The organism is Methylobacterium nodulans ORS 2060 (assembly GCF_000022085.1).
GTDB classification, from domain to species: domain Bacteria; phylum Pseudomonadota; class Alphaproteobacteria; order Rhizobiales; family Beijerinckiaceae; genus Methylobacterium; species Methylobacterium nodulans.
In genome coordinates this window covers 6,288,060-6,399,036 of record NC_011894.1, presented here as the reverse complement: position 1 = coordinate 6,399,036, position 110,977 = coordinate 6,288,060, and the positions used below count along the sequence as shown (strand labels likewise).

General features: G+C 67.6%; 116 protein-coding genes, 3 tRNA genes and 12 pseudogenes (2 of these 131 only partly in view). 83 read left to right on the top strand and 48 right to left on the bottom strand.

The window, feature by feature from the left end:
• The 4 pseudogenes from MNOD_RS44240 to MNOD_RS47250 all read left to right on the top strand — a co-directional run.
• Positions 1-116, top strand: a pseudogene (locus MNOD_RS44240) (IS630 family transposase) (its annotated part extends 374 nt beyond the left edge of the window); the annotation flags it as partial.
• A 71-nt stretch (positions 117-187) separates the two neighbouring features.
• A pseudogene (locus MNOD_RS44235) lies at positions 188-816 on the top strand (transposase); the annotation flags it as partial.
• Positions 817-854: 38 nt separating this feature from the next.
• Positions 855-1,233 (top strand): annotated as a pseudogene (locus tag MNOD_RS50745) (transposase); the annotation flags it as partial.
• 141 nt (positions 1,234-1,374) lie between these two features.
• Positions 1,375-1,571: pseudogene (locus tag MNOD_RS47250) on the top strand (IS66 family transposase); the annotation flags it as partial.
• Positions 1,572-2,596: 1,025 nt separating this feature from the next.
• Here MNOD_RS47250 and MNOD_RS29775 read toward each other — a convergent pair.
• On the bottom strand, positions 2,597-4,012 hold the full coding sequence (locus tag MNOD_RS29775; protein ID WP_015932685.1) for a glycosyl hydrolase family 28-related protein: 1,416 nt from the start codon (positions 4,010-4,012) through the stop codon (positions 2,597-2,599).
• Between the two features lie 74 nt (positions 4,013-4,086).
• The gene (locus MNOD_RS50120) at positions 4,087-4,215 is read right to left on the bottom strand and encodes a hypothetical protein (protein WP_280113433.1); all 129 of its coding nucleotides are present in this window, start codon (positions 4,213-4,215) and stop codon (positions 4,087-4,089) included.
• A gap of 1,246 nt (positions 4,216-5,461) precedes the next feature.
• On the opposite strand from MNOD_RS50120, the gene MNOD_RS47245 reads away from it, so the two are divergent.
• Entirely contained in the window at positions 5,462-6,451 is a 990-nt protein-coding gene (locus tag MNOD_RS47245) for an O-fucosyltransferase family protein (protein WP_015932683.1), read from the top strand.
• Between the two features lie 304 nt (positions 6,452-6,755).
• Positions 6,756-9,290 carry a glycosyltransferase gene (locus MNOD_RS44230; protein ID WP_157091592.1) on the top strand — a complete coding sequence of 845 codons (2,535 nt, stop codon included), beginning with the start codon at positions 6,756-6,758 and terminating at the stop codon, positions 9,288-9,290.
• 436 nt (positions 9,291-9,726) lie between these two features.
• Here the strand turns inward: MNOD_RS44230 and lipB are convergent, their stop codons facing one another.
• On the bottom strand, positions 9,727-10,437 hold the full coding sequence (lipB, locus tag MNOD_RS29765; protein WP_015932681.1) for a lipoyl(octanoyl) transferase LipB: 711 nt from the start codon (positions 10,435-10,437) through the stop codon (positions 9,727-9,729).
• Between the two features lie 68 nt (positions 10,438-10,505).
• Between lipB and MNOD_RS29760 the strand changes: the two genes are divergently transcribed.
• On the top strand, positions 10,506-10,811 hold the full coding sequence (locus MNOD_RS29760) for a FliM/FliN family flagellar motor switch protein (RefSeq protein ID WP_015932680.1): 306 nt from the start codon (positions 10,506-10,508) through the stop codon (positions 10,809-10,811).
• 125 nt (positions 10,812-10,936) lie between these two features.
• A tRNA-Leu gene (locus tag MNOD_RS29755) sits at positions 10,937-11,021 on the top strand.
• Between the two features lie 104 nt (positions 11,022-11,125).
• On the opposite strand, the gene MNOD_RS29750 is transcribed toward MNOD_RS29755, so the two are convergent.
• The 14 genes from MNOD_RS29750 to MNOD_RS29695 form a co-directional block, all read right to left on the bottom strand.
• Positions 11,126-12,160 carry a tyrosine-type recombinase/integrase gene (locus MNOD_RS29750; RefSeq protein WP_015932679.1) on the bottom strand — a complete coding sequence of 345 codons (1,035 nt, stop codon included), beginning with the start codon at positions 12,158-12,160 and terminating at the stop codon, positions 11,126-11,128.
• On the bottom strand, positions 12,150-12,395 hold the full coding sequence (locus tag MNOD_RS44225) for a hypothetical protein (RefSeq protein WP_015932678.1): 246 nt from the start codon (positions 12,393-12,395) through the stop codon (positions 12,150-12,152). The genes MNOD_RS29750 and MNOD_RS44225 overlap by 11 nt, the downstream gene beginning before the upstream one ends.
• Positions 12,392-12,553 carry a hypothetical protein gene (locus MNOD_RS48360; protein WP_015932677.1) on the bottom strand — a complete coding sequence of 54 codons (162 nt, stop codon included), beginning with the start codon at positions 12,551-12,553 and terminating at the stop codon, positions 12,392-12,394. The genes MNOD_RS44225 and MNOD_RS48360 overlap by 4 nt, the downstream gene beginning before the upstream one ends.
• Positions 12,554-12,625: 72 nt before the next feature.
• Complete coding sequence (locus tag MNOD_RS29745) at positions 12,626-12,991, bottom strand: helix-turn-helix domain-containing protein (RefSeq protein WP_015932676.1); 366 nt, start codon at positions 12,989-12,991, stop codon at positions 12,626-12,628.
• Between the two features lie 189 nt (positions 12,992-13,180).
• A complete protein-coding gene (locus MNOD_RS29740) occupies positions 13,181-13,387 on the bottom strand; it encodes a hypothetical protein (protein ID WP_015932675.1) in 207 nt (68 codons plus the stop codon).
• A 540-nt stretch (positions 13,388-13,927) separates the two neighbouring features.
• Positions 13,928-14,599, bottom strand: coding sequence for a hypothetical protein (locus MNOD_RS41850; protein WP_050783427.1), 672 nt, complete (start codon positions 14,597-14,599; stop codon positions 13,928-13,930).
• A 223-nt stretch (positions 14,600-14,822) separates the two neighbouring features.
• Complete coding sequence (locus MNOD_RS41845; protein WP_015932673.1) at positions 14,823-15,410, bottom strand: winged helix-turn-helix domain-containing protein; 588 nt, start codon at positions 15,408-15,410, stop codon at positions 14,823-14,825.
• Positions 15,407-15,919: a zinc-finger-containing protein gene (locus MNOD_RS29725; RefSeq protein ID WP_015932672.1), complete on the bottom strand. Its 513-nt coding sequence runs from the start codon at positions 15,917-15,919 to the stop codon at positions 15,407-15,409. The genes MNOD_RS41845 and MNOD_RS29725 overlap by 4 nt, the downstream gene beginning before the upstream one ends.
• The gene (locus MNOD_RS29720; protein WP_015932671.1) at positions 15,919-16,401 is read right to left on the bottom strand and encodes a hypothetical protein; all 483 of its coding nucleotides are present in this window, start codon (positions 16,399-16,401) and stop codon (positions 15,919-15,921) included. The genes MNOD_RS29725 and MNOD_RS29720 overlap by 1 nt, the downstream gene beginning before the upstream one ends.
• A 3-nt stretch (positions 16,402-16,404) precedes the next feature.
• Positions 16,405-17,442 (bottom strand): recombinase RecT, encoded by a 1,038-nt coding sequence (locus MNOD_RS41840; protein ID WP_015932670.1) that lies wholly within the window; start codon positions 17,440-17,442, stop codon positions 16,405-16,407.
• Entirely contained in the window at positions 17,439-18,389 is a 951-nt protein-coding gene (locus MNOD_RS29710; protein ID WP_015932669.1) for a YqaJ viral recombinase family nuclease, read from the bottom strand. The genes MNOD_RS41840 and MNOD_RS29710 overlap by 4 nt, the downstream gene beginning before the upstream one ends.
• Positions 18,386-18,634, bottom strand: coding sequence for a hypothetical protein (locus MNOD_RS29705; protein WP_015932668.1), 249 nt, complete (start codon positions 18,632-18,634; stop codon positions 18,386-18,388). Before MNOD_RS29705 ends, MNOD_RS29710 begins: the two co-directional genes overlap by 4 nt.
• Positions 18,628-18,969: a hypothetical protein gene (locus MNOD_RS29700; protein WP_015932667.1), complete on the bottom strand. Its 342-nt coding sequence runs from the start codon at positions 18,967-18,969 to the stop codon at positions 18,628-18,630. The genes MNOD_RS29705 and MNOD_RS29700 overlap by 7 nt, the downstream gene beginning before the upstream one ends.
• Positions 18,970-18,982: 13 nt before the next feature.
• Positions 18,983-19,381, bottom strand: a complete 399-nt coding sequence (locus MNOD_RS29695) for a hypothetical protein (protein ID WP_015932666.1) — start codon at positions 19,379-19,381, stop codon at positions 18,983-18,985.
• A gap of 325 nt (positions 19,382-19,706) precedes the next feature.
• On the opposite strand from MNOD_RS29695, the gene MNOD_RS29690 reads away from it, so the two are divergent.
• Positions 19,707-20,123 carry a hypothetical protein gene (locus MNOD_RS29690; protein ID WP_157091591.1) on the top strand — a complete coding sequence of 139 codons (417 nt, stop codon included), beginning with the start codon at positions 19,707-19,709 and terminating at the stop codon, positions 20,121-20,123.
• A 95-nt stretch (positions 20,124-20,218) separates the two neighbouring features.
• Here the strand turns inward: MNOD_RS29690 and MNOD_RS48355 are convergent, their stop codons facing one another.
• Positions 20,219-20,548: a helix-turn-helix domain-containing protein gene (locus MNOD_RS48355; RefSeq protein ID WP_015932664.1), complete on the bottom strand. Its 330-nt coding sequence runs from the start codon at positions 20,546-20,548 to the stop codon at positions 20,219-20,221.
• 72 nt (positions 20,549-20,620) lie between these two features.
• Between MNOD_RS48355 and MNOD_RS48350 the strand changes: the two genes are divergently transcribed.
• The 17 genes from MNOD_RS48350 (at position 20,621) to MNOD_RS29600 (ending at position 31,222) form a co-directional block, all read left to right on the top strand.
• Positions 20,621-20,920 (top strand): hypothetical protein, encoded by a 300-nt coding sequence (locus MNOD_RS48350; protein WP_015932663.1) that lies wholly within the window; start codon positions 20,621-20,623, stop codon positions 20,918-20,920.
• A 273-nt stretch (positions 20,921-21,193) separates the two neighbouring features.
• The gene (locus MNOD_RS29675; RefSeq protein ID WP_015932662.1) at positions 21,194-21,610 is read left to right on the top strand and encodes a hypothetical protein; all 417 of its coding nucleotides are present in this window, start codon (positions 21,194-21,196) and stop codon (positions 21,608-21,610) included.
• A 19-nt stretch (positions 21,611-21,629) separates the two neighbouring features.
• Positions 21,630-22,157, top strand: coding sequence for a hypothetical protein (locus MNOD_RS29670; RefSeq protein WP_015932661.1), 528 nt, complete (start codon positions 21,630-21,632; stop codon positions 22,155-22,157).
• On the top strand, positions 22,154-22,834 hold the full coding sequence (locus MNOD_RS29665; protein WP_015932660.1) for a type I restriction-modification system subunit M: 681 nt from the start codon (positions 22,154-22,156) through the stop codon (positions 22,832-22,834). Before MNOD_RS29670 ends, MNOD_RS29665 begins: the two co-directional genes overlap by 4 nt.
• Position 22,835: 1 nt before the next feature.
• The gene (locus tag MNOD_RS29660) at positions 22,836-23,075 is read left to right on the top strand and encodes a hypothetical protein (protein ID WP_015932659.1); all 240 of its coding nucleotides are present in this window, start codon (positions 22,836-22,838) and stop codon (positions 23,073-23,075) included.
• Entirely contained in the window at positions 23,072-23,416 is a 345-nt protein-coding gene (locus MNOD_RS29655) for a hypothetical protein (protein ID WP_015932658.1), read from the top strand. Before MNOD_RS29660 ends, MNOD_RS29655 begins: the two co-directional genes overlap by 4 nt.
• Positions 23,413-24,873, top strand: coding sequence for a replicative DNA helicase (locus tag MNOD_RS29650; protein ID WP_015932657.1), 1,461 nt, complete (start codon positions 23,413-23,415; stop codon positions 24,871-24,873). The genes MNOD_RS29655 and MNOD_RS29650 overlap by 4 nt, the downstream gene beginning before the upstream one ends.
• A gap of 2 nt (positions 24,874-24,875) precedes the next feature.
• On the top strand, positions 24,876-25,973 hold the full coding sequence (locus MNOD_RS29645) for a hypothetical protein (RefSeq protein WP_015932656.1): 1,098 nt from the start codon (positions 24,876-24,878) through the stop codon (positions 25,971-25,973).
• Positions 25,974-26,006: 33 nt separating this feature from the next.
• Positions 26,007-26,774 (top strand): transcription termination/antitermination protein NusG, encoded by a 768-nt coding sequence (gene nusG, locus MNOD_RS41835; protein ID WP_015932655.1) that lies wholly within the window; start codon positions 26,007-26,009, stop codon positions 26,772-26,774.
• A 291-nt stretch (positions 26,775-27,065) separates the two neighbouring features.
• Positions 27,066-27,162: transfer RNA gene (locus tag MNOD_RS29635), tRNA-OTHER, on the top strand.
• A gap of 200 nt (positions 27,163-27,362) precedes the next feature.
• A tRNA-Met gene (locus tag MNOD_RS29630) sits at positions 27,363-27,439 on the top strand.
• A 117-nt stretch (positions 27,440-27,556) separates the two neighbouring features.
• Positions 27,557-27,835, top strand: a complete 279-nt coding sequence (locus MNOD_RS29625) for a hypothetical protein (RefSeq protein WP_015932654.1) — start codon at positions 27,557-27,559, stop codon at positions 27,833-27,835.
• A 12-nt stretch (positions 27,836-27,847) separates the two neighbouring features.
• Entirely contained in the window at positions 27,848-28,486 is a 639-nt protein-coding gene (locus MNOD_RS29620) for a ParB/Srx family N-terminal domain-containing protein (RefSeq protein ID WP_015932653.1), read from the top strand.
• Complete coding sequence (locus MNOD_RS29615) at positions 28,483-29,340, top strand: hypothetical protein (RefSeq protein WP_015932652.1); 858 nt, start codon at positions 28,483-28,485, stop codon at positions 29,338-29,340. Before MNOD_RS29620 ends, MNOD_RS29615 begins: the two co-directional genes overlap by 4 nt.
• A 12-nt stretch (positions 29,341-29,352) precedes the next feature.
• Complete coding sequence (gene queC / locus MNOD_RS29610; RefSeq protein WP_015932651.1) at positions 29,353-30,108, top strand: 7-cyano-7-deazaguanine synthase QueC; 756 nt, start codon at positions 29,353-29,355, stop codon at positions 30,106-30,108.
• On the top strand, positions 30,108-30,779 hold the full coding sequence (gene folE / locus MNOD_RS29605) for a GTP cyclohydrolase I (RefSeq protein WP_015932650.1): 672 nt from the start codon (positions 30,108-30,110) through the stop codon (positions 30,777-30,779). Before queC ends, folE begins: the two co-directional genes overlap by 1 nt.
• On the top strand, positions 30,776-31,222 hold the full coding sequence (locus tag MNOD_RS29600) for a 6-pyruvoyl trahydropterin synthase family protein (RefSeq protein WP_015932649.1): 447 nt from the start codon (positions 30,776-30,778) through the stop codon (positions 31,220-31,222). The genes folE and MNOD_RS29600 overlap by 4 nt, the downstream gene beginning before the upstream one ends.
• On the opposite strand, the gene MNOD_RS29595 is transcribed toward MNOD_RS29600, so the two are convergent.
• A complete protein-coding gene (locus MNOD_RS29595; protein WP_015932648.1) occupies positions 31,219-31,689 on the bottom strand; it encodes a hypothetical protein in 471 nt (156 codons plus the stop codon). The two genes, MNOD_RS29600 and MNOD_RS29595, sit on opposite strands and share 4 nt — an antisense overlap.
• Complete coding sequence (locus tag MNOD_RS29590) at positions 31,689-32,051, bottom strand: hypothetical protein (protein WP_157091590.1); 363 nt, start codon at positions 32,049-32,051, stop codon at positions 31,689-31,691. Before MNOD_RS29590 ends, MNOD_RS29595 begins: the two co-directional genes overlap by 1 nt.
• Before the next feature lie 44 nt (positions 32,052-32,095).
• On the opposite strand from MNOD_RS29590, the gene queE reads away from it, so the two are divergent.
• Complete coding sequence (queE, locus tag MNOD_RS29585; protein ID WP_015932646.1) at positions 32,096-32,788, top strand: 7-carboxy-7-deazaguanine synthase QueE; 693 nt, start codon at positions 32,096-32,098, stop codon at positions 32,786-32,788.
• Between the two features lie 26 nt (positions 32,789-32,814).
• Here queE and MNOD_RS41830 read toward each other — a convergent pair whose 3' ends face one another.
• On the bottom strand, positions 32,815-33,708 hold the full coding sequence (locus tag MNOD_RS41830; protein WP_015932645.1) for a hypothetical protein: 894 nt from the start codon (positions 33,706-33,708) through the stop codon (positions 32,815-32,817).
• 136 nt (positions 33,709-33,844) lie between these two features.
• Here MNOD_RS41830 and MNOD_RS42435 point away from each other — a divergent pair, with 136 nt between their 5' ends.
• The 24 genes from MNOD_RS42435 to MNOD_RS41825 all read left to right on the top strand — a co-directional run bounded on the left by MNOD_RS42435 (position 33,845) and on the right by MNOD_RS41825 (position 48,555).
• A complete protein-coding gene (locus MNOD_RS42435) occupies positions 33,845-34,348 on the top strand; it encodes a hypothetical protein (protein ID WP_244424588.1) in 504 nt (167 codons plus the stop codon).
• A 1,051-nt stretch (positions 34,349-35,399) separates the two neighbouring features.
• Positions 35,400-36,361, top strand: a protein-coding gene (locus MNOD_RS44210; protein WP_076611772.1) for an IS630-like element ISMno11 family transposase whose coding sequence is annotated in 2 segments (ribosomal slippage) — positions 35,400-35,739 and positions 35,739-36,361 — 963 coding nt in all. Because the reading frame shifts where the segments join, the coding sequence is not laid out codon by codon here.
• Between the two features lie 47 nt (positions 36,362-36,408).
• A complete protein-coding gene (terL, locus tag MNOD_RS29560) occupies positions 36,409-36,840 on the top strand; it encodes a phage terminase large subunit (RefSeq protein ID WP_050783425.1) in 432 nt (143 codons plus the stop codon).
• Positions 36,840-38,702 carry a phage portal protein gene (locus MNOD_RS29555; RefSeq protein ID WP_015932642.1) on the top strand — a complete coding sequence of 621 codons (1,863 nt, stop codon included), beginning with the start codon at positions 36,840-36,842 and terminating at the stop codon, positions 38,700-38,702. The genes terL and MNOD_RS29555 overlap by 1 nt, the downstream gene beginning before the upstream one ends.
• Positions 38,699-38,938: a hypothetical protein gene (locus tag MNOD_RS29550; protein WP_015932641.1), complete on the top strand. Its 240-nt coding sequence runs from the start codon at positions 38,699-38,701 to the stop codon at positions 38,936-38,938. Before MNOD_RS29555 ends, MNOD_RS29550 begins: the two co-directional genes overlap by 4 nt.
• Positions 38,939-39,042: 104 nt before the next feature.
• The gene (locus tag MNOD_RS29545; protein WP_015932640.1) at positions 39,043-39,402 is read left to right on the top strand and encodes an Acb2/Tad1 domain-containing protein; all 360 of its coding nucleotides are present in this window, start codon (positions 39,043-39,045) and stop codon (positions 39,400-39,402) included.
• A 13-nt stretch (positions 39,403-39,415) separates the two neighbouring features.
• Positions 39,416-39,574 (top strand): DUF3309 family protein, encoded by a 159-nt coding sequence (locus MNOD_RS44205; protein ID WP_015932639.1) that lies wholly within the window; start codon positions 39,416-39,418, stop codon positions 39,572-39,574.
• Between the two features lie 298 nt (positions 39,575-39,872).
• Positions 39,873-40,001, top strand: coding sequence for a hypothetical protein (locus MNOD_RS50115; RefSeq protein ID WP_015932636.1), 129 nt, complete (start codon positions 39,873-39,875; stop codon positions 39,999-40,001).
• 75 nt (positions 40,002-40,076) lie between these two features.
• Positions 40,077-40,268, top strand: a complete 192-nt coding sequence (locus MNOD_RS29540; protein ID WP_015932635.1) for a hypothetical protein — start codon at positions 40,077-40,079, stop codon at positions 40,266-40,268.
• A 53-nt stretch (positions 40,269-40,321) separates the two neighbouring features.
• Positions 40,322-41,554 (top strand): DUF2213 domain-containing protein, encoded by a 1,233-nt coding sequence (locus MNOD_RS29535; RefSeq protein ID WP_015932634.1) that lies wholly within the window; start codon positions 40,322-40,324, stop codon positions 41,552-41,554.
• Between the two features lie 42 nt (positions 41,555-41,596).
• Positions 41,597-42,040, top strand: coding sequence for a structural cement protein Gp24 (locus MNOD_RS29530; protein ID WP_015932633.1), 444 nt, complete (start codon positions 41,597-41,599; stop codon positions 42,038-42,040).
• A 56-nt stretch (positions 42,041-42,096) separates the two neighbouring features.
• A complete protein-coding gene (locus tag MNOD_RS29525; RefSeq protein ID WP_015932632.1) occupies positions 42,097-43,044 on the top strand; it encodes a DUF2184 domain-containing protein in 948 nt (315 codons plus the stop codon).
• Positions 43,045-43,108: 64 nt separating this feature from the next.
• Positions 43,109-43,456, top strand: a complete 348-nt coding sequence (locus MNOD_RS29520) for a hypothetical protein (RefSeq protein ID WP_015932631.1) — start codon at positions 43,109-43,111, stop codon at positions 43,454-43,456.
• A 3-nt stretch (positions 43,457-43,459) separates the two neighbouring features.
• The gene (locus MNOD_RS29515; protein WP_015932630.1) at positions 43,460-43,840 is read left to right on the top strand and encodes a DUF4054 domain-containing protein; all 381 of its coding nucleotides are present in this window, start codon (positions 43,460-43,462) and stop codon (positions 43,838-43,840) included.
• The gene (locus tag MNOD_RS29510) at positions 43,840-44,214 is read left to right on the top strand and encodes a hypothetical protein (RefSeq protein ID WP_015932629.1); all 375 of its coding nucleotides are present in this window, start codon (positions 43,840-43,842) and stop codon (positions 44,212-44,214) included. Before MNOD_RS29515 ends, MNOD_RS29510 begins: the two co-directional genes overlap by 1 nt.
• The gene (locus MNOD_RS29505; protein ID WP_015932628.1) at positions 44,214-44,444 is read left to right on the top strand and encodes a hypothetical protein; all 231 of its coding nucleotides are present in this window, start codon (positions 44,214-44,216) and stop codon (positions 44,442-44,444) included. Before MNOD_RS29510 ends, MNOD_RS29505 begins: the two co-directional genes overlap by 1 nt.
• A gap of 64 nt (positions 44,445-44,508) precedes the next feature.
• On the top strand, positions 44,509-44,706 hold the full coding sequence (locus tag MNOD_RS29500) for a hypothetical protein (RefSeq protein WP_015932627.1): 198 nt from the start codon (positions 44,509-44,511) through the stop codon (positions 44,704-44,706).
• Between the two features lie 7 nt (positions 44,707-44,713).
• Entirely contained in the window at positions 44,714-45,721 is a 1,008-nt protein-coding gene (locus MNOD_RS29495; RefSeq protein WP_015932626.1) for a phage minor head protein, read from the top strand.
• Positions 45,722-45,751: 30 nt separating this feature from the next.
• Entirely contained in the window at positions 45,752-46,270 is a 519-nt protein-coding gene (locus MNOD_RS29490; RefSeq protein WP_015932625.1) for an LAGLIDADG family homing endonuclease, read from the top strand.
• Positions 46,270-46,725 carry an HK97 gp10 family phage protein gene (locus tag MNOD_RS29485; protein WP_015932624.1) on the top strand — a complete coding sequence of 152 codons (456 nt, stop codon included), beginning with the start codon at positions 46,270-46,272 and terminating at the stop codon, positions 46,723-46,725. The genes MNOD_RS29490 and MNOD_RS29485 overlap by 1 nt, the downstream gene beginning before the upstream one ends.
• A gap of 2 nt (positions 46,726-46,727) precedes the next feature.
• Positions 46,728-47,162 carry a DUF4128 domain-containing protein gene (locus MNOD_RS29480; RefSeq protein WP_015932623.1) on the top strand — a complete coding sequence of 145 codons (435 nt, stop codon included), beginning with the start codon at positions 46,728-46,730 and terminating at the stop codon, positions 47,160-47,162.
• Positions 47,163-47,230: 68 nt separating this feature from the next.
• Positions 47,231-47,713: a hypothetical protein gene (locus MNOD_RS29475; RefSeq protein ID WP_015932622.1), complete on the top strand. Its 483-nt coding sequence runs from the start codon at positions 47,231-47,233 to the stop codon at positions 47,711-47,713.
• Positions 47,714-47,728: 15 nt separating this feature from the next.
• Complete coding sequence (locus tag MNOD_RS29470) at positions 47,729-48,151, top strand: hypothetical protein (RefSeq protein ID WP_015932621.1); 423 nt, start codon at positions 47,729-47,731, stop codon at positions 48,149-48,151.
• Complete coding sequence (locus MNOD_RS41825; RefSeq protein WP_050783424.1) at positions 48,076-48,555, top strand: phage tail assembly chaperone; 480 nt, start codon at positions 48,076-48,078, stop codon at positions 48,553-48,555. Before MNOD_RS29470 ends, MNOD_RS41825 begins: the two co-directional genes overlap by 76 nt.
• Here the strand turns inward: MNOD_RS41825 and MNOD_RS47240 are convergent.
• On the bottom strand, positions 48,552-48,773 hold the full coding sequence (locus tag MNOD_RS47240; RefSeq protein ID WP_043749626.1) for a hypothetical protein: 222 nt from the start codon (positions 48,771-48,773) through the stop codon (positions 48,552-48,554). The genes MNOD_RS41825 and MNOD_RS47240 overlap by 4 nt on opposite strands.
• Between MNOD_RS47240 and MNOD_RS29455 the strand changes: the two genes are divergently transcribed.
• From MNOD_RS29455 to MNOD_RS29375, 16 genes and pseudogenes are all read left to right on the top strand, one after another.
• The gene (locus MNOD_RS29455; RefSeq protein ID WP_050783423.1) at positions 48,772-52,389 is read left to right on the top strand and encodes a phage tail length tape measure family protein; all 3,618 of its coding nucleotides are present in this window, start codon (positions 48,772-48,774) and stop codon (positions 52,387-52,389) included. The genes MNOD_RS47240 and MNOD_RS29455 overlap by 2 nt on opposite strands.
• A 20-nt stretch (positions 52,390-52,409) precedes the next feature.
• On the top strand, positions 52,410-52,787 hold the full coding sequence (locus MNOD_RS29450; protein ID WP_015932619.1) for a hypothetical protein: 378 nt from the start codon (positions 52,410-52,412) through the stop codon (positions 52,785-52,787).
• A 50-nt stretch (positions 52,788-52,837) separates the two neighbouring features.
• The gene (locus MNOD_RS29445; protein ID WP_015932618.1) at positions 52,838-53,188 is read left to right on the top strand and encodes a hypothetical protein; all 351 of its coding nucleotides are present in this window, start codon (positions 52,838-52,840) and stop codon (positions 53,186-53,188) included.
• A gap of 13 nt (positions 53,189-53,201) precedes the next feature.
• A complete protein-coding gene (locus MNOD_RS29440; protein ID WP_015932617.1) occupies positions 53,202-53,594 on the top strand; it encodes a hypothetical protein in 393 nt (130 codons plus the stop codon).
• Between the two features lie 10 nt (positions 53,595-53,604).
• A complete protein-coding gene (locus MNOD_RS29435) occupies positions 53,605-53,970 on the top strand; it encodes a phage tail protein (protein WP_015932616.1) in 366 nt (121 codons plus the stop codon).
• A complete protein-coding gene (locus tag MNOD_RS29430; protein ID WP_015932615.1) occupies positions 53,967-54,698 on the top strand; it encodes a phage minor tail protein L in 732 nt (243 codons plus the stop codon). The genes MNOD_RS29435 and MNOD_RS29430 overlap by 4 nt, the downstream gene beginning before the upstream one ends.
• Positions 54,676-55,503, top strand: coding sequence for a C40 family peptidase (locus tag MNOD_RS29425; protein WP_015932614.1), 828 nt, complete (start codon positions 54,676-54,678; stop codon positions 55,501-55,503). Before MNOD_RS29430 ends, MNOD_RS29425 begins: the two co-directional genes overlap by 23 nt.
• Complete coding sequence (locus tag MNOD_RS29420; RefSeq protein ID WP_015932613.1) at positions 55,500-56,087, top strand: tail assembly protein; 588 nt, start codon at positions 55,500-55,502, stop codon at positions 56,085-56,087. The genes MNOD_RS29425 and MNOD_RS29420 overlap by 4 nt, the downstream gene beginning before the upstream one ends.
• Before the next feature lie 7 nt (positions 56,088-56,094).
• Positions 56,095-64,779 (top strand): annotated as a pseudogene (gene gpJ / locus MNOD_RS41820) (TipJ family phage tail tip protein).
• Positions 64,776-65,234 (top strand): hypothetical protein, encoded by a 459-nt coding sequence (locus MNOD_RS29405; RefSeq protein WP_015932610.1) that lies wholly within the window; start codon positions 64,776-64,778, stop codon positions 65,232-65,234. The pseudogene gpJ and the gene MNOD_RS29405 overlap by 4 nt, the downstream one beginning before the upstream one ends.
• Positions 65,231-65,608, top strand: a complete 378-nt coding sequence (locus MNOD_RS29400) for a hypothetical protein (protein WP_015932609.1) — start codon at positions 65,231-65,233, stop codon at positions 65,606-65,608. Before MNOD_RS29405 ends, MNOD_RS29400 begins: the two co-directional genes overlap by 4 nt.
• Positions 65,609-65,651: 43 nt before the next feature.
• Positions 65,652-66,446: a glycoside hydrolase family 19 protein gene (locus MNOD_RS29395; RefSeq protein ID WP_015932608.1), complete on the top strand. Its 795-nt coding sequence runs from the start codon at positions 65,652-65,654 to the stop codon at positions 66,444-66,446.
• A gap of 101 nt (positions 66,447-66,547) precedes the next feature.
• Positions 66,548-67,114 carry a hypothetical protein gene (locus tag MNOD_RS29390; RefSeq protein WP_015932607.1) on the top strand — a complete coding sequence of 189 codons (567 nt, stop codon included), beginning with the start codon at positions 66,548-66,550 and terminating at the stop codon, positions 67,112-67,114.
• Between the two features lie 15 nt (positions 67,115-67,129).
• Positions 67,130-67,546: a hypothetical protein gene (locus MNOD_RS29385; RefSeq protein WP_015932606.1), complete on the top strand. Its 417-nt coding sequence runs from the start codon at positions 67,130-67,132 to the stop codon at positions 67,544-67,546.
• 2 nt (positions 67,547-67,548) lie between these two features.
• The gene (locus MNOD_RS29380) at positions 67,549-67,779 is read left to right on the top strand and encodes a hypothetical protein (protein ID WP_015932605.1); all 231 of its coding nucleotides are present in this window, start codon (positions 67,549-67,551) and stop codon (positions 67,777-67,779) included.
• A gap of 1 nt (position 67,780) precedes the next feature.
• Complete coding sequence (locus tag MNOD_RS29375; RefSeq protein ID WP_015932604.1) at positions 67,781-68,326, top strand: hypothetical protein; 546 nt, start codon at positions 67,781-67,783, stop codon at positions 68,324-68,326.
• Positions 68,327-68,737: 411 nt separating this feature from the next.
• On the opposite strand, the gene MNOD_RS29370 is transcribed toward MNOD_RS29375, so the two are convergent.
• From MNOD_RS29370 to MNOD_RS29335, 10 genes and pseudogenes are all read right to left on the bottom strand, one after another.
• Entirely contained in the window at positions 68,738-70,285 is a 1,548-nt protein-coding gene (locus tag MNOD_RS29370) for a PAS domain-containing protein (RefSeq protein WP_198157554.1), read from the bottom strand.
• 451 nt (positions 70,286-70,736) lie between these two features.
• Complete coding sequence (locus MNOD_RS29365) at positions 70,737-73,694, bottom strand: PAS domain-containing hybrid sensor histidine kinase/response regulator (protein WP_244424587.1); 2,958 nt, start codon at positions 73,692-73,694, stop codon at positions 70,737-70,739.
• 34 nt (positions 73,695-73,728) lie between these two features.
• Entirely contained in the window at positions 73,729-73,923 is a 195-nt protein-coding gene (locus tag MNOD_RS29360) for a type II toxin-antitoxin system ParD family antitoxin (protein ID WP_015932601.1), read from the bottom strand.
• A 64-nt stretch (positions 73,924-73,987) separates the two neighbouring features.
• Positions 73,988-74,125, bottom strand: a complete 138-nt coding sequence (locus tag MNOD_RS47235; protein WP_015932600.1) for a hypothetical protein — start codon at positions 74,123-74,125, stop codon at positions 73,988-73,990.
• A 179-nt stretch (positions 74,126-74,304) separates the two neighbouring features.
• On the bottom strand, positions 74,305-74,634 hold the full coding sequence (locus tag MNOD_RS29355) for a CsbD family protein (protein WP_015932599.1): 330 nt from the start codon (positions 74,632-74,634) through the stop codon (positions 74,305-74,307).
• Positions 74,635-75,212: 578 nt separating this feature from the next.
• Positions 75,213-75,836, bottom strand: a pseudogene (locus MNOD_RS49440) (efflux RND transporter permease subunit); the annotation flags it as partial.
• Between the two features lie 104 nt (positions 75,837-75,940).
• A pseudogene (locus MNOD_RS49435) lies at positions 75,941-76,432 on the bottom strand (efflux RND transporter periplasmic adaptor subunit); the annotation flags it as partial.
• A 736-nt stretch (positions 76,433-77,168) separates the two neighbouring features.
• Complete coding sequence (locus MNOD_RS29345; RefSeq protein WP_015932597.1) at positions 77,169-78,683, bottom strand: chloride channel protein; 1,515 nt, start codon at positions 78,681-78,683, stop codon at positions 77,169-77,171.
• A 531-nt stretch (positions 78,684-79,214) separates the two neighbouring features.
• Positions 79,215-79,445: a helix-turn-helix domain-containing protein gene (locus MNOD_RS29340; protein WP_015932595.1), complete on the bottom strand. Its 231-nt coding sequence runs from the start codon at positions 79,443-79,445 to the stop codon at positions 79,215-79,217.
• On the bottom strand, positions 79,442-79,678 hold the full coding sequence (locus MNOD_RS29335) for a hypothetical protein (protein ID WP_015932594.1): 237 nt from the start codon (positions 79,676-79,678) through the stop codon (positions 79,442-79,444). Before MNOD_RS29335 ends, MNOD_RS29340 begins: the two co-directional genes overlap by 4 nt.
• Positions 79,679-80,035: 357 nt before the next feature.
• Here MNOD_RS29335 and MNOD_RS29330 point away from each other — a divergent pair, with 357 nt between their 5' ends.
• The 5 genes and pseudogenes from MNOD_RS29330 to MNOD_RS49430 all read left to right on the top strand — a co-directional run.
• Positions 80,036-80,224, top strand: coding sequence for a hypothetical protein (locus tag MNOD_RS29330; RefSeq protein ID WP_015932593.1), 189 nt, complete (start codon positions 80,036-80,038; stop codon positions 80,222-80,224).
• A 93-nt stretch (positions 80,225-80,317) separates the two neighbouring features.
• Positions 80,318-81,205, top strand: a complete 888-nt coding sequence (locus MNOD_RS29325) for a DUF932 domain-containing protein (RefSeq protein WP_015932592.1) — start codon at positions 80,318-80,320, stop codon at positions 81,203-81,205.
• A gap of 89 nt (positions 81,206-81,294) precedes the next feature.
• Entirely contained in the window at positions 81,295-81,504 is a 210-nt protein-coding gene (locus MNOD_RS29320; RefSeq protein WP_015932591.1) for a hypothetical protein, read from the top strand.
• 328 nt (positions 81,505-81,832) lie between these two features.
• The gene (locus MNOD_RS29315; protein ID WP_015932590.1) at positions 81,833-82,141 is read left to right on the top strand and encodes a helix-turn-helix domain-containing protein; all 309 of its coding nucleotides are present in this window, start codon (positions 81,833-81,835) and stop codon (positions 82,139-82,141) included.
• 99 nt (positions 82,142-82,240) lie between these two features.
• Positions 82,241-82,502 (top strand): annotated as a pseudogene (locus MNOD_RS49430) (PAS domain-containing sensor histidine kinase); the annotation flags it as partial.
• A gap of 66 nt (positions 82,503-82,568) precedes the next feature.
• Here MNOD_RS49430 and MNOD_RS29305 read toward each other — a convergent pair.
• Entirely contained in the window at positions 82,569-83,600 is a 1,032-nt protein-coding gene (locus MNOD_RS29305; RefSeq protein ID WP_015932589.1) for a medium chain dehydrogenase/reductase family protein, read from the bottom strand.
• A gap of 385 nt (positions 83,601-83,985) precedes the next feature.
• Positions 83,986-84,264, bottom strand: coding sequence for a PepSY domain-containing protein (locus tag MNOD_RS29300; protein WP_015932588.1), 279 nt, complete (start codon positions 84,262-84,264; stop codon positions 83,986-83,988).
• A 131-nt stretch (positions 84,265-84,395) separates the two neighbouring features.
• Between MNOD_RS29300 and MNOD_RS29295 the strand changes: the two genes are divergently transcribed.
• The 3 genes from MNOD_RS29295 to MNOD_RS29285 are packed head-to-tail and all read left to right on the top strand — an operon-like array spanning position 84,396 to position 86,730.
• Positions 84,396-84,707, top strand: a complete 312-nt coding sequence (locus tag MNOD_RS29295; protein ID WP_015932587.1) for a PepSY domain-containing protein — start codon at positions 84,396-84,398, stop codon at positions 84,705-84,707.
• Entirely contained in the window at positions 84,707-85,375 is a 669-nt protein-coding gene (locus MNOD_RS29290; RefSeq protein ID WP_015932586.1) for a response regulator transcription factor, read from the top strand. The genes MNOD_RS29295 and MNOD_RS29290 overlap by 1 nt, the downstream gene beginning before the upstream one ends.
• A complete protein-coding gene (locus MNOD_RS29285) occupies positions 85,372-86,730 on the top strand; it encodes a sensor histidine kinase (RefSeq protein WP_015932585.1) in 1,359 nt (452 codons plus the stop codon). The genes MNOD_RS29290 and MNOD_RS29285 overlap by 4 nt, the downstream gene beginning before the upstream one ends.
• An 11-nt stretch (positions 86,731-86,741) precedes the next feature.
• On the opposite strand, the gene MNOD_RS29280 is transcribed toward MNOD_RS29285, so the two are convergent.
• The 3 genes from MNOD_RS29280 to MNOD_RS47230 form a co-directional block, all read right to left on the bottom strand.
• A complete protein-coding gene (locus MNOD_RS29280; RefSeq protein ID WP_015932584.1) occupies positions 86,742-87,329 on the bottom strand; it encodes a cytochrome b/b6 domain-containing protein in 588 nt (195 codons plus the stop codon).
• Positions 87,330-87,333: 4 nt separating this feature from the next.
• Positions 87,334-87,609 carry a PepSY domain-containing protein gene (locus tag MNOD_RS29275; protein ID WP_015932583.1) on the bottom strand — a complete coding sequence of 92 codons (276 nt, stop codon included), beginning with the start codon at positions 87,607-87,609 and terminating at the stop codon, positions 87,334-87,336.
• 640 nt (positions 87,610-88,249) lie between these two features.
• Positions 88,250-88,441 carry a hypothetical protein gene (locus MNOD_RS47230; RefSeq protein ID WP_157091588.1) on the bottom strand — a complete coding sequence of 64 codons (192 nt, stop codon included), beginning with the start codon at positions 88,439-88,441 and terminating at the stop codon, positions 88,250-88,252.
• 108 nt (positions 88,442-88,549) lie between these two features.
• On the opposite strand from MNOD_RS47230, the gene MNOD_RS29270 reads away from it, so the two are divergent.
• The gene (locus MNOD_RS29270) at positions 88,550-90,238 is read left to right on the top strand and encodes an ISL3-like element ISMno30 family transposase (protein ID WP_015932582.1); all 1,689 of its coding nucleotides are present in this window, start codon (positions 88,550-88,552) and stop codon (positions 90,236-90,238) included.
• A 43-nt stretch (positions 90,239-90,281) separates the two neighbouring features.
• Here the strand turns inward: MNOD_RS29270 and MNOD_RS29265 are convergent.
• A pseudogene (locus tag MNOD_RS29265) lies at positions 90,282-91,040 on the bottom strand (IS1380 family transposase); the annotation flags it as partial.
• A gap of 910 nt (positions 91,041-91,950) precedes the next feature.
• Complete coding sequence (locus MNOD_RS29260) at positions 91,951-92,115, bottom strand: DUF4113 domain-containing protein (protein WP_482805316.1); 165 nt, start codon at positions 92,113-92,115, stop codon at positions 91,951-91,953.
• A 343-nt stretch (positions 92,116-92,458) separates the two neighbouring features.
• On the opposite strand from MNOD_RS29260, the gene MNOD_RS48345 reads away from it, so the two are divergent.
• Positions 92,459-92,908, top strand: coding sequence for a hypothetical protein (locus MNOD_RS48345; protein ID WP_198157552.1), 450 nt, complete (start codon positions 92,459-92,461; stop codon positions 92,906-92,908).
• A gap of 231 nt (positions 92,909-93,139) precedes the next feature.
• Here the strand turns inward: MNOD_RS48345 and MNOD_RS29255 are convergent, their stop codons facing one another.
• Positions 93,140-94,090, bottom strand: coding sequence for an SEL1-like repeat protein (locus tag MNOD_RS29255; RefSeq protein ID WP_015932580.1), 951 nt, complete (start codon positions 94,088-94,090; stop codon positions 93,140-93,142).
• Positions 94,091-94,425: 335 nt separating this feature from the next.
• Between MNOD_RS29255 and MNOD_RS45820 the strand changes: the two are divergent.
• Together MNOD_RS45820 and MNOD_RS29245 are read left to right on the top strand one after the other, a co-directional pair.
• Positions 94,426-95,685, top strand: a pseudogene (locus tag MNOD_RS45820) (IS5 family transposase); the annotation flags it as partial.
• A gap of 107 nt (positions 95,686-95,792) precedes the next feature.
• Positions 95,793-96,195 (top strand): annotated as a pseudogene (locus tag MNOD_RS29245) (DDE-type integrase/transposase/recombinase); the annotation flags it as partial.
• 185 nt (positions 96,196-96,380) lie between these two features.
• Here the strand turns inward: MNOD_RS29245 and MNOD_RS29240 are convergent.
• Entirely contained in the window at positions 96,381-99,551 is a 3,171-nt protein-coding gene (locus MNOD_RS29240; RefSeq protein WP_015932578.1) for a tetratricopeptide repeat protein, read from the bottom strand.
• Between the two features lie 572 nt (positions 99,552-100,123).
• Between MNOD_RS29240 and MNOD_RS29235 the strand changes: the two genes are divergently transcribed.
• Positions 100,124-101,530 (top strand): IS66 family transposase, encoded by a 1,407-nt coding sequence (locus tag MNOD_RS29235; RefSeq protein WP_015932577.1) that lies wholly within the window; start codon positions 100,124-100,126, stop codon positions 101,528-101,530.
• A gap of 265 nt (positions 101,531-101,795) precedes the next feature.
• Here the strand turns inward: MNOD_RS29235 and MNOD_RS47225 are convergent, their stop codons facing one another.
• The 4 genes from MNOD_RS47225 to MNOD_RS29220 all read right to left on the bottom strand — a co-directional run bounded on the left by MNOD_RS47225 (position 101,796) and on the right by MNOD_RS29220 (position 103,825).
• The gene (locus MNOD_RS47225) at positions 101,796-102,332 is read right to left on the bottom strand and encodes a hypothetical protein (protein WP_157091587.1); all 537 of its coding nucleotides are present in this window, start codon (positions 102,330-102,332) and stop codon (positions 101,796-101,798) included.
• A 37-nt stretch (positions 102,333-102,369) separates the two neighbouring features.
• A complete protein-coding gene (locus MNOD_RS29230) occupies positions 102,370-102,582 on the bottom strand; it encodes a hypothetical protein (protein WP_157091586.1) in 213 nt (70 codons plus the stop codon).
• A 120-nt stretch (positions 102,583-102,702) separates the two neighbouring features.
• The gene (locus MNOD_RS47220; RefSeq protein ID WP_157091585.1) at positions 102,703-102,924 is read right to left on the bottom strand and encodes a hypothetical protein; all 222 of its coding nucleotides are present in this window, start codon (positions 102,922-102,924) and stop codon (positions 102,703-102,705) included.
• Positions 102,925-103,237: 313 nt separating this feature from the next.
• Positions 103,238-103,825, bottom strand: coding sequence for a hypothetical protein (locus MNOD_RS29220; protein ID WP_015932574.1), 588 nt, complete (start codon positions 103,823-103,825; stop codon positions 103,238-103,240).
• Between the two features lie 170 nt (positions 103,826-103,995).
• Between MNOD_RS29220 and MNOD_RS29215 the strand changes: the two genes are divergently transcribed.
• Entirely contained in the window at positions 103,996-104,592 is a 597-nt protein-coding gene (locus MNOD_RS29215) for a BON domain-containing protein (protein ID WP_015932573.1), read from the top strand.
• Between the two features lie 123 nt (positions 104,593-104,715).
• On the opposite strand, the gene MNOD_RS29210 is transcribed toward MNOD_RS29215, so the two are convergent.
• Positions 104,716-107,214 carry a phosphoketolase family protein gene (locus tag MNOD_RS29210; protein ID WP_015932572.1) on the bottom strand — a complete coding sequence of 833 codons (2,499 nt, stop codon included), beginning with the start codon at positions 107,212-107,214 and terminating at the stop codon, positions 104,716-104,718.
• Between the two features lie 112 nt (positions 107,215-107,326).
• Positions 107,327-108,169 carry a universal stress protein gene (locus tag MNOD_RS29205; protein WP_015932571.1) on the bottom strand — a complete coding sequence of 281 codons (843 nt, stop codon included), beginning with the start codon at positions 108,167-108,169 and terminating at the stop codon, positions 107,327-107,329.
• A 305-nt stretch (positions 108,170-108,474) separates the two neighbouring features.
• Here MNOD_RS29205 and MNOD_RS29200 point away from each other — a divergent pair, with 305 nt between their 5' ends.
• Complete coding sequence (locus tag MNOD_RS29200) at positions 108,475-109,215, top strand: CBS domain-containing protein (RefSeq protein ID WP_015932570.1); 741 nt, start codon at positions 108,475-108,477, stop codon at positions 109,213-109,215.
• Positions 109,216-109,825: 610 nt separating this feature from the next.
• Positions 109,826-110,536 (top strand): annotated as a pseudogene (locus MNOD_RS29190) (acetate/propionate family kinase); the annotation flags it as partial.
• A 27-nt stretch (positions 110,537-110,563) separates the two neighbouring features.
• Here MNOD_RS29190 and MNOD_RS29185 read toward each other — a convergent pair.
• Positions 110,564-110,977, bottom strand: partial view of an IS66-like element ISMno2 family transposase gene (locus MNOD_RS29185; protein ID WP_012631399.1) — the 3' portion only. The gene runs 867 nt beyond the window's last position; only the last 414 of its 1,281 coding nucleotides appear in the window; its start codon lies off the right edge, out of view; its stop codon occupies positions 110,564-110,566.

Sequence of the window (110,977 nt, the reverse complement as noted above, 5' to 3'; positions counted from 1 at the left end):
CGGTCAACGACCTGCGGGAGGCCATCCGCCAAGCCTTCACGCACTTCTCACCCGAGGAGTGTCGCAACTCCTTCGCGGCCGCCGGATACGAGGACGATGCTTACGCTTCAACCTGATCGGGCACCGCTCTAGTGCTCTGACGCATACAGAGGATTCACAGGCGGCCTGAATCGTGTGAGTCTGAGGCATGGCTCAGACTGTCTGTGTGATCCTCAGCGACGCCGATCGGATGCGCCTCACCGCGATCGTGAGCGACAGCGCCCGCCCTCTCTAGTGCACTGACGCCTTCGAAAGGTACAAGGAGCGGCGCGAATTGCCTTGCAACCGCAATTGCTTAGCGAGCCGCCGTCTGGAGCTTTCGTCCGCGTCTGTGCACTAGCGTGTCCGCATCATCCTGCTCTCCGCCGAGTGCCGCTCCATGCTGGACGGGGCCCAGCAAGCCGGCGTCAGCCGACCCGCTGTCTGACGCTAGCAGCAGCGCTACGCTGAGGACGGAGTGGACGGTCTGTTGCGGGACAAGACCCGCCTGTCCGGCAAGCCGCCGCATTCCTCTGACACGGTGGCCGAGGTTCTGGCTCTCACCTGCTCTGAGCCGCCTGGCGAGGTCACCCACTGGACCGGCCGCGCCGTGGCTGGGCGGCGCACCGCCTGCAGCCGCACCGGGTGCGGACCTTCAAGCGCTCACACGACTCGGCCTTCGCCGCGAAGGTCGAGGACGTCGTGGGCCTGTCCGTGGACCCGCCCCGCCATGCGGTGGTGCTCTCCGTTGATGAGAAGAGCCAAATCCAGGGCTCGAGCGCACCTGAACCGCCCCGGGTCTCCTGGAGGCTCCTGACCTTGCGAAGATGGGAGCCATAACAAAGCATGCCCCACCCTTCTCCCCTTGCGGTCCGCGAACGTGCCGTGCGGATGGTGCCGGACCATCAGGGCGAGCACGATTCCAGTCTGCGGCGATCTGCTCGATTGCGCAGAAGATCGGCTGCTCGGGCGAGACGCTGCGCACTTGGGTTCGGCAAGCGGAGCGCGACCAGGGCCGAGCCGGCCCAACCACGGACTGGCGCGAGCGCAGCTAGACACTGGAGCACGAGGCTCGCGAGATGTCTGAGCCAACAAGATCCTCTGGAAGGACAGCATGTATTTTGCCCAGGTGGAGTTCGCACTCCAGTCGCGGATACAATCGCCTTCATCAATGACCGCCGGGAGGTCTATGGGGCCGAGCCGATCACCCGGTTGACCGATCACAATTATCCAGGGGGTGGCGCATGGCTTCGGGGCGGAGGAGGCGGTGCGCCGGATGCGCTTGCCGAGAGGCCGGCAAGCTGATTCCCTGCCGGTCTGGGTCGATCCGAGCTTGAGCGCCTGAGCTAGGACGAACTGATCGAGCTGGTGCTGAAGCTGCAGCGGCCCGAGAAGACCTCGCGCACTTCGTCCACGCCGCCCTCGCGTGATCGCAAGGAGCGGCGGGAGCAGGCCAAGCCGGCGGGAAGCCGGGCCATGAGGGCCACCACCGCGCCCTGTCCGAAGACCCCGATCAGGTCATCGAGCACCGGCCCGCGATCTGCCCCGCCTGCGTGCGCACGGTGGTCGCTACCGCCGCCCTCCAGTCCAGGGCGAGCCGCTTCGCCACCCTGCTCAGCACGATCACCGCCTGACAGCCGCACACCTCAAACCAGAGAGGTGGATCGCGCGTCATCGCACGCGATCACACAGCGTAGGTAATAGCGACCGATCACGCCCATGCGGCGCGGCGTGCCGATTCTCGGCATATGTGGGTTGACGGCCGCGGCGCAGGTCTGCACCAATTCGGCTGATCGAGAGGAAGGCATTTGCCTATGTACACAACCACTTGTGGTTCATACATCAGTTCCGATGGGCGAGAAATCTGGGTCGTTTTTGGAGGAAGACGCCACCACGTCGTGAGTGAGGATGTATATAATGCTCTCTTCGAGCCATATGCCCAGCACAAACATATAGACGATCTTATGCTTATCCCTCGTGGATTTGATTTTGGACACGGAACCTGCCTTATAAAGTGTGATAATACCGAAATCATTTATATTTTGGCAAGGGGCTCAGATTCTCAGGTTCGTAAACATAGGATATGCGATTTTGAAACGTTCAAAAAACTTTCTCTAAATCTGGAGTTGTGCAGAGTTGTTCCTGGTTTGGTGATCGATGCCATCGTAAGCGGAGAGGACATTTACTGCGGCACGAGCGGCATTGAAAATTCTTCAAAGAGTGCATAGCGTAAGGCGCGAACTCTATCAGGTGCTTATGGAAGCACCTGATAAAGGGGGCGAGCGAGGTGAGCTGATGCGGGTAGCCGGTATGTAGGCCTCGTCACAATCACAGCTATTGCTAACCGGCTTAAACAGTTAAATTGCTCCAACGTCCTGATTCATCCCTGGTTCATCTTGACAGGGCAGCGGCATCTGCTTCCAGACCCAGCCCTTCTGCAGCCAAAGGGGCCCACTTCAGTCCCGTCACTCTGCACCCTTCGCCGCAAGTTCGCATTGTCACAAAGTGCGTTTAGCGCTTCCGAGAGAATTTGGTTCAGAATCTTGTCGTCCACTAACAAAAACAAGCCTAACTATTTTTAGTGAGCAGACCAAGAGACCCCGTCACAGAACACGGGCGTGCGAACCGCCCCACCTCCGGTGAGAGCGCCCCGATAGGTAGGGGAAGTCGCGTCCGAGACCACGGCCAGCATGTCCCGGGTGGTCGCGTTGCAGGCCGGCAAACCCGATACTGTGTAGGCCGCGGCCTTGAACAGCCCGGTCAGCGTCAGCGAGCCCGCCACGCTCATGCCGCCCTTGTCCGGTACGTTGAAGATCTCCGCACCGTTATAATAGTAGCGCAGGGCGTTCGACGCATGCTTCAGCTGCGACTTGGCGTCCGCTGTAAACCCGATCGACATGGTATCAGCCATGAGGAAAGCCGGCGCGCCATCGATCGCATAGCCCTCGCTCGCGTTGAAGGCGGCCGTGTCCCAGCCGATCTGCGTATTGTAGGCGACGCCGACATGGGAGCGGTCCGCGACCGGGTAGCCGTACTGGACATCGCCCCAATCGATTGTGACGGCTCGCCCGAAGCGCGCCTTGGCGCCCCTGCCGTTCGCGCGCCCCAGCACGTAATGATGCACGACGCGCCAACTGTCTGGGTCACCGCCGTTGGCGAACATGTCGTGCTCGTAGCCGATCAAAGGCCCGGAGAGATTGGAGGGCTGCCCCGTCTCGTCGCGCGCCTCCGTGTAGAGCGACCAGATCGGTGCCCGTGGGCCACGGCTGTCGGAAAGCGCCGTCGAGGGGCGTTTGGCGAAAGAGGCAATGGCGACGTGCTGACCCGAGCCCCAGGCCGAAGACGTCAGCGTAGTGCTATTGGCCCAGCCGAAATTCGACAGATCTGCCGAGTTGGCCGGGATCGTCATGTTCGTTTGAAGCGCATTCGAGGTGCTCCCAAGCGCTCCGCCCGCGTGGTTGAGCGTCGCATCGACGCGCAGGACTGGCGCCGGATTCGGGTAGGAGGTTGAGCGCCCGAAGTATTTCGCACCCTGAACGAAGCTCTCCACGACATCGGTGCCGAGACCGATGATCGGCGCGCCGGTCGCGGTGGCGGCACCGTGCAGTTGCCACAGCCGTGGCCCGGATGAGGCAATCAGATTGCCCGCGCCGTCGAACTGCGGCGCGGGCGGCGTGTAGGTAGCGTTATAAGTGCCGTTCGGGACAATGATGGTGCGCTGAGCGGGCGTGTCGGCGCGGGCCGCCCGGAGCGCACCGGTATCGTCCGTTGCACCGTCGAGCTTGGCGCCGTAATCAGCCGCGTTCGTCACGTCCGCGGCACGGATGCCGAACAGCCGGCAGGCCGAGCTGCCCGTCCTCGTTTTGCAGATGGTGACGTGCCCCATCTTGATGTTCTGCGAGCTGTCGACCTTGGCGGTGCCGAGGAGTTCGTCCGCTGCTCCGAAGGCCGGGACAATCAGCAATGCGGCTGTGACCAGGGTCGGTTTGAGCATTCTGGCCTCCTCTCAATGCGCGGTCCACGTGCGTCCATCACGATGGTCGAGCGGTCGTACCGTCCCACTGGCGGTCACAGCGCCGCGAGATGCCCGGAACCTGGGCGCGCCGCGTGCGGTGGCCTGCCGTAGGGCGGCAGCGTATCCGCCTCTCCGCGCGCGACGCCGAGCACGGCCGCGGCGACGATCAGAGCGTGCCTCACCTGCCGTTTCCAACCGAGTGACGCTGATCGTCGCCCTCGACACGCAACAGGCGCGTGGTCGCGGACCGCGCGGGGAGCTGGACGAATGCCAGCAGCCATTCGCCAGGATCAGATCCGCCGAGGCCGTGACGCTCGCGCCCAAGATGCAAGAGGTGCGCAGGTAAGCGTCGCTGGCGACTCCGTTGTCGGCGTAGACCGCGGGCGGCGCTGATGATCGGTTGAGACGCAGAGCGGGCCGATCGCGTCAGCATGGACGTTCTGCCCGGCGCGAATAATCTCGGATGATGCATGATAGCGTCTGCACGGTAAGGAGAAACGCAGTCGCTTCGTTCCCGTAGCCGGCTTCACGGCGATACTCCTCCCTCACGGCAATGCAGTGCCGCCGCGCGGGCTGCGTCCTCACGCCGGCGCACCTCATCCCGAGCCGCGCCCTCCTGCCCGACGGCCGCAACGAACCACATCTCGACCTGAACGCGGAGACGCATTAGCGCTTCGCCCGCCACAGCCGGCGCGAGACTCGCCGGAGAGCGTCAGCATAAAGACTGCCTGCCTCCCGATCCAGTGTAAGTGGTGTTCGCTCGCCTACAGTTGGCGCATGCTATGACCCGCACGGCCGAATGGCCCGCACCAGCGGCTTGCACCGGGGTGATCCATGCCGAAGCGTGCGGCGGAGTCAGCACGGGGCGTGCCTCCACGGCTCTGATGATGCTGGCACGCCTGTCGACGGAGGAGGCTGAGCGCAGGGGGCGACGCTTGCGCCACCAAATCGCACCCCAGTTGGCAAGCCCTTCGAGCAGCCTCGTTCGCCGAGAAGAGTACAACCACATCGGCTGGTGCGACGCCGATGCGGTAGCCCGCGCGTCAGGCGACGATAAGCACCGCGACGGGATTCCACCCCACCACGTTCCATGTTAGATGCGGCCACCAATATTGAACCGTGATGCTGCCAAGGCCGGCTGAGGTGAAAAGATGCGCGCTGAAAGTTTGAACAAAATTTCTCGGATAATCAACGCGAAGCGCTATTTTGGAAATAAGGATGCTTAAAAGGCATACATTTTTGAATGTCGATGTCGGATTCAAACTCGCTGCGGATCCAAATTTTCAGTCCAACGTGGCTGAGTAGGAAAGCGAAAGCGTACAACTGGATCCGTTAGCGAGTAAGGCCACCTTAACTCGATAAACGAAGGGTCCTTAGCCGAACTGCGCAACGCTTCGGGTGCTCGTGTACTGACTGTGAGGGACGCTGATGAGCAATAAGGTACTCGGGTATGACTACAACGACGGCGGAATCAGCAACCAGAAACTTGCGCTACTGGGCCTTGTCTCTACGGCTGTCGGGCAGAACTCCGACGACGAACGCACAATATATCTTCCGAATATTAACAGTTACGATCAGCATAAGAAGACCACATTCCAGGAGCCGTTCACAAGCGTGTTTTGGGAAGATCAGTTTTGCTCCTTTGTGGAGCGCTGGAAGCTCAAGATAGCAGCTCGCCCAAATGTTGAGCACGAGAACTATCATGATCGGCATGACCGGTGTGGCTGGAATTATTTTGGTTGCGGGTGCATACATAAAGGCAATTTGCTGGCGCGACCGTTAGAAGCATACAATGATGTTGCATCCGATCTATTTCGATCCCTGATACCTCGCGTAACTTCGAGCTTTGTATTTTACAGTTTATGCAATGAGATTTTTGTAAAAAGAGGAATTCGCACAGTTGCACAGCTGCGCATTGAGGAGGACTGGTTTCACTACTGTAATGCCAATCTAAGGCCCAGTCTCGGAGATACAGAGGATTATTACATTACAGCGGATAAAATTATCAGCAAAATCAAGAAATCTGGTCTTACGCAAGGTGAAGACGTGTTTGTGGTTTGCGACGAAAAATATATTTTTGCCCCAAAGAGTGTAATCAAAGAGGAGATAATTGCTCAGACTGGTATTAATACTATTTGGAAATCGGACATTATACCACACTCTGTGTTCGAGAAGCTGCCTGCTCTCACAACATCTCTGATTGACTTCGAGCTGGCGGTAAGAGCGCAAAATTTCGTTGGATTGAGCAGATCAACTTTCTCGAACCAAGTGAGCTTCGAGCGATTTGCCAGGATGACATGTTGTGGAGGAGGAGATTATGTTTACGACAAACCTGGTGAGTTGCTCGGGAAAAGGACCGACTTCGGAACTCAGATAACGCCTGACGACGCCTGCAAGCCAAGGGACAGTGTGCCTTAGGGCGTGTCTGCACACTCGGACTGGATAAAGGAAACATGGAGCTTTCTCCCGTGTGGCGCACAACACACCCTGCCGAAGAGCCGCCGATTGCGTCCCGAAGTCGGCGAGAAGCTGGCTCCTGACGACAGATCGGCAGTTTGCAGATACGCCCTAGGCAGATAACCGCGCTACGCGACTGTCATATATGGGATTGCCCCTACGGGTAGCTCCCGCGCGACGAAACCGCTTGGACAGCACTTGGAGGCTGAGGGGCAGCGCAAGTCCTGCGTTATCATAGCAGTCTATACAGCCGAAGCAGCCGAAGTTGCTGACAGAACATAATATCTCCGAAATTGCGCCTGAAATTGACCCCATATTGGATGTATCCAGAAGCCAGACCGGAGCAGCGAACATTATGTCGTACGATATGGCAGCAACATCACTAGCTGATCAGGCTGCAGCTATTGCGGAGAGCGGTCTCTTCGACGCGCAATATTACCTGTCGCAAGTTGATATTGATCTGCGCGACGAGAAAGATCTAATCGCGCATTATATTCAGTATGGCTGGGAGGCGAATCTCAATCCGAGCAGACGCTTCAGCACGGCGGCCTATCTAGAAGCACATGAAGACGTGCGCGACGCGCGTGTGAACCCACTGGTTCACTATGTCACTTTCGGCAGCTCAGAAGGCCGAAAGATTGCCCCACCTCACAATCGAGAAGTAAGCAAGATATATGTGCCATTACCGCGGGCACCGAGCGACGCAGAGTGGGCTGATCTTGAGTATGGATTTGCAGAAAAGGTTTCAAATTATCTATCGAGTGACATTACGGATGTAATTATCCCGATTTACAAAGGGGTAGAGGAAACGCTTCGCTGCCTCTACAGCGTTTTATCAGCCAAATCAGAATCGCCTTTCTGTGTTGTCGCGGTGGATGATCATACGCCAGAGCCTGCCATTCGTGAACGGCTCCAATGGCTCGCAAGCCGCAACATGATCCATCTCAAGCGCACAGTTCGTAATTGCGGCTTTGTCCAAGCCTGCAATTTGGGAATTTTGGAGCACCCGGATCGGGACGTCGTTCTATTGAACTCAGATACCGAGGTGTATGATTACTGGTTAGATAGGATGCGAAGGGCTGCCTATCGGCATCCAATGACCGCGACGGTCACCCCCTTCTCGAATAACGCCGAGATCTGCAGCTACCCGCATTTCATTAGAAATAACTGGAGAGGCCTTGAAGTTTCCGATGCGGAACTCGACTCTCTGATGGCGGTCGTGAACGCAAATGGTGAGGTGGAAATCCCAACCGGTGTCGGTTTTTGTATGTACATTCGGCGGGATTGTCTTGATGTGGTGGGTTTGCTTGATTACGTGAATTTTGGTGCCGGCTATGGGGAGGAAAACGATCTGTGCCGGCGCGCCATTGCTGTCGGCATGCGGAATGTGTTGGCTGCCGACGTGTTTGTTCGGCATTACGGTGGCACTTCGTTCGGAGCCAGTAAACGCAGTCGCGTTGAGCATGCAATTGCAACCGTTGAGCGGCTGCATCCGGGCTACCTTGCGGAAGTGTTTCGATTCATAGCTGCTGATCCGGCGTATCAGTGGCGCCGCAATGTGGATCTTGCGCGCTTCAGACGTCGGTTTGCCCGTAATTCCCGCGGCACCGTAATGTTCGTGCTGCACAATCGGGGAGGAGGAACTGAACGCCACGTGCAGGATATGACCTGCCAGTTACATGAGTCGGGCGTTTCGGTGATCTTTGCGCAGCCGAGCCCCAGCAACGATTGGAAGATCCAGCTGAGCATACCACCATTGAGCGAGGTTCCAAATCTCGGTACTTTTGATCTTGCGAACCATCCGTCCGAGTTCGCGGACGCGCTTGCTCTCTTGGATGTGGGCCTCATTCATGTTCACCATCTTGCCGGATTTAAGGAGAAATTTACTGACTACTTGAGATTGGCAGCGGATTTAGCCGGAGTTCAGTACGATGTCACGTTGCATGACTATATGGCGTACTGCCCTCGCATTACTCTGGTGGATGAAAACGGTTTTTACTGTGGCGAACCGGATCCGACCTCCTGTCAGGCGTGCATTTCGAGCCGTGGGTCAGATTTCGGGATGCCGGTTGTTTGGGAGTGGCGTGATCGCTTCGAACGCTTTCTCGCGAGCGCTCGGAAAATCTATGTCCCTTCTGGTGACGCAGCCAGCCGCATAGTACGTCACTTCCCGAAAATATCAGTTGCGGTCCGTCCACATACGGTTCCTGCTAACTTTTCACAATTCCTGCCGGAGCTTAATCGGGTCGAAACCAAAGTGGGTGGGTCATCAACCTGCCACATTGCGTTGCTTGGGGCCTTAGGCCCGCACAAGGGTTCTAGTTTGCTGCTCGAATGCGCCTTAAGGGCGCGGGAGTTGGGGCTACCTATCCGATTCAGTGTAGTTGGATATACTGATAGGGACGAGGAACTGCTTTCTTATGAAAATGTTAGCATACTTGGTCGGTATAACGACAATGACCTTTTGTCTATCATTGCTGATTTGAGAGCTGATGCAATTTGGTTCCCTGCCACTTGGCCCGAGACGTTTTCCTACACCCTGACCGCAGCTCTCTCGTCCGGTGTTATACCAGTTGCATTTGACTTCGGCGCAATCGGTGAGCGGCTCCGCAGAGCGGAGTGTGGATGGTTGATTCCAGTCGAGTATATGCGTGATGTAGATAAGATTCTGCAGGAGCTCGTGTCTGCGTGCATGAGTGATCATCCTCGCACTCAGGTTGTCGAACATGTTTCGTATCCGGATATAATCTCAGATTACTATGAATTGGCGTCGCTTGAGCCGAAACCGAATCGGAGCTAAAGGCGTAAAGAAGCTCGCTCCAACCTTAACTGCGGGGTGTTCCGCTTAAGGCCGGTAACACCCCTACGGCCTGTCGTCACTTCGCCAGCGGACATCAATCGGTCTTAAAACCTGTACGGTTGCCTATACTCGGAGCCGGTTTTGAGAATTGGCGCGGGTGGCAATCGCCTGGGCACCGGATGAGTCTTGCACGTCGGCGGGCGTCAGCTGCACCATCTCCGGTGAAGCACCATGACGCATCGGCAGGCCGGCGGGCTCCGGCCTCGCGCATTCGAGGGCAACCCCAAGCGTCGCTCGGCCGGACATTTTGGCGGAACAAAGCCAAATTCGCTCGGAACTGGCTGAGCCCCCGCGGCGTGCCATCGGGCGCAAGGCATGGCGCTCGGCGGAGCCGGATCTCCGGCGTGGCAGTCCGGACACAGTGCCGCAAAGCGGGCTACGAACCCAGCACCGTCTCCCCGAACACGTCCTCGAAGCGGGCGCGCAGCACCGCGTCGACCTCTGCCATGCTCACCGGCCGGCCGAGATCGACGAGGCTCGTCACCCCGTGCCCGCGCACGCCGCAGGGCACGATGCCGTCGAAATGCGTCAGGTCCGGCTCGACGTTCAGGCTGATGCCGTGGAAGGTCACCCAGCGCCGCACCCGGATGCCGATCGCCGCGATCTTGTCCTCGACCCCCTCCCCTTTCTCGGGCCGGCGCACCCAGACCCCGACCCGGTCCTCCCGCCGCTCCCCCCGGACCGTGAAGGCGTCGAGGGTGGCGATCAGCCAGGTTTCGAGGGCGGCCACATAGCGCCGCAGGTCGGGCCGGCGCCGGTTGAGGTCCAGCATCACATAGGCCACGCGCTGGCCGGGGCCGTGATAGGTGAACTGCCCGCCCCGCCCCGTGCGATGGACGGGGAAGCGCTCCGGCGCCACCAGATCCGCCTCCCGCGCCGAGGTGCCGGCCGTGTAGAGCGGCGGGTGCTCCACGAGCCAGACCCGCTCGCGCGCCTCGCCCCGGGCGATGGCGGCGACCTGCGCCTCCATGGCGGCCTCGGCCGTGCGGTAGTCGGTCGGGCCCTCCGTCACGACCCACTCGACAGGAGGCGCGCCGGGGCGCGGCAGCAGGGTGTTCGGGGCGACGGCGAGGCGGTCGTTTACCAAGGCTTCACCATGGTGGCGAAAAGCTCGGCGAAGGGCCGGGCGAGGCGGCGTGGGGAGAGGCGGGGCACGTGGCGGTTCTCGAAGACCTCAAGGTGGATCTCACGGTCGTCCTCGGCCGGACCCGGATGCCGATCCACATGCTGCTGCGCATGGGCCGCGGCGCCGTGATCGAACTCGATGCGACCGACACAGATATGGTCGAAATTCTGGCCAACGACCACCCGATCGCCCGCGGGCAGATCGTGGTGACGGGCAACCGCATCTCCGTGGAGGTGACCGAACTGATCCGGAAGGCCGAGGTGGTGCGCGAGCCGGGCGTGCGCGTGGGCGACGGGGCGGCCGCTTCCTTGAGCGCCGCGCCCGACCTGCCCTGAGACGGCGCCCGCGAGATTTTCCGCGCTTGGCGCTTGTGACCCCGGAATCGATCTGCTATTGGCTGCGCCGCGCTTCGACGGGTTTCACCCCCGCTCCGCCGGCTCCGCCGACGAGGAAGCACTCCGCGGCCGTGGCGGAATTGGTAGACGCGCTAGCTTGAGGTGCTAGTTGGGCAACCAGTGGAGGTTCGAGTCCTCTCGGCCGCACCATCCTGATCCCATTGAGGATTTTCGGATGAGGGCACAGGTGAAGGCGAACACGCCAACCGCCAGTTTGCAGCCTGGTTTGCAAATTCTGATCACCCTCGGTTCTCTCAGCACGCATTCCGGCGGTGCTGATCGAGCTTGATGATCGCGCTCTCAGCGAGCGTTCTGGTCCTCGCCAGATAGGTCTCAAGGATGCGATTCACGGAGGCCACCGTGTGGCCCGTGATGGTCGCGATCTCCTGCGGCGTCGATCCCACCTCGGACAGCATGGTCACCGCCGTTCCGCGCAGATCGTGGAAGTGCAGGTCGTCCTTGATCTCCGACGCCTCGAACGCACGCCCCCACGCCCACGTGAAGGCGTCCTTCGTCCAACTCTCCCCGTCCGGCTTCGTCAGGATCGTCACGGCGCGACGAGGTGCGGCGTCGAGCTCGGCACGCAAGGCCCGCGTTGCCGGAATCCAGACCTTGCGACCGGACTTCCCCTGCCGAAGGCTCACGGCGGTGCCGTCGTAGCCGGACCACGGCAACTGCAAGAGGTCGCCCTGGCGCTGGCCGGTGTGGAGCGCCAATAGGAGCGCGAGGCGCAATTCGGGTGACGCGGCCTTGTTGAAGGCGGCCACGTGCTCGGGCAGCCAAATTTTCTCGGCACGGTCGGCCTTATAGGCGCGCTCGAAAGTGGCGACCGGGTTGTTCGTGATGAGGCCGCGATCCACACCCCAGGACAGCACGCGAGCCAGTGCCGACAGCTTGGCATCCGCTGCACGTGGGTGCGTGGCAGCCATCTTATCATGCCAGCGCAGATAGAGAGGCCGGGTGCGCTGGCTCTGCGCGTGTTCCAGAGGCGTCGCACCCCATTTGTCTTCAACTGCCTTTAGGTTCAGGCGGCCGATCTCCTGCGTCGATGCTGCAAGCTTCTTCCACTGTGGGGAGTCGCAGTATTGGCGAATTAGCCAAGCAACCGTGCCCGCTCCATGCGTTTGCGTCATCGACTTGGCGGCTGCCTGGAACGAAGCAAGGAATTCGGGCGTCCCCGGCTCTCCGACAAGGCGGATGCCTGTGGGGCGATGGTAATAATAGGTCGCGATCTCACCAGTCGCGAGTTTCTTGCGGACCTCGTTGATACCCTTGAGCTTAATCCGCATGCTGCGCCGCCCATTCTTCCCAAGATAACGACGTAACTTCAGTGAGTCCCGAATGCCGATCAAGCGCACGATCGATTGCCTTGCGATCCCACCTCTTGGTGCCGGGAATTGGACCGGGGACGATCCTCTTTCGCACCCAATCATCGAAAGCCTGAAGCGATTCGCACCCGCAGTATTCCGCGGCCTGCTCGCGGGTGAGGCCGCGCGGGACGAGGCCGAGCGGAAGCGTGGTCATCGCCCCTCCCCTCTGTCACGCCTGAGGTTCGCCAGCGCGAGCCCGATCAGGCCGAGGCCGCAGCCCAGCCCGTGCACGGCCCGCCAGCCGTAGCGCGTGAAGGCGAACAGGACGGCGAGCGCGATCAGGCCGAGCAGGATGGCGTCGAAGGTGCTCACGACCGGCCCTCCCCCCTTTGCGCCACACGGCGAGCGGCACATCGTCGCTGACCCGTGCGTGCCCGCGGTCCATCAGTGCGACCCTTCCACGGCGGTGAGCAGGGTGAGGAGGGCGCGGCGCCGCTCAGGCGACATGGCCTCGTAGGCGCGCAGCAGATCCACGGCGCCGGCCATCGTCAGCAGGCCGAAGATCTCGCCATCGCCCGCCTGACTCTCCTCGGTTCCGAACAGGGCGGCGACCGGTACGTCGAGCACGCGCGCCGACTCGCGCAGCCGGCTCGCGCCGACGCGGTTCACGCCCTTCTCGTACTTCTGGACCTGCTGGAAGGTGACGCCGATCGCGGCGCCGAGGGCGGTCTGGCTCAGGCCCTTGGCCTTGCGCAGGGTGGTAATCCGGGCGCCCACGGCGCGATCGACGTCGGTCGTGATCTTCGGCATCGGCGGGGTCCTTGGTCGGGGTGCAGCGGGCGCAGCGGGGCTGGGGAAGGTCGGCGGCGCAGGCGGCGCGGGCGCGCACCTCGACGAGGTCGTTGCCTTTGAGGCTGGTGGAGCTGCCGTTCGGGACCCGAGCGGGGAAGCGCTCGTCGGGCGGGCAGTCCGCGTCGATGCGGACGGAGAGGCGCGGCGTCACAGCGCGGCTCCGAGGATCCAGCGCGTGGACCCCGCCGCGCCCAGCGCGAGCGCGAGGAACATCCCGCAGGCCAGGAGCGCGTGGAACGCCTCCTGGCTGGTGGGGGCGTACCGGGCCGTGGTGCGAAAGCAGCGGAGCCCGATCAGGGTGAACAGGATGGCGGCGCCGTAGCCGATCGCGCCGACGAGGACGGTCCCGATCATCGCCGCAACCAGCCCTCGTTCCGGCCGGTCCAGGCGGCCAGCTCGACCTTCGCGTGGCCGGCGATCCGGGCAGTGGGGTCCGCAACGTAGCCGGGCACGTACTCGCCGATGCTCTCGGGGGCGAGGATCGCCAGCTGGGTCCGATACCGTGGACCTGCCGGACCATCAGGCGGCCCTCGCGGATGTCCCGCTTGAGCGACGGGCAGTGCTCGACGGAGGCCAGTGCGCATTCCCGATGCAGCAGCGGTTCGACCTGCATCACGCAGGGGCCATCCGCACCCACCCGGGCCTGGGCGTGCGACAGGGACACCTTGGTCCGGTTGCGCAGCGGCCGGGCGCAGAGGTCGCACAGGTCGCGGGCGATCGCCTCGCGCTGGCGCTGGCTGTGCGGCGTACCGAAGCGCGGCTTGCCCCGCCCGGGGGCGACCTCCTGACAGATCGCCAAGCCCCCGGCCTGGGGGCAGTGATCGACGCGGAACACCTCCTCGGCGCTCCACGACGCGGTGGAGGGGACCGGCACCCCGCCGGAGTGGAGGGGCATCAGGCGGCTCCCGCCAGTTCGGTCTGGATGCGGTGGGCCGTGCCCTCGATCGCCGCGAGCCGCTGTTCGAGCGCCTCGACCTTGCCGGCCATCGCCTCGGCGGCGGGCCGCAGCTGATCGAGCTCCGCGCGCAGCGCCTTGGCCTCGCCGAGGAACTGCGTCATCTCGGCGGACACACCGGGCCCGAACATCTCCGCGCGGATCGCGGTGACCCAGGCGCACGGCACCCCGAGGTCCGTGGCGACCCGGCCGTCCGTCCAGCCCATCGCGTAGCCGGCGACCTCGTCCACGTAGACGTCGTTCAATTTCGCAAAGATCAGGCGGCGATCGTCGCGGCCCATCTCCCGGGGCGGCTCACCGCGTGCTGCCGGCTGGGCCGGCAGGGTCTCCTCCGTCTTGGGATCGACCACCCGCAGCTGCGGCTTGCCGGCCGGCTCGGCCTTGCCGCGGCACGTCGGGCAGCGGTCGCTGTGGCCATCGTGGGCCCGGCCCACACGCCAGCCCAGCTGCTCGAATTTCCGCGGGACGAGATCGGAGGCCCGCTCAGGCCCGAAGTTCTGACGGCTCAGCGAGCCAACATGGCCGCATTCGCCGCAGGTCAGCTGATAGCGAAAGACAGTCTTCCCGTCCTCACGGACCGGACTCTCCTTGAACGATCTCCGATTAGACATCGTATCCCCCAGATTAGTACAGTCCGCCCGCGTCGCGGATTTGCGCGCGTTTGCAGTCGCGGGACCGCACGAGGACGGCGGTGATGCGCGGGGTGCGGGCGTCCTCGACCGTGGCGAGCGTGATGCCCACGGCCTCGCCAGGGCCTCCAGCACGTCGTCCGGCATGGCTGGCGGGGCCTCGGCGAGGACGGCGAGCAGGCGACAGGTCAGGCAGTGGCAGGGCTCATCCATGGCGGCCCTCCCCCAGCAGACCGAGGCGGTGGAGCTTGGCGATCACCGCGCAGCGCGAGACCCGGCACAGGCCCTCCTGGGCCAGGATCTTCGTGATCTGCGGGGAGGTCCGGCCCCCCTTCCACAGTTCGACCAGCCGGGTGACCGCGGGCTCCGGCCAGAAGAACCGCCGGGCCCTCGGCTTGCGGTAGTCGGGGAGGCTCGGATCGAGGATCCGGGCGAGCCTCCGCGCGCTCTCGGGAGCCAGCTGCCACCCCCGCCCCCAGGCGGTCTCGATGTGGATGCCGGCCGCGCGCCGGGCGAGCTTCCGCCGCAGCTTGCTGATCATCACGTCGAGGACGCCTTCGGACGGCTCGTCCTCGGCCAGCTGGTAGACGGCGGTCATCAGCGCGTCGCGGCTCATCAGGGTGCCGCGCCGCAGGGCGAGCAGCAGGCGCTCCTCGGTGGCGGTGAGCCCCCACGCGCGGGGCGTGGTCAGGGAGCCGGTCAGGGCCCGCCGCAGCTCGGCGAGCTCGGCCTCCTTCTCGGCCAGGGCGCGGCGCAGCGCGCGCAGCTCGGTGGCGTGCTCGGCCTGCATCATGCCGCGGCCCTCCCGCGCTCGCGGAGCGGCCTGGGCTTCCCGGCCGCGCGGGCCGCGGCCTCGATCGGCTGCGCCCAGGCGCGGACGGCGCCGGAGGTGAGGCCGTCCAGCACTGCGAGGGCGTCGGGGCAGCGCGCGAGGTCGAACAGGCCGACGTGGCACTCCTCGCGCGGGAGGCCGAGGTGGTGCGCGAGGTAGGCGTAGAGCCGCTGCCGGGCCAGGACTTGGATCCGGCGGCGGGCGCGCCTCGGGCACCCGACGTAGGCGCGGATGCACCAGGCATCCATCCAGAGCGGGTCGAGCACCTGATGCACCGCCTTGCGGGCGGCGCGCACCTCGGCGGTGGCGGGGGTGCCGAGGTGCTGGTGGGTGCCCCCGTGGCAGCCGACGTGCCCCTGGCAGGTGTCGCACCGCCAGAACGGGGTGCGGGTGAGATTGACGCGGTGGGGGTAGATTTCCGCCCCGGTCGTGAGGCGCGCGGGCGCCCCGCAGCAGAGAGGCGCGCGCATCAGAACGGAAGCTCCTCGGGCTCGGCGCCGTTGGCCTTGGCGATCGCGTCCATGAGGTAGCGGCGGGTCTCGCGCGTCTGCTCGATGCCCATGGGCAAGCGATCGAGGTCATCACCCAGCGCGGCCCGGAAGCCGGCCGCCCAGCACAGCAGGTCGGCCATGCCGGACGACAGCCCCTCGGCCTGATCGAGCGGGATGCGGATCGTTGCCATCGGCTCTGGTGCTGGCGGTGCCGCCGGCTCCTCGCGCCGCGGGACGCAGGGCTGGGCGGTGTTCGGCTCCGGGTCCGGCGGGGCCACCGCGCGGACCTTGCTGATCCCGTACGGGACGGACCGGACCTCGGGGTGGGTCAGCGCGCCGACCAAACCGATCAGCTCATCCCAGCAGAGGCCATGGGCGCGCTGGACGCTCTCGCCGCTGCCGACGGCGAGGTAGAAGTGCCTGTCGCTATCGGCGGTGATGGTGATGGGAAGGGCCCGCATCGCTCAGCCCTCCCCGTCGGTCGCCGGGGCGCTGTCGTAGCCCGCGTACCAGCGGGACAGGCGCTCGGGATCGCCCGCGATCGACTGGTTCAGGCAGCGCCGGCGGTGGCCGCGCCGCTTGGCCAGCGCCCCCGCCTGGAAGTCGGGGTGCTCGGGGTCGCCCAGGAACTTCTCCTCACCATCCTCCTCGTCGGTCTCTTCGTCCGCGCCGGGCTCCCGCTCGGCCACAGGGGTGACAGGCGTGTCACCCGGGAAGTCGTCATCATCCGAGCCGGGATCGGCGTCCGCGTCGTGGCGCTCGACGGGCGGCGGATCGAAGGCCTCCACGACCTCGGCCGCGGGGCGCGGTGGGGACGCCTTCGGGCCGGCCGCCAGCGCGTCGAGCTTCGCCCCCAGCCCGCGGGGCGTCACGTCCCGCGCCATCTCCGGGCCGCGGGCCGGGATCGCCTCGATCTCGTCCTCGGCGTAGACGCCGAGCAGCACGTCGGGGAAATGGCGCCGGCAGAGCGCCCGGCCGCAGTAGTAGGACAGCTGCTGGTCGGGGTCGGTCTTCCAGAGGGGGCTATTCTTCGGGGTGATCTTCGCCAGCGACGGCGAGACGTACTCCACGATCTCGTCCGGCTCGTCCGCGAGCCGCGCCCAGGCGCGGCAGACGCGGCTATCGCCCTCGCCCGTGTACTCGAACCGGATGCGGCCCTTGATTGGCGCGCGCTTCAGGATCACCGCCTGGACCAGCTGGGACTCGTAGGCGATCTGGTCGTTCACGAAGTACGACTTGTTCGCCACCGCGTAGGGGCTCAGCCCCCACTCGACCGCCTGCGTGACGATCGCGAGGCATGCGCCGGGATTCCCGCGCAGGTGCTTGCGGACGCCCGCGTTGCTGACGGCCATCAGCTTGGCGAAATTCATCAGCTGCTCGGCATTCGCGAAGGCGATGCCGCCGCGCTCCGCGGAGACGGCGAGCGCGGTGGTGCCCGCTAGATCGATACGCTCGGCGACCTTGCGCTCGGCGTCGGACAGGGTGAGGGCTCCAGCGGTCATGCGGCTGCCTTTCGCGGAGTGCGGATGGTGATCTGCGGGAAGGAGGTCGCCGCGACGCTGTAGGCGGCGCGGGCTATCGTCTTGCGAACGACCGTCCGACCGTCGCCGAGGGTCGCCTGGGTGTGGCCGGCAAGCTTCTCGACCAGCTCGGCATCGAGGGCCTTCTTCAGCTTCTCGGCCTCGCGGATCGCGGCGGCCGCCGCGGCACGCTCATCGACCAGGGCGGGGGCTCGGTTATCGGCGCTGAGATCGAGCACCGGCAGGCCATCATCCGGCGGGTAGAGGGCGGCCAGCGCATTGCCGTCGCGGCTGTAGTCGGCCGGCGGCGGCACACCGTCCGCGATGCCCTGCCAGAAGGCGCGCACCTCCTCGACAAGGCGGTCCCAGATCCCGGCGTGCAGCGGGATCTCGACCACGTGCAGATCGAGGCCGTGCCCGACCACCAGGAGCGCCACCGCCGCCCAGGCGGCTTTGGTCAGCTTCGCCTCTACGATCGCCTGGACGGCGATCCAGAGTGGCAGCTCGATCTCACCGCCCTCGGTCCGCCACTTGTGCCGGAAGACGACATCGCTCGTTGTCTTCACCTGAATCACGCCCCGCCCCGGCCGCTCGGGATCGACCGCGTAGGCGTCCGGCGTGCAGCCGATCCGCAGCTCGGGGGCGCGCAGGTAGACGTTGTTGGCCGGGGTGACGCGCCAGTGCGGCCGATCCTCCGCGAGGATCTGCAGCGCGTCATCCTCGAGGAGCCGGCCCCGGCGCATAGCCGGGGTCTCGGTCGGATCCTCGGACAGGTGCCCGGCCTTGAGCGCATGGAGCTCGAAGCGGGTCGTGTACTCGTGGACGCCGAGGATGGCGCCCGCGACCGAGGCGGTGATGTCCTGGGCCCGCAGGGCGAGCCAGCCGGTCCGATTCTTGGCCGGGTTGATCCGGTGGCGCTCGATCTTCACCGGCCGCCCCCGCAGCGCTGGCCCGCGGCGCGCTTGCCCCGCGCGTCGCCGAGCGGGGACAGCTCTACGAATCCCCCCGCGCCCGACCGCAGGAACGCGCTGAGGACCCGGCGGACGGGGGTCCGCCGCGGGCGGGAGGCCGCGCGGGGCCGCTCCTGGGCCCAGAGGCGGAGGCTGTCCGAGACCGCCATCACGGCGGCCAGGATCAGGACGGGGGCCGCGGCGAGCTGGTCCGCGGTCAGCATCCCTGCGCCTCCGGAGCAAGGCCCTGGGCGGCGGCGGCCGCGAAGGCGCGCAGGCTGGCGATCCGCTCCAGCGCCGGGGCGATCTCGCCCCCGCGCAGCAGATCGGCGATCTCATCGAGATCGAGCGCCGTCGCGTCATGGCGCGAGTGGGAGCGGATGAGGGCGAGGCGCAGGGCGTGCGCCTCGCCCTTGACCTCGGGCCGGGGCAGCCCGAGCAGCGGGATGATCCCGGCATCGATGCCGGGATCCGTGACGGAGCCCAGGGCGGAACCCATGGCGGAATGGATGACGGGATCCGCGCCGGGACCAGCCACGACGCAAGCAACGGTCAGCATCGGAAAAAGTCCTTCAGCGGGAGACGGAAGTCAGGCCCAGGCACGTCGCGGTCAGGCGCGGCGGCGCAGAGGCCGTGAGCTCGGCCAAGAGCGCGCGCAGGCGGGCCGTGTGGGCGCGCTCGACGTCGTCCTCGTCATTGGGGACGAGGCGGTGATCGTCCGGGGCGACCAGCTCGAAGCGGATCTCGTCGATCCGCCGCCGCGCCACGAAGACGGCCGCGATCAGCTCCAGGATCACGCGCTCGGGGCTTTTGCCCGTCGCCGAAAGATCAGGCGAGCCGGCCAGCAGGCTTAAAGTGGCGTCGTTGAGGCGCTGTTCGGCCGCGGCGGCCGCTTCGACAGCCTCTCTCAAGCGAGAGGCCGCGGTCCGCGCCTGCGTATTCTGGGGAATGAGGGGGGTGGGGGCGGGCATCAATGGAAGCCCGGGTCGATTATAGTGACTAAAAAGAGTGGCGCCCCGTCCGGGCGCGCCCTATGACATGGCGGGCCGGCAACCAGACAGCGAGTTGGAGGCGCCGGGATCGGGACTAGAAGCTGCATGGGCCGCTCCAGCGGGAACGCCTCAAGCTACCCACAAAATATGGTATTGGCAAGCCATACGCCCATATTTTTTGGGACTAACGCCGCCGAACCGACCGTGAGCGGTCTTGTCGTTCAAGATACGTTCCGCCAGTCTGACCGGCCTTGAGAGCCGGCAGGGCGGGAGAGGAGGGGAAATGCCAAACGGGTGGACGGAGATGATTGGACTCGGGGAGCGCACGTGGCCGCGGACGTTCGGGATCCCGGCCAAGCGCCTGGCCCTGCAGGTCGCGCAACAGCTGCCGCTCGACCGCAGCGAGGCGTTGCAGGTGCTCTGTGTGGTGCGTCAGTTGGTCTATGAGCGGGACTACGCGCGATGTCCGCACCACCGGCCGGGGCGCGCCCTGCCGCCGCAGGCGGTGGTCACCGTCGAATATAAGCCGGACCCGGATCTCGCCGAGCTGGCCCAGCAGATCATGCCCCAGATGCCCGACGAGCTGGACGAGTCATTGGAAGTGCTGCGGCACGCCCGCGTCATCGTCAACTATCTGACGCGGGATGATATGAAGGCGATCATCCCGCCGTTCGAGACGGGACTGCGCGGGCCGGCGGTGTTGGGACTGGCCGGCGCTTAGGACTCATCCCGCCCGCGGTGGCGCTGACCCGGTCTGACGGTCCACTGCCTCTCCTCACGCGAAGGTGTGAAGCCAGGGGCTACCGCGCGCCGGTCTCACTTGCCGGCGGCGGCCTCAGGTTCGGCTGCCGCGCGGATCTGCTCCAGCAGCTCGGCCGGCATCCGGTAGGGGTGTCCGAGGTAGATCCAGTCGAGCGTGACGCCGAATTCCTTGACCAGCGCAATCGCCGCGTCGATGCCGATGCGGCCTTCCTCTGCTTCAAAATTGCCCCATTGCTTGTAGCCGAGCCCGCACCGGGCGGCGAATTTCTCCTGGCTTAATCCGGTCGTCTTGCGGAGGGCACGAAGGCGGGCCGAAATGGCGCGCACGTCTTCGGGGCGGACGTGCGATTTTCGTCCGGGGCGAGTCTTTTTGGGCGTCTCCATGCCGGGAGTAGTATTCTCTTGGGTGCCGGTTGCGCTACCCAGGGGATTGCTGGCTTGCCCATAGCATAATTTATGGGTATCCTGGCCGGCATGGCCCATTTCACCACCCATCGCGACGTGATCGACGCCCTCGGCGGCGCGGCCCGCGTGGCTGCCCGCTACGGGGGGCAGCCGAACAGCGTCTACGCCTGGCTCGCCCAGGCGGCGTTTCCGGCCAAGACCTACCTGACGATGATCAGGCGACTGCAGCGCGCCGGTCATACCGCACCCCCGGAGCTCTGGAGCTTCGCCGAGGAGATCGGCGGCGCGATCAGCGACCTCGATGCGGCCGCGCCGGTCGCGTCCCGCGCCCCGGCGGAGTGGGTCGCGTGATCGGCCCGGCCATCAGCGCCGATCGGCTGCCGGGCGGCTCGGCCCCGGGTCTTCCTGGTGTGGTCGGTGCGCTCATACCGCACGTCGGCCCCCCTTCTCTGGTCTTTCGTAGTTCTCAGTACCTTCCACCGGCCGCCGTGAAAGTTGGGTTGCAGAGACAACCACAAGTCCCGGTCGGCAATCCCCGATTTAGCTCTCGGCCACGTCGCCCGTCAACTGTGCGACTTGGCCTCGTCCGGCGGCCTTGGCCGCACATGAACATGGAGTTTCACCATGGCAACTCGTATGCGCGAGGATTCTGCCGGAACAATCACCTCGAAAGAGGTCCTTCAGACCCTGTTCTCGCGCGCGGATAGCCATAAAGCGGAGATGGATAACGCGCGCGGCGACTTCGGGGCCTTCATCAAGGACGCTGAGGCAACGCACGGCATCCATCGCAAAGCGTTCAAGCTGGCGCTGTCCTGCCGCCGGATGGAGGCGGAGCAGTTGACGGCGTTCCTGCGCGCCTTCGACCTCTACCGGGATGTTCTCAACTTCGACGCGCAACTGGACATGTTCGCGACGAAGCCCGCCGAGCTGCCGGATCAGCCGGCCGAGGATGCTGGCGCTGCCCAGGCCGCCGCCAACGCCGAGGCGATCCAGAGCGGCATCAAGCGGACCACCCGGAAGTCCGAGAAGACCTTGAACTGAGAGCGAGGCGCGCCCGCCGATGCGCAAGATCCTCGCCCTGGACCTCTCGGTCGCCTCCACCGGCTGGGCTCTCGGATCGCCGGATGGCGATCCGGCCTTCGGCCACTACGCCCTCCCCTCCACGGGCAACGACATCGGAAAATTGCTCGCGGCGTTTCAGGACTGGTTGAGCCTAAAGATCGCGGGCGAGGACATCGCGCTTTGCGTCTTCGAGGCCCCGATCCTGAGCCGGGGTAAGACCCACGTCCTCACCGCCCGCAAGCTGATGGGCCTCGCGGGGGTGACGGAGCTGATCTGCCACCGCGCCGCAATCCGCTGCGTCGAGGAGCACCTGCAGACCAACAAGAAGCGGTTCGCGGGCCATGGCCACGCGGACAAGCACACCATGATGCACGTCGCCCGCCGCTACGGCTGGGACGTGACCCGCGATGACGAGGCGGACGCCCTCGCCCTGTGGGTCGGGGGCGTCTGCACTTACGCCAAGGCCCACGCCGGCCGGTACCTCTCCGGTCCGCTCGGCGCCCGCCCCTTCGCGGGGGTCGCATGAAGACCCGCGACGCCCGCGCCGTGATGGCGAGCCGGCGCGAGCCGCCGACCGCCCTCGACTTTTTCCCGACCCCGCCTTGGGCGACCCGCGCGCTCTGCGAGCTGCTGCGCGAGCGCGGCGTGCCGATCGGCGGCCAGCAGGTCTGGGACCCCGCCTGCGGCGAGGGGCACATGGCCGGGCCGCTCGCCGACTATTTCCGCCACGTCGAGGCCTCCGACGTGTTCGACTACGGCCGCGGGTACCGGGTGACGGACTTCCTTGACCCGGCCGGGCACGCCGACCGCCCGGACTGGATCATCACCAATCCGCCCTTCTCGACCTCGCTCGAGTTCGCCCTGATCGCGCTGCCGCTCGCCCGCGTCGGCGTGGCGCTGCTGGTGCGGACCTCCTGGCTGGAGGGGGGCGAGCGCTACGCGAAGCTGTTCGGGCCGACCCCGCCCTCGCTCGTCGCGCAGTTCTGCGAGCGGGTGCCGATGACGCGCGGCCGCTGGGATCCAGCCGCCACCACCGCGACCAGCTACACCTGGGTGGTGTGGCGGACGATGGCGAACCGCCGCCCCAAGACCGAGTTCACCCACCTGCCCCCCGGCACCCGGGCCCGCTGCGCGCGGCCCGATGACGCCCTTCGCTACGGGGTCCAGGCGGACGCCCCCCTGCTCACGCTGGCGGGGGCCTGAGATGAGTTTCCGGTCCCTGCCCGTGTTTCAGGCCGGCAGCGTCGGGATTTTTTCTCGCGGGGCCGATGCCGTGCGCCTGACCAGCGCGATCGCGGCGGTGCCGGAAGCCCGCCCGGCCGCGGTGGCGCTGGGCGACCCCCTCAACCCGGAGCGGCGCGCCCGCGCCCTGCGCAGCCTGGAGGCCCTGCCGGTCCGCCAGCGGGAGCGCATCCTGGCGGCCTACGACCGGGGGGCCGCATGAGCGCCGCCCGCCGCTTCGGCGCCGCCGCCGCGGCGATCGCCTGGCGCTCGGACGGCGCGAGCCGCGCGGCCGCGGAGGCCGCTGCGGACCTGCTGACCGGCATGGCCGCCGGCCGCGCCTGGGCGCGCTGGCAGAGATCGCCTTCGGACTTCCCGCCCGCCCGCGGCTGGACGATGCGTCCGCGCTGGCGCGGGCCTGGGACGGGGTTCTGGCCACCCGGGCTTGCGGCCCGTGGGTCGAGCCAGATCGCCGACGCCAGCGCGGCCGGGGCCGCCTGGGCGCGATGGCTGGCGCAGGTCGCCAGCCCTGCCTTCACCACCACCACGAGGAGAGCCCAATGAGGCGCAATGGCAATGTCATTCCGTTCCAGGGGGTCGGCGGCCACGACACCCCGGCGCCCCCGCACAGCCTCGAGGTCGAGCAGGCGCTGCTCGGCGCAGTGCTGATCCACAATGACGTGATGGCGGAGGTCACCCCCCTCGTCGCTCCGGATCACTTCTACGAGGCGCTGCACGGCCAGATCTGGCGCGAGATGGCCGCCATGATCGCCCAGGGCCTCGCCTGCACGCCGATCAGCGCCAAGGCGTTCATCGGGGACCGGGACATCGGCGAGGGTATGCGCCTGGGCGATTACCTGCGCCAGCTCGCGGTCACCGCCACCACCACCGTCAACGCCAAGAGCTACGCGACGATCATCCGCGACCTTCACGCCCGGCGGCTGATCATTGAGGCGGCCGAGCAGGCGGCCGATCGCGCTCGCAACGAGGGCGTAGAGACCTCGGCCGATGCAATCGTGGATGGCGTCGAGGCGGCGATGCTCGACTGCCGCGCGGCGGACGGGGTGAGCCATCTGGCTGGCATGTACGGGGTCGATGCCGCGGACTGGCTGATCGAGCGGATCGAGGCCAAGCGCAACGGCACGCTGGCAAACGAGACCATCCCGACCGGGTTCACGCACATCGATGCGCTGACCAAGGGCGGCTACCGGCGCGGCGAGCTGTGGCTGATCGCCGGCCGCCCGGGCATGGGCAAGACGGTGGCGCTGACCTCGTTCAGCCGGCGGGCGGCCCAGAGCGCCGGAACCCTCGTCTATCAGCTGGAGGTGCCGCGCGATCAGCAGGTGGCCCGCTACCTCGCGGACGTCGCGTGGCAGAACCAGGGCGCGCTGGCCTTCGGCGATATCATGGAGGGCACCCGCCTCACCGACGAGGACATGTGGCGGCTGCGCTGGGCCCGCGACCAGCTCCATGGGCTGCCGCTGCGCCTGGAGTGCGAGCCCGGCATCACGCTCGCCAAGATCGTCCACGGCATCCGCGCCGAGAAGCGCCGGCTCGCCCGCAAGGGGATCAGCCTCGGCGTCGTGTTCATCGACTACCTGAAGTACATCAAGGTCCCGGACCGCTACAAGGGCAATCGGAACCTTGAGATCGGCGAGATCTCGGGCGGGCTGAAGACCGCGGCCAAGCAGGAGGACGTCTGCATCGTTCTCCTGACCCAGCTAAACCGGCAGGTCGAGAGCCAAGGGCGCGAGGATCGCCGGCCGTCCCTGGGCGACCTGCGCGACTCCGGCGAGCTGGAGCAGGACGCCGACCGCGTGCTGTTCCTCTACCGGGACGCCTACTACCTCGAAGAGAAGGTCAAGCGCACCGGCGACCCGGATCTGGCCGAGCGGCTCGCACGCCGCCGGAACGTGCTGGAGGTGATCTTCGGCAAGAACCGCGCCGGCCCCCTCACCTCCGCGGAGCTGTTCTGCGACGTGGCGTCGTCACGGCTCGACACCCTGGCCCCGGGAGCCTGACGATGGCCCGCATCCGCACCATTAAGCCGGAATTTTGGAGCAGCGCGCAGGTCATGGATCTGAGCGTCCCGGCGCGCCTCCTCTTTATCGGAATTTGGAATTTTTGCGACGATCACGGCCGCGCGGTTTTTTCGGCGCGCCGATTAAAGGCGCAAATTTTCCCGTCCGACGATTTTACGGCGGCCGACGTTCACGGAATGCTCACTGAATTAATGTCCAGCGGGCTGATAAAAATCTATGTCATTGAGGATAGAGAGTTTTTCGAGGTCACGGGCTGGCATCACCAGCACGTAAATCGGCGCGGAAATCCGATTTTTCCGCTGCCTCCCTGGGCCCTCGAAAAATCCCACTCACTGAATGAAAAGCGAAAGGAAAAGGAAAAGGAAAAGGAGATATTAATAGGCGGCGGCATCGCACCCCCCAAGCGCCCGCGCGGGCGCCCGCGCAAGCACCCGCGCGTGGAGCCCGCCGCCGCGGCCCCGGCCGCCCAGCCTCTGAACGGCGCCCACCACCCCGCGGCGAGCGCGGGACGGGACGAGGAGGCCGTCGCGGCTACCGCGGCCGACCGCCAGCCCGGCCCGACCGTGCCGAGCCATGCCGAGGGGAAGGATTCCGGGCAGGCTCCCGAGCAGCCGGCGCGCCTCGCCATCGAGCACACCCAGGCGTTCTACGACCGGGTGCTGGCCCGGTTGCACGAGGCCATCCCGGGCGCCCCGGTCGATCCGGCGGTCGGCCCAATGGTCCGCCTGCTGGCGCAGGGCATGGACCTCGAAACGGACCTGATCCCCGCCTGCCTCGACGCGCTGGCCGGGAAAAAAATCTACACCTGGGAGATCCTCGCCCAGCGCATCCTCGAGCGCCGCGAGCGCGCCGCCGCGCTGCGGGAGCGCCAGGGCTTGCCCGCCCAGCCCCGGGCGAACCAGGGCCCGAAGCACGAGATCCCGGGCGCCGGCGAGTACAGCGCGGCGTTCCTGCAGGACTGCGTCAAGCGCTGGCGCCAGGATCCGAGCAGCTGGTTCCCGTTCCTCGGCCCCAAGCCCGACGAGCCCGGCTGCCACATCCCCCGCCACCTGATCGAGACCGCCCGCAAGGCCGCCTGACCCGATCCCCGTCACACCAGCCGAGGTGCGCCGATGACCCCCGAACAACGCCGCCGCCGCCGCCGCCGCGAGAAAGCCCGCCGGGAGCGGGCCCGGATCACCGCGGAGGCCGCCCGCCGCAGCCTCCACGCCCAGGGCGAGCAGCGGCGCGAGGCGCTGGCGGCGCTGGCCGCGGATGCGAGATCGCCGGAATCGCCCCGGGAGGGGCGAACGCCGGAGGCGCGGGCGCCGGGGGCAGCCGAAGCCCGGTCCCCCGCTCAGGGCCCGGGAATTCGCCCGGAATCGCCCATCGAGCGGGGGCGGCGCTGGCACGTGATGGTCGCCAAGCCCCGCTTCGCCCGCCGGGCGGCCAAGGATCTCACCAAGGCCGGCATCCCGGCCGTGCTCACCGACGAGCGCGTCGAGCTGGTCGAGGAGAGCGGCCGGCGCCGCATCGTCAAGCGCCCGCTGCTGCGCCGCGTCCTGTTCGTCGGCCTGCCCCGGTGCGCCGCGCCCGAGGTGGTGCACCGCGAGACCTACTTCGTCCGCGACGCGGTGCGCGACGGCTGCGGGCGCGCCATCCAAGTCCCGGCCGACCAGCTGCGCCGGTTCGTCCGCGCCCTGGCCGACACCCTCACCGAGCGCGATCCGAACGCGTTCGAGCCCGGCGACGAGATCCGCATCAAGTCGGGCCCGTTCGCCTCCTTCCACGGCATCATCGAGGACGCAGACTATGCAACGAGGCGACTCAAGGTAGCGGTCGAGATATTCGGGCGCCCATCACCGGTTGGACTCGACTTTTCAGAGGTCGAGCGTGCTTGACTCTCCGGCAATCTGCCCTTTATCCAGACGCCAGGAGCAACCTGCGTGCATAGGCGCTGACGGCTTTAAGCCCGATGCTTGCCCCCCAGGTCCCGGCCCACGTCGCCCCCGCGCGGGGAAAGACGAGGCAAAGGGCGGCTTGTGCCCAAAATCGGCGGACCGATGGACGGCGCTGCCGCCCCCCATTCCGAGACGCAGACCTGATGCGGCGGACTTCGGCGGCCGCAGTGTCAGGTCAGCGGGCGCCGCGTGAGCCGAGTCGGGTCGGCACCGCGGCGCCAACCGATTGTGGGGTGGGTAGCTCAGCTGGATAGAGCGCTGCCCCCGGGCTTGGTCGCCATGCCGGCCCGGTGAGGCAGAGGCGCAGGTTCGAGTCCTGCCCCCTCCTGCCAGTTCGACGCGGTGACACGGTGAAAGGGCCCCGGCCCTGAGATCTGCAGGCCGGAGGACGTGCTCACGCACGGATCGCTTTGCGGGGTTCCGTGCAGGCCCTGCCCGCGTCGAAGACGGTCGGGGTTTTGCGACTCTCCCGCAAAACCCCGACCTGACGAAACCTTCCCGAGCTTGCCGGCCAGCGCCGGCTCCCCCTGCGGCGTAGGGCAGAGGTCAGCCCGCCAGGCTCATACCCTGTGAGGTCAGAGGTTCGAATCCTCTCGCCGCAACCACACCGGCAGCAGTGACCCCGCATGACGATTGGCCTCCTTGCCGTTGCAGTCGTCCTTTTCGTGGCGTCTCTCCCCCTGCTGCCGGTGTGGCCCGATTCCCGTGATGCGGAGCCACCGATGTTCGATCGCCTGCGCGGCGCCTGGAACGTCTTTCGCGGCTGGCGCCAGCTCGGCTCGGGCTATCGCCACAGCCTCAAGGCGGCGATCGGCTTCTACCGGGCGCAGAGGCGCCGCGATCGCCGGCTGCGCCGGACGGTCTACGGCGACCGGGACCCCAGCCCGCGCGACCGCCGCGCGCCGCTCTACGGCGGCCATGCGCTGCCCGACACCACGCTGGCCGCCGCGCATGGCCACGGCCCGGACGCCGGCTGCGATGGCGGGCCGGGCGGCAACTAACCGAGAGTCACGATGGCCCGCCGAGCATTTCTTTCGCCTATCAAAGAGGTCGCGCCGCCCGACGTGGAATTGCGCGATCTCGATGGTCTGGTCCCCTACGAGCGCAACGCCCGCACGCACTCGCGCGCCCAGATCGACAAGCTGAAGACCAGCATCCTGACCTTCGGCTGGACCAACCCGATCCTGGCCGACCGCGATGGCATCGTGGCCGGGCACGCCCGCCAGACCGCCGCCCGCGAGCTGTACGACGAGGGGCACGCGCTCCGATTCCCGAACGGGGCCGCGATCCCGGCCGGGCAGGTGCCGGTGATCGACTGCACCGGCTGGTCCGAGGAGAAGCGCCGGGCCTACATCCTGGCCGACAACCGGCTGGCGCTCGACGCCGACTGGGATCCGGAGCTGCTGAAGGTCGAGTTCGGCGAGCTCTCCGCGGCCGAGTTCGATCCGGCGCTGACCGGCTTCAGCCCCGACGAGATCCACATGCATCTCACCGGCTGGTCGAGCGACCTCGATCTGAGCGCCCGCGACGGCGCGCACACCGACGGCATCCTCGCCAAGATCGTCGTCAAGGTCGATCGCGGCGCCGCGGACCGGGCGACGGCGGCGATCGAGGCCGCGCTGAAGGAAGCCGGCATCGAGTTCGCGCTGTGATCGCGGAGGACGAGTGCCGGCTCAACCTGCTGGTCGCCTACCCCTATCTGTCCGCCCCCGCGATCAAGGTGCTGGAGGAGCGGGCGGCCGATCTCCGGTGGGTGCTCGATAGCGGGGCGTTCACGGCCTGGAAGGCGGGCAAGCCGATCGCGCTGGACGACTACTGCCGGTTTCTGGAGAACCTGCCGGTCCAGCCCTGGCGCTACTTCACCCTCGACGTGATCGGCGACCCGCACGCCTCGCTGAAGAACTACGAGACCATGCTGGCCCGCGGCTTCACCCCGGTGCCGATCTTCACCCGAGGCGAAAGCCTCGACATGCTCGATGAGTACTACAAGACCAGCGATCTGGTCGGCGTCGGCGGGCTGGTCGGCACCACCGGCAACAAGGGCTTCGTCAATGGCGTGATGAAGCGCATCGCCGGGCGAAAAGTTCATCTGCTCGGATTTACGAACCTCGAATACATCTCGGTCTACCGCCCGTACATGTGCGACAGCTCATCCTGGGCGTCGGCCATGCAGTACGCCTCGATCAAGCTCTACGCGCATGGGAAGGTGATCGCGGTGTCCAAGAAGGACTTCGTGAAGCCGCCCTCGCCCAAGATCTTGGCGCTGTTCAACGAGATGGGACTGGAGGCGCGGGCGCTGGCCCGGGCGGACCAGTGGGTCAATACCGGGCGCGGCGAGAACGCGATCGAGCGGGTCGCCTTCCGCTCCTTCACGCGCCACCAGCTGGAGGTCCGCAAGAACCTCGGCACGCACCTGTTCATGGCCGTCGCGAGCGACTGGCAGGCCAAGTGCGCACACGACGCCTTCTGCTTCTGGCGGGGTCAGCGCCCCGCTCTGTGCGCTTGAAGGAGCAAGCCCATGTCTCGTGCCCTCGTGGTCCTCTCCGGCGGTCAGGACAGCACCACCTGCCTGTTCTGGGCGAAGCAGCAGTTCGATGAGGTCCACGCGCTGACCTTCGACTACGGCCAGCGCCACGCCCGCGAGCTGGAGGCGGCCGTCACCGTCGCGAAGATGGCCGGCGTCGCCTCGCACGAGGTCCTGAAGCTCCCCGACCTCCTGCGCTCGACCTCGCCCCTGGTCGATCCGGGCGCCGCGCTGGAGCAGTACGCCTCCTACGAGCAGATGGAGGAGACCATCGGCGACCGGGTCGAACTGACCTTCGTCCCGATGCGCAATGCGCTGTTCCTGACGATCGCCGCGAACCGCGCGGTCGCCCTCGACTGCTTCAATCTCGTGACCGGCGTCTGCCAGCAGGACAACGCCAATTACCCGGACTGCCGCCTCGACTTCGTGCTGGCCCAGCAGGGCACCATCAACCAGGCGCTCGGCGTCGGCCGGTTCCGGATCCACACCCCGCTGATGCACCTGACCAAGGCCGAGACCGTGAAACTGGCGGGGAGCCTGCCGGGCTGCTGGGAGGCGCTGGCCTACAGCCATACCGCCTATGACGGGGCGTACCCGCCCACCGGCCGCGATCACGCCACCCTGCTGCGCGCCGAGGGCTTCCGGCAGGCCGGGCTGCCCGATCCCCTGGTGGTGCGCGCCTACCGCGAGGGCCTGATGCCTCTCCCTGAGACCGACAACTACGACGGCGTGCGGGCCTCGGCGGCGTGATGATCAGCGAGCGGATCCGGGCGCGGCTGCGCGCCGAGGGCGTCCCCTTCGGCGCCAACGACACCATCTGGCCCCACCTCACCGAACTGGAGCGCCAGCTGCTGGAAGACGAGGTTGCCGATCGGGCGGCCGCCCTGCTCGATGCGCTGATCATCGACCGGGAGAACGACCACAACACCGCCGACACACCGCGCCGCCTCGCCAAGATGTTCATGCGCGAGGTCTTCCGTGGGCGGTATGTCGAGGCGCCCTGCGTCACCGATTTCCCGAACGTGCGGAAGGTCGATCAGGTCTACGTCGTCGGGCCGGTCTCGGTCCGCTCGACCTGCTCGCACCACTTCGCGCCGATCCTCGGCAGCGCCTGGGTCGGCGTCATCCCGGGCGAGCGGGTGATCGGCCTCTCGAAGTTCAACCGGCTGGCCGACTGGATTTTTTCGCGCCCGCAGATCCAGGAGGAAGCCGTCGTGCAGCTCGCCGACGCGATGGAGGAGGCGATGCAGCCCCGCGGTCTCGGCGTCATCGTCCGGGCCCGGCACCTGTGCTGCGCGTGGCGCGGCGTGCGCGACCAGACCGAGATGGTGTCGAGCGAGATGCGCGGCCTGTTCCGGACCGAGGCCGCCGCCCGCGGCGAGCTGCTCGCCCTCGTCGGCCAGGGAGTGACCTGCCGGTGACCTACCGCTCGACCAAGACCTACGGCCACGACATCGGCCTGTCCGCCTGCTTCCGGCAGTGGCGGGCCGAGAGCCACTGCGCCCAGCTGCACGGCTACGCCCTGGCGGTCCATCTGGAGTTCGAGGCGGACGAGCTCGACGCGCATGGGTGGGTGATCGACTTCGGCGCCCTCAAGCCGCTCAGGGCGCGGCTGGAGGCGACGTTCGATCACGCCCTGCTGGTGGCCTACGACGACCCGGAACTGCCTCTCCTGCGCGCCTTAAGCGAGCGGGGCGTGGCCCGGGTCGTGGTGGTGCCCCGGACCGGCTGCGAGGCGTTCGCCGAGCAGGTCGCCGACATGGCGACCCATTGGCTGCGCGAGAACGGGCACGGGCCCCGCGTCCGCCTCGCCGAGGTCCACGTCCGCGAGCACGGCGCGAACAGCGCAAAGGTGATCCTCTAGGCCATCGGGTCGGCCAGGAGCACTTCGGCGTCCGAGAACGAGAACCCGGTCGGTCCGCGGTACCGCAGGCCGGCATGGTCCTGAAGCAGCTGGCGCTCGGCATCGCGGGCGAGCGCCCCGGTGTCGAACAGCCGGGACCAGCAGAGCGCCATCCGCTGGCGCTCCGGCAGCTCGTAGCGCTTGAGCGGGTCGCGGTTCGTGACCCCGACCTTGAACAGGGGAATCCCGTCCGGGCTGGCGAACCGGAAGCAGTAGAGCCACGCCGGCAGCAGCGGGCTGTAGCCCTTCCGGTTGCAGTGCCCGCAGCCGTGGCCCTGAAGGAGCCGGGTAGCGGTCGGTCGCCAGACGCCGCCACAGCCTTCGCAGCGGGCCTCGATCCGATCCATCGAGGTTGTGAACCGGCCAAGCAGGGTGATCGTACCCTCGTGGATCTCACGCACCCTGGCCTCGACCTCCTCGTGGGTCATCAGCTTGCCGGCGCAACGCGGGCAGCCGTGGCCGGACCGGAGTACCGCGCCACCGGGGCCCAGCGGTGGTCGCAGACTCGGCAGCGAACGGGCAGGCGGTGCTTGGCGCCGCGGTACTCGCCGACGACCTCGACGGCCCCGCTCAGCGCGGCCTCGATCTCGGCCACGACCTCGGCCGCGGGCAGGCGCCGGGATCGATCGAAACAGGGTTTGCAGTTGGCCCGGCCGTTCAGGAGGTTGCCCGCGTAGGGGCGCCATCGGTGGCCGCAGTCGCGGCACGATACGTCGATGAGGCTATGCAGGCCGCTGTACTGGCCGACCACTTCCACGCGCGGCCCCAGAGCAGACGAGACCCGATCCAAGAACTGCTCGTGTGTTAGAGCGGCCGGCATATGGTGTTCCCGAGATGACCGTATTCGCTGTAAATGAAATATTCGAGACATTCCAGGGGGAAGCGGCGTTTACTGGGACGCCTTCGGTTTTCGTTAGACTACAGGGTTGTCCTGTCGGGTGCGCTTTTTGCGATACGAAGATGACCTGGCACGTCCGGCCCGAGCACGAGATCGAGGTCGGGGCGATGATCGCCAAGACCGAGGACGCCCCCACCTGGGCCCGCCTGCACGACGAGGATCTGGCGATGCTCGTCGGGGAGTTCCGGGCCCGGCACGTCGTCTTCACGGGCGGCGAGCCGGCGCTCTACGACCTGACCGAGGTCTCGCGCCGGCTGATCGACCAGGGCCGCACCGTCCAGCTGGAGACCAGCGGCACGGCGCTGATCCGCATCGACCCGCACGCCTGGGTGACGGTCTCCCCGAAGATCGACATGCCGGGCGGGCTCAAGGTGCTGCCGGCCGCGGTGGCGCGGGCGAACGAGATCAAGATGCCGATCGGCAAGCCCGCCGACATCGAGAAGCTGCAGGCGTTCCTGGCCGAGCACCCGGCGGTCGGCGTCGCCTACACCGGGTCGGGCCCGGCGCTGCTGATCTGGCTCCAGCCGCTCTCTCAAAGCGAAAAGGCGACCGCCCTCTGCATGGAGGCGGCCGCCGCGAATGGATGGCGCCTGAGTCTCCAGACGCACAAGTTCGTGGGGGTGCGGTAGGGGCGCCCGGAGGCGCCCCCGCGGGCTCAGCCCTGGGCCGGGGTCCCGAAGTAGCGGGTCTCGGCGCCCTGCTTCTCCTTGCGCAGCGTGATCCCGGCCTTCTGGCAGGCCTTCATCAGCATCGGCAGGCAGTGCCCCCAGCCGACGTGCGCGCACGCCTCCTTGTGGGTGGCGCCCTCCGGCCGGCACACGAAATCGGCCAGCATCGCCAGCTTCGAGCCGGGCTTCAGCCCGTCCGTGCGGGCCGCGGCGGCCGGCTTGCCCTTGGCCTTCTTGGCCTTGTCGTTGGCGGCCTTCGCGCGGGCGTGGCGGGTCTCGGCCAGCGCGCGGGCCTTGGCCCCCATGCCGGGCTCGTTCTCGATCGCCTCGGCGGCCGGGGCGCGGGTCTTGCGGAGCAGCTCGGCGGCCAGCTCGCTGATTGAGGTCTCGCGGGCCTGATCGGCCTCGGCCGCGGCGACCGCGGCGTCATGCGCGTCCTCGGCGTCGCGCTCGGCGGCCAGCTCGTCCTCGCGATCGGCCTCGGCTGCCTCCTCCTCCGCCAGGACGAAGGCGGCCACGTGGGCGTCGAACTGCGCGGTGCCCTCGATCGCCACCGGGGTGACGAGCGTCTCGACCGCGAAGGCCCGGACGTGGTCGTCGCGCCGCTGGAAGCCCTCGACCGCGGCGGCCTTCGGGAGGTCGGCGCCGGGCGCGAGGTAGCCGACGATATCGAAGGCCGGGGCCTCCTCGGCCTGGAGCTTCACGAGGACCGGGGCGCCGTCCTCGATCTCGACCGTCAGGCCCTTCTCCTCCAGGGCCGCCTGGACCCGCTTCACGCCCGCGGACACCGAGGCGAACCGCTTGGCCGGCTCTCCGGTGATCTCGGCGAACAGGCCCTGAAGTGCAGCGTTGGTCAGGGTCGAGAGGATCTGGGTGTTCATCTGAATTCCTCGTGTCTATCCCGGCTGGGTCCGGAGTAGAGAGCGTCGCCCCGCGGGGCCTGTTCTTTATCGAGACTTTCGTAGTCCGAGGCACCGTCGAAAGACGCCGGGACGTCTACTTTTTTTGGGTGCGGGCGTGAGCAAGCGAACCAAGCCAGATCCGCCGGCCGATCCGGCGGCCGCGGCGCGCAGGCTGGGGCGGCGGCCCTACGAGCCCACGGCGGAAAACCGCAAGATGGTCCAGGCGATGGTGAGCTACGGCATCCGCCAGGAGGAGATCGCCACCGCCCTCGGGATCAGCACCGTCACCCTGCGCAAGCACTTCCGGCGGGAGCTCGACGTCGGCGAGACCCTGGCCAACGCCGCGGTGGCGAACGCGCTGTTCAAGGCGGCCACGGGCGGCGGGCCGCAGAAGGTCACCGCCCAAATCTTCTGGTTGAAGACCCGCGCCAAGTGGAAGGAACCGCCGCGCGAGGTCAGCGGCCCGAACGGGGCCCCGATCACCACCGCCACCATCGACCTGAAGCGACTATCGGATGAGCAGCTTAAGGCCCTCGAAGCTATCTTCGGCGACCTTGCCGGTGGATCCGGCGGCCATGATGGCGGCGCTCCGGGCGGAGAGGGCGAGGCGGGCGCGTGAGGCCGAGGCCGCGCGGATCGCCCACGACGCCGAGCGGATCCGGGCCCGCTGCACCACCTTGCAGGGCTTCGTGCGCGAGGCATGGCATGTGCTGGAGCCCCGCACCTCCTACGTGCACGGCTGGCATATCGACGCGATCTGCGATCACCTCACGGCGGTCACCAGGGGCGATATCAACCGGCTGCTGATCAACGTGCCGCCGGGCTCGTCCAAGAGCCTCCTGGCCTCGGTGCTCTGGCAGGCCTGGGAGTGGGGGCCGGCGGCGCTGCCCTCGCTGCGCTACCTCGCCACCGCGTTCAACGACATCCCGGTGAAGCGGGACACGCGCAAGGTCCGCGACCTGATCCTCTCGGACTGGTATCGGGCGCTCTGGCCCGAGGTGCAGCTGACCCGCGCCGGCGAGACCAGCTTCGCGAACACCCGGACCGGCTCGCGCGAGGGGGTGCCCTTCGGCTCCCTCACCTCGCAGCGCGGCGACCGGCTGATCATTGACGATCCGCACTCGACCAAGACGGCCGAGAGCCCCGCGGAGCGGTCCGCCACCACCCGCCTGTTCCGCGAGGGCGCGGTCAACCGCCTGAACGATCAGGAGCAGAGCGCCATCGTCGTGATCATGCAGCGCCTGCACGAGGACGACATCAGCGGCACCATCCTCAAGCAGAACATGGGCTACGTGCACCTCTGCCTGCCGATGGAATTCGAGGCCGAGCGGCGCTGCGTCACCGCGATCGGGTTCAGGGATCCGCGCCAGCGCGATGGCGAGCTGCTCGATCCGAAACGCTTCCCGCGGACCACCGTCGAGCAGCTGCAGAACGATATGGGCTCCTACGCCTATGCCGGTCAGTACCAGCAGCGCCCGGCCCCGCGCGAGGGCGGCCTGTTCAAGCGGCACTGGTTCGGCCTGGTCAAAGCGCCCCCCGCGGGCTGCGACTGGGTGCGGGGCTGGGACTTGGCCGCCTCCGAGGCTAGAGCGGGGTCCGAGCGGGTTGAAACCGTGGTGATGGCAACGCGTTGGCCGGTCCCCGGGGGGGCGGCTCAACGGAGGTGGCCCATGCCCTCAGCTTTGTCTGTCGACCTGCGCCAGCGCGTCGTCTCGGCCGTTGCAGAAGGCGCCTCCTGCCATCAGGCCGCCGCGCGCTTCGGGGTCAGCGTGGCCAGCGTCAGCCGCTGGTCCAGGCAGCAGGAGGGCCAGGGAGATGTCACGCCCAAGCCCATGGGCGGCGACCAGCGCTCGCAGCGCATCGAGGCTCATGCCGAGCTCATCCTGCAGACCTACCAAGCCCACCCGCAGAGCTTCCTGCATGAGCTCTGCGAGACGCTCCAGGAGCAAGGCGTTCCGGTCAGCCGCAGTAGCCTGTCGCGCTTCTTCGCCCGGCACCGCATCACGCGGAAAAAAGGGCGACGTACGCAGCTGAGCAGGAGCGGGAGGATGTAAAGGCGGCTCGTGAGGCGTGGTTTGCCGGCCAGCTTGAGCTGGATCCGGAGCGACTGGTGTTCCTGGATGAGACCGCCGCCACCACCAGCATGGTCCGCCGCTACGGCTGGGCCCCGCGCGGCGAGCGTTGCCGCCTCGCGGCACCCGCAGGGCACTGGAAAACCACCACTGTGATTGCCGGGCTGCGCACGAGCGGGCCTGACGCGATCGCTCTGCTGGACGGCCCTGTGACGGGCGAACGCTTCCGCGCCTACGTGACCGACACCCTGGTCCCCACCCTGAGACCCGGCGACACCGTGATCCTGGACAATCTGGGCGCTCACAAGGTGGCCGGCGTGCGCGAGGCGATCGCGGCAACCGGGGCCCGGCTGCTTTATCTTCCTCCGTACTCACCTGAGTTCAACCCGATTGAGCAGGCCTTCGCCAAGCTGAAAGCGCTGTTGCGCAGGGCGGCGGCCCGCAGTGTCAGTGAACTCTGGGCGGCGATCCACCAAGCCTTCAAATGCTTCTCGCCGGCTGAGTGCCGCAACTACTTCACAGCTGCTGGATACGAGGATGATGCTTACGCTTCAACCTGATCGGGAGCGGCTCTAAGGGCAGCAGCCAGCCCGCCTACACCGCCGGGGTGAAGCTTGGGCGCGGCCGGGACGGCACGTTCTACATCGCCGACGTGCGCCGCGATCGGGTCTCGGCCGGCAAGCTGGAACGGATGATCGTCAACACCGCCCAGGAGGACGGCGAGGACGTCCGGATCTCGCTGCCCCAGGATCCGGGCGGCGCCGGCAAGTTCCAGGCCCGCTACCTCGTCGGCCAGTTGGCCGGGTTCATCGTCCGAGCGACGCCCGAGACCGGTGACAAGGAAACCCGCGCCCTGCCCGTCTCGGCCCAGGCCGAGGCCGGCAACATCGTGCTCGTCGAGGGGCCCTGGAACGACGCCTTTCTGGACGAGGTGTCGTCCTTCCCCGGTGGCAGCTTCAAGGATCAGGTCGATGCCCTCTCGCGGGCATTCGAGGAGATCACGAAGTCGAGTTACGGGATGATGTCGGTGATCGACTGATGTGGCTAATCGATAGCATCGCCAACTTCATCTCCGGGCTGGGTACGGCCAAGGACAAGACGCTGGGCAATCGCCACGTCTTCGTGCCCCGCTCCCCCGCGGAGATCCAGGCGGCGTATCGGGGCAACTGGATCGCCCGCAAGGTCGTGGACATCGTGCCGTTCGACATGCTGCGCGAGTGGCGCAGCTGGCAGGCGGATCCCAAGCAGGTCGAGGCGATCGAGGCGGCCGAGAAGGCGCTGAGCGTCCAGACCAAGCTGCTCGACGCGCTGCGCCGGGCCCGGCGCGACGGGGGCGCCGCGCTGCTGATCGGGGACGGGGCGGCCGATCCGAGCCAGCCGCTAATGCCCGAGCGCCTACGCCGGGGCGGCATCCGCTGGATCCATGTCCTCGGCCGCTGCGAGATCACCGCCGGCCGGATCGATATGAACCCCGAGTCGCCCTGGTTCGGGGAGCCGGTCGAGTGGACGTTGAGCGGCACCACGGGCGGCGTGCAGCGGATCCACCCCTCGCGGGTCGTCCGGCTGGTCGGGGCGCCGCTGCTGGAGGCGAACGCGCAGGCCTCCGAGCAGGGCTGGGGCGATAGCGTGCTCCAGGCGGTATTCGATGCGCTCGATCAGGCCACCTCTTCGGCCGCCTACGTCAACGCCCTGCTGCCCGAGGCCAAGCAGGACATCATCAGCGTGCCCGGCCTCTCCCGCCAGCTCGCCACGAGCGCGGGGACCACGGCGCTCACCAAGCGGTTCGAGTACGCCGCCCAGATGAAGTCGATGTTCGGGCTGCTGCTGCTGGAGGGCGACGGCAAGAGCCCGGACGGCGAGGTCTTCGAGCAGAAGCAGATCAACTTCGCCGGCCTGCCCGACGTGGTCCGCCTGTTCCTGATGGTCGCCTCGGCGGCCGCCGACATCCCGGCGACCCGGCTGCTCGGCCAGTCACCGCAGGGCATGAACGCCACCGGTGACAGCGACACCCGCAACTACTACGACCGCTGCGCCGCGGAGCAGAAGGTCGTCCTGACCCCGGCGATCGCCCGCCTCGACGAGCTGCTGATCCGGCACGCCCTCGGCGATCGCCCGGCCGAGGTCTGGTACGAGTGGCGCCCGCTCTACCAGCCGACCCAGAAGGAGAAGGCCGACGCCTTCAAGGCGGTGGCGGACGCGGTCAATGTGCTGGCGAACGCCGCCGTCATCCCCGACGAGATCCTGGCCAAGGGCGTCAAGGGCTTCGTGACCGACAGCGGCCTGCTGCCGGGCATCGACGCGGCCTATGACGAGCACGGCGATGCGCCGCTGACCGAGGATGATCCGCAGGCCGATCAGTTCGGGCCGGACGGCCAGCCGGCCGAGGGCTTCACCGGCACCGGCACTGTGGTGCCCTTCCCGGCCCGCCAGATCGCGGACGCCACCCCGCGCACCCTCTACGTCAGCCGCAAGCTCATGAACGGCGACGACCTGCTGGCCTGGGCGCGCAGCCAGGGGTTTTCGGACCTGATGCCGGCGCGCGAGCTGCACGTCACCCTCGCCTACAGCCGTCAGCCCCTCGACTGGATGAAGGTCGGCCAGACCTGGCAGGGCGAGCAGCTGAAGATCGACGCTGGCGGCCCGCGGATGGTCGAGCGCTTCGGCGAGGCGGTGGTCCTGCTGTTCGCCTCCTCCGACCTCCGGTGGCGCTGGCAGGAGATCATCGACGCGGGTGCCTCGTGGGATCATCCGGAATACCAGCCCCACGTCACCTTCTCGTGGAATGCCGGCGATATCGACCTATCCAAGGTCCAGCCCTACAACGGCCCGCTCGTCTTCGGCCCCGAGATCTTCGAGCCGGTCGATGAGAACTGGCGGGCCAAGCTGCAGGCCGCCGAGTGAGCGACTGGATCTGGCTCGGCGTCTCCCTGGTCTGGCTCGGCACCCTGATCTGGTCCGGCCAGATGCGCTACCGACACGGCATCTGGGATGACGCCTTCAACCAGTCCCTGCCCCACGTCCAGCGCGCGATGCTCGCGTACGACGACGAGCGCGCGATGCAGATCCTCGAAGATAACGGGATCCCGCTCGCCATCGGCGATGCCGATCCGCTGCGCCGCGATCACGATCGGAGGTGAGCGGTGATCTGGCTCGGCATCGTCTGGCTCGCCTGCCTCGCATGGCTGCTCCACGAGGCCGAGCGCGCCCCGGAACTGCCCTGGCACGACTGACGGAGGGCCTTGTGACCCAGCCCGCTTGCAGCCGCCGGAGCGCCCTCGTCGGCCTCCCCGCCCCGCGCCACTGCACGATCTGCGGGCTCGGCCCGTGCCGCTATCCGGAGACCCCCATGGCCACCGTCGAGAGCACGTCGGACGAGCGCACCGCGAACAATGGCGTGCGCCACCAGTCCCGGCTCCTGACCGAGGACGAGAAGGCCCTCGTGACCCGGATCAAGGACGCCGGCGCGACCTTCATCCAGCTGATCCACGAGATCGCCGAAGTGCCGCCGAGCGTCGAGAAGCTCGATGACCGCGACCTTGAGCTGGCCCGGACCCACGTCGAGGACGCGGTGATGCGGGCGGTTCGCGCCGTGACGGCCTGATGAGGAGGCGCACATGCTCGGCACCATCCTGATCGTCATCCTGATCCTGGCGCTGCTCGGCGCCCTGCCGCTCGGCCTGCCCTATAATGCGAATTGGGGCTTCGTGCCGGGCGGACTGATCGGCCTGCTGCTCGTCGTCGTCATCATCCTGGTTCTGCTGGGTCACATCTGATGCCGTGGCGCAATGGCTCCGGCCCCGAGGCCGCGACGGTGCTCGGCGCCGTCGCGCTGGCGGTCTTGGCTCTCAGCGCCGCTGCGATCGTCGGCGCTGTCTGGCCCTCCTGATCCCATGCCGGACAATCGCGAGATCACCCCCTCGGACCGGCTGACCTTCTACGCCGGTGCGGTCCTATTCCTGGGCGTTCTGGTGCTGTTCTGGCGATGATCGGCACTGATCCGCTGTTCTGGCTGGCCATCGCCGCGCTCGTGGCCGCCAGCTTCGTGATGCTTCTCACCGGATGGGATTGCTGATGTCCGGCTTCGTCGGCGGTACCGGCTACGGCCGGGCCCTGCGTGACATCCTGATCGGGCTCGCGGCAGCCGGCTGCCTCGTCGGGTTCGGCTGGCTCGTCGGCCTGCTTGCCAGGGGGCAGGGCTGATGCGGGTCTCGTCGGACGAGCGCGATCCCGGCTTCCGCGCCTTCCGAGGCGCGCGACCGCGGGATCACCTTCATCGTGACGCTCGACGGCGAGCGGCTCGACCGCGTGATCACGGCCGACGACCTCGCCGACGAGGTGGTGATCCCGGCCGAGGACGCGGACGGCTATTTGCGGCCCGATCCGCGGCGCCCCGGCCACTTCCTGGACGAGACCCGGCGCGGCCGCGTCCGGATCACCCGCAAGCACCCCCACTGGCGCGGGGCATAGCGCCTCGTCGGCTTCAATCGGGCCGCCGCGGGCGGCCGGCAGCAGAGGTTTCCATGCAGTTCTTCGATCAGCTGTCGCTCGGCGAGGCCGCCGAGATCGCGAACGCACGCGAGATGCGCAACGGCGCGCTCGTCCTCCAGGCCAAGGCTGCCCGGGGCGGCAACGTGCAGGACTACCTCGGCGCCGAGGTGGGCAAGCCTGAGATGCCGGTCGTCCGGGTCTACCGCGACGCCGACGAGGTGTTCCGGGCCGATAGCCTGCGCACCTTCGGCCACAAGCCCGTCACCCTCGATCACCCGCCCTCCCCCGTCACCCCGACCACCTGGCGCGATGTGGCGCGCGGGCACGTGGGCGAGGAGGTGCTGCGCGACGGCGAATTCGTGCGCATCCCCATGCTGCTGGCTGATCAGACCGCGATCGAGGCGGTCAAGGACGGCAAGCGTGAGCTGTCGGTCGGGTACCAGTGCGACCTCGACTGGACCCCCGGCACTACCCCGGATGGGCGCGCTTACGACGCCCGCCAGACCAACATCGTGGTCGATCACGTCGCGATCGTGGATCGCGGGCGAGCCGGCCCCGAGTGCCGCATCGGCGACCAGCACCCCGCCGAGGCGAAGACCATGCGGGTGCTCTCCGACCAGCAACAGCAGAGGGAAGCGATCCCCATGCCCCCCATCCTGAAGACGATGACCATCGACGGCCACACCGTCGAGATGAGCGATGCTGCGGTGGTCGCGGTGTCCGGCCTGCAGAAGCAGATCGGCACGCTCACCGCCGACAACCTGCAGCTCACTGCCGAGGCCAAGGCCGCGGCCGAGGCCCACGCGGCGGCGATCAAGGCCAAGGACGCGGAGCTTGCGGACGCGCGCAAGGCAATCGACACCAAGGACGGCGAGATCGCGGTCCTCAAGAAGCAAGTCGAGGACTCGGCCCTCACCCCGGACAAGCTGGCGGCCGCCGTGGCCGCCCGCGCGGCGGTGATCGATGTCGCCAAGACCGTCATCGGCGCGACCTTCACCGACGCCGGCAAGACCGACGCCCAGATCCGCCGCGAGGTGGTGACCGCCCGTCTGGGCGACAGCGCCAAGGATCTCACGGACGGCGTGGTTGAGGGTGCCTTCCTGGCGATCGCCAAGGACCAGAAGCCGGCTGATCCCCTCGCCCGCACCATCGCGGACGGCGTGACGCCGACCAGCGGCCGGACCGCCATCGCGGACGCCTATGCGGCGAACGTCGACTATCTCACCAGTGCCTGGAAGTCGCCGACCGCCCGCGCGGTGCAATGACCCAAGCATGACTCGGCAGAACTAGAATAGGAGCATAGTCACATGCCTCCGGTTCAGACCACGTATGCGGGCGGGATGGCCCCGGCCTTCGAGGGCCAGATCGCCGCCATGGAGCCGGGCGGGATCCTCTCCCGGGTCATCGCGTCGGACGACGGGATCGGCTTCGGCCGCCCGGCCTTCCAGGGTGGCTCGGACCACGCCATCGCGGCCACCGGCACGGTGTTCCGCGGCGTCACGGTGGTCGACCACTTCCCCACGGTGAACGCGGCGGGCGACCTGCACCCAAAGGGCGACACGGTGTCGGTCATGCAGCGCGGCACGGTCTGGGTGCGGGCCACCGGCGCCATCACGGCGGGCGCGGCCGCCTTCCTGACCGGCGCGGGCAGGTTCACCGCCACTGCGGCGGACGGCACCGCGATCCCGGCCGTGTTCGACAGCAGCGCCGCGGACGGCCAGCTCGTCAAGCTGACGCTCAATCTTCCCTGATCCGGCTTCAGCTGGATCTCCCCATAATCGAAGTGAATCGAAAGGAGAAACTGACCATGCGAGGCCAGTTCCTGATCGATGCGCCGCGTGCTCTGGCCTTCCTGGTCAGCCAGCAGTCGTTCATCGAGCCCACGGTCTACCGGACGCAGTACCCCGAGATCCGTTACCCGCGGCTCGTCCCGGTGGACACCAACGTCCCCGACTGGACCCCGTCCGTGACCTACTTCTCGATGGATCAGGTCGGGGCGGCCAAGTGGATCACCGGCCAAGCCAACGACGTGCCGCGGGCCGATGTGCTCCGCAGCCAGTTCGAGACCTCGGTCTCGATGGCCGGCATCGGCTACGGCTACGACCTCGAGGAGCTCGGCAAGGCCCAGCTGATGAACCTGAACCTCTCGGCGGACAAGGCCGACGCGGCCCGCCGCGCCTCCGAGGAGTTCATCGATCAGGTCGCCCTGTTTGGCGACCCGGCGAAGGGCTACGCTGGCCTCGTCAACAGCCCGGTCGTCACCCAGGGCTCGGCTGCCGCCAGGGGCGAGGGCGGCAGCACGCGCTGGGTCGACAAGACCGCGGAGAACGTGCTGGCGGACGTCAACGGGCAGCTGACCGGCATCTTCACAGGCTCGGCCACCGTCGAACTCGCGGACACGGTGCTGCTGCCTTACGAGCAGATGGTCGCGCTCAGCCTCCGGCGCGTCGATCCGACCAGCCCGATGACGCTGCTGGACTGGGTCCAGCAGAAGAACGTCTACACCATCGAGACCCAGCGCCCGCTCAACGTGTTCGGCGTGCGCGACCTGGAGACCGCCGGCGCCGGCGGGACCGCCCGCATGGTCGCCTACCGGCGCGACCCGGCGGTGGTGAAGCTGTGGATGCCCATGCCCTTCCGGTTCTTCCCGGCGTGGCAGACCGGGCCCTTCCGCTTTGACGTGCCCGGCGCGTTCCGCCTCGGCGGCGTCGATATCCGGCGGCCTGCCGCCTTCCGCTACCTCGACGGGATCTGAGGCGCCGTCAGGCGCCCCGGCCACCCGTGAGCGCGATCCGAGGATGATCCGAGGAGGAACCGCAATGGTGGAGATCACGAACCGGGCCCTGGGCCCGCGCACCCTCTGGGTGAAGAGCGAGCGGGGCCAACCCGTTCAGCGTACGCTCCGGAGAGGCGAGACCGCCGCCATCGAGCTGCACAGCCCCGAGGACCCGGTCCTGAAGGCGTGGCGCGACGCTGGCGAGATCGTCTTCGGCGAGGCGGCCGAGGGCGAGGATGGCGAGACCGCCACCTCGCAGGACGCGGAACTCGACAAGCTCTCCGACGACGAGCTGCGCGCCTACCTCACCGACCGCGGCGTGCAGGTCGGCAACTGGGGCCGGCGGCGGCTCCTGGCCGAGGCCGAGCGCGCCAAGGCGACCCAGGGCTGAGCCATGGCCTACGCGCCCCCGACCCCCGCGGACCTCAAGGCCCGCTTCCCGGCCTTCGGCACCGTGCCGGACGAGACGATCAGCGTGGCCCTGGAGGATGCGGCGTCGGTGGCCGACAATGGGTGGCCTGACGCGGACCGGCGCAAGGCCGTGATGCTCCAGGCCGCCCACGACATGACCCTGCGCGGAATCGGGACGGGCGCCGAGGCGGAGCTGGCCAAGGCCGGCGCCCTCGGCTTCACCTCGTTCCGCTCCGGGCAGTTGCAGCTGGATCGCGCAGAGGACTCCGCCCAGGCGTCCGGCGATCCCCTGGCGCAGACCACCTACGGGCGCCAGCTGCTCGACCTGTTTCGCCAGCGCTCCCCCGGCATTCTGGTGATCTGATGGGCCTGCTCGATCAGGGCTTCGCCGGCATCTTCGGGGCCGGCTTCGGCTGGATCTACGCCGAGGCGGTCTACACGGTGGACCTGCCCGGCGAGGGCGGCACGCCGTGGGATCCGGCCCCGCCCACGCCCACCGCCTATCCCTGCAAGGCGATGCGGGACGAGTGGACCGCCTACGAGCGCCAGGGCGGCCTCATCGCCGCCCAGGACTGGAAGGTGCTGGTCCTGACCGAGTCGCTGCCCGTCACCCCGGTGGAGGGCGGCCGCATCACCCTGAACGGGCAGACCCTCACCATCGCCTCGGCCGGCGGCGGCGCCCCCGCCATCACCACCGACCCGGGCCGCGGGGCCTGGGTGCTGCGCTGCCGGCTCTGATGCGGATCCTGATCGTCCCCGACCCCGGCCGGACCGGGCATGCCGCGGCCGAGCGCGCCGCGCAAAAGATCCGCGCCGTGGTGCCCTGCGAGGTGTCGCTCATCACCTCGTCGCCGTCGGCGATCAACGCCGGCCCGGCGGTCTGCCGCGAAGTCCTGCTGGCCCACGGCCGCGACGCGCCGAAGCGCTGCGGGCTGTGCGGCCTCGGTCCCTGTCGCGAGCGCGTCTGACGCGCCGTGAACCTCACGGCATCCCTGCCGTGATCCGTCCCGTCACTCTCAAGGGAGATTTGTCATGGCCGATAGCTCTGAGTCCGGCTCGTCCAAGACGGCGAAGGCCGCGGCCCCGAAGCCCGACGTGGTGGCCGAGCCGAGCGTGCGGCTCCAGCGCCCGGTCGAGGGCTCGGACCAGCCGGTCGTCATCATCGTGCCCGAGGATCAGGTGGACGCCTACCTGAAGGACGGCTGGAAGCGCGAGAGCAGCAAGTCCTGATCCCGGCATGGCCGCCTCGATCGCCGACCTGATCGACGCCTGGGCGCCCCGCCTCCAGCGGGCGTTCCTGGCGGCGATCGCCGACATTCAGGACAAGGCCCAGATCGGGGTGATCGCCGCCCTCCTGGAGCGCGGCGACATCAACGGCGCCGTCGAGGCGGTCGGGCTCGATCCGGTCGCCTTCCGCGCCCTCGACGCCACCACTGCGCAGGCGTTCGAGGATGGCGGCACCTTCACGGTGGCGCGCTTCCCGGCCCTGCGCCAGCCGAACGGGCACCGGCTGACGATCCGGTTCGACGTGCGCAACCCCTCGGCCGAGGACTGGCTGCAGGATCATTCCTCGCGAAAAGTGACCGAGATCGTGGACGACCAGCGGGTGATGATCCGCGCCGCGCTCACCGCCGGCATGGTGGCGGGCCGCAACCCGCGGGACGTGGCGCTCGATCTGGTCGGGCGGATCAACCCCGCCACGGGGAAGCGCGAGGGCGGCACCATCGGGCTCACCGCCCACCAGGAGGAGTGGGCGCGCCGCTACGCCGACCAGCTCGCCCGCCTCGATCCGGCCGCCCTCACCCGCCAGCTGCGCGATAAGCGCTACGACGGCACGGTCCGCAAGGCGATCGAGCAGGGCAAGCCGCTCAAGGCCGACCAGATCGCCAAGATGGTCCTGGCCTACCGCAACCGGGCGCTGCGCTACCGGGCCGAGACCATCGGCCGGACCGAGGCGATGGCGGCCCTGCACCAGAGCCAGCACGAGGCGACCCAGCAGGCGATCAACGCCGGCCAGATCAACCCGACCCACGTCGAGGAGATCTGGCGCACGACGATCGACGGGCGCGAGCGCGACACCCACCGCGAGATGAACGGCCAGCGGGTGCGGCGCGGCCAGCCCTTCGTCAGCCCGAGCGGCGCCCGCCTGCGCTACCCGGGCGATCCGCAGGCCCCGGCCGCCGAGACGGTCAACTGCAGATGTTACGTTGAAGTCAAAGTAGATTACCTGGCTGGGGTTCGTTAGGATCTGATCATCCATCATTGGATGATCGATATGACTAGACGAAGCGGCGAGACCTACGATCAGATCGCCGGGTTAGATATTGCGACGACAGCTTACCTTGCGGGTCTCATCGACGCGGACGGGACGATTTCAGTCTCCCCCGGTAAGACGGGCAAGGACGGCCAGCCGCACCTGCCCACCCCGATTGTGTTGATCGTAAATGGGGATCTGGAGCTTATCCGGTGGCTTAAGGAGGTCATCGGGTATGGATGCTCCTACGAAACGAAGACACGACCGAAGCGGCCAGATCAAAGCGATAGCAACTGGAATAAGGTTCACCGGTACCAACTTGGAGGCCGCGCGGCGATTGCCTTCCTGGCGAAGTGCAGGCCGTACCTCCGGGAGAAGCGCCGGCAGGCTGACCTTGTTCTATCGATGCCAAGCAAGGGTAAAGCCTTCGCCGTGGTGGCGACGGTCGAGCAGCGCGCCCGGGCGTTTGAGGCCATGGAGAAGATCCGGGCGCTCAATCGGCGGGGTCTGAAGCCCGATCCCATTCCGGAGGCAGCGTGATGGCCGTCCAGACCCTCAACTTCGCCGCGGCTGTCTCCGACTGGGTGCGCCAGACCGAGGCGCGCCTGACCGCGGTGTTTCGCGAGTCCGCCCAGCGCGTGATCAGCGACATGCAGAGCCGCGTCCCGGTCGATACCGGCTTCCTCAAGTCGTCGCTCCAGGTCTCGACCGACGCCCCGGTCCCGGCCGACCGCTCGCCACCGGCCGGCGCGGCCCCCGCCTACAACCCGACCGCCGCGACCCTGGCGATCGCCGGGGCCGAGATCGGCGACACCCTCTACGCCAGCTACTCGGCGGTCTATGCGCCCCGCGTCAACTACGGCTTCGTCGGCACCGACAGCCTCGGGCGCACCTACAATCAGGCGGGCCGGCACTTCGTCGGGCTCGCCGCGCAGCGCTGGCCGCAGATCGTGGCCGAGGTCTGCGCCGAGCTGCAAGCCAGCGCGAGGCCCTGACGATGGCGGCGACCGGCACCGAGGCCCAAGTCCTCGACGCGCTGCTCGGCTACCTCGCCGGGCTGACCTTCGACCCGGCCCTGCCCGTGGCGCAGCCGGGCGTCGCCTTCGCGCCCCAGACCGGCAAGCCGTACCTCGCCGCGTCCTTCCACCCGAACACCGCCGGCCTCGACGGGCTGCCCTTCGACAGCGACCGGACCCACGTCGGCCTGTTCGTGCTCACGGTGGTCTGGCCGACCGGCCAGGGCCTCCTCAAGCCGCTCGATGTCGCCGCCCAGGTCCGCCGGGCTTTTCCCGCCGGGACGCGCCTGTGGCGAAACAATCTCGTCGTCTGCGTCGATGAGGTGCCCCAGGTGGACGCGCCGATCGATGAGGCGCCCTGGGTGCGGATCGCCGTGACGATCCGCTGGCGCGTCGGCGTCCCGGCCGGCGCCTGATCCGAGTTCGGGCGCTCGCCCGTCCCCTGCCGCCTGCGGGCGGCCTCACCCCTGTCTAGGAGGGCATTATGGCCGGGTTCACTCCCAGCAATGGCTCGAAGCTGTTCATCGGGCCGGCAATCGACATCGACACCATCGACGACACCGGGGCGGCGCTGACCGCGCTCACCGGCTGGGTCGAGGTCAAGGCCGTCAAGGATCTCGGCGCGTTCGGCGACGAGTCCTCCGCGATCACCTCGAACCAGCTCGGCAACAACCGCACCCTGAAGATGAAGGGCACCCGCGACGGCGGTTCGCCCTCGATCGTCGTGGATCGCAAGGAAGGCGATCCCGGCCAGGAGGCGTGCATCGCGGCCGAGAAGACCAACTTCGACTACGGTTTTTACGTCGAGATCCCGAACAAGAAGACCGACGCCGGCACCAACGGCAAGCGCTACTTCGCCGGGCAGGTGATGTCGTGCCGCGAGACGGTCGGGGCCGCCAACAACCCGATCACCATGGCGATCAACATCGGGGTCAACACCGCGACCTTCAAAGTCGCCGCGACCTAACGGAGACCATGACGCATGACTGAGACGCCCGACGAGACCGCACCGGTCCTGCTCGACCTCGAAACCATCGATCTGGAGGGGGACGCGGAGCGCGGCGCCACGATGCCGGTCGTCAATCCCCGCACCGGCGCCCGGACCGGCGCCACGGTCACTCTGTTGGGCCAGGAGGCCGCGACCTACCGCGGCAACCTCCGCAAGCTCCGCGACGCCGCGGCGGCCTATCCGGAGCGCGAGCCGACGGACGAGGACACCCGGATGCTCCTCGCCCGCGCCCGGCAGGCCGGCGCCGCCATCACCGGCTGGACCGGGATCGGCTTTGGCGGGCGGGCGGTGGAGTTCTCGCGCGAGGCCGCGGTGGAGCTGTGCTTCAAGCGGCCCTGGCTGGCGGACCAGATCCTCGCCTTCATCACCGCGCCGGGAAACTTCGCGCGCGGCTGAGCGGGCGGCTCTGCGTCGAGGTCCGGCGCGTCACGCTCGAACAGGCCGCGGGCACCACCCCTGATCCGTGCCTTGAGCGGGTCCCCCCGGAAGGCGCCTACCTGTGGGACGCCTTCTGGCAGCTCGAACGCACGCGCCAGAGCCAGGGCGGCTTCGGCCCGGCGACGTTCACGTACCAAGAGATCGAGGCGGCCAGCCGCCTCCTCGACCTCGCCTTGCGGCCCTGGGAGGTCCGCATCCTCGTCGCCATGGATGCCGCCCGGCGCGCGGTCTACCCGGGCAGCCAGGCGGACGACGCGGACGGGCACCAGCTCACCCGGCGGGTTAGCGCGACCGACGCCGAGGGCGTGGAGCGCCTGTTCGACAGCTTCGGGCCGGTGATCGAGATCCCGCCACCGGCCTAACCCTTGCGGCCGGTCTTGCGGTCGAGGCAGCGCGTCTCCCTCAGCCCCAGGGCGGCGGCAGCGGGTTGACCCGTGTTGGCCGCCCGCATGGCGATCTGCGCCCGCGCGCCGTCCACCTCGCCCGCGGCGGCCCGGCACGCCTCAAAGGACTCGAATTCCGCCGAGCCGCTCGTCACCGCGCCGTTCTGCGCGACCATGATCCAGAAGAGCACCCACATGCCTGACGTCGCAGCCCTCGGCCTTGGGATCGACTCGCGCCCCGCGCGCGAGGCCGTCACCGCGCTCGGCGAGCTGACCGCCGCGGCCGGCGGGGCCGAGGCGTCGGTCGGCAAGCTGCTCGCGTCGGCGGACCGGGTCAACGCCGCGCTGGGCACCAGCGCCTCGGGCGCCCGAACGGCGGCCACCGCCCAGCGCGAGCTGTCGACCGCGGTCCAGACCACGGGCGTCAACCTCGACCAGTTCATCGGCAAGGCCGGCGGGGCGGCGCGGGCGGCCAACGACACCACCGCGGCGCTCGCCCGGCAGGCGGCCGGCTGGCGGGCCCTGTCCGAGGCGGGCCGGGACGCCGTCCAGCAGTACGAGCGCAACGCCCAGGCGATGGCGCGGATGGGCAGCCTGTCGAGCACCGGGGCGGTCCCGCAGCGGCCCGCGGCGCCCGCGCCGGGCCCAGAAGGGCCGCGCGAGCTGTCGCCCGAGTACCGCCGGCAGCTGATGATGAACCTCGCCTTCCAGGGCAAGGACTTCTTCGAGCAGGTGTTGGCCGGCAGCTCACCGGTCCGCGCCGGCCTGATGCAGGGGCCGCAGGCCCTCTCCATCATGCAGATGGGCGGGTTTGGCATCCGCGACGTGCTCAGCGCGGCGACCGAGAAGGTGACGGGGTTCGTCTCGCGCATCGGTCTGGCGGGCGGCGTGATCGGCGGCTTCACGCTGGCGATCACCGCGGCGGCCGCGGCGGCGTGGTCCTACCGCGCCTCCCAGGACGCGCTGCGGCTCCAACTCTCCGGTGCCGGCCGGGCCTCGGGCGCGACCCTGCAAGGCATCAACGACCTCGCCGCGGCGAACGCGGGCGCCGCCGGGTTCTCCCAGAGCGAATACCGGGAGATGGCCGGCACCTTCGCGGCCACCGGCCGGATCGGGCAGGCGATGTACGCCGACCTGATCAAGAGCGCGAAGGACTACGCCTACACCACCTCCCAGGACGTCCCCGACGCGATCAAGGATCTGGCGCAAGCCTTCGCCGACCCGGCCAAGGGCGCCGAGGCGCTTCAGGAAAAACTCGGGGGCCTCAACGATCGCACCCTGGAGTCGGTGCGACGGTTGCAGGAGCAGGGCGACCGCCTGGGCGCGCAGCGCGAGCTGTTCAACGCCTACGCGATGCAGCTCGAAAAGGTCTCGGAGCGGACCTCGCTCTGGGCGCAGGCGACGACCTGGGCGGGCAACCTGATCTCGGACGTGTGGGATAAGGTCGGCGGTGCGATCAACAAGGCCGTCACCGGCGGCACCCTGGAGCAGCAGCTGGCGACCGCCAAGGAGCTGCTGGCCACCGCCGAGGCCAGCCGGGGTGGGATCGTGGCCGGGCTGATCGGCGGCTCGGACGAGACGATCGACAAGCTCACGAAGCTGGTCCAGGCGATCCAGCAGCAGATCAAGACCCGGGACGACCGCAACGCCCAGGCCACCGCCGCGGCCAACAGCCGGCAGGTGATGGGGATCGTGCGCGGTCTCGATCCGGAGGCCGCCCAGTTCGACAGCCTGAAGAGCAAGGTCGAGCTGCTGCGCAAGGCGATCGCCGACCCGGTGCAGTTCGGCCTGGATCGCAACCAGCTGGCCGAGGTGGCGAGCGCCTTCGACCGGATCGCGGCCTCGGTCCGCGCCACCACCTACGACATCCAGCGGTTCGGCTCCGAGGCCGGCGCCGCGGCCTACCGGGCGTCGGAGCACGCCAACAAGACGGTCGGTCTCGACTCGGTGACCAAGCAGATCGCCGACCGCCAATTCCAGCGCGACGAGGAGCTGAAGCCCTACGCAGATCTCCCGACCCGCGCCGAGCTGATGAAGGAGTTCGAGTCGCGGCTGAACGATCCGAACCTCGACGCGCGCGACCGCCAGTTGATCCAAGACGAGATCGACAAGCGGATGAAGCGCATCACCGAGCGCGAGACCATCGTCGCCCGCGCCGACCTCGATATCGAGCGGATCCAGAAGACGGCCGAGGAGGCGGCCAAGCGCTCGACCAGCGCGACCACCGACCTGTTCATCAAGGCGATGATCGGCGCCGAGAGCGGCGGGGATCGGTTCGCCAAGAACCAGAATTCCTCGGCCTCCGGCATCGGCCAGTTCATCAAGGGCACCTGGGTCCCGCTGTTCCGGCAGACCTTCCCCGACCGGGCGGCGAACATGAGCGACGCGGCGGTCTGGGAGCGGCGCTGGGACCGCGACGACCAGATGGCGCTGATCAAGGTCTACGCCGAGCAGAACCGCCGGAAGCTGGAGAACGCCCAGCTCGATACGAGCCTGCGCAACCAGTACCTGATGTGGTTCGCCGGCCCGAAGGGCGGCCTCGATCTGCTGCGCGCGGACCCGAACACGCCCGTGAGCGAGATCCTGAGCCCGGACGCGATTGCCAGCAACCGCAAGATCCTCGCCGGCAAGACCGCCGGGCAGGTCCTCAACTGGGCCGACGCCACCATCAACCGGAAGCTGCCCGACGCCCAGGCGGCCGAGCGCCAGATCGCCGTCGACAAGTCGCGGATCACCACCACCGAGCAGACGAGCGAAGCGCTCGCCCGGCAGGACAAGATCCAGGAGCTGCTGAATTCCCGCCGCGAGGCCGGGACGGCGATCGGCCTCAAGTTCAAGACCGCCCAGGAGCTGCTGACCGCCAACGAGAAGGACCTGACCGACGCCGAGCGGGCGGAGCGCGACACGATCCTGAGCCTCGCCGACGCGCACGCCAAGAACGTCGCGGCCATGCAGCAGTCGAAGATCATGCAGGACGCCCTGTTCGAGCGCTCCCAGCTCGGACGCACCGACAGCGAGCAGCGGATCGCGTCGCGGCTGCGCGGGACCGGGCTCGACATGGACAGCCCGGAGGCCGAGGTGATGCGGGTCACCGACGCCCTGGGCGAGGCCAAGGCGATGGCCAAGGACGCCTTCAGCGGGCTGGCGAGCGACCTGCGCCGCGGCGTCTCCGCGGCCGAGGCGCTTAAGAACGTGATGGACCGCATCGTCGACAAGCTGATGAACAAGGCCATCGACAAGCTGGTCAGCGGCTTGTTCGACGGCATTAAGGTCGACGGCAGCGGCGGCATCAGCTTTGGCGGCTTCGGCGGCGGCGGCGGGATCTTCAGCAGCCTATTCGGCGGCGGTGGCGGCAGCGCGGCCAGCTCGGTCATCACCGCGGCGGACGGCACGCTCTGGTTCGCCGAGGGCGGCTACACCGGGGCGGGCGGCAAGTACGACCCGGCCGGCATCGTCCACCGCGGCGAGTACGTGTTCGACGCCGCCACCGTCGCGAAGGTCGGGGTGGGGACGCTCGACGCGCTGCGGGGCCGCCTGCGCGGCTATGCGGACGGCGGCTATGTCAGCCCGGCCGACTACCCGGTCCCGGCCGCGCCCTCGCCCGCGAACAGCAACCAGCCGGCCAACGGACCGACCTTCATCGCCCAGATCACCTCGCAGGCGACCGGCGATCCCCAGGCCGACCAGCGCGCGGCCGAGGCCAACGCCAAGGCGATGCGGGCGGAATACGAGAAGATGTGGATGGCGATGGCCCAGCGCGAAATGCGGCCGGGCGGAACCCTGCACGCCGCCGGGGCGCGCCGCGCTTCCTGATCCTGGCACGAGGAATCCCCATGAACCGCCGCTCGCTGCTGGCGATGCTCGGGCTCGCGCCCGTGGCCGCCCCCGTCGCCCTGGCCGCCGCCAAGCAGGCGGTCCACGAGACCACGCTGATCAGCTCCGCGGCCCACATCGAGAACCTGATGGTCGGCGGGTACGCCGGCGGCCTCTCGGATGTCGTCATCGACGGCACCCGGATCAGCTGCGACTCGATCCGAGCCGACCGGATCACCTGCGGCTCGCTCCCTGACGAAGACTTCATCGCCGGAGCGGTCCGCGCCGGCCGGATCCCCTGCGGCTCGATCACCCCCGGCCGCCTCTTCGAGACCCGCATTGATCCCTTCTGCACCGATCAGGACCGCCTGATCGGCGCGCTCAGCTTCGGCGCCTGACGCTGCCCCGCGCGGTCCGGGGATCCCGACCGCTCACACGAGGAGCCAGCATGGCCAGAACCCCTCAGAAGCCGCCGATCGACCGCACCGCCCCGGACGCCCAGGTCACCCCGCCCCCGTCTCCGCTGCCGCCGCAGGCCGCCCCGCAGGGCGCTCCGCAGGCCTCCGGCGACGTGCCGATGCCGACGGTCGAGAACAACCCGCCCTGCGTCTTCAAGCCGGGGTCGGGGATCGGCACGGCCGACGTCCTTGAGATCACGCTGATGTACCTGCTCCAGCTCACCGGCAGCCCGGTGCAGGTCGAGCGGGGCGCCCTGCGCGCCATCGCACTGGCGCCGGAGCGCGTCGAGCAGCTGAGCGACAGCGCCCGCCGCTTCATGTCCCCGCTGGGGCAGCACTGAGAGGAGCCGATCGATGGCAACCCAGACCTTGACGCTCGACCTCAACGCGAACGCGATCGCCCGCGGTACGCCCGTGGCGATCTTTCAGCGCGGCTTCGACGCCTTCTCGATGCGCGGCCCGGTCACAATCCAGGGCAAGGACGGCACCTCCGCGCAGGGCGTGATCGTCTCCTCCGAGGTCGGGCGCCTCTACAACCTCTGCACCCGGTTCATCGGACAGAACGTGTTCGCCGCCCCCGCGGCCGCCGCGATGCCGGGCTACTACGCCCCGGAGGCCGCGCTGTTCGACGGGCTGGAGGCGGCCTACGGCCGGGAGGCGCTCTACCCGCTGGAGCCCTACACGGTGCTCCTGGTGAGCGTGCCGCCGCAGACGCTGACGGCGCCGGTCGTGCCGCTGACGGCGTAAGGAGCCGCCGGTGGCCTACCCGACGTTCCCGACCCTCGGGATCACGCCTTACGGGCCGGTCACCATCGGCTCGTCCAAGGAGGCGAAGGCGGCGGTGCTCACCGCCACCTTCGGCGACCGCTACAGCCAGCGCACGGGCGACGGCATCAACCCGCTCACCCGCGACTTCAGCTACCGCTCGATCCCGCTCGCCGCGGACCAGATCCGGCAGCTCGAAGATTTTCTGGTCAGCCGCAAGGGCTACCTGCCGTTCCTGTTCCAAGTCCCCTTCGAGCCGGCGCCCCGCCAGTTCATCTGCGACAGCTGGACCACCGACTACGGCGACCCGCTGCGCAGCACGCTGATGGCGATGTTCAAGGAGAACTTCGACCCATGACCGCGCCGAACACGGCCCTCATCCGCGCGGGCCAGAGCCTCACGCCGGGCGATCTGGTCGCGCTGTTCATCATCGACCTGTCGCCGATCCGGGTGAACCAGCAGTTCGCCTTCACCTCCCAGGCGGACAAGGCGCGCGGCCCGCTGAAATTCCGCGGCATCACCTACACCCCGCTCGACGTGAAGGCCGAGGGCTTCGAGCTGACCGGCCAGGGCACTATGCCCCAGCCCAAGATCAGCGTCTCGAACGCGACCCGGCTGATGTCGAGCGCGACGCTGCTCTACCAGGATCTCATCGGCGCCAAGCTGATCCGCACGCGCACCTACGCGCAGTTTCTGGACGATGGCGCGACGCCCGATCCCGAGGCGGCCTACACCCAGGACATCTACCGCTTCGAGCAGAAGGTTGAGCACTCGAAGCACCAGATCGTCTGGAATCTCGCGGCCGACATGGATCAGGAGGGCCGCGAGCTGCCCGCCCGGCTGGTCATCCGCGACATCTGCCTGTGGCGGTACCGGCGCTGGGACGAGGACGCCCAGGCGTTCGTCTATGATGGCGTGCAGTGCCTCTACAACGGGGACCAGAGCTACGACCGCTTCGGCAATCCGACCACGCCCGACCAGGACGAGCCCAGCCGGCACGTCACCACCTGCTGCAAGGTCCGCTTCGGCGCCGACGCGCAGCTCCCCTTCGGAGGATTCCCGGGTGTCGCCAGGGTACGGGTCTAAGCTCGCGTTCGCCTTCGATGACGGGCTCTCGACGCGCTGGGCCGCCGCGGTCGAGGCGCACAAGCGCCACGCCGCCGCGCACTGGCCCGCGGAGGCCGGCGGCCTGATCCTTGAGGACGGCCGCTACCGGCCGCTCGCCAACGCCGCCGCCGACCCGCTGACCGAATTCGAGCCCGACCCGGGCGAGGTGGACCAGACCGCCTACGTGGCGGTGCTGCACTCGCACTGCTCGATCGAGGATCCCGAGTCCGGCAAGATCACCCCGCCGCCCGACTGCCCGAGCGGCGCCGACATGGAAAGCCAGATGGCGACCGCGGTGCCGTGGGGCATCACGCTGGCCGCCTCCACGGGCGTCACGGACCCGTTCTGGTTTGGTGATCAGGTGCCCCGCGCCCCGCTGCTGGGCCGCCCGTTCCGGCATGGCGTCTGGGACTGCTACAGCCTGGGGCGCGACTGGCACCGCGAGGTCGCCGGCATCGAGATCCCCGACTTTGCCCGCGACCCGGACTGGTGGCTGCCGCGGGAAGGGCAGCCCCAACTCGACCTCTACCGCGACGGCTTCGAGCGGGCGGGCTTCCGGCGCGTCGTGCGCGGCCCCGAAGGCCCGCTGCCCGGCGACTGCTTCCTCTGCCGCGTCCGCTCGCCCGTCTTCAACCACGGCGGGATCTACCTCGGCGGCGGCCTGATCCTGCACCACCTGGCGCACCAGCTCTCCGGCCGCGACCCCGCTTCGGTCTGGCGGACCAAGCTCGATTTCCTGGTGCGCCACACCGCCCTGCCCGACGACTGGAGGCCCCCGGCATGATGCGGACCGTCCGCCTCTACGGCGCCCTGGCGGCAAAATTCGGCGCCTGCTTCCGCCTCGACGTGCGCAGCCTCGCCGAGGCGTGCCGCGCGCTCGGCGCCCAGCTGCCGGGCTTCCGGCAGGCGATCGAGGAGGGCCGCTTCCGGGTCGTGTGCGGCAAAAGCCTGCGCGCGAAGGCGGCGCTGCACCTCGACAAGGATCTGATCACCTTCGGCCTGCCGGCCGGCGACCTGCACATCGTCCCGGTGATCCGGGCGCGCAAGAGCGGCATGTCGATCGGCAAGATCATCGTCGGCACCCTGATCGCGGTGGCGACGTGGTGGATGGGCGGCCCGGCGTGGCTGATCGGCATGGGCGCCATGCTCGCCCTTCAGGGCGTCTCCTCGCTGCTCAGCCCGAAAAAGAAGAAGGAGAAGGAGAAGAAGTCGTACATGTTCCAGGGCGCCGACAACGTCTCGGAACAGGGGATTCCCGTGCCGCTCATCTACGGGCGCTGCATGGCCAACCCGATCACGATTTCCGCGGGCGTGACGACGGCCAACACCAACGGCCTGCCGACCGCCTCCGCGACCCCGACCGTGTAAGGACATCATGGATCGCATCGACGGTTTCGATCCCGCGGCGCGGGACAAGGACGCGCGCCCGGACGCGGCGCCGATCCGCGGGCGCAAGTCGTCCAGCGGCGGCGGCAAGACCGGCGGCTCGGGCTCGAACGCGCCCGATACCCTGTTCTCGAACGCCACGGTCCGCCTCGTGGACCTGATCGGCGAGGGCGAGATCAAGGGCGTCGTCGGCGGCCTCAAGGGCGTCTACTTCAACGACGTGCCGGTCCAGAACGAGGATGGCAGCTTCAACTACAAGGGCCTCTCGGCCGACTTCCGCACCGGCACGCCCGACCAGTCCTACATGCCCGGCTATCCCGACGTGGAGACGCCGCAGGACGTCGGGGTCACGGTCAAGCAGGCGGTCCCGCACACCGCCTCGATCAGCGACGGCGAGGCCGACCGCGCCCGCGTCATCATCGAGCTGCCGGCGCTCTTTCTGGCGAAAAACGACGGTTCGGTCCGCCAGAACAACGTCAGCTTCCGGATCGAGGCGCGCTATTCGGGCGGGCCGTGGGTGAACCAGCTCGGTGACATCACCATCACCGGCAAGAACACCTCGCCCTACTTCGTGTCCTACGAGATCGACCTGCCGCGCAATCCGGCCGGCTCCTCGCCGCCCTGGCAGGTGCGGGTGACGCGCCTCACCCCGGACACCGACGACTTCAACAACAGCCAGGACAAGTGGACCAGCCAGAGCGACCTGATCTTCTACACGCTGACCGCGATCCAGGACGCGAAGTTCAGCTACCCGCACTCGGCGCTCTGCGGCCTGACCGCGGATGCGAGCCAGTTCGGCGCGTCCGTGCCGGCCCGGACCTATCTGGTCGACGGCCTGCTGGTGAAGGTGCCGTCGAACTACGACCCGGTGGCGCGCACCTACACGGGCATCTGGGACGGCACCTTCAAGGAGGACTGGACCGACAACCCGGCCTGGGTCTTCCACGATCTGCTCTGGAACGACCGCTACGGGTTGGGCGAATTTATCGACATCGCCGCGATCGATAAGTGGACGCTGTACCAGATCGGCGCCTACTGCGACGTGCTGGTCTCGGACGGCAAGGGCGGCCAGGAGCCGCGCTTCCGGTTCAATGCCCAGATCACCCAGCTCGCGGAGGCGTTCGACCTGCTGCAGCAGATCAGCGCGATCTGGCGCGGCATGGCCTTCTGGTCCTCGGGCTCCGTCACGGCCACCCAGGACCGGCCGGACGACGTGCGCGCGCTGGTCACCCCGGCCAACGTGATCGACGGGCTGATCACCTACTCGTCCTCGGCGCGCAAGGCCCGGCACACCGTCGCGCTCGTCACCTGGAACGATCCCGACGACCTCTACAAGCCGCAGATCGAGGTGGTCGAGCACAACGAGGGCGTCGCCCGCTACGGCTACAACCCGACCAAGATCGACCTCCTCGGCTGCACCAGCCGGGGCCAAGCCCACCGCGAGGGCCTGTGGCGCCTGCTGGTCGAGCAGTACGCGACCCAGACGGTGACCTACCGGGCGGGCCTCGATCATGCCGTGCGGCGCCCCGGCGACATCATCGCCATCACCGACCCGCAGATCTCCAACATCGACGTCGGCGGGCGCGTGCTGGCCGGGGCGAACTGGACCGATATCCCCCTTGACCGGGCCGTGGAGATCAAGGCCGGCGTCTCCTACACGCTGTCCATGCAGCTGCCGGACGGCAGCGTGGAGGAGCGCGCCCTTTACAGCGTCTCGACGGACGCGGCCGGGCGCACCATCGCGCACACCGAGCCCTTCACCCAGGACGCCCAGCCGGGCGCGGTCTGGCAGATCACGGGCGAGATCGTCCCGCAGCTCTTTCGCATCGTCGGGATCAAGGAGGTCGAGCCGCACATCTACGAGGTGCAGGCGCTCCAGCACGAGCCCTCGATCTATGCGGCGGTGGACGACGGCGCGGCCTTCGAGCCGCTCCGCATCTCCGAATTCCCCGACATCGTCCTGCCGCCGGACAACCTGACGGTCCGCGAGTCGACCTACTTCGAGAACGGGCTGCCGCGGCAGGCGCTGCTGCTGTCGTGGACCGCCGGCCAGCCGTTCAATTCGATCGCGTATTACGTCACCGCGGTGAAGCCGAATGGCTCCCTGGTGACGCTGCCCAAGACGAGCTCCACCTCGGTGGAATTCCTCGACGCGGCGACCGGCGAGTGGACCTTCGTCGTCCAGGCCGAGGGCCTGAACGGGCGCCTCTCGGACGCCGCTCAGATCACCTACACGGTCCAGGGCTGGGAGGCGCAGTCCGGGCCCACCGTCACCGGCCTGCAGGTCAAGGGCGGCGGCAGCGTCTTCACGGGGCGGAGCTGCACCCTGGAGTGGGGCGTGACGTGGCCGGCGGATGTGACGCCCTACAAGGTCGAGTTCGCCTTCCGGGTCTTCGACGCGGACACCGATGCCTTCCTGCATCAGGAGATCATCAACGCCGCCCAGGCGACCTACGACTACGACGAGAACGTCAACGAGGGCGGCCCGCGCCGCCGGTTCAAGGTCTCGGTGGCGGCGCGCGACGCGATCGGCCGCGAGAGCCAGCCGGCGGTGCTGGTCGTGTCCAATCCGGCGCCCGCCATGGTCGTCCCGACCCTCACCTGGACGACGGAGTCGATCGGCGTCTGGATGACCCCGCCGGCCGACCCCGATCTGGCGGGCGTGCTGGTCTGGCTCAGCAAGACCAACGGCTTCAACCCGCTGACCACGGCCCCGACGGCCGATCTGCCCCCCACGGGCTTTACGCTGCTGCCGGCCGAGGCGGAGACGACCTATTACGTCCGGGTCGCCTTCTACGACAGCTTCGGCAAGAACCCGGCCGAGCTGAACCTCTCGCCGCAGGTCGAGATCCGCACCACCAACCTGCTGTTCGACACCCAGGCGCCCGACATTCCGACCGGGCTCGCCCTCTCGACCGCTCTGGAGGTCTCGGCCACGGGCGTCGCCACCGCGCGCATCGACGCCACCTGGAACGCGGTCACGAGCGATAATCTCGGGATCTACGAATTCGAGCTAACCGAGGGCGACGGGATCACCAACCCGTCGTGGACCCGCGACCGCTCCGACAAGGGCCAGCCGCGCTTCACCTGGCGCAACCTCAAGCCGGGCCAGCTCTACACGGCCCGCGTCCGCTCCGTGAATGCCCAGGGCATCGCGCCCTCGGGCTGGTCGGCCCTGGTATCGATCACCGCGGCCAAGAACCTGAACAAGCCCGGCGCGATCACCAATTTTTCCGTCACGGCGGCCTTCGAGACGGCGAACCTGCGCTGGACCAACCCGGCCGACCCCGATCTCGCCTACGTGGAGGTGTGGATCGGGGCCCTCGATGACGGCTCGGACCGGGTGCTCGGCACCAAGGTGCCGGCGCCCCTGAGCTTCTTCACCGACACCACGCTGCTGACCGTCCAGACCCGCAAGTATTGGGTCCGGCCGGTCAACAGCTCGGGCACGCCCGGCGACTTCGTCGGGCCGGGCACCGCCACCACGGCGGCCCTCCAGGCGGCGCAGCTGCAGCAGGGCATCATCGACGCGACCAAGTTCGCGAACGGCATCGAGCCGGTCGGCATCGTCTCGACGCTGCCCGCGGTCGCCGGCTACACCGGCCCGAAGACCGTCCTCTTGACCACGGATGGCAAGCTCTATCGGCTGGTCAACGGCGCCTGGACGGCGGCGGTCGCGGCGACCGACATCGCCGGCACCCTCACCTCCGAGCAGATCCAGTCCCTCGCCGCAACGAAGATCGCCGGCACCCTCTCCGACAGCCAGCTCGCCGGGATCTCGGCCGGCAAGCTGATCGGGCAGGTCGTGGCCTCGCAGATCGCGAACCTCGACGCCACGCAGATCACCGGGCAGGTCTCGGACGCCCAGATCGCGGCCCTGTCGGCCGCCAAGGTCGCCGGGACGCTGTCAGACGCCCAGCTCGCCGGCATCAGCGCCGGCAAGCTGATCGGACAGGTGGTCGACAGCCAGCTCGCCGGCCTCTCGGCGACGAAGATCACGGGCACCATCTCGGACACCCAGATCGCCGGCCTCTCGGCCGCGAAGGTGACCGGGCAGATCGGCCGGACCCAGATTGCGGACAACGCGATCGACACGCCCCAGCTCAATGCGGGCGCGGTCTCGACGGCCAAACTCGCTGCGTGGGCGGTCACGGCCTCGAAGCTCGCCGTGGCGAGCCTGAACCTCGCGAGCAACGGCGGCCTCCAGCAGGGCACCTCCGGCTGGCTGGGCTCGGCTGGCGGCACGGGCATCACCCCGATCGTGGAGGGCGTCCGCACCGACTATGCCCCGGCCGGGATGCGGGTGTTTTCCGTCCACTACGACGACAGCAACAAGCCGACCAGCGGCGTCTCCGAGATCGTCTACCGCAACCCGGATGCGGCCGGGATCGGGCAGCTCATCCGGATCACGGGCGGCGCGCCCTACGAATTCTCGGCCTACGTCTCGGCGCACCGCTGCACCGCCTACGTGTCGATCATCTGGTGGGACGCCAACGGCGCCTACCTCTCGGAAGTCGCCGGCAGCCTTGTCACGGTCAACCTCGGCACCGGCAGCCCGCTGACGGATTGGGACCGGGTCGGCCGGTCCTGGGTGATCGCCACCGCGCCGGCCAACGCCGCCTTCGCGGACATCCGGGTCCGCTGGTACAACTTCGGCTCCCAGCCCTACTGCATGGCCGGCGGGCTAATGTTCGCCCAGGCCATTGCCGGGCAGACCGAGCCGAGCCCGTATTCCGACGCGGGCGTCACCATGATCGAGGGCGGCAACGTCCGCACCAATTCGCTCGCCGCGGACCGGATCGTCTCGAAGTCAATCACCGCCGCTCAGATCCTGGGTGGAAGCATCACCGCCACCGAGCTGGACGTGGCCAGCGTGCGCGCGGGGATCATCGCGGCCCAAAAAATCACCGGGTCGGAGATCGACGCGCTCACGATCACCGCCGCCAACCTCGCCGCGGGCGCGGTCACCACCTCGAAGCTCGCGGTCGCCAGCCTGAACCTCGCCATCAACGGCGACATGGGCAACCTGAACGTCGCCGGCAATCCGGCGGGCTGGAGCATCGACAGCTCCCAGATTACCGGCGCCGTCCTGCTCCAGAACGGCGTCGACTACACCTATTGCCTGGCCGGCATGCGGGCCATGAAGATCTACGGCACTGGGGTCCCAACCAACCAGGGCTCGTTCGGGCAGGTCTGGTTGAACCGGGTCGAGACGGACGGCACCCTCTATCCGTTCTCGTGCCGTGCCGGCACGACCTACGAGGTCTCGGCCTACCTCTCGACGCATCGCTGCACGGGCTATGTCGGGCTGGTCTGGTACGACGCCAACCAAGCCTACATCGGCGAGACCTGGGGCAGCCAGATCGTCAACTGGGGCGGCAGCATCTACAGCCCGATGTCGGACTGGGAGCAGTTCGGCCGCTCGAAGCTGATCGTCGTCGCCCCGGCCGGCGCGGTCTACTGCCGGCCCTACGTCCGCTACGGCATCACATGGTATCCCGGTCAGGCCGAGCCCTACTGCTTCATCAGCGGCGTGATGCTGGCAGTTGCGGTGGCGGGGCAGACCGAGGTCTCGCCCTTCTCGCCGGCCGGGCTCACCACCATCAACGGCGCCTCGATCCGCACCGGCTCGGTTGCCGCCGACAAGATCATCGCGAAGTCGATCACGGCGGGTCAGATCGCCACCGGCACCATCACGGTTAACGAGCTGAACGTCGATAGCGTCCGGGCCGGGCTGATCGCGGCGAAGAAGATCACCGGCTCCGAGATCGATGCCCTCACCATCACGACGGGCAACCTCGCGGCTGGCTCGATCACCGGCTACAAGCTCGCCATCTCGACCGGCAACTTCGCCTACAACTCGGAGGGCAACCAGAGCACGCGCGGCTGGGCGTCCAGCGGCACGTCCTGGGGCGCGGGCGTCTCCATCTTCGTGGACAATGCCTGGATGCCCTCGGGCATGACCGGCATCGGCGCGCATCCGTCCGATGGCGGCGGTCCGGCGGGCCAATGGTTCGATCTCGTCCACCAGACGGTGGACCCGGCGACCGGCGCCGTGAAGAACTATCCGGTCCAGGGCGGCGCTTGGTACGAGTTCAGCGCCTACGCGAACGCCCACCGCTGCGACGTCCAGTGCTACATCGGCTGGTGCGACAGCGCCGGCACCGTCCTCGCCTACACCAGTGGGCAGGTGATCCCACAGGGGGCTCACACGGGCGGGACGATCCGCGACTTTCCGCGCTTCACCTGGATCGGACAGGCGCCGGGCAACGCGGTCTCCTGCTTCGTCCTCTACCGGGCCATCAACTTCGTTTTGCCCGACCCTTTCATCTTCGTGACCGGCACCATGTATGCCGGCGCGAACCAGAACCAGACGGAGTGCTCGCCCTACGTCCCGCCTGCGGTCACCTAGATCGACGGCGGCTCGATCGTCACGAACTCGATCAACGCCAACCGGATCACCGCGGGCACGCTCACGGCCGCCATGATCACGGCGGATTGGCTCACGGCTGGACAGATCTCGACCGGGGCGATCAAGGCGGATCAGATCGCGGGCGGCGCCATCTCGGCCGACAAGATCGGGGTCGGTCTCAACTCGACCAACCTTCTGTACAACACCGACTTCAAGGCGGGCGTGGTCGGCGACAACTTCATCGCCGGCAAGACCGTCCCTGGCATCCACAGCAACTTCAGCAACATCGGGGATCTCAACAACCACGCGCCCTACATCGGCCTCAACCAGTCGGGCGGCACGTGGCAGCCGATCGGCATGCAGTCGCTCCAGGTGAGCTGCGTCGGCAGCCCGCCGGCCGGCTACCTCTGGGACGTCGCCGTGAGCATCCCCACGCAGGTCGGCACCTGGGACAGCCGGATGCCGGTCGTGGGCGGCAAGCGCTACGAGCTGACCGGCTACGTGAGCGCCCACCGCTCGAAGGCGTATATGTATGTGACGTGGTTCGACGGCGCCGGGACGGTGATCGCGACCTCCCTGACGAGCGCCAATGACCGCGTGATGTCGTCGGGCGGCTTGAAGGACTGGACCCGCGTCGGTTGCTTCGCGACCGCACCGGCCGCCGCCTGTCTCGCCTCCGTCACCCTGCGCATGGAGTTCACGGGCGAGGACGGCCCGTACAACTTCTGGAGCGGCCTCTACTTCGGGCAGGCCAAGCCCAATCAGGCCGAATATTCGGACTGGGCGCCCGGCTCCTCGACCGTGATCTGGGGCGACACCATCGCCACCGGCACCATGAATGCCAACAAGATCACGGCCGGCACCATCACGGCGGACCGCATCGCGGGCGGCACCATCACCGGCGACAAGATCGCCGGCTCGACCATCACGGGCTCCAACATCCAGGGCAACAGCATCTACGCCGACAAGATCCAGGTCGGCGGCGGGCAGTCGCTCACGAGCTGGATGGGCTCAGACACCACCAAGATCAACGGCGGCGCCATCGAGGCCAACTCGATCTCGGTCAACAGCCTGAAGGTCGGGCTGCGCGGGGTCCGCACGGTCGGGCTGGACTTCTCGGTCGACAAGAACACCCGGACGATCTCGTGGACAGCGGGCTTCATCCTGTGGATCGATGACGCCGGAAACAACGTGGCGAGCCAAGTCCCGGCGGGTACTGCCAACGGTGGCGCTACCTTCGTCTACGTCTGGTGGAACAAGTTCGCCCCCAACCAGCTCAACGCCGCGGCCAACAACTGGGCCGACATCTTCGCCGACAAGAACACGGTGCTGCTGGCGTCCTATGACGGCTACGCCGGGCTGAACGTGCTCCTGGGCGGCACGATCATCGACGGCACCCGGATCAACACCGGCACCATCACGGCCAACCAGATCGCGGCCAACGCGATCCAGTCCAACCACATCGCGGCGAACCAGATCACGGCCACCCACATCGGCGTCGGAGCGCTGACCGCCGACCGGATCGGCACCGGCATGATGTCGTCCGCGGACATCCGGGTGGGCTCCGACTTCTTCGTGCTCCAGGCCCGTCCGGAGGGCGGCTGGGGGCGCCTGTTCTCGCGCGACAACAACGGCACGCTGCGCGTGGCGGTGGGCTACATCGGCGACCTGATCGGCAACAGTGGCGGCTGGGGCCTCGCGATGTGGGATGCCGCCGGCAACGCCCTCCTCAACGGGACCGGGATCAACGGCGGCGGCATCTGGGCCCGCTCGATCCAGGCCGGCTCGATTGCCGCCAACACCATCACCGCCAACGAGCTGTCGACCGGGCAGCTCATCTCGCAGTCGGCCCAGATCGGCAACTTGGTTGTCGACAATCTCCAGGTCAACAACAACGCGATCACGCAGACGGTGTGGGGGCAGAGCGCGGGCGACGACATCTACTGCTGGATCAACATCCGGCAGCCCAACACCCGGGTCGAGATCGGCATATATTTTTCCGGCACGGGCGGGAACGGCTATGCTCTCGGGACCGCTATTGGTGCGCTCGACGTCTACCGGAGCGACGGGCCTCATATCCTGGCGGGCAACTGCGCCTACCACATAAACAGTACAAATAACTTGGTCTACATGGGACCGACCTGCTACGTGACGGTCGCTACCGTCGCAAATCCTGGCGTCTACTGGTATCGTCTGGTCAACTCCAATGCAGCCAGGGCCAGCGGCACCACGTTCATGAAGGTCACGGAGCTGTCGCGATGAGCGCCGATCCCGTTCCGGCCGGCGTGGAGGACGCCGCCAACCCGCTCCTCGTGGAGCAGGTCTCCTACGTGGCCTACGACGACACCGGACGGATTACCGTCCATGGTCGCATGGCCGGCGGCGTGCTCCAGATCGCCCGGCTTGAGGGGCACCGGATGCTGCCTGGAGAGGGCCAGCAGGCGACGCATTACGTTGACCTGTCCGGCGACGCGCCCGAGCTGCGCGAGCGCCCGGCGCTGGATCTGCCGGCGAGTCTCACGGCCACCGCGGGCGAGGAGGTCACGATCGCCGCGGTGCCGGCCGGCCCGGTCCGCTACGCGGGGCCCTACAACGGCAGCCTCTCACACCCGGGCGGGGATCTGGCGATCGGCTTCACGATCCCGGGCCGCTACACGCTGACCATCGAGCCGTTCCCCGCCCGGCGCGCGGAGATCACGCTGGAGGTGACGGCATGATCCTCGGCCCCGACCTCACCGTCCTCAAGGAAGCGGCCAAGCGGAAGGTGGCTGACTTCTTCGTGCAGCAGGTCCAGCAGGCCGACCCGGTCGATCCGCAGCTGCGCGCGATGTACGTGCTGAAGTACCAGGAGGCCAGGGGCGTCCTGAACGGCATCCCCTCTGCGCTGATCGAGGGCGAGGCCTCCATCCGCGGCATCACGCCGGCGGAGATGGCTCAGATCATCGTTGGGATGGCCGAGCAGTCCTCACAGGCCGAGCTGTCCCGCATGGCGACCAACGTGGCGATCGACGCGGCCACCTCGGAGGCGGGCGTCCTGGCCGTCCTCGCCCGCTTCGGCCTCACGCTGAGCCTCGGCGCCGCGGCCGCTTAAGCCCGCCGCTTCAGCGCACCCTTCCCCCAATCGGAGATTGCTGATGACCGCGCTCCCGAACGCGCGGGCGTTCTTCGACGCCCTGCGCCAGCCCGTCTTCGCGGGCTCGATGTCCCAGAGCCAGGTGGACGGAATCAACCGCCTCCTGGCCGCCTTCACCCTCTACGGGTCCGGCGATCGCCGGCACCTCGCCTACGGGCTGGCCACCAGCCGGTGGGAGACCGGCGGCCGGATGATGCCGGTCCGCGAGGGCTTCGCGAGAACCGACGCCGAGGCCCGCGCGCATGTCGCGAAGCTCTACGCGCAGGGCAAGATCAAGTCGAACTACGCCCTGCCGAACGCCAAGGGGCTGTCGTTCTACGGGCGCGGCGACGTGCAGCTGACCCACGAGCGCAATTACATCACCATGGGGACCCTGCTCGGCCTGCCGCTCGCCCAGAACCCCGACCTCGCCCTCGACCCCGCAGTGTCCGCCCGGATCCTCTGGGAGGGGCTGCTGCGCGGCCTCTCGAACCGGGGCGACTTCACCGGCCGGGCGCTGGAGGACTTCATCCACGACGGCGTGTGCGATTACGTCGGCGCCCGCCGGACCGTGAACGGGACCGACCGGGCCAGCGAGATCGCCACGATTGCGCACGACTTCGACGCCGCCCTGGCCATCGGCGGGCTGCCGGTCCGGTTCGCGACCGTCGCCCCGCCGAAGCCCGGTGTGCCGCCCCTCCCCGAAAGCGTCGCGATCGGCAGCCCCGTGGTGGAGGCGTCGCCGAAGCCCGCCACCGTCCAGACCGGCGGCCTGGGCGCATGGCTCAAGAGCCTGTTCAGCGGCAAGGCCGCCTGACCCAACCGCCGCAAAATCTGCGGTAGTTCCCCCCGAGCCGGCCGGGCCCGCCGCGCGCACGCCCCCTCTCGGAAACCGGAGAGGGGTGGAGACCTCCTCCCATGGATTGGCTTCAGCTCGCCGGGCAGCTCGCGCAGGTCGGGCTGCCCTCTCTCGGCACGCTGATCGGCACCACGCTCGGCGGGCCGATCGGTGGCGGCATCGGCGCGGCGGCCGGCAAGACGGCAGCCGCCGCCATCGGCGCCGCCCTCGGCGTGCCGGCCACCCCGCAGGCGATCAGCCAGGCGGTGCAGGCCGATCCCTCAGGCGCGCAGGTCAAGCTCGCCGAAATCGAGGCCGCCGCCAAGCTCCAGGTGGCCGAACTCGGCGACCTCGCCAATGCCCGCCAGATGCAGCTCGGGCTGGCGCAGGCCAGTCACTGGACCGCCGCGATGCCGGCGATCGTCACGCTGGCAATCCTCACCGCCTGGGCGCTGCTGACCAGCGCGCTCTACTTCATCCAGGGCGAGATCCCCGAGCGCGTCTACCAGCTCTTGAGCCAAGCCTACGGCGCGGCCAACCTCGCGCTGGGCACCGCCATCGCCTTTTGGCTCGGCTCCTCGCGCTCCAGCCAGCAGAAGGACGCGCAGATCAATGCCATCCTCCCGTCCGTGGTGGCGAGGCGCTGAGCCGGAGGCGCGGACGTGGAGGGCGCGCTGGCCAAGATCGCCGAGCAGGGCGTCGTAGGCGCCCTGCTGGTCATCATGCTGCTCGTCATCGGCTACTTGCAACGCAAACGCGACGCCGAGGCCGAGCAGCGGCTGAAGGAGGCGCGCGAAACATTGCTGACCACCGCCGAGACCAACCGGGTCTTGGCGGCCCTGAAGGACACGATGGCAGTCCTCCAGCAATCGCAGCAGTCCTTGATCACGACCGTCCAGACCATGGACCTCTGGGCGCGGTCGGCCCTCGACAAGCAGATCACACGGGACGAGCGGGTGGAGAAGACGATCGACGCGCACGCCGGGGCGCTGCGCGAGCTCGAAGACGTCGCGCGCGACAGCAACCGCCTCATCAATGAAATGCGGGGTCAGATCGACCGCCTCGCGGCGGGGCGCTGACCATGGAGGTGTTCCAGGCCATGTGGCGGATGCTGAGCGGACGGGCGGCGCAACGGGCGGCCGAGCAGGAGCAGGTGAGCCGGGCACTCGCGATGCAGCGGGCCGAGACCGCCGAGAAGGTCCGCTCGATCGAGGCGCAGGCGGCGCAGATGCAGGGCGCGGACCACGCGATGCTGGAGTTGCTGGGCCGCACGATCGAGAGAGCCAGCCGAGCCAAGAAAGGCACCCACTGAAATGCGGCGCGTCTTCGAGTACCGGATGCTGTGGACCCTGCTCGCCGTCGCGGCGGGCTACCTGCTGGTGGAGACGACCCCGATCATCCCGCGGGGCGACGGCTTAAGGGCGGTCTTCCTCGTGCTGTCCGGCTGGGCCGCCTTCGCGTACTGGCGGCCGGCGCGGGCCGCGATCCTCACGCGCGGCTGGCCGGACGGGCCGCACCTCTACGCGCTGATGATCTTCCTGTTCTGTGTCGGCATCAATCTCAACTGCGCGATGATGCTGTTCTGGCGGCTGTCCGGTCAGCCGGCTCATCTGGTCAATAATCCCTTCTTCGACCTCTGGGTGGTGTTCGGGGTTGTTGCGCTCGTGATCTCGATCACGGTGCCGGACCTGTTCGGGAAGGGGGTGCCGCCGCGCGACAAGGTGCAACTCGGCACGATGTGGATGGGGATGTTTGTGCTCGTCGTCTGGCTCGTGATGCAGCGGCCGGACCTCTCGCCGCTTGCAGAGCTCGTGAGGCCGATCACGGATAGCGGGTACGAGTACGCGCACGACCAATAGCGCCCACCCCCTCCCCTCTCCCGAGCCCGCCCGGCCCTGCGGCGGCGGGCTTCTCTCTTGAGTGGAACGTGTCATGCGGTTCGATCGCGAGCCTCTGCAGATGCTGAGCCGGCAGCCGCTTCGCACCACTTCCAGACCTTCAGCCGATGCCGCCGGAATGGCCGCTCGACACCCGACAGCGGCCATTCGAAGTCGTCGATTGCCCCTCTGGCACTCCCACTGATTCGCGTAAGAGCGGCGTATGGAACCAGATGCAACCCGCCTCTTCCGTGATCAACGGTTCTGGCCGCCCGTCAGCTCACACCGCTGAAGTTATACCGCCGAGCGTTTGTGCTGACGCATTCTCCTCGCCACCCGCATCTCCGCGCAGCTTGGTTCGTATGAACGGATCAGAGCAAAGGCGCGCTGGTATTACGCCTTGGCATGACCAAAATCCGACTTCTGCCGCTCGGGTCCGGTCCGTGCCCCCCGGCGCAGAGCCGCCTGCACACGGTCGATCAACTCGCTGCGGCGGTAAGGCTTGCCCAGCACATCCATCGCCTGCGGCTGCGGGGTGTCGATCGCCATCTCGTCGTTGTAGCCCGTTGTGAGCAGGATCGGCACGCCCGGGTCTCGGCTGCGAACCTGCTCGGCCAGCACGATGCCGTTCGTGCCTCCGGGCATGATCACGTCCGAGAACACCAGCCTGAACGCGTCGCCGGATGCAGCAGCCTCGTCGAACCGTCTCAGCGCCTCCTCGGCGCTGTGGGCGATCACCACCCGGTAGCCCACCTCCTGCAGCGCCTCGCCCGCCATGGCGGCCGCCTCGCGGCTGTCGTCTACGACCAGGATCAGCGGTGGGGCCGTCGAAGCATCGAGCGGGCGCGCCTGGTAGCCCGTAGCGTCACCACCCTGATCGGTGCGCTCCGCCTCCGGCTCGTAGCGTGGAAACAGCATGCGGATCGTCGTACCCCGTCCAACAGCGCTCTCGATCTCCAGCCGGCCGCCGGACTGCTGCACGAAGCCGTGGGCCATAGCGAGACCCAAACCCGTGCCCTCGCCGCGTGCCTTGGTGGTGAAGAACGGCTCGGTCGCCCGCGCTGCGATGTGCGACGCCATCCCGGTGCCCTCGTCCGTGATGCACAGCAGGACGTAGTGACCCGGCTTCAGGTGCCGCGCGGCGGCATTCCCATTCAGATGGATTTCCCGCGTCGTGATGGTGATCGCGCCGCCGACGGGCGAGGCGTCGCGGGCGTTCACCACGACATTCAGGAGCGCCATCTCCAAGTGGGTCGCGTCAACCTTCACTAGAGGCAGGCGGCGCTGCAGGTTGAGGTGCAGAGTCGCTTTGTCGCCCACTGAGGTTTCCAGCAACTCGGCAATCGAGTTCACCAGCTCGCTCAGGTCCGTGCCCTTCGGCTCCAAGCGGCCGCGTCTGGCGAAAGCCAGCAGCTGGTGGGTCAGCTTGGCGCCGCGCTCCGCGGCGGCGGTCGCGGCTGCCATGTACCGCTCGAAGGCACGGTCGTCGTGGCGCTTGGCCGCGAGCCGCTCCAGGCTGCCGGTGATCACGTGCAGCAGGTTGTTGAAGTCATGGGCCAGCCCGGCGGTGAGCTGCCCAATGGCCTCCATTTTCTGCGCCTGTCGGAACTGCTGCTCCGCCTCGCGCCGCTGCGTGACGTCGAGCTGGCTAGCGAAGAAGTAGATCACCTCGCCCGCGGGATCGTGCACGGGTCCCATGAACACGGCGTTCCAGAACGGCGTGCCGTCCCGCCGGTAGTTCAGGATCTCGATCGCGATGGGTTTGCGCTCGTGAACAGCTTCGCGCAGCTTCGCGACGTGTTCCGGATCGGTGCCGGAACCTTGAAGGAAGCGACAGTTGCGCCCCAGCACCTCGCTTTCCTCGTAGCCGGTGAGATCGAGGAAGGCGTTGTTGGCGAACACGATGGGGGTGTCGTCCTGGCGCGGGTCGGCCAGGATCATCGGCATGCGGGTCATCTCGACGGCGGCGAAGAAGATGTTGCCGCGCTCGTCGAGGCTTGGATCCGTGATGGTGCTCTGGCGCCAGTGATGCAGCCCCGGGCGGCCGAGCGGTTCCAGGCCACCCGTGTCCATCGTCCCGCGCGAGGGCTCACCCGTGCTTGTCGACTGTCCGCTGGTCCTCTCTGGCGACTGCTCGGTATCCATCATGGAAGCTATACAGTTTGAATTGCTGCGAGTTGCTGAATGCTGCGGCGGAGCATGGGAGCCGTGCTCCCTTATTGCCGCACATGGCCTATGGACCGCACTGGAGGCCTATTCCGTGCCGAGAGCAGATGATCGAAAAGAGAGTTTTCCAGGCCATTAAATCTGGAAGCAAATGGCTACGCCTCTGCAGAGAGGGCGCATGCTCATTACGTGCTGAGAGGTGAGGATTGTTCATTGATTGCATAGACTAAGATCTGCTCTCAATCATCTCTCGAATGCGGCCAGCAAGAGCCTCCATCACGAACGGCTTGGTCAACACCTGCATGCCGGGCTCCAGATACCCGTTGCCGATTGCCGCGTTCTCCGCGTAGCCGGTGATGAACAGCACTTTCAGACCAGGCCGAACCTCCCGGCCAGCATCTGCCACCTGCCGGCCGTTCATCCCACCCGGCAGGCCGACGTCGGTGACGAGGAGGTCGACCCGCACGTCCGACTGCAGAACCTTCAGCCCTGCAGGCCCATCCGCCGCCTCGATGGCGGTGTAGCCAAGATCCTCCAGCACCTCCGTCACCAGCATGCGCACGCTGGGCTCATCGTCCACGATCAGAACCGTCTCGCCCTGCTCGGCTCGCGGTGCGTCGCTCAGGCCAGCCAGGACATCCCCTTCCTCTGCCTCGCCATAGTGGCGCGGAAGGTAGAGGCACATCGTCGTGCCCTGACCGACCTCCGAGTAGATCCGCACCTGACCGCCCGACTGGCGCACGAAGCCGTAGATCATCGACAGGCCGAGCCCGGTGCCCTGACCGATCGGCTTCGTGGTGAAGAACGGGTCGAAGGCTTTGGCGATCACCTCCGGGGTCATGCCGGTGCCGGTGTCGGTCACGCACAGCGACAGGTACTGGCCCGGCGGCAGGTCGCGCTCGCGCGCGGCGCGATCATCCAGCCACTTGTTGGCGGTCTCGATGGTGATCCGCCCGCCCTCCGGCATCGCGTCACGGGCGTTGATGCACAGGTTGAGCAGCGCGTTCTCGAGCTGAGGTGGGTCGACGAGGGCGGGCCAGAGGCCCGCCGCACCAACGACCTCGATCTTGATGGCAGGCCCCACGGTGCGCCGGATCAGCTCCTCCATGCCGGAGATGAGGCCGTTCACGTCCGTCGGCTTCGGGTCGAGGGTCTGGCGGCGCGAGAAGGCGAGCAGCCGGTGGGTCAGGGCGGCGGCGCGCTTGGAGGCGCCTTGCGCGGCGTTGATGTAGCGGTCGAGGTCCGTCAGCCGCCCTTGCGCCATGCGCGTCTGGAGAAGCTCCAAGCTGCCCGAGATGCCGGTGAGCAGGTTGTTGAAGTCGTGCGCGAGCCCACCCGTGAGCTGGCCCACCGCCTCCATCTTCTGGGCCTGCCGCAGGGCCTCCTCAGTCCTCTGCAACTCGGCTGTGCGCTCCTCGACACGCTGCTCCAGCGTCGCAGCCGCCTGCTGTGCCGCTTGAAACAGACGAGCATTGTCAATGCCTATGGCAGCTTGCGCCGCGAGACCGCTCATCAACGCCTCGGAGCGCGCGCTGAATACGTCCGGCTCCGGATGACCGAAGAACAAGCCTCCGATCACCTCGCCTGAGCGGGACGTGACCGGGACCGCCAAGTAGCTGCGCACCGGCAGGTGGCCCCTGGGCATGCCGGAATGAGGAGCGTTTCGTCCGTAGCGCTCGTCCTTCAGAATGTCGGCTGAGCGGATCACGCCCTCGCCCAGGAAGGTCGGCGCGAACACCGCCGTCGCGCGCGGCATGCCGAACTTCTCGAATGCGCTGCGCTCCGCACCCGAGAGCGCGTAGAGCATGTACTTGCCCCCGGCTTCATCGAGCACGTTGTAGAAGAAGGCGCCGAACTGTGCCCCGGTCAGCTCGACCCCGGCATCCACAACCGTTTGGACGAGCCGGTCGAGTTCCAGCTCAGCCGCGATCCGGGTGCCGGTTCGGTTGAGCACCTCGAGCGCGTGACGCTCGCTCGCGAGCCGCTCGGTGCTCTCGCGCAAGGCCGCCTCGCGCGCTTTCTCGGCCGAGATGTCGCGCACCTCGATGATGGTGCCGATGGTCCGAGATGCCTCGTCGCGGACGGGGCTTGCGTTGAAGGCGACCGGGTAGAAGTGCCCGTCCTTGTGGACGAAGACCTCCTCGCCCTGCGTCTGGGCGTTCTCCGGGAAGGCGCGGTCGATGGCGCACTCGTGCAGCGGGAAGGGGCTGCCGTCGGGCCGGGTGTGGTGGATCACGTCGTGCAGGGGACGTCCCTGCGTCTCGGCCAACGTGTAGCCCGTCAGCTGCTCCGCTGCCGCGTTCATGTAGGCGCAGTGCTGCCGGTCATCCATGAGGAAGACGGCCACCGTCGCGTTGTCCAGCACCGCGTTCAGCCGGCGGGTTGTCTCGGCCAATGCGGCTTCGGCCTGCTTTCGCTCGGCAATGTCGGTGATGGTCAGAACCGTGCTGGCAATCCGGCCGTCCACGCGCACAGGCGCGTTCGTGCAGAGCACGTGGCGGGGTGTGCCATCGCGGTGGAAGAACACCTCCTCGTGGCCCCGCAAAACCTCGCCCGTGCGGAGCGCAGCCGATAGTAGGCAGTCGTCGGCTGGGTAGGGGCGACCGTCCGGGTAGTGGTGGTGCAGCGCCTCGTGCAGATTGCGCCCGAGGAGCTCCTCGACCGACCAGCCGAACATCGCCTCAGCGGCAGGATTCACGAAGGTGATGTTGCCGTCCGCGTTCAGCTGGAACACGGCCTCGCTGACGTGGTCCGTGATCGTCTGCAGAGTGCTGGCCTGCGCGCGCAGGCGCTCCTCCTGCTCGTGCTGGACGGTGCGGTCGCGCAGGATCTTGACGAAGCCCTCGACCTCTCCGGCCTCAGTCCTGAGCGGCATCAGCTCGCCCACACCCCAGAAGCGGCTGCCGTCCTTGCGCCGGTGCCAGCGCTCGTCCATGGCTCGGCCGCACGCCAGCGCGGTGCGCATCTCCTGCTCGGGCCTGCCTTCCGCTTGCTCCTCTGGCGTGAAGATCATGCGGGCCAACTGGCCGAGGATCTCGCTCCTGCTCCAGCCCAGGATGTGGGTTGCGCCCTGGTTCCAGTCCGTGACACGCCCGTCCTGGTCCATGGCGAAGATGGCGAAATCGACCGCGCTCTCAATGATAGCTCGGTAGTAGTCCTGCCTCGCACCTGATGACCCACTCATCGGGAGCTGCTCGTGGTGCCTCGCGTTCCGGTCCTCAAGCATGCCGGGACGTCCGCTCGGCAAGGCGGGCGCGCTTGCGGCTCTCAGCAGTCTCCCACCGTTCGAGCAAGCGCAGAGCCGCTCGCATGACCTCGCTTGCGTTCTGGTAGCGCCCCGAGGCGATCTGAGTGGAGATGAAGTGGTCCAGCTCGGGCGTGATGGAGACGTTCTTGGCGATCCGGATTGGCATGCTGGGCGGATGGCACGGGTGGACAGAGCTGTCAAAACTTGTGCTACAGCTAAGCTTTAGCTGCTCAACCGTTCAGGTAGACGAGAAGGAACGGGATGCCGGAGGTGAAGCCGAGCCCGAGAGCTGGCGCGATCCGTCGGTCGGTGAACAGGGCCGACCAGAACGGCGTCTTCTCCGATCGCGTGACAGCCGGCGCGTTCATGCTCGATCCGCTTTGCTGCGACCTTCAAACTGGGTCAGGTCAGAACGTCTGGCCATGAACCGGCGGCCTTACCCACCCGTTCCGGAAGCATGATTGATGAAATTTGAAATCCGCTTGTCCCGCCACACGACGCGGGCCCACGAGCTGCCGACGGTGGCGACGTGACATTGCGGCATGGCTTAGAGCCTGCTGATAAGGAGGCCCAGGCCAAAGCCCACGAGCCCGGCGACGACCAGGGAGGCATGGGGCCACTCGACGGATTTCTGGTGGCTTTCCCACGCGTAGTGGCGGCCCCGGTCGTAAGCCTCCGCGGCATGGTCCGAAACCTCGTCGACCGCGTGCCGAACGGCATCCTTGGCTTGGCCGTAGAGGTTCTCGGCGGTGCCCTGCGCCTCGCGGAGCCGGCCCTCGACCGAGTCGCGGTTCGAGCCAGCGAGGTCGCCGACCGCGCCCTGCACCTTGCCGCCGAGCTCGCGCGGGGCGCCCGTGATCCTGTCCCTGTCGACCATCGCGCTACCCTTACATTCTGTCTCGGGTTCGGCGTCGCCTGCAGCCTCGACGGCCGAATGCCCACCCTCTCTCGCGATTGGGGCAACGGCGGCGTCCTCGACGCGTTCCAAGATCCGCCGAGGGCGCTGGCCGTTCGCTCGACCTTGTCCAATCAGGCGGCATGGCAGAGAGCGTAGGCCCAGGGCGCATGTAGGCGGAAGCGGGGTTTCGTTCGGGGGCGTCGGCAACGTGATGTTGCAAAAGCCTGCTCGCGCCAGAGTGCGCCCGCATACCAGCCCATCCGGACCTTCGTCACCAGCAGCTCGAACGTCCGCTTGGAGTCAGCTGTTCGCGTCTGGCTAGTTCAGCAGTGCGCCACTGCCGGACCTTCGATAATGGCCACCGGAATGGCTGCTTGTCACTCGATAGCGGACGTCTTAGCAGCCCGCAGCTCACAAACGAGACCTTCCAGTGTGATCCGCCACTCGGAAGGGGCTTGTCCGTCAGGGAGGCTCTAGTCGCGCGTGAGCAATGCGGGTGACCATGGAGCGGCATACCGTCTTGGACTTCAGGACAGTGACTCAAGTGTGCCTTCATCCTACGGATGGGTGCCGATGCGCTTGGATCGCGCCTGCTCTGCGACGCCAGGTCCGATGTTGGGGCCTACGCGCCGACGTCGCACCCGCCATTCTGCGAAGCGCTGCAGCACAACGTAGAAGGAGGGTACGAACAATACCGCGAGGCAGGTGGAGGCCAGCATGCCGCTGAGCACCGCAATGCCGATTGACTTTCGGGCTGCCGCACCGGCCCCGGTCGCGGTGACGAGCGGGACTATCCCAAGGATGAAGGCGAACGACGTCATCAGGATCGGGCGAAGACGCAGCCGCGCAGCTTCGACCGCGGCCGTGTCGATCTCCATACCCGCCGCTCGCATGTCGCGGGCGTATTCGACGATCAGGATCGCATTCTTGCTCGCCAGTGCGATGAGCAGGACCAGTCCGATCTGCGTGTAGAGGTTGTTCGCAACTCCGAGCGCCGTGAGCGCTCCGACCGTGCCGAGTAGTGCAAGCGGCACCGCGAGCAGCACCGATACCGGCAGAATCCAACTCTCATACTGGCCCGCGAGCACGAAGTAGACCAGCACCAGAGCAAGAGCGAACTCGAGGTAGATCTGACCGCCGACAGCCTTCTCCTGGTAGGACATCGCCGTCCGATCTCGACCGGGATGTTGGAGAGGTCGTTCAGCGTCCGGCCCTGCTTGGCGAGCGATCGCATGACGAGAAGCACCTGCTCCTCGCTGCCGTTGAAGTAGACGTAGATCGGATCCACACGCACGATCTGCGCGAGCTTTGTCGGGCCGCCAACGCCGACGAGTGCACCGACATCCACCTGGTGATTGGTGACGATGCCGTCGAACGGCGCCAGCACCTGCGTGTAGCTGAGATTGATGTTGGCCAAGTCGAGGCTGGCCTGCACTTCGACCACTGCAGCGTTCGCCTGATCGAGCGCCGTCTTCTTCTGCTCGACGAACGCCTGCGAGGCGAACTCGTCCCGTCCGAGCGTCGCCTGACGTTGGTACTCGGACTGGGCGTTGATCTGGCCCGCCTGCTGTGCGGCCAGATTGCCCTGCGCCTGTCTGAGTTGCGCCTCGTAGGTGTTGCGCTGGATGGTGAAGAGAGGCGTGCCCTTCGCCACCCTCGCACCATCCTGGTAGCTGATGGCTTCCAGAAAGCCTTGCACCCGTGCCTCAAGGTCGACTGCAGCAAAGGGCGCAGTATTTCCTGTGAGCTCGAAGTAGCGCGTGGTCGGCCGCGAAATGGGTTGGGATACCGACCGGCTGGCGGTGGCGGCGGGATGTATTGATTAACCCGCTTGCACCCGTCGACAAACCTAGCAGCTTGTACCGCCAACAGTAGCTTGAGGCTCCGGCAAGACGTAGAAATCCGAAAAGATGTACACAGGATATTACATCGTGTCACGGAGCGATGCGTCAGAGCTTCTCTGCACACCGTAATGATCTTTTTGCGGAGCACATGCGCGGCGTCATCCCAGACGCTGTCCCGTACTGTCGTCGAACGCATGCCGTACCCCTGGCTGCTTCGCTGGTCTATTCCGGCGCATGCTGACGTGCTCGTCCACTATCCAACAAGGCGCCCGCCAAGCTTGGCTATTCGTGTTCGACACCCTTGAATGCGTTGTTCGTCGATGCGTCCGGCGCTGTCAGGACAGCATTGCCTTGGAGGCGCTGTGGAGTGGTTGTCGCAACGATGCGGGGATGCCACCCTCGGGAGGCTGAAATCGATGTTTGCACCAGGCGGCACGCTGGTGATCGAGGACATCGATCTAGACGGGCACGTCAATCAATCGCCTTCGGACGCGCTGAGCTCGTTCGTCGGCCTCTCACGTGAAGCTGTCCGCCTTCGGGGCGACAAGAGCAATATTGGCTGCCGTCTGATCCGCATGTTGGAGGCTTCGCTTGAGGCCGGTTGCCGCGTCGCTCACCGAACCGGCGCAGTGCGACCACCTCTCGGAATCGGCGAGGATACAGAGCCGTTCAGCCGCGGCGCTCCGGTGAGGACAGGAAGTCTCCCGCCGTGGCCGCCACAAGAGGACCGTCGTCGCGCGCTGGGGCACGCACCCGCTCCGCATCGAGGTGGCCGAGGCAGGTGCCGGTCTCGTCGAGCACACGCGGAACCGGTCCGCCAGCGAGCAGCCCGCGCAGAACCTCAGCGTAGGGCGCTGCGGCCGAGATCGCGGTGGGATCGGCGTCCGCAGCTGCGCGGCCCTCGCGGATGCGGCAGGCGTAGAGCGAACGCGGCTCCAGGTAGCGGGCGACCAGCATCGCGCCGGCTACCGCCACCAGCACGGGCACCATCAGGCTGTCGAGGCGCCGAGTCAGTTCCAGCATCAGCACCACGGAGGAGAGCGGCCCATGGGTCGCGGCCGCGAGCAGCGCGGTAGCCGCGATAAGCGCGCAGGCACCCGCCTCCGCGCCGGGCCACACGAGGTTCCAGCCGACGCCGAGGAGACCGCCAAACACCGCACCGAAGGCGACCGTCGGCGTGAACAACCCGCCTGGCGCACCGCAGCCGAGGCAGGCAGCCGTGGCCAGCGGCTTGGCGACGACGAGGAGGGCGAGGAGCGGCCAGTCGATCCCGCCGGTGAAGGCGCCTTCTGCAACGTCCTTGCCGTTACCGAGGATCTGCGGAAGAAGCACCGCCACGCCGCCGAGCAGGGCGAGGACGATGATGGGCGCGAGCACCGCGGAGGCGCCGGATGGGCGGTGCGCGTCGGCGAAGGCGATCAGCCGCACGTAGGCCGCGGCAGCCAATCCCGCGAGGGGGCCGGCCAGCACCGCGAAGCCGAACAGCGACGCCGTTACGGCGTCATTCGGCACCGTGTAGATCGCGCGGTCAGGCAGGAGCAGCCACGCCGCGGCGGTGGCTGACCCGCTTGCCAGGACGGCGGGGCCGACAAGGGGCAGCACAAGGCTCCCCAGCAGGACCTCCAGCGCGAACAAGGCGCCGCCCAGAGGCACCTCGTAGACCGAGGCGATGCCCGCACCAGCCCCGAGAGCGGCCAGGATCCGGGTGTGGCTCGGCGACAGCCTGAGGCGGCGCGCGAACAGGCTGCCGAAGGCGGCACCGGCCTGCTTGGGTGCCGCCTCGCGTCCGAGGGAGGCGCCCAGCCCAACGGCGGTGATCGACAGAACCCCTTGGGCGAGGGTGCCTATGAATGGCAGGCGGCCGCCGCCGAACCAGATGACGGCCGAGAGTTCGCCTGCGTGGCCCCCGCCGATCCGGCCTCCTCGGCGCATGGCGAGGCCGCCGAGAGCCACCAGGATCCCGGCTCCCGCCAAGACTGCCAAGCGGTGCTGCGACGAGCTCGTCTCGACGGCCGCTGCGAACCCAGCCGCCCCCTCGCCCCAGGCGAGGCTTTGTACGAGGCGCAGCAGCTGCATCAGCAACCCGGCCGCGAGGCCGGCGGCCATGCCCGTGGCGATTGCGAGGCACCAGAACCACAAGCCGACATCACCGCCGTAGTCGAGGTTGGGCTGTGGTGATCGCATCGTCCTGGGCGCCGGCTGTGATTGGCGTCCAGTCTCGCCCCGAGCCGGCGGATTATCCAGCCCTCCGGCGGCCCTGCTCCGTCGCACTCGTGTCGCTCTCCCGTTCACTTCTCCGCCGGCAGCCAGGACGTGATCAGGACGCACACAGGCTCAAGGAGCGAAAGCTGCTCCGTCGCGGCGATGATACCGCCGACGATCTCTACAAGCCGGTTGTTGGCCAGCAGGCTCCGAACGTTCTCTGGACATGCCATGCCGATCCTTCGGGTGTGACGGCGGGATGCCGATGCGAACGTTGAGAAGCGCTTTCAGGAAATCAAACGTCCGGAACTCGCCTGTCACCGGACAGTCTCGACACGTGCCCGGAATGTCCGGAAAGGGTCAGCCCCGGTCATTGTAGGCGAAAGCGTAGAGGACCGCGTACCATCCCTAGCGGCCCCTTCATAGCCAAGCTGATAGGGTTTTGACGCTCTTGCGCCCGGCACCCGGAGCCAGCAAGCCCGCCCGGCCCTGCCGCGCGGGCTTTTTGCGCTCTCACCCCTCGCCGGCCGCCCGCGCGGATCGTCTGCGGTAGGTCTTCGGCGGCGGCGCCGCGGCGTGCACCTGCCCGAGCGTCTCCAGCCATGCGGCCAGTCCGGGTGGGATCGGCACCTCGCCGGTCGCCCACCGCCGCACCAGACGGTCGTCGCATTCCAGGGCCTCGGCCAGCCCGCGCTGGGACCAGCGCAGGAGGCTCAGGCATTCGCGGAAGCGATCGGGGGTCATGAGCCGAGGAGCTTCACGAAGGCTGCGCCGGCCCCGAATAGGGCCGCGCCGGCGGCCATGCTGGACATCACGATCTGCCAGGGGGCGAGCGCCCGGTCGCGCTCCAGCTTGGAGGCCTCCGCGATCAGCTTGCGCTGCTCGGCCGCGAACTTCTGCATCTCCTCCTGGGAGCGCAGGATGCGGGCGACCTGCTCGGCCATGTCGAGGGAGGGCGGAGCGGACGGGTTCGCCATTGGGGTCTGTCCCTCAATCCGGCCGGGAATGATCCCTCGGCCACACCCCGAAATTGCGGGCGATCCGGCCCAAGATCAAGCCTTGCCCCCCGTCAGCCCGCCCGGCTCCCCGCCGCGGCGGGCTTTTTCGTTCCGGCGCCCGCCCCGGCACCGATCCCAGCTGTCACCCGGTCCTGATCCCGGCGCCGATCCCGCCAGTTTCACGGCCCCGATCCCGGCAGCCGCCCCGGCATCGGCGCAGGGCGATGTCTCAGCATCCAACAAAAACTGGTCAGAGATCTGTCAGATACTGTTGATCTGAGGCTCGGATGGCCGTACATATTTCTTGGGTAGCCCCGATGCCCCTGGGAGCAAGCCATGATCCAGTCCGTTGCAACCCTCTCCGATGCCGCCCTCGCCGCCCTCTACGACGAGGTGACCGGTCGCACCTCGGCGGATTTCCAGAGCCGGGCGCATGGCCAGCGCCGCGTCGTCGCCGCCCTCAAGCACCGCGGCCTGACGGTCGAGATCCGCGACGGCGCCGTCATGGCCGTTCGCCCTGCGTGACGCCGCGGTCGGGGCCCTGCGGGGCCTCGGGCGAGGCGTCAGCCTCCCGCCGTCCAGGGCGGAATTTTCGGACACCCGCGAGGAGTACAGCCCATGTTTCACGACATCCGCACGGTTCAGACCGCCCGCATCACCCGCTTCGGCTCGGGCGCGGTCGTCGTCCGCAACAACGGCGGCCTCGATGAGGCCGCCCTGCGCAGCGCGGCGCCGACCGTCTTCGCGGAAGACAAGCACAGCTCGCGCTCGGACAAGTACACCTACATCCCGACCGTCGAGGTGCTGCGCGGCCTCGGCCGCGAGGGCTTCCTGCCGGTCGAGGTCCGGGTCGGCGGGACCCGAGACGAGGAGAAGCGGGGGTACACGAAGCACCTCCTGCGCCTGCGCCGGATGGGCGATGCGCCGACCCGGGTCGGCGACTCCTCCCGCGAGCTGGTGCTGCTCAACAGCCACGACGGCACCTCGTCGTACCAGCTGATGAGCGGGCTGTTCCGGCTGATCTGCTCGAACGGCCTCGTGTGCGCCGACGGCGACGCCCAGATCCTCAAGATCCCGCACAAGGGCGACATCGTTCAGCAGGTGATCGATGGGGCCTACCGGATCGTGGACGCCTCCGAGGAGGTCGATCGGATCGCCGCGGAGATGAAGCAGATCGAGCTTCGCCCGGCCGAGCAAGACGCTTTTGCCGAGGCGGCCGCGGAGCTGCGGTGGAACGGGGAGGGCCAAAGGGTCCCGGTCGAGCCCCGCCAGATCCACGCGCCGCGCCGCCGGGAGGACGTCGGCAACTCGCTTTGGTTGGCGTTCAATCGGACCCAGGAGGGCCTGATCCGCGGCGGGATCGACTACCAGCAGCGCAACCCGGAGACGGGCCGGCTGATCGCCCGCCGGCAGACCCGGCCGGTCCAGGGCGTGGACGGCAATACGGCGCTTAACAGAGCCCTGTGGGTCCTGGCGAACAGGATGGCCGAGTTGAAGGCGGCCTGATCAACCGAGGGGGGCTCCGGCCCCCCTCTCCCTTTCTGTCCGACGGCGTGGCGGGGCGGGCCAGACCTCCACCACGGCAAGGAGCCATCATGTCCGACACCAAGAGCATCACCGGCGCGATCACCGCGAGCGAGGCGCGCATCGTCACGCTGAGCCGCCGCGAGGTCCGCGCGCTGGGCGACGACATCCCCCTCGATTACGTCGAGCTGACGGACGCCCTGGACCGCGCCCAGGGCGACGCGGACGAGCCCGGCAAGACCGCCTACGTCGTGATCCGCATCCGCGGCGAGGAGCTGTAGGGCTGACGCTTTGGTCCGCGGCCGGGCCCGGCCGCGGAGCGCCCGCTCCCCACCGGCCAGCGACAGCACCACGAGGCGAAGTCGATAGCGGATACACGCCTATCCGAGGAGCTTGGTCGGACGGCCGGCCATGGCAGCTGCTACCGCGATCTGCGCGCTTGCGCGTGTGGAGACGCCCACCGCGAGCACCGCAGGAAGCTCCACAAGCGCGAGATGGAGCGGATACGACAACGGGAACTCAACTGACCGGTGAGAGAGGCGGTTCGGGCCCGGCGGTTCCAGCACCGGGCCCCCGCCGAAGCGGCCCTGAGACACCCACGAGGAGCAGATGCCCAAGAGCCCAGAGCCATACACCACCGAAGGCGAACGCGCGAGGGCATGGCGGGAAGCGTGCGGCTTCTCGCGCCGGGAGCTTGCCGCGCAAACGGGCTACGCCGAGTCCTCCATCGCCGCGATCGAGCGCGGGCAGTGGAAGCCGGGCCAGCCAGTCGATGAAGCGACCATGCAGACCTACCGGCTCGCTTGCGCGGCGGTGGCGCTCGGTGTCACGTTCGACTGGCTGACGGTCCGGCTGCGCCCGATGGCGGCGGACATCGTTGTCGGGCCGGAGGCTTACCTACCGCCCCGGAAGGGCTGATCTCCAGTGTGACTGATTGCGTCGGCGCAGTGCCGGCAAACTGATGAACAGCGGCCGGTGCGCTGACGGGTGTCGGCCAGCAAGGTCCGCACTATCCGCGTTCCTGAGGCGAGCGCGCTCGCGCTGGTGGGCGCCCGGGAACAGGGCGTGGTGTTCTGCTTCCGCCTCGCTCCCGGGGTCAGGTCCGTGCTGGCGGACCGCGTCCAGATCCAGCAGGTCCTGGTCAACCTGCTGCGCAACGCCCGCGAGGCGATGCAGCACGCCCCGCGCCGCGAGCTGGGGGGTGATGGCGCGGACGGTCTCGGCGGACATGGTCGCGATCGCCGGGTCGGATACCGGACCGGGGATCGCCGAGAAGTTGCCTTTGCCGATTGGGCGAGCGCTGTCGGCCAAGCGGTTAGGGCAGGGATGAACACCTCCGGGGCAGTCAACCAAGATCCGGGCACAGGACCAGCTTGCCCTCGAGACTGCCCGCTTCGAGACGGCGATGCGCCTGGGTGACCCCGTCAAAGGAGATCCGCTCGGCCACGCGCGGCCGGATGGTGCCGGCCGCTAGCAGCCCGAAAAGCCGCTCCAGGTCCTCTCGGAACCAAGCGGGATGTCGCGCTCGCATTAGATTGATCGAGTACAGGTGGATGCGCTTTCCACCAGGCAGCCACCCCAGCAACAACCTCCAGAGATACAGACGCGACATCCAGAGCGACATGGTGAACAAGCGGCGCTGCGGCTGCACCATTGCTGTGTAGCCGTAGGCGCAGACCAGACCGCCGCGCCGGAGCGCCGCGAACGAGCGGCGATAGCCGTCCTCGCCGATCCCGTCGAACACGACATCAAACCCGCCCGGCAGGACGCGCGTGAAGTCCTCGCGTTGGTAGTCGATCGGCCGGGCGCCGAGTTCACGGACGAGCCCGGTGTGCTCGCCGCGTGCGGTGCCCCACAGCTGAAGTCCGGCCATCCTGCCGAGCGTCAGCAGTGCCTGACCAACAGCACCGGCAGCTCCCTGCACGAGCACGCGCTGGCCTCGCTGCACCCGGGCCGTGCGGTGAAGGAGTTGGTAAGCGGTCGTCCAGCTCAAGGTCAGGGCGGCCGCTTCTGCCGCGTCGACCCCCGGCGGCACACGGGTGAGGTCGTCGGCCCGGAGCGTGCGATAAGCGGCGTTCGAGCCGACGACCGTCATATCGGCCACGCGATCGCCAAGCTGGAATCCCCTCACGCCATCACCGAGCTGATCGATTTCTCCGACCACGTCGTAGCCCAGCACGAACGGCGGCCGGAGGTGCATCGTTTGCGGGTAGAGATGACGCCGGATCGTGACGTCGGTGTATTCCAAGCCCGAGGCGAGCACGCGCACCCGCACCTCGCTCGGGCCGGCCGTCGGCATGGGAGCATCGACCACTTCCATCTCGTCGGGACCGCCGAAGCGCCTGACGCGAACGACCCGATTGCGCGGATCCATCATCGGCTTCTCCTTGCAACCTCATGACCCGGCGCAAGGACGTGCATAGCTTCCGCGGCTACTTTGCCGACGGTCCCACCGCCTTGTCGGATGGCGGGGTTTCTAATATGGCGTCCTAACTTCCGTGCCTGCAGTCCGCCTTGATCTTCCTCAAATCCGCCAATTGACGCTGCCCCAGGCCCGGAGTTTGCTCCTTGGTAGCCGTGTGCCTGTTCGACCCACAGCGTGCCCATCATGACCGTGCGGGGCGGCAGCGAAGGCCGCCCCGGAAAGGCTCACCGTCAGGCCGAGCGCAACCATGGCGGGTTCTATTCATGACCATGATTGGATCTCCTGTTTCATCAGCTCCCGACCCCTCCGAGACAGGTCGGGCTCTGAGCGTCTGCATTCAGCGAAGCCATGCGCGGACAAGCTCGCCCGTGGCCTGGGCGTAGACAGCCTTGATCGGGAGGCCGCTGTCGTTCACCGCCCGCACCTCGTAGCAGCCGTCCTCGGCCTTGACCCGGTCGACGCGGTAGCCGAGCACTTCGAGCCCTTTGCTCACCTCGCTTGCGGCGACGATCCGGCCATCGGCAACGGGAGAGCAGCGGTGGTCGAGACCATCGGCCATGGCCGGAACGGCGAGGCCTGTCGCGAGAAGGGCGGATGCCATGATGATCGTGCGCATGTCGGTCTCCTGCTGTCCTGATCCGAACGGCATGTCCGGATCGATCAGGACGACATTGGCGACGTGCCGCTTTCGGTCTCCTGTTGATCCATGTCAGCAAATTGTCAGCCACGCGGATACATCCTCGCTCCATGAGCAAGACCCGCCGCGGCATCATCGTCCTCGGCCTCATCGCTGCCCTGCTGCCGTCCGCTGTCCTGGCCGACCGTGAGCGTGACTATGACAAGGCCCGCCGCGCCGTCGAGCGGGGCGAAGCGCTTGCTCTTGCCGAGATCCTGACGCGGGTGCGCTCCGATCTCGGCGGCGAGGTGGTCGGCGTGTCGTTCGAGCGCAAGCGCGACCGCTGGGTCTACGAGTTCAAGGTGATCGATCCGGCCGGGCGCCTGTGGGAGGTCTATGTCGACGCCGCCACCGCCGCAATCCTCAAGCGAGAGGGCCACTGATGCGCATTCTTCTTGTCGAGGACGATCCCCGCGTTGCCCGCAAGGTCGCAGCCGTCCTGACGGAGGCGGGCTACGCCGTTGATCATGTTGAGGACGGCGAAGAGGCCTGGTTCCGGGGGGACACGGAGGACTACGATCTCGCCGTCCTCGACCTCGGACTGCCGAAGATGGATGGCCTTGCCGTGCTGAAGCGGTGGCGCGCGGCCGGACGTGACCTGCCGGTTCTGATCCTCACCGCGCGCGGCGCCTGGGCGGAGCGGGTCGAGGGCATCGATGCCGGTGCCGACGACTATCTCACCAAGCCCTTCGCCATGGAGGAGTTGTTGGCCCGCGTGCGGGCGCTCCTGCGCCGGGCCGCCGGCCGGGCCGTGCCGGTCTTCATCTCGGGACCGGTCGTGCTCGACACCCGCAAGATGCGGGTCACGGCCGATGACGTTCCCCTCAACCTCTCGCCGCTCGAATACCGCTGCCTGAGCTACCTCATGCACCATGCCGGGCGGGTGATCCCTCCGACGGAATTGATGGAGCATCTCTACGCGCATGACCACGATCGCGACCCGAATGCGCTGGAGGTGCTTGTCGGACGCCTGCGCCGGAAGCTCGGCGTCGATCTGATCGAGACCCGGCGCGGCTTCGGCTACCTCGTGCCGGAGCCTGCGCCGACATGAGGCAAGGCTCACTCAGGCTGCGCCTTCTCGCTGCCGGCGTGGCCTCCATTGTCCTCGCTCTGGCGATGGCGGGCTTCGGCCTGCTGCTCCTGTTCGAGTGGCATGTGGAGCGGCGCATGGCGGCCGAGCTCGGCTCGCAGCTCACCCAGCTCGTGAGCAGCCTCGCCCGGGCGGGGGACGGCACGCTCCAAGTCCGCCCCCCGCCGGCCGAGCCGCGGTTCCTCCAGCCCCTGAGCGGGCTCTACTGGCAGATCGCCGAGGAGGGAACCAGCACCGTGCTGCGCTCGCGCTCGCTCTGGGATGCCACGCTGACCCTGCCGCCCGACGTGCCGGCTGCTGCGGTGGTCCACCAGCACACGATCCCCGGTCCGGGCGGTGCCTCGCTGCTGGCCGTCGAGCGCCGGATTGCCCTGCCGGCAAGCCTCGGGGGTGGAACGATCCGCGCTGTGGTGGCCCTCGACCGCGGCGAGGTCCAGGCGGCCGGCTTGGCCTTCGCGTCCGACCTCGTTCCCTCCCTGGCGCTCCTGGCCGCGGTCCTGATTGCCGCCGCCTGGATCCAGGTCGGTGTCGGCCTGCGCCCGCTCGACGCCGTGCGCCGTCGGCTGGCGCAGGTTCGCTCCGGCGAGGCGGCCCGGCTGGGAGCGGCCTTTCCGGACGAGGTCCGGCCGCTTGCTGCCGAGGTCGACCACCTGCTCGATGCGCAGGAACAGACCATCGCCCGGGCAAGGGCGCGGGCCGCTGATCTAGCGCACGGTTTGAAGACGCCGCTGACGGTCCTGAGCGCCGATGCGGAGGAGCTCCGGGCGCGGGGCGATACGCGCCTGGCCGACGAGATCGAAACCCTCGCGGTTGGCATGCGCCGGCACGTCGAACGCGAGTTGGTGCGAGCCCGGGCAGGCCTTCGGGCACGGTCAGGGCCGGTTCAGCCGGTCCGCCTCGTGGTCGAGCAGGTGATCGGCGTGCTCCGGAGAACCCCGCAGGGCCAGAAGCTGTTGTGGGAGATCGACGCCGCGGATGATCTTGGGGTCCGGATGGATGCCCAGGACCTGACTGAAATCCTCGGCAACCTGGCCGAGAACGCGGCCACCTGGGCCGCCGGCGCGGTGAGGATCGAGGGCCGGCGGGAAGACACTGCTGTAGCGCTTCGGGTCGAGGACGACGGTCCGGGTGTGCCGGACGAGCAGGTCGGCACCGTGCTTGCCCGTGGTGGGCGACTGGACGAGACCCGCCCCGGCACCGGGCTGGGGCTTGCCATCGTCGGCGATCTGGTCGAGGCCAACGGCGGGTCGCTGGCCCTGGGGCGGTCGCCGCTCGGCGGCCTCCTCGCAGAGGTCCGGCTGCCGAGCCCGGCCTGAGGAACGCGGCCTCACGATGCCCGCTTCCGGCCCGTGATCATTGCCTTCACCAGGTTTTCGCCATGCTCCAGGCTGGAGAAGACGATGCCCGCCACGTGCAGGGCAATGAGCCCGATGGTCGTGTAGACGAGCCCCTCGTGGAGATCCTCCATCCATTGCGCGCCCCAGAACGCATCCGTGGTCATCGCGAACCCGGTAGCCGCGATGCCAGCGATCGTGACGAGCAGGGCCACGACCATGGCGCCGCCGGCCGGGTTGTGCCCGAGATACCGTGGCGCCTGGCAACGGGCTGCCCGGTGCAGGTACGTGGCGATTTCACGGGGGGAGCGGACGAAATCGCTGAACCGAACATGCCGGGAGCCGACGAAACCCCAGACGACCCGCAGGGCAACGAGAGCCGCGATGGCATAGCCCACGCGGATGTGCAGCCACTCGATCTCGTCCCCAGTCGTGAAGGCGAGGACGAACAGGCCCACGAGGCTCCAGTGGAAGAGGCGGACGAACGGATCCCAGACACGGACGGTCTGGGCCTCGGGTGAGGAGGCGGCTGCCGCCGGCATTGCGCCGGCGGCCTCGACCGCGGGTTTGCTCGCGGCCATGGCGTCACTCCTTGGCAACGATCTCGCCCGAGGTGGGATCGACGAACAGCTCCGTGCGGGCGTTGTTCTGGTCGAGGGCATAGATCTCGCCGCAGGCCTTTGCGATCTTGGCCTTCTGGACCTTGTAGCCCTGGGCCTCAGCCTTGGCCTTGAGGGTCTCGACCGGGAGCCATTGGCTCTGGGGCGCCGTGGTGCAGGGCCGCCCGAGGCTGCTCGCCTGGGCGGCGGACACGCCGCCAAGGACGGCAATGGCTGCGGCGATCATTGTGAGGGTGCGCATATTGTGATCTCCAGTCTCTCCGCGCCTCCTCGGCGCCGGATCGTCATGGAGAATGGCGCAGGGGTCCTGACCGCCCGCTGTTGTCTCCTGTCAGCTTCCTGTCAATCTCAACGGGGTTGTTCGATGATGACGTGACAAAATATACAACAATTGCGTCAGAGACGCTCTGCCCCTGCGAGACCAGCACATCCGCCGGCCGCAGCTTGGCAACAATCTCCTCGGGCTTGGGGGCGTTTCCCCACCTCGTCCGCCCTTCAGGCTCAGAAGCCATATGTGGAACGGCCTTCGGGCAGGAGCGCTTAGCAACGGCCCTTACTGGGATGAGTGCAGTCATACCGCCGCGCGTTCGCACTGACGCGTTTGCAGCACCACCCACATCCCAGCGGAACATGGTTCGTGTGAACGGATCAGGGCAAACGCGCGCTGGTATCATATGTTCGGCCTCTCAGCACGGTTATGAACCGCGGGCCTCGATGAAGTCCGCGAACTGAGCGGCAGATCATACCTCGCTCCCGCGCGGACAGCGGGTTGTCCGTGGCCACGTGGAGAATGAGAAATTCGGCATCGAACTTGGCGGTAATCTCCACTGCAAGGCGAGCGCCTTCGTGATCAGAGTCGCCTGTAGCGACAAGAATTCGCCTCATCGGTCGAAGCTCCTCGGCCCAGTCTCCGGCGTCTCTCCCGCTTCAGAGGCGAGCTCGCCGCCCTCGACGCGAAGCGCCGCATCGCGATCTTCTGGTGGCACGCGCTCGACCGGCGGATTAGGCAGCGCGGGGGCTTCCGCTTCAATATCGACGGGCTTGGCCGCAACAACCGCAGGCGCTTCGTTCACATCCTCCGTGTAGGAGTATGGGCGTCCTGGACTTGCTTCGAATTAGTGGCTCTTCGTCATTTCGTGTGGATCCGCACGCGTTCTCCTCTCGTGCCAGCATGACGGGGCATGGTGATGACGCGGCTGTACGAGATCCCCGGCTGTGACCTGATCGCGATCCACACCGATCGCGCTGCAAACATCGTGATGCAGGTTCATGGCCGCCGACGCGAGGGACGATGCCCCGCTTGCGGGACCCCGAGTGCTGCTGGGCACGGGTGCTACCGGCGCCGCCCCGCCGACCTGCCCTCCCTCGGACGGGCGGTGCGGCTCGATCTGGCCGTCCGGCGGTTGCGCTGCCTCAATCCATCCTGCACACGGCGCACCTTCTGCCTCCCGGTTCCCACGCTCCTGGCGCCGCGCGTGCGACGCACGCGACGTCTCGCCAAGGCGCAGCAGCGCGTCGGCCTCGCCACCAGCGCTCGCGCCGGTGCGCGCCTGCTCGCGTCCCTGGCCATGCCGACGAGCGGATCGACGCTGCTGCGCCTGATGCACGCTGCCCCGCTGCCCCGGGCCGGACGAGTGCGGGCGATCGGGGTCGACGACTGGGCGTGGCGCCGCGGTCGCGCCTGGGGCACCCTCCTCGTCGACCTCGACCGTCATCGCACCATCGATCTCCTGCCTGACCGCACCTCCACGACCTTCGAGGCTTGGCTGCGGTCGCGCCCCGGCCTGGAGATCGTCGCGCGGGATCGCTCGACCGGGTCCGCCCGTGCGGCCCAGGCCGTCGTGCCAGGTGCCCAGCAGGTCGCGGATCGATGGCATCTCCTGCTGAACGCGCGGCAGATGCTGGAACGCTGGCTGGTCGGCGCCCATGCCCGCCTGGACGCTTGGCCCGTCCCCTCAGGCTCTTCGCGGCCGACCCGCGATCACGCTTTTCCGCGAAGCCGCACGGACCAAGCCGCCGCGCGCGAGGCGCAACGTCGCCGCGTCGCACGTCACGCGGAGGTGCAGCGTCGGCGCGCGGCAGGCGAGTCGATCATGGCGATCGCCCGCGCGATCCCACTGGCCCCGGGCACGGTGCGCCGCTATGCCTCCACGGATCATGCTCCGGAGCGCGGCGAGCGCCGGATCGGACCGAGCCTGCTTGATCCCTTCCTCGCCCATCTCGAGGAACGCCTCGCCGAGGGTTGCGAGAATGGGCTGCATCTCGTGCGGGAGTTGCGCAATCTGGGCTACGCGGGCGGCTCGCGGCAAGGTCACAAATGGCTGCAGAGCCGGCGAACGAGGCGCGCGCGTAACACGGCGCGACGCTGGCGCGGCACTCTTCCCGAGGGGGCCGCCCTCGACCCGGCTGCTCCGCCGGTACGGCCGGTCGCCGTGCGGCTGCCGGGGCCGAAGGCGCTCGCCTGGATCATGATGGCGGCGCCGGCGCGACTAAGCCCGCCCGAGGGCGCTCTCCTCGCGCGAGTCATGCAGGATCCGGAGGCGGCCACGATGCACGGGTTGGTCCAGCAATTCGCCGCGCTCGTGCGAGCAGCCGGTGTGGGAGGGAACGGCGTGTCCGCTCGCGGCATCCGGCGCCTAGCAGCGTTGGAGGCGTGGCTCGCCGAGGCGCGAGCCAGCAGCATCCGGGCCTTGCAGACCTTCGCAAGCGGCCTCGTCATGGACGGAGCCGCGGTGCGGGCCGCGCTGACCACGCCGTGGAGTAACGCTCAGGCGGAGGGCCAGATCACGAAGCTGAAGTTGATCAAGCGGCTGATGTACGGCCGAGCCGGGTTCGATCTACTGCGCCGGCGGATGCTCCTGCCCCCATGATCCACACGAAATGACGAAGAGCCACTTTTCCGGGCTAAGTCCAGAGCACCTCGCGCGCAAAGCCGGAATCGGCGCGCCGCACGATCCGCACCTGCGGCCAGCGGGCGCGGATCTGGGCGACGAGGCGCGCCACCTCTTCGAGCGCCCCGGCACTGGCATCGATATTGGCGGGCCGGAGCTTGGCGCAGAGCAGATGGTCGCCGCAGAAGATGTACAGCGGCAGATAGCAGTAACAGTCGTAATAGCCGTGGAAGAAGCGGCCCTCCTGGTGGCCATGCAGCGGATCATCGGTGGCATCAAGATCCAGCACGATCTTCGCGGGCGCGGTGGGATAGGCGTCCAGAAAGAGCTCGCCGAAGAGCCGCTCGATCGCCGCCCCGTCGTGCGTGATCTTGTGATAGCGAGTGACCTCGCCCACAGGCGCATGCTCGAGCCGGTTCAGGGTCGATTTGCCGGCGAGCGGGGCACAAGCGGTGCGGCGGGCCGTGAGCTTGCCGAGCACGGCGGCCAGGACCGGATCATGGCGAAGCTCGTCGTGGTCGATCAGGTCCTCGTAGCCCAGGGCAAGGCCGAAGATGCGCTGCCCGACCAGCGTCGCGAGCGGGTGCTCGACGTCCTCCGCCGAACGGTGATCCGCAAAGCAGGCGGCGAAGCGCTCAACCAGGCGGAGGGCGCGATCGGTGGCGCCCAGGAGCAGCGCGCCGGCATCCGAGGTGACCCGTCCGCCATCAAAGGCGGCCACAACGGTGCGCCCTTCGGCGGTTCCAAACGCGAACTGTTCTGCGCTACACTGTGTCGGCATCGGGGACCTCCTCTGAACCGTCTGAAGTCGTTGCTGCACAACAACTTTGACGCACTCAGAGCCCCGATGCACTCCCGTACGGTGAGAAATCCGGGTTAGGTATCCGCCAGCTCCAGCGGGAATTCAGGATGCTCTGCAAGAGCCTTGATCCCGGCATAGTGATAGGTCATACCGCCGCAACTGATCCTCAGGGTCTGTTGATCGCGTAGACCTCTCATCACGATGAACAGTACTGCTTCTCCCAGGCCCGCGAAGGCTCGCGTTTGACTGCCACTATGATACTCATTGCTCCGAGGCGATGAGGTTTCACGCCAATGAACTACTGCGTACCGGTTCCAATCCAGCTTTTCTTGCACGAGCACCCCTCCCCTGATTGTGGCGTACGCTAGCCGTATTTGATTTACCAACGCACTTGGCACGCCACGATCTACGGCGCTTCCACCGTTATTCGTAGGTGGCGGGCGCTGCAGTCGCGACGCATCCTACGACCAGGTTCAGCGTTCTCCAACCGAGCTACGCCGCCTCGGATCTCCAGGCTATCAATTAGGCTCAATTCTGCCGGTCATCGTGGCGCGGACTGGCACGTAATGTACGAAGAGAAGCCGGCGCGGAGGCAAGTTCCGGCCGGCAGTACGAGCCTCGGGAATGAGTCTCTGATGCGAGACACCCACAGACGACATCCCGAATGGGGAATAATTGTGGCCCTCTTCCAAGCCGAATTGAGCGAGCGAGTGCTTTGGTTAACACATTAATCACTCAACAATCTAGGAAGAGGTGCAGCGATTACTATTACCTCTTGCTAGGGTCGGACATCGCACCGCGTCCGCTGGCGGCTATCATTTCGTCGTGATTTGCGTACTCCGGGCCGAGATAGCGACTGTGCTGACCTAGAAGCTCATCTTTTCTCATCTTACAGCTGCGCTGTCGCGACCGGCACCTCGGCCAGCCTTGTCGTGTAGTGCGGCGTGCGCATCTCGAACTTCGTCGACCAGGTGCGCTTCTCTACCAGGCCCGCCCGGGCCGGTACGACAGCACCGCGGCCGAAGCGGGCGTTGCAGGTGTCCATCGCTGCCATCAACGCTCCACCGCGCTCCCGGTCCAGCGAGCCGAACAGTGCCCGTGGCGCGTCCATGAGCGGCACAAGCTCGGTCGTGATCACAAGTGGTGCGCATGAAGGGGATGCGCACCAACCCGCTCCAGTCCGCCGCCTGCTCGCTGACTCGATAGCGGCCCACGTCCGTGTCTCCATCCTACCAGAACAAAAAGCGAACAAACAGGACAGTGGTTCCCGGTCAAGCTTAAACCGTGACAGGTGTTTGCGAAGGTTGAGCAGCACTTGCGGCCAGTGGCAGCACCAGCCTTAATGCTTGGGGCGAACTTGGAGGGGACACGTTGTGATACGCGCGCTAAGGTTCTCGATGCTGACGCTGCTAACGGCATTGTTATTGACGAGCGTTTCCATCGCGCAGGGCCAGGACGCCAAGTCGTACTGCGCGAAGGTAGGAAATGACGACCGAGTGAAGCCGTTGCCAGCGACCCTGGTTCAAGATGCGCGCCGCGCTCTGGATCTGCGCGACATGGATAACGCTTGGGTTAGGGAGAGTACGGTTTACCGATGCATGAGCGGATACGTCTGGCTCTGCAACCACGGTGCAAATATCCCATGCACTAAAGCAGACGTTCGCCGCACATCAGAAGGAGCTACACAATTCTGTAGAGAAAATCCCGGATCAGATATTGTGCCTATGGCTGCCACTGGCCACGGAACCATTTACAGTTGGAAATGCGTAGGAAAAAAGCCGCGCATCGTCAGCTCTGAAACGGTCGATCCACGTGGTTTTATTGCAAATCAGTGGACACGCCTTTAGCCCTGCTGATCGGACCAGACGGGCAACTCGATGGCGGTAGCGCGGGGCCTGTCGCAAACGCGACCGCGCCAGCGTTCACGCGTTGTTTGGCATACCGACCGAGCTTACCGCTCCGCCCCGGAGCTGGCCCATGATCCTCACCGCCCTCGCCCGCAGGCTGAAGAGACAGGCCTGTATCCCGGCCCCAGGTCTGCGATGCCCGGCCACAATCCATGACGTACGGAGATCTTGTCACGGACGTAATATTTTGAGGCGCTTCTGAGCATCATCAGAGCCCAAGGTGGCGGCTTTCTCGTACCAACTCTTGGCCGCAACATAATCCTGCGCCACGCCTTGGCCGTGCTCGTATAAGAAGCCTAGGTTGTACATGGCCTTTGCATTGCCGGCTGCGGCAGCCTTCTCGTACCAGCTCTTGGCCGCAGCATAGTCCTGCGCCACGCCCTGACCGCGGGCGTACATACCTCCCAGGTTGTTCATGGCGAGCGCGTCGCCTAATGCGGCAGCTTTCTGGTACCAGCTCTTGGCCGCAGCGTAGTCCTGTGCCACGCCCTTGCCGCGGGCGTACAAAGCGCCCAGGTCGTTCATGGCATACGCGCTGCCGGCTGCAGCGGCTTTCTCGTACCAGCTCTTGGCCACAGCATAGTCCTGCGCCACGCCTTGGCCGTGGCCGTATATGAAGCCTAGGTTGTGCATGGCCTCTGTACTGCCGGCTGCAGCGGCTTTTTCGTACCAGCTCTTGGCCACAACGTAATCCTGCGCCACGCCCCGACCGTAGGCGTACAAAATGCCCAGGTTATTCATGGCAGCCTCATTGCCTAAAGCGACAGCCTTCTCGTACCAGCTCTTGGCCGCAGCATAGTCCTGAGGCACCCCCTGACCGTGGGCGTACATACCTCCCAGGTTGTTCATGGCGAGCGCGTCGCCTAATGCGGCGGCTTTCTCGTACCAGCTCTTGGCCACAGCATAGTCCTGAGTCACCCCCTGGCCGCGGGCGTAGAAAGAGCCCAGGTCGGTCATGGCATATGCGCTGCCGGCTGCGGCTAGAAGCTGGTCCAGGTAAAATGCTGCCGTAGGGGACACCCGCTTGCCAATATGCGGTGCGCGGATCATCATAACCGCGATCAGGCCGATGACAGCCGGAAGCACGCGTTTGGTGAACCAGCTCAGGCGTGGTGCAGGCATGGAACACGAGCTCCCCTGCCGACTGCCAGGCTCGATTATATCAGCGTTGGCACTTCATAGGGGCCTAACGCGCCGGCGTTCACGGGTGGTTGGGCCTACCCGCCCAACTTGCCGCCTCCGTCCCGGAGCCGGCTCATGATCCTCGACGCCCTCGCCCTCAAGCTGAAGCGCCGTCTGTGAAGAATCTGCAACGCTTTGAACTAGCGTGAGTTTTGGCTCTCAGCAAGTCTTCGGATTTGCCGGTTTGAATGGGCTGTGGGCCCATTTCCTTGCACATTGAAGCGGGCCATGGGCCGTGATTCCAGGCTCGCTGCGGGATCACGGCGGGGGCTTTCATGCGACCGAAGGAGCGGCGCGACACGGGCCAGACCGATCTCTTCCGGGCCCGGCTCGATCAGAGCGTTGATCACACCCATGCGCTGGTGAAGCTGGCGCAGACGATCGACTGGCGCTTCCTGGAAGAGCGGCTGGGCGCGGTCTACACCGACGGCCCCGGCCAGCCGCCCCTGCCGACCCGGCTCATGGCCGGGCTCGCCATCCTCAAGCACCTGCACGACCTCTCCGACGAGGGGCGGTGCGATCGCTGGATCGAGACCCCGTACGATCAGCTCGTTTGCGGCGAGGAGTTCTTCCAGCACCACTCCCCTTCGACCGCTCGTCGCTGACGCGCTGGCGCCAGCGGATGGGTGCGGAGCGACTCGCAGCGCTGCTCCAGGAGAGCCTGGCGGTGGCGACCCGCACCGGGGCCGCCCGGCCGGCCGACTTCCGGCAGGTCATTGTCGACACCCCGGTGCAGGAGAAGGCGATCGCCTTCCCGACCGACGCCAAGCTGATGCATCGGGCGCGCGAGCGCCTGGTGCGGCTGGCCAAGGCGCACGCCCTCCGGTTGCGCCAGTCCTCTGCGCGGGTCGGCAAGAGCGCGCTGATCAAGCACCAGCGCTACGCCCCCGCCCAGCAGTTCAACCGGGCAAAGCGGGCCCTGACGCGCCTGCGCACGATGCTCGGGCGCGTCATCCGCGACATCACTCGCCAGATCGGCCCCCGCCCCGACCTGGCCGAGGTGTTCGCGCTGCCGCTCGCGCTCGCCCGGCGCGTCCGGGACCAGCGCTAGCGGGAGCTGGGCCGCAAGGTCTACCGCCTGCACGCGCCCGAGGTCGAGTGCATCGGCAAGACCCACAAGCCCTTCGAGTTCGGCGTGACGGTCTCGGTTGCGACGCGCCTCACCCGCTGCCGCGGCGGCCGGTTCGTGGCCCATGTCACGGCGCTGCCGGGCAATCCCGATGACGGCCCCACGCTTGCCACCGTGATCCCGGCGATCGAACGGACCATCGGCACCCCCCTCGCGCGGACCGTCATCGAGGCCGGCTACAAGGGCCACACCGCGCCCAAGGCGCTTCCAGGTCGATGTTGCCGGCCAGAAGCGCGGGCTCACCGCCGCCATCAAGCGCGCCTTCCGACGACGGTCGGCCGTCGAACCCGTAATCGGCCACCTCAAGGCCAAGCACCGCATAGGCCGCAACCACCTGGTCGGATCAAAGGGCGATGCCGCCAATGCAGGGCTGGCGGCTGTTAGCTACAACTTCCGCCTCCTGCTCACGTGACTGGCGCTTTTGTCGGCCTGGATCGCTGCTCTGCTCGCAGCCGCCCCAGGCCGCGCGTCACGGCCTCAACCCGCCTGATCAGTCTTCTTCACGGACGACTCCTGCTCACGGCCAACCGCGATCTGGACGCCGCCAAGCGCTTCTTTCGCCAGATGCTGCAGGATCAGCCGCTGCTCGCTCCGGACCGGATCGGAAACCGATGGCGCCGGTCCCTACCCGCCGGCCATCGCCGACAGCCGCAAGGAGGGCCTGCTGCTGCGCATGCCCACCCACCACGTCACCAAGCACCTGCAGCAAGGGATCGAGAGCGACGACCACTTCCGGGTGAAGCGGCCGATGCATCGGGTGGGCGGGTTCCGCTCGTTCGCCACAGCGCGGCGCACGATCCAGGGCTTCGAAGCCATGCTGCGGCTGCGCAAGGGCTTCGGGTTCGCCGGCGCGTAGACGGTGCGCGAGCAGAACCAGCTCCTGTCCTACTGCTTCGGACTTCCTGTCGCGACAAAGCGTGAAAGTGGGACGGCAGAGCCCCTTCTGCGACCTGCCTCCGAGTTTGCGACAAGCCCGGATCTCACATCGCCCTGTGCAAGCGATGCACGCTGCCGTAGACGCCACAATGAAGCCCGGCACGGCACCTCACTCGACCCATAGGCGCCTGGCGGCGGTCGGGCAGAGACCCGTCATCGCCCTCGTCACCGCACATTAAAGAAGTAGTCGTCTCCTCCAAGAGCGCCATAAACGAAAGGCTCCTGTTTGCGGCCTGTGGCTGCCATGACATCATCGTGTATCAGCCCGAACATCTTGCGGATTTCGACACCGGGCTTTGAAATATTACTGATTAGAGCTGTAGCGAATGGACTATGTCCTTGGCCATCCTGCCCATCCAGCGAAACCTGGCCGTGCTTGGCAGCGTATGCCACTAACGTACCGCTTGTCTCCGGCTCGATCTTCGCCAAGCCTCGCCCGACCGAACGCGTCGCGATCGTCCGCGTCATCTGCTGCAGGAACGGATTATCGCGGCAGGCATCCAGGATGACGAGGCGCAGCTTACGTGCGCCTTCAATGCTGCCTAATACTTGCTCAAGCGGGACTGCCTCGAACTGTACACTCCGGTCTGTCTTCAGGTGAGCATCGACTGGAACAAGATAGTTGACGCCGCCGACCTCGATGCCGTGCCCCGCGTAGTAGACGACGGCCCAGTCGGCCTTGTCCGCTTCCGCCGAGAAGCTGTTCAGGGCTCGCCGCAGATCCTCGTAGCTGAGATCGTTCTTGAGCTGAACAGTCTTGAAGCCGGTGTCCCGCAAGGAGCGGGCGATTGCGGTGGCGTCTCGCGCCGGGTTATCGAGCGGCGCGGCAGCCGCATAGGCGCTGTTGCCGATCACGAGCGCGACCCGGGTCTCAGCCAGCGGGGTGACAGCCGACACGGCAGGCGTGTGGACGACCGGTGGGGTCTGGACGGCCGCCACCACCGCGGCGGCTGCAGGCCGGCTGGCCAGAGCCGCCTGCGCCTCACCGCGCACCTTGAGAAAAGTTGCGTCTGCTTCAAGCTCAGGCTTCAGCCGCACGGCCTCAGCGAAGTCCGCCAGCGCCCGGTCCGGCTCGCCGCGGGCCTGGAACGTCACCCCGCGTTCCTGGTAGGCGTCCGCGTACTTGGGATTGAGGCGCACGGCTTCATTCAGGTCCGCAAGCGCGCGGTCGAGATCGCCTTTGTGCCGGAAGGCCGTCCCGCGATGGTAATGCGGGTTGGCGAACCCGGGCTTGAGCCGGAGGGCTTGGTCGAGGTCTGTGATCGCCCGGTCGTACTCACCCTTCTTGTTGAGGGCCGCTCCGCGATTGTTGAAGGCCGCTGCGGACTTGGGATCGAGCCGCAGGGCCTCTTCGTAGTCCGCGATCGCCCGGTCGTGCTCGCCCTTGCGGTAGAAAGCTAGCCCTCGGCCATTGTAGGCGATCACGTATTTGGGATTGTGTTGCAGGGCTTGATCGTAGTCCGCGATCGCCCGGTCGTACTCGCCCTTGCTCTGGAAGGTATCTCCGCGATTGGCGTAGGCGATTGCATACTTGGGATCGAGCCGCAGGGTCTGATCGTAGTCCACGATCGCCCGATCGTACTCGCCTTTGTTCTGGAAGACTAGCCCACGATTGTTGTAGGCGAATATGTACTTAGGATCGAGCCGCAAAGCTTGATCGTAGTCTGCAATTGCCCGATCATGCTCACCTTTGATCCGGAAGACATCCCCACGATTGGTGTAGACGACTGCTTGCTTGGGATCGAGCTGCAAAGCTTGATCGTAGTCCGCCAAGGCCCGGCCGTACTCACCTTTGCGATAAAAGGCCAGCCCGCGATTGTTGTGGACGGCTGCATATTTGGGATCGAGCTGCAGGGCCTGATCGTAATTCGCTATTGCACGGTCGTATTCACCTTTGCTTCGGAAGGCGTCCCCGCGATTTCTGTAGATGACTGCATCCTTAGGATCGAGCCGCAGAGCCTGATCAAAGTCTGCGATCGCCTGATCGTACTCACTTTTGTTCTGGAAGATTAGCCCACGATTGTTGTAGGCCAATTTGTACTTAGGATCGAGCCGCAAGGCTTGATCGTAGTCTGCAATTGCCCGCTCATGCTCACCTTTGATCCGGAAGACATCCCCGCGATTGGTGTAGACAATGGCTTGCTTGGGATCGAGCTGCAAAGCTTGATCGTAGTCCGCCAAGGCCCGGCCGTACTCACCTTTGCCATAAAAGGCCAGCCCGCGATTATTATGGACGGCTGCATATTTGGAATCGAGCTGCAGGGCTTGATCGTAATTCGCTATTGCCCGGTCGTATTCACCTTTGCTTCGGAAGGCGTCCCCGCGATTTCTGTAGATGACTGCATCCTTAGGATCGAGCCGCAGAGCCTGATCAAAGTCTGCGATCGCCTGATCGTACTCACTTTTGTTCTGGAAGATTAGCCCACGATTGTTGTAGGCCAATTTGTACTTAGGATCGAGCCGCAAGGCTTGATCGTAGTCTGCAATTGCCCGCTCATGCTCACCTTTGATCCGGAAGACATCCCCGCGATTGGTGTAGACAATGGCTTGCTTGGGATCGAGCTGCAAAGCTTGATCGTAGTCCGCCAAGGCCCGGCCGTACTCACCTTTGCCATAAAAGGCCAGCCCGCGATTGTTATGGACGGCTGCATATTTGGAATCGAGCTGCAGGGCTTGATCGTAATTCGCTATTGCCCGGTCGTATTCACCTTTGCTTCGGAAGGCGTCCCCGCGATTTCTGTAGATGACTGCATCCTTAGGATCGAGCCGCAGAGCCTGATCGAAGTCTGCAATCGCCCGATCGTACTCACTTTTTCTCTGGAAGCTTAGACCACGATTGTTGTAGGCCAGTTTGTATTTGGGATCGAGCTGCAAAGCTTGATCATAGTCTGCAATTGCCCGATCATGCTCACCTTTGATCCGGAAGACATCCCCGCGATTTTTGTAGGCGATCGAATACCTGGGATTGAGCGTCAGGGCCTGATTGAAGTCCGCAATCGCCCGGTCGTGCTCGCCTTTGGCACCGAAGGCATTGCCGCGATTGTTGTAGAAGACCGCGTCCTTAGGATCGAGCCGCAGGGCTTGATCGTAGTCCGCGATCGCCCGGTCGTACTCGCCCTTGAATTTAAAGGCTATCCCGCGATCATTGTAGGTACTTGCGGACTTAGGATCGAGCCGCAGGGCCTGATTGAGGTCCGCGATCGCACGGTCATATGCGCCGTTATGCAGGGAGGCTAACCCGCGATTGCGGTAGCCAACTGCATCCAATGCCTGGGCTGCCGGAGCTGCCAGGCCAAGCAGCGCCAAAGCAAGCATCAGTGCGCGGATCCGATGCATGGCTCCGCCCCTGTGTTCGGTCATCAGCAGATGAATAATAGCCTTAAGATGATGGTCGTCCACTGGTTGAGGGAGGCCTCCGCGAGGTGCTTGAGCGAGCCGCCGCTGCGGGGGCAGCCCCCGCCAGCCGATCGTGGGCCTCCTCTGGTGCGGCAAGTTCGACGCAGACGCAGGCGGAAAGATCCTCCTACTTGGTGGTCGCCATTCATCTGCCGTCGGCGGAAGAGGACGCTTACCGTCCCTATGTCCACCCGTATGTGGGTCGAGGGTGGGAGGAGACCCGTAGTCTTTAACCCGGATCAGCTCCGGGCCTTGATCAATCAACTCGAAGCAAGTAACCGGGGCAAATTCCCGGGCGGCGGGTTTGCGGTCGGATCGCGAGCGTGATTCAAGCTCGAGATGACGCTGCCGGATCCGACTGAGGTCGAGACGCTTGCCGTGTCCGATCTTCGGGCTCTGGTGGGCGCGTTGACCGGGCAGGTTCAGCGCCTGTCCGAGGAGAACCGGGCGTTGCGCGACGAGATGCCCGGCTCAAGGGCTTGCCGCCGCGCCCGCCCGCGCGGCCTTCGGGCATGGAGCGGGCCACCGCCGCGGCCACCAAGCCGCCGGGTGCGCCGCGGCGGCGCGGTCCGCTGCAGGAGCGCTGCGCGCTCGCCCAGGATGTCGTGCTCGCTGCCCCGGCCCCGGCCGGCTCGCGCTTTAAGGGCTACGAGGACGTGCTGGTCCGTGATCTGCGGCTGGAAGCCCAGCTGATCCGCTACCGGCGCGAGCGCTGGCTGACCCCGGACGGCAGGACCCTGGTGGCCCCTCTGCCACCGGGTGTGACGGGCGGGTTCGGGCCGCATCTGCGCCGCTTCCTGCTGGCCGCCCACGTCCAGGGCCAAGTCACCTGCGAGCGGCTGGGCGCGTTGCTCTCCGGCCTGGGTCTGGCGATCTCCAAGCGTCAGGTGGTGCGGCTCCTGACCACGCAGCTCGACGTCTTCCTCGGCGAGGACCAGGCGGTGCTGCGGGCCGGACTGGCGGGCGCGCGCTGGATCAGCGTGGACGACACGGCCGCCCGCCACGCCCGGGCCGACGGGGTGACCACGCAGATCGGCAACGACCGCTTCACGGCCTTCCGCACCGGCTTCTCCAAGTCGCGTCTGAGCTTCCTGGCGCTGCTGCGGGCCGGGCACCTGGAGTACGTGGTCAATGAAGCGGCGCTGGCCTCCAGGCGCGGGCGCTCCCTGGCCGGGCCGGCGCTGGCCGTCCTGGCGGCGCATCCCACCAAGATCGTCCCGGATGAGGCGGCGTGGCGGGCGCACCTGACGGCCCTGGGCCTGGACCGGCAGGCGGTCACGCCCGATCCGGTGACGATCGCCAGCGAAGGGGCGCTCTGGGGTGCGGTTGAGCACCATGGGCTGCTGCGCGAGGCGGTGATCGTCTCCGACGATGCCGGTCAGTTCCGGGTCGGGCGGCACGCGCTGTGCTGGGTGCATGCCGAGCGCCTGGTGCACAAGCTGATCCCGACCACCCCGGCCCAGGCCCGGGCGCTCCAGATGACGCGCCAGCTGATCTGGTGGTTCTACGCCGACCTGAAGGCCTACGCGCGGGCGCCCTGTCCGCGCCGGGCGAGCGCCTTGCGGGCACGCTTTGAGCGGATCTTCCGGCGCCGCAGCGGGATGGTGCTGCGGTTGTTGGCGCGGCTGCACCGGCGCAAGGCGGAGCTGCTGCGGGTGCTGGAGCGGCCGGAGATCCCGCTGCACACCAATGGCTCGGAGAGCGACATTCGCGCCTGCGTGACCAAGCGCAAGATCTCGGGCGGCACGATGAGTGGAGCGGGTTTGGCGGCGCGCGACGCGCTGCTGGGGCTGATGAAGACCTGCGGCAAGCTCAAGGTCTCGTTCTTCCGTTATCTCGGGGATCGTTTGCGCATCCCGGATGACGGACCAGCCATCCCGCCTCTGAGCGACCTCGTCAGACAGATCGCATCAGCCTAACGGCCCGGGAATTTGCTCCGAGTGCTCGAAGCAACCCTCAACCGCCTGGCGCTGCAGCCGGGTTTCTGGGCCAGCCGGCGCGCCTATCAGGACGCCGATACGCCGCCGAGGCCGGCGCCGCGTCCTAATAGAGAACCACGACAATGAGGAGGACGGCCTACCAGCCGACAGGATCCCGATTGATCACGCCATAAACTCAGCGCCTTCTGGCGCTGCCGCATAGGGGCCCACTGAACACGCTGCACGAGGGACAGACGCACGATAGCTACGTTAGATGACCAGGGACCGGCCTGAACTGCGGAATAATCAGTCCGGATGCGCGCGACTGAACCCGAAGCGATTTGCTGATTCGGTCAACAATCAACGCCCATCGGCTCGCATCAGCCGCAGGATAATTCAATTCTACACAGCCGATGGTATCATATTCCTGTCCACCCAGGTTGCAGCGCAAATATGAAATTCGCCCATTCTTTGACCAAGAGAGGACAAACCAATCAGCCTCCACCTTAATGTAGGAGTAGGTTATCTCGACCTGCTTTCGAGACTGCATCAGCCGAGCGGATGGTTCATGGTCGACATTGTAACTGCCGAAAATCCTGAGCACGGCGTCGCCGCGTGGCGTTCGGAAGGTCTGCCCATCGCCATTGTCGGGCGGCCGATCGCGCACGCTGAACGCGGCCGGATAGTTAACCACAACGCCGAAACGAGGGTTGACGTACCTCTGCCAACCAGCCTCTGCACCAAGCGCGCTCCGACTGCATAGGAGGGCAATGCCGATAACTGCTACGCAGGTTCGCATCATGCCTCGCCTTCCCACTATCTGGGCGCATCACACTACATCAAAGTGCCGCCGCGTGGTCTGGCGGAAGTGCGCTCGGCATGAACCAGCCGCGCGCGTGTCGCCCGCACTCGCTCCAGCGCGCCCGTCGCCCGAACCGCGCGTAGTAGCGCTCCCACGCCGCCGCCCCGGGCGAGTCGGCCGCCACGAAAACGCTGCCGCCGATCGGCCACTCGCCTCGCACCACCATCTGCACCGCCACAGCAGCTCGCACTGCCTCCGGTCCGCTGGCAGAGTCTAGTGCACAGACGCCAACGAACGCATCACACGCGCGCTCACCAACCGCTTGCAAACGCGCAAGACATCACGCTGAGCTTTGTACGTTTTGAAGGCGTCAGTGCACTAGGTCGGCTGCAGCAGCCGGCGCCCTGTGTTCCGGAACAGCCCGTTGCGCAGCCAGTTCTGCAGGTTGCTTCGGCTTGGTGGTCGGGTCGCGCTGGCAGAACTCCGCGTAGGCGCCGGCCGCCCCGATCGCCTGCAGCTGCTCGGCCTCGCCGAGGCCCGCGAACAGTGTGCGGGCGGCCTGGAGTGGGGCTGTCACAACGGCTTTGTGCACGCGACAGCCGAGTTCACGGTCCCCGCCGGCGCTGACCTCGTATGGTTCACGGCCTGACCCGAAGTGGTGCGCACCCTGAAGTGCGCCTCCACCGACATGGCCTCCATCTCGATAGTCCCCGCAGGGCTCCGGCCGAGCCACCCACGCTACGAGCTCGTCATCGGTGCAGACCTGTGCGTGATGAGCATGCGGGTTGCGGACCACCCAGGCGCGGATGTCGCCGGCCCGCTCGTGGAGCGTGCAGGGGGTGATGTCCGCGCCGGTACGGTGGTGAACAATCCAAGCCGCTTCACGTGGGCTCATCATCATCTGCTCAGAAGGCGGGCAGCGCGCCGAACGGCCGGATCAGGCCACCAGCTGCTCCAGCGCCCGCCGTAAGAGCAGGAGGAGGCGCCGGCAGCGTCAGCACCACCCGCGGCGCTCCGCCCTCGAACGACCGTGATGCCCGCATGGCATCAAGGCTGCCGTCCAGCACCCGCTGCCCCATCCGCATGCCGTAGGCGAGAGCACCACCCCCCGGACCGGCCAGCTTGTAGCCGACCGCGCCCGAGATCAGGTTCATGACCTGCCGCGCGAGCGCCCGGGACCGGCCACCGTCCGGCAGCCGAGTCCCGCTCGGCGCATGGGTTGCCCACACGGCATCAGCGTAGCGGTTCATCAGAGCGAGCTCATCCTGAGAGAACAGGGTCCGCGCGAGCCCGCTGCCCTCGCCCTCGGTGAAGGCCCGGATGCGCTCCGCCTCGCGCGCCGCCGGCATGCGTTGCGCCTCACCCGCTCCCGTCAGCCGGAGCCAGGCCGCCTGCCGCAGGTTGGCCCATTCCGGGCTCTGGTCGCCCAGCGCCCGCTTCAGGCTCCGGCCGTACTCCGCGGAGCCGGTCGGCGCCGGGAATGCCAGCCCCAAAAAGCCCGGAGACCACGGCGTTGGGGTCGAACCCCGTGCGGGCCAGGTTCTCCAGCCATCCGGGAACGGAGGTCCGTGCCGCCTCGGCCTGCTGAAGCCCGCGCCGATAAATCTCAAGCCCGGTCCGCTGCTCCGGTGAGAGCATCCGAAGCGGCGCCCTGGTCGGGATCGTGAGCGAGGGCGATCTGCTGCATCGCGCCGAACTCGCAACCGAGCGCCGCCGCCGGAACCGCTGGCTCGACCTCTTCACCTCGATCGAGGAACTCGCCAGCGAGTACCGCATGGTACATGGGCGCACGGCGCGGGACGTGATGGCGCGCCCCGTCGTCAGCGCAAAGCCGGACACGCCCCTGCCGGAGATCGTCGAGATTCTCGAGCGCAACCGGATCCGTCGCGTGCCGATCGTCGAGCCCCGCCCCGATCGGGCCGAGCAGGTGGTCGGGATCGTCACCCGCGGCGACCTGGTGCGCGCGCTCGCCACCCTGATGCCCGCGACGGCCGGGCCGAGCAACGCGCAGCAACTCACCGACCAGCGCATCCGCGACATGCTGCTCGCGGAACTCGCCCGGCAGCCCTGGACGGAGACGGGCGAGGGCAACGTCACGGTCCTCGACGGGGTCGTCCATCTCTGGGGCATGGTGACCAACGAAGCGGAGGCGCAGGCGCTGGTCACGGCGGCCGAGAGCATCCCGGGCGTCGTGGCCGTCCGCGACCACACTTTCGTCGGCTATGCCGGCGCAGCTCCAATGGCTCCGATCATGCTGTGAGAGCCATGCCCGGTCGGGCCCCTTCGGTTCGGCGGTTCGGCTCCCGACCCATTGAGCGCCGGGATACCGGCGGCGAAGGCCCTCCACGGTAACACGCCGGGGCCCTTCGCCTGATCCGTCAGCTCAAGAACTGCCGCCGGCTTTGAGCGCCTCCCGGTCCGGCTCCTGGATGCGGGCGCCCGACTCCTCCGGCTTTGCCATGCCCGGCTGCGGCCAGCGCCAATCCCGGATCTCCGGCAGGTCCTCGCCGGTCCGACAGACATGCGCGCGATGGACCGCGAGCCGCTCCTCCAGCGCGTGCACGGCCCGGTCCGCCCGTGCACCGAGGCGCGGTACGCGGCGCAGGGCGGCGATCGCCAGGTGATGGCGGTCGAGGCGGTTCATCACTGCCATATCGAAGGGCGTTGTGGTCGTGCCCTCCTCCTGAAAGCCGTGGACGTGGAAGTTGGCGTGGTTGGTGCGCCGGTAGGTCAGCCGATGGATCAGCCAGGGATAACCGTGATAGGCGAAGATCACCGGCCGGTCCTTCGTGAACAGCCCGTCGAAGGCCGCGTCCTCGATCCCGTGCGGGTGCATGTCTGGCGAGGGCAGCGTCATCAGGTCAACGACGTTGACGACGCGCATCCGCAGGTCGGGCACCGCCCGGCGCAGCCAGTCCACCGCCGCCAGGGTCTCCATCGTGGGCACGTCGCCCGCGCAGGCCATCACCACGTCGGGCTCGCCCTCCCCCTCGTTCGAGGCGAAGTCCCACACGCCGATCCCCGCCGCGCAGTGGCGCGCCGCCGCGTCGGGAGCAAGCCACTGGGGCGCGGGCTGCTTGCCGGCCACGACCACGTTGATGCGGTCATGCGTGCCCAGGCAGTGGTCCATCACCCACAGCAGGCAATTGGCGTCCGGCGGCAGGTAGACCCGCGCGACGTCGCCGCGCTTGTTGGCGATGAAGTCGATGAAGCCGGGATCCTGGTGGCTGAAGCCGTTGTGGTCCTGGCGCCAGACATGGGAGGACAGCAGCAGGTTTAGCGACGGGACCGGCCGGCGCCAGGGCAGCGCGCGGGAGGATTTGAGCCACTTGGCGTGCTGGCTCACCATCGAGTCGACCACGTGGATGAAGGCCTCGTAGCTCGCGAACAGGCCGTGGCGGCCGGTCAGCAGGTAGCCTTCGAGCCAGCCCTCGCAGAGCTGTTCACTCAGCACCTCCATCACCCGGCCGGTGCGGCCCAGATGGTCGTCGCCCGGCAGGATCTCCTCCTGCCAGACCCGGTTCGTCACGGACAGGACGGCGTCGAGGCGGTTCGAGGCGGTTTCGTCCGGCCCCATGATCCGGAAGTTCCGGCTCGCGGTGTTGAGGGTGACGACATCGCGCAGATAGGCGCCGAGCACCCGCGTCGCCTCGGCCGTGGCGGCCCCGGGCGCCTCGACGCTCACCGCATGGTCCGCGATGGGGGGCCGGCGGAGCGGCTGGGCGTGGCGCCCGCCATTCGCCTGCGGGTTGGCGGAGAGCCGCCGCTCGCCCGCCGGGGCCAGGGCGGCCAGGTCCGGCACAAGGCGTCCCGCGGCGTCGAACAGGGTCTCGGGACGGTAGGAGCGCATCCAGCGCTCGAGGATCGCCAAGTGCTCCGGGTTCTCGCGCGTGGCGGCCACCGGAACCTGATGCGAGCGCCACGTCCCCTCGACGGGCAGGCCGCCGACGACCTTCGGGCCGGTCCAGCCTTTCGGGCTGCGCAGCACGATCATGGGCCAGCGCGGCCGCTCGCAGCCGGCCTCGCGCCGGATTTGCGCGATGCGGTCGAGCGCGCGGTCGAGCGCCGCCGCCATCGCCTGATGCATCGGCGCCGGCTCTTCGCCGGCGACGACGATTGGATCGTAGCCGTAGCCGGTAAGCAGGCTCATCAGCTCCGCCTCGGGCATGCGCGCCAGGATCGTCGGATTGGCGATCTTGTAGCCGTTGAGATGGAGGATGGGCAGGACGGTGCCGTCCGTCCGCGGGTCGAGGAACTTCGCCGAGTGCCAGGAGGCGGCGAGCGCCCCCGTCTCGGCCTCGCCATCGCCCACCACGCAGGCGACGATCAGGTCCGGATTGTCCAGGGCGGCCCCGAAGGCATGGGCGAGCGAGTAGCCGAGCTCTCCGCCCTCGTGGATCGAGCCGGGCAGTTCGGGCGAGGCGTGGCTCGGAATCCCGCCCGGGAACGAGAACTGGCGGAAGAGCCGGCGCATTCCCTCCGCGTCCGGCGCGACGTCGGGGTAGACCTCGCTGTAGGTTCCTTCGAGATAGGCGTTGGCGACAAGCCCCGGCGCCCCGTGGCCCGGCCCCCAGACCGCGATCATGTCGAGGTCGCGCCGCCGGATCACCCGGTTCAGATGGGCGTAGATGAAGTTGAGGCCGGGCGTGGTGCCCCAATGGCCGAGCAGCCGCGGCTTGACATGCGCGGGGGCGAGCGGCTCGCGCAGGAGCGGGTTGTCGAGAAGGTAGATCTGACCGACCGACAGGTAGTTCGCGGCCCGCCAATACGCGTCGAGGCCCGCCAGCTCCTGGGGGCCGAGCGGACCCGGCACGAAGCCGTCGCCCGCATCCTGCCGCGCAGCGCGCGCATCGTTCCGAGACGAGCCTGTCAGGACTGTCATGTCGTCCTCCCACCACACCGGCCGGCAAATGTTGCGCGGCCTCAGCTGAGAGTTTCATGGTCGGGACGGCTTCCGCCTTGATGTGGATCACCGCCCGTCGTTATCGGGCACCTCAATGAGAGAGGAGCAGGGGCACCGGGCAGGCGGTGAGGAGCGCCTCCGTCACCCCGCCGAGCACCATCTCGCGCAGGCGGGCATGCACGAAGCCGCCCGCCACCATCAGGTCGGCGCGGGACAGGATCGCGTGGCGCCGCAGCGTCTCGGCGACGCTCCCCTCCTCCATCGGCAGGTCCACGATCGTGACGGGCACGCCGTGGCGCGCGAGATATGGGCCGAGTTCGGCGCCGGGAACCGTCTCCGAGAGGTCCTTCTCTCCGGTGACCGTCACGACGTGGACCTCGCGGGCGCAGCGCAGGAAGGGCAGCGCATCGCCGACCGCGCGCGCCGCGGGGGCGCTGCCGTCCCAGGCGACTACGATCCGCTCCGCCGTGAACGCCTCCGCGGCCGGCGGGACGACCAGCAGGGGGCGACCGCTATAGAGGATCAGATCCTCGATCAGGCCGCGCCGCACCGCGACGAAATTCGGCTCCGCATCGAGCACGGTGACGTCGTGGATGCGCGCCTGGGCGGCGAGGCTCCCGAAGAGCTCGTTCGCGGTGAGGTGCCGCGCCCGTGCGGTGCAGCGCAGGCCGGCTGCCGACGCATCGGCCCGCGCCCGCTCTGCCACAGTCTCGGCCAGGCTCTTGAGCCGTCGGTTCTCGGCAGCGGCGAGCGAGTCCGCGAATCCGCTGATCCAGGCATTCGGCACGACGATGTCCACCGCCATCGCCTGCACGCTGACGTGGGCCTCGGCCTGCTGGGCCAGGGAGAAGCCATAGGCGAGCGCCGCTGAGGGTCCCTGCGAGCCGATGGACTCCGTCACGCCGATGAGGACGCTCTTGATCGATGCAATCATCGCGACGCTGCCTTCCCCAGCACGGTGCCCGTTCCGACGGGCCCATATCCCGCACCGACCGCGATGATGCCGTGTCTGCGGCGTCGGGCTTTGATCTCGCGCAAGCCCCACTAAACAGGGGTTGCGGTGTGACTGTCGCGAGCCCGCCCAGCCCGGACACGTGCCAACCGGTCGGCGCCAGGCATCCGTCAGAAGCTATGAGCCCGGCGCCGCAATATGATCCAGATCAAGCCGCGTTTCGACCGCAGCTCCTAAAGTTCGCCGGGCTGCCCGATCGGAGCAGCAGGCCAGTGGCGGAGGCGACGATGCGCGCGCGCGACATCATGACCGAAGAGGTAACGGGCGTCAGGGCCGACCTCCCCCTGGAGCTGGCGGTTGCCCTCATGCTGGAGAAGCGGATCAGCGGGCTGCCCGTCCTCGATCCGGACGGCGCGGTCATCGGCATCGTGACCGAAGGGGATCTTCTCGCCCGCCCGGAGCTCGGCACGGCCCGCCCGAAGCCGAACTGGGTTCAATACCTGATCAGTCCGGGCCGGCTGGCCGAAGCGTACGCGCGGGAGCGGGGGCGGCAGGTTGGCGACGTGATGACGAAGGAGGTTGTGACCGCGTCGCCGGACACGCCGCTCGACGAGATCGTCGACCTGATGGCGCGGCGCCGCATCAAGCGGGTGCCGGTTGTCGACAAGGGGCGGATGATTGGGATCGTCACACGGGCGGATCTCCTGCGTGCCCTGCGCCGGGCGCTAGAGCAGGCGCGCGAGGCGCCGCCGCGGAACGATGCCGCGATCCGCGCCGACGTGGAGGCGGCCTTCCTCGATGCGGGGTTCATTCCGCTGGAGCTGATTGAGGTCTCGGTTACGAACGGCATTGTCACGCTGCGCGGCTCCCTCACGGACGAGCGGCAGCGCGCCGCGATCCACGCAGCGGCCGAGTCGGTGCCGGGGGTCGTCGGCCTGCGCGACGACCTGACCTGGGTCGATCCGATGTCGGGCCTCGTCCTGCTGTCCACGCAGGATGCTAATCAGGGCAGTGCGCCGGCGGCATGAGCAAGCCTGCGCCTGCCGGCGGATCGACCAGCACTGCTTCCAGCTCTCTTGATCTGCGTCGATGACCATCCCGCTCATCGTGTCAGCGATGGCTGACCGTTCAAAGGAGGCAACCATGTCGATCGAGAGGAAGTATGGAGAGAACAACCAGGCTTTTGGACTGAGCGATGCGATGTCCGCGTTTTCTCCGATGCCGCGGTCTGGAAATCGTTCGGCGTCGACCTGCCGGCGCAGATCGCAGCGGAACTCCTGAGCTTTGCTGGTCGGTGACTGCAAGCTCAAGCGGAGCATATTGCGGCGCTCAGCCGTTGCGGCTCCCCCGCGGAAGCATTCAAGCTCCAAGTGGCCTTTGTCACTCGAGCCCTGTCGGAGTATCAGCGGGAGGCCGGCACGCTCTCGCAGGACGAGGCGGACACCGCCTATCCCTGTCAGGCGGCGCGGATGCGGCCGGGCTGATCCTCGGGGCGCGGGTGCCGATCATCCTGACGAGCCGATCCGACAGCGCCGAGGTGCGCGAGGCTTCCTGTGCGCTCGCCCAGCTCTTCGTGCACCGGGCCGGTGCCGCCGCGGCGCCGGCAGGAGCCGCCGCGGGTCCCGTAGGAGCCGCCGTATGAGCGATGCGATCCTGGCGATCAATGCGGGCTCGTCGAGCCTGAAATTCGCCCTCTACGCGGCCGGCTCGCTGGCGCTGCTGTGCCGGGGCGGCGTCTCCGGTCTCGGCGGCCCGGTCGCCGTGGAGGCGTCGGGTCCGGTCCGGCTCGCGACCGGGGCCCCGCCGCCGGAGGGCAGCAACCACGCGACCGCCATCGCGTGGCTTCTCGATGCAGTCCGGCGCATGCCGGACCTCGTCCTGCGGGCGGCGGGACACCGGGTCGTGCATGGCGGGCGGGACTACGCCGCCCCCGTCCTGATCGACGGCGCGGTCCTCGATGCGCTCGAGCGGCTCGTGCCCCTCGCCCCGGCGCATCAGCCCCACAACCTCGCGGCCATCCGGGCGGTGGCGGCGGCCTGGCCGAACCTGCCGCAGGTCGCCTGCTTCGACACGGCCTTCCATCGCACGCAGCCGCGGTTGGCGCAGCTCTTCCCGATCCCGCGGGCGCTCACCGACGCGGGCATCCTCCGCTACGGCTTCCATGGACTCTCCTACCAGCATGTCGCCGAGACGCTGCCGGAGCTCGCGGGCGAGCGGGCGGAGGGCCGCGTGATCGTGGCCCATCTCGGGCACGGGGCCAGCCTCTGCGCCATGCGGGCGCGGCGGAGCATCGCCTCCACGATGGGCTTCACGGCCCTCGACGGGCTGATGATGGGCACCCGCTCCGGGTAATTACCCACGCCCGTGGCGGTAGGATCAGGCGCGGATGATGTTGAGGATAGTGGCGAAGGTGCCGGCCCCCGAGAGGCGGGCCGTGTCGACGACGGTGCGCACGTCCGCCTCACCCGCGGCCGCCCACATGGCCCGATAGCCGTTCGTCACCTTCCGCTGCACCACTGCCGGGCGCAGCGCGCGCTCGCAAGCGTTGTTGGTGACCGCCACGCGGCCGGGATGGTCGAGGAAGACCAGGAGCTGGTCGCGGGCTCGGCCGATCTTGGCTTGCAGAGCGCGGGTCAGATCGCAGCGGCTTGGTGCAGCGAGGATGGCGGACAGCTGCCGATCCAGGGCCCGGCGCTTGGCCGAGAGCGTCGAGGCGGCCAGGTCGGTGACGCGCTCGGCCAGGCTGAACACGCTTCCCAGCCAGAGTTGTAGGCGCAGCGGCACGGGGTC

Bases quoted from the DNA above. Each gene is read 5' to 3' on its own strand.
- MNOD_RS29750 (WP_015932679.1), bottom strand. From the start codon at position 12,160: ATGCGGATTAAGCTCAAGGGTATCAACGAGGTCCGCAAGAAACTCGCG.
- MNOD_RS29280 (WP_015932584.1), bottom strand. From the start codon at position 87,329: ATGGCCGCGAGCAAACCCGCGGTCGAGGCCGCCGGCGCAATGCCGGCG.
- MNOD_RS29535 (WP_015932634.1), top strand. From the start codon at position 40,322: ATGCAGTTCTTCGATCAGCTGTCGCTCGGCGAGGCCGCCGAGATCGCG.
- MNOD_RS29375 (WP_015932604.1), top strand. From the start codon at position 67,781: ATGCGGCGCGTCTTCGAGTACCGGATGCTGTGGACCCTGCTCGCCGTC.
- MNOD_RS29370 (WP_198157554.1), bottom strand. From the start codon at position 70,285: ATGATCCTGGCCGACCCGCGCCAGGACGACACCCCCATCGTGTTCGCC.
- MNOD_RS29645 (WP_015932656.1), top strand. From the start codon at position 24,876: ATGGCCCGCATCCGCACCATTAAGCCGGAATTTTGGAGCAGCGCGCAG.
- MNOD_RS29515 (WP_015932630.1), top strand. From the start codon at position 43,460: ATGGCCTACGCGCCCCCGACCCCCGCGGACCTCAAGGCCCGCTTCCCG.
- MNOD_RS29395 (WP_015932608.1), top strand. From the start codon at position 65,652: ATGACCGCGCTCCCGAACGCGCGGGCGTTCTTCGACGCCCTGCGCCAG.
- MNOD_RS29665 (WP_015932660.1), top strand. From the start codon at position 22,154: ATGAAGACCCGCGACGCCCGCGCCGTGATGGCGAGCCGGCGCGAGCCG.
- folE (WP_015932650.1), top strand. From the start codon at position 30,108: ATGATCAGCGAGCGGATCCGGGCGCGGCTGCGCGCCGAGGGCGTCCCC.
- MNOD_RS29695 (WP_015932666.1), bottom strand. From the start codon at position 19,381: ATGCCCGCCCCCACCCCCCTCATTCCCCAGAATACGCAGGCGCGGACC.
- MNOD_RS29670 (WP_015932661.1), top strand. From the start codon at position 21,630: ATGCGCAAGATCCTCGCCCTGGACCTCTCGGTCGCCTCCACCGGCTGG.
- MNOD_RS29775 (WP_015932685.1), bottom strand. From the start codon at position 4,012: ATGCTCAAACCGACCCTGGTCACAGCCGCATTGCTGATTGTCCCGGCC.
- MNOD_RS41845 (WP_015932673.1), bottom strand. From the start codon at position 15,410: ATGATGCAGGCCGAGCACGCCACCGAGCTGCGCGCGCTGCGCCGCGCC.
- MNOD_RS29270 (WP_015932582.1), top strand. From the start codon at position 88,550: ATGGTGATGACGCGGCTGTACGAGATCCCCGGCTGTGACCTGATCGCG.
- MNOD_RS29205 (WP_015932571.1), bottom strand. From the start codon at position 108,169: ATGATTGCATCGATCAAGAGCGTCCTCATCGGCGTGACGGAGTCCATC.
- MNOD_RS29470 (WP_015932621.1), top strand. From the start codon at position 47,729: ATGACTGAGACGCCCGACGAGACCGCACCGGTCCTGCTCGACCTCGAA.
- MNOD_RS29495 (WP_015932626.1), top strand. From the start codon at position 44,714: ATGGCCGCCTCGATCGCCGACCTGATCGACGCCTGGGCGCCCCGCCTC.
- MNOD_RS29440 (WP_015932617.1), top strand. From the start codon at position 53,202: ATGGCAACCCAGACCTTGACGCTCGACCTCAACGCGAACGCGATCGCC.
- MNOD_RS29355 (WP_015932599.1), bottom strand. From the start codon at position 74,634: ATGGTCGACAGGGACAGGATCACGGGCGCCCCGCGCGAGCTCGGCGGC.
- MNOD_RS47240 (WP_043749626.1), bottom strand. From the start codon at position 48,773: ATGTGGGTGCTCTTCTGGATCATGGTCGCGCAGAACGGCGCGGTGACG.
- MNOD_RS29510 (WP_015932629.1), top strand. From the start codon at position 43,840: ATGGGCCTGCTCGATCAGGGCTTCGCCGGCATCTTCGGGGCCGGCTTC.
- MNOD_RS29525 (WP_015932632.1), top strand. From the start codon at position 42,097: ATGCGAGGCCAGTTCCTGATCGATGCGCCGCGTGCTCTGGCCTTCCTG.
- MNOD_RS29345 (WP_015932597.1), bottom strand. From the start codon at position 78,683: ATGCGATCACCACAGCCCAACCTCGACTACGGCGGTGATGTCGGCTTG.
- MNOD_RS29315 (WP_015932590.1), top strand. From the start codon at position 81,833: ATGCCCAAGAGCCCAGAGCCATACACCACCGAAGGCGAACGCGCGAGG.
- MNOD_RS29530 (WP_015932633.1), top strand. From the start codon at position 41,597: ATGCCTCCGGTTCAGACCACGTATGCGGGCGGGATGGCCCCGGCCTTC.
- MNOD_RS29400 (WP_015932609.1), top strand. From the start codon at position 65,231: ATGATCCTCGGCCCCGACCTCACCGTCCTCAAGGAAGCGGCCAAGCGG.
- MNOD_RS41830 (WP_015932645.1), bottom strand. From the start codon at position 33,708: ATGAACACCCAGATCCTCTCGACCCTGACCAACGCTGCACTTCAGGGC.
- MNOD_RS29255 (WP_015932580.1), bottom strand. From the start codon at position 94,090: ATGCCTGCACCACGCCTGAGCTGGTTCACCAAACGCGTGCTTCCGGCT.
- MNOD_RS29655 (WP_015932658.1), top strand. From the start codon at position 23,072: ATGAGCGCCGCCCGCCGCTTCGGCGCCGCCGCCGCGGCGATCGCCTGG.
- MNOD_RS29210 (WP_015932572.1), bottom strand. From the start codon at position 107,214: ATGACAGTCCTGACAGGCTCGTCTCGGAACGATGCGCGCGCTGCGCGG.
- queC (WP_015932651.1), top strand. From the start codon at position 29,353: ATGTCTCGTGCCCTCGTGGTCCTCTCCGGCGGTCAGGACAGCACCACC.
- MNOD_RS48355 (WP_015932664.1), bottom strand. From the start codon at position 20,548: ATGGAGACGCCCAAAAAGACTCGCCCCGGACGAAAATCGCACGTCCGC.
- MNOD_RS29625 (WP_015932654.1), top strand. From the start codon at position 27,557: ATGTTCGATCGCCTGCGCGGCGCCTGGAACGTCTTTCGCGGCTGGCGC.
- MNOD_RS29485 (WP_015932624.1), top strand. From the start codon at position 46,270: ATGGCCGTCCAGACCCTCAACTTCGCCGCGGCTGTCTCCGACTGGGTG.
- MNOD_RS29555 (WP_015932642.1), top strand. From the start codon at position 36,840: ATGTGGCTAATCGATAGCATCGCCAACTTCATCTCCGGGCTGGGTACG.
- MNOD_RS47225 (WP_157091587.1), bottom strand. From the start codon at position 102,332: ATGATGCGAACCTGCGTAGCAGTTATCGGCATTGCCCTCCTATGCAGT.
- MNOD_RS29455 (WP_050783423.1), top strand. From the start codon at position 48,772: ATGCCTGACGTCGCAGCCCTCGGCCTTGGGATCGACTCGCGCCCCGCG.
- MNOD_RS29620 (WP_015932653.1), top strand. From the start codon at position 27,848: ATGGCCCGCCGAGCATTTCTTTCGCCTATCAAAGAGGTCGCGCCGCCC.
- MNOD_RS41850 (WP_050783427.1), bottom strand. From the start codon at position 14,599: ATGTCTAATCGGAGATCGTTCAAGGAGAGTCCGGTCCGTGAGGACGGG.
- MNOD_RS29745 (WP_015932676.1), bottom strand. From the start codon at position 12,991: ATGCCGAAGATCACGACCGACGTCGATCGCGCCGTGGGCGCCCGGATT.
- MNOD_RS29480 (WP_015932623.1), top strand. From the start codon at position 46,728: ATGGCGGCGACCGGCACCGAGGCCCAAGTCCTCGACGCGCTGCTCGGC.
- MNOD_RS29405 (WP_015932610.1), top strand. From the start codon at position 64,776: ATGAGCGCCGATCCCGTTCCGGCCGGCGTGGAGGACGCCGCCAACCCG.
- MNOD_RS29335 (WP_015932594.1), bottom strand. From the start codon at position 79,678: ATGGCGAACCCGTCCGCTCCGCCCTCCCTCGACATGGCCGAGCAGGTC.
- MNOD_RS50115 (WP_015932636.1), top strand. From the start codon at position 39,873: ATGTCCGGCTTCGTCGGCGGTACCGGCTACGGCCGGGCCCTGCGTGAC.
- MNOD_RS47245 (WP_015932683.1), top strand. From the start codon at position 5,462: ATGAGCAATAAGGTACTCGGGTATGACTACAACGACGGCGGAATCAGC.
- MNOD_RS29660 (WP_015932659.1), top strand. From the start codon at position 22,836: ATGAGTTTCCGGTCCCTGCCCGTGTTTCAGGCCGGCAGCGTCGGGATT.
- MNOD_RS29390 (WP_015932607.1), top strand. From the start codon at position 66,548: ATGGATTGGCTTCAGCTCGCCGGGCAGCTCGCGCAGGTCGGGCTGCCC.
- MNOD_RS29690 (WP_157091591.1), top strand. From the start codon at position 19,707: ATGATTGGACTCGGGGAGCGCACGTGGCCGCGGACGTTCGGGATCCCG.
- MNOD_RS44225 (WP_015932678.1), bottom strand. From the start codon at position 12,395: ATGACCACGCTTCCGCTCGGCCTCGTCCCGCGCGGCCTCACCCGCGAG.
- MNOD_RS29445 (WP_015932618.1), top strand. From the start codon at position 52,838: ATGGCCAGAACCCCTCAGAAGCCGCCGATCGACCGCACCGCCCCGGAC.
- MNOD_RS29275 (WP_015932583.1), bottom strand. From the start codon at position 87,609: ATGCGCACCCTCACAATGATCGCCGCAGCCATTGCCGTCCTTGGCGGC.
- MNOD_RS29320 (WP_015932591.1), top strand. From the start codon at position 81,295: ATGTCCGACACCAAGAGCATCACCGGCGCGATCACCGCGAGCGAGGCG.
- MNOD_RS29285 (WP_015932585.1), top strand. From the start codon at position 85,372: ATGAGGCAAGGCTCACTCAGGCTGCGCCTTCTCGCTGCCGGCGTGGCC.
- MNOD_RS29675 (WP_015932662.1), top strand. From the start codon at position 21,194: ATGGCAACTCGTATGCGCGAGGATTCTGCCGGAACAATCACCTCGAAA.
- MNOD_RS29740 (WP_015932675.1), bottom strand. From the start codon at position 13,387: ATGATCGGGACCGTCCTCGTCGGCGCGATCGGCTACGGCGCCGCCATC.
- MNOD_RS29380 (WP_015932605.1), top strand. From the start codon at position 67,549: ATGGAGGTGTTCCAGGCCATGTGGCGGATGCTGAGCGGACGGGCGGCG.
- MNOD_RS29700 (WP_015932667.1), bottom strand. From the start codon at position 18,969: ATGCTGACCGTTGCTTGCGTCGTGGCTGGTCCCGGCGCGGATCCCGTC.
- MNOD_RS29330 (WP_015932593.1), top strand. From the start codon at position 80,036: ATGATCCAGTCCGTTGCAACCCTCTCCGATGCCGCCCTCGCCGCCCTC.
- MNOD_RS29430 (WP_015932615.1), top strand. From the start codon at position 53,967: ATGACCGCGCCGAACACGGCCCTCATCCGCGCGGGCCAGAGCCTCACG.
- MNOD_RS29300 (WP_015932588.1), bottom strand. From the start codon at position 84,264: ATGCGCACGATCATCATGGCATCCGCCCTTCTCGCGACAGGCCTCGCC.
- MNOD_RS29705 (WP_015932668.1), bottom strand. From the start codon at position 18,634: ATGCTGACCGCGGACCAGCTCGCCGCGGCCCCCGTCCTGATCCTGGCC.
- MNOD_RS47235 (WP_015932600.1), bottom strand. From the start codon at position 74,125: ATGAACGCGCCGGCTGTCACGCGATCGGAGAAGACGCCGTTCTGGTCG.
- MNOD_RS29500 (WP_015932627.1), top strand. From the start codon at position 44,509: ATGGCCGATAGCTCTGAGTCCGGCTCGTCCAAGACGGCGAAGGCCGCG.
- MNOD_RS29420 (WP_015932613.1), top strand. From the start codon at position 55,500: ATGATGCGGACCGTCCGCCTCTACGGCGCCCTGGCGGCAAAATTCGGC.
- MNOD_RS48345 (WP_198157552.1), top strand. From the start codon at position 92,459: ATGCTGACGCTGCTAACGGCATTGTTATTGACGAGCGTTTCCATCGCG.
- MNOD_RS29240 (WP_015932578.1), bottom strand. From the start codon at position 99,551: ATGCATCGGATCCGCGCACTGATGCTTGCTTTGGCGCTGCTTGGCCTG.
- MNOD_RS29235 (WP_015932577.1), top strand. From the start codon at position 100,124: ATGGAGCGGGCCACCGCCGCGGCCACCAAGCCGCCGGGTGCGCCGCGG.
- nusG (WP_015932655.1), top strand. From the start codon at position 26,007: ATGACCCCCGAACAACGCCGCCGCCGCCGCCGCCGCGAGAAAGCCCGC.
- MNOD_RS44205 (WP_015932639.1), top strand. From the start codon at position 39,416: ATGCTCGGCACCATCCTGATCGTCATCCTGATCCTGGCGCTGCTCGGC.
- MNOD_RS29295 (WP_015932587.1), top strand. From the start codon at position 84,396: ATGAGCAAGACCCGCCGCGGCATCATCGTCCTCGGCCTCATCGCTGCC.
- MNOD_RS29520 (WP_015932631.1), top strand. From the start codon at position 43,109: ATGGTGGAGATCACGAACCGGGCCCTGGGCCCGCGCACCCTCTGGGTG.
- MNOD_RS29200 (WP_015932570.1), top strand. From the start codon at position 108,475: ATGCGCGCGCGCGACATCATGACCGAAGAGGTAACGGGCGTCAGGGCC.
- MNOD_RS29325 (WP_015932592.1), top strand. From the start codon at position 80,318: ATGTTTCACGACATCCGCACGGTTCAGACCGCCCGCATCACCCGCTTC.
- MNOD_RS48350 (WP_015932663.1), top strand. From the start codon at position 20,621: ATGGGTATCCTGGCCGGCATGGCCCATTTCACCACCCATCGCGACGTG.
- MNOD_RS29365 (WP_244424587.1), bottom strand. From the start codon at position 73,694: ATGAGTGGGTCATCAGGTGCGAGGCAGGACTACTACCGAGCTATCATT.
- MNOD_RS29725 (WP_015932672.1), bottom strand. From the start codon at position 15,919: ATGCGCGCGCCTCTCTGCTGCGGGGCGCCCGCGCGCCTCACGACCGGG.
- MNOD_RS29360 (WP_015932601.1), bottom strand. From the start codon at position 73,923: ATGCCAATCCGGATCGCCAAGAACGTCTCCATCACGCCCGAGCTGGAC.
- MNOD_RS29475 (WP_015932622.1), top strand. From the start codon at position 47,231: ATGGCCGGGTTCACTCCCAGCAATGGCTCGAAGCTGTTCATCGGGCCG.
- MNOD_RS29720 (WP_015932671.1), bottom strand. From the start codon at position 16,401: ATGCGGGCCCTTCCCATCACCATCACCGCCGATAGCGACAGGCACTTC.
- MNOD_RS29650 (WP_015932657.1), top strand. From the start codon at position 23,413: ATGAGGCGCAATGGCAATGTCATTCCGTTCCAGGGGGTCGGCGGCCAC.
- MNOD_RS29340 (WP_015932595.1), bottom strand. From the start codon at position 79,445: ATGACCCCCGATCGCTTCCGCGAATGCCTGAGCCTCCTGCGCTGGTCC.
- MNOD_RS29260 (WP_482805316.1), bottom strand. From the start codon at position 92,115: ATGGCAGCGATGGACACCTGCAACGCCCGCTTCGGCCGCGGTGCTGTC.
- MNOD_RS29505 (WP_015932628.1), top strand. From the start codon at position 44,214: ATGCGGATCCTGATCGTCCCCGACCCCGGCCGGACCGGGCATGCCGCG.
- MNOD_RS29290 (WP_015932586.1), top strand. From the start codon at position 84,707: ATGCGCATTCTTCTTGTCGAGGACGATCCCCGCGTTGCCCGCAAGGTC.
- MNOD_RS41840 (WP_015932670.1), bottom strand. From the start codon at position 17,442: ATGACCGCTGGAGCCCTCACCCTGTCCGACGCCGAGCGCAAGGTCGCC.
- queE (WP_015932646.1), top strand. From the start codon at position 32,096: ATGACCGTATTCGCTGTAAATGAAATATTCGAGACATTCCAGGGGGAA.
- MNOD_RS29595 (WP_015932648.1), bottom strand. From the start codon at position 31,689: ATGACCCACGAGGAGGTCGAGGCCAGGGTGCGTGAGATCCACGAGGGT.
- MNOD_RS29450 (WP_015932619.1), top strand. From the start codon at position 52,410: ATGAACCGCCGCTCGCTGCTGGCGATGCTCGGGCTCGCGCCCGTGGCC.
- MNOD_RS29490 (WP_015932625.1), top strand. From the start codon at position 45,752: ATGACTAGACGAAGCGGCGAGACCTACGATCAGATCGCCGGGTTAGAT.
- MNOD_RS29305 (WP_015932589.1), bottom strand. From the start codon at position 83,600: ATGATGGATCCGCGCAATCGGGTCGTTCGCGTCAGGCGCTTCGGCGGT.